General features: G+C 41.7%; 96 protein-coding genes, 1 other RNA gene and 3 pseudogenes (1 of these 100 only partly in view). 74 read left to right on the forward strand and 26 right to left on the reverse strand.

Annotated elements, in window-relative coordinates; translation table 11 throughout:
• Window positions 1-61: 61 nt before the first annotated feature.
• Complete coding sequence (locus ACZ47Z_RS02900) at window positions 62-955, reverse strand: DegV family protein (RefSeq protein ID WP_117915883.1); 894 nt, start codon at window positions 953-955, stop codon at window positions 62-64.
• A gap of 490 nt (window positions 956-1,445) precedes the next feature.
• On the opposite strand from ACZ47Z_RS02900, the gene ACZ47Z_RS02905 reads away from it, so the two are divergent.
• On the forward strand, window positions 1,446-3,380 hold the full coding sequence (locus ACZ47Z_RS02905; RefSeq protein WP_054753194.1) for a bifunctional metallophosphatase/5'-nucleotidase: 1,935 nt from the start codon (window positions 1,446-1,448) through the stop codon (window positions 3,378-3,380).
• A gap of 84 nt (window positions 3,381-3,464) precedes the next feature.
• Here ACZ47Z_RS02905 and ACZ47Z_RS02910 read toward each other — a convergent pair whose 3' ends face one another.
• The gene (locus ACZ47Z_RS02910; RefSeq protein WP_464525854.1) at window positions 3,465-4,343 is read right to left on the reverse strand and encodes an AraC family transcriptional regulator; all 879 of its coding nucleotides are present in this window, start codon (window positions 4,341-4,343) and stop codon (window positions 3,465-3,467) included.
• 166 nt (window positions 4,344-4,509) lie between these two features.
• Between ACZ47Z_RS02910 and ACZ47Z_RS02915 the strand changes: the two genes are divergently transcribed.
• The 6 genes and pseudogenes from ACZ47Z_RS02915 to ACZ47Z_RS02940 form a co-directional block, all read left to right on the forward strand.
• Window positions 4,510-6,192 (forward strand): alpha-glucosidase, encoded by a 1,683-nt coding sequence (locus ACZ47Z_RS02915; protein ID WP_464525855.1) that lies wholly within the window; start codon window positions 4,510-4,512, stop codon window positions 6,190-6,192.
• A gap of 58 nt (window positions 6,193-6,250) precedes the next feature.
• A complete protein-coding gene (locus ACZ47Z_RS02920) occupies window positions 6,251-8,053 on the forward strand; it encodes a S8 family peptidase (RefSeq protein ID WP_464525856.1) in 1,803 nt (600 codons plus the stop codon).
• Window positions 8,054-8,130: 77 nt separating this feature from the next.
• Entirely contained in the window at window positions 8,131-8,337 is a 207-nt protein-coding gene (locus ACZ47Z_RS02925; protein ID WP_054753198.1) for a helix-turn-helix domain-containing protein, read from the forward strand.
• Window positions 8,327-9,184 (forward strand): KilA-N domain-containing protein, encoded by an 858-nt coding sequence (locus tag ACZ47Z_RS02930; protein WP_117827324.1) that lies wholly within the window; start codon window positions 8,327-8,329, stop codon window positions 9,182-9,184. Before ACZ47Z_RS02925 ends, ACZ47Z_RS02930 begins: the two co-directional genes overlap by 11 nt.
• Before the next feature lie 558 nt (window positions 9,185-9,742).
• Window positions 9,743-9,880, forward strand: a complete 138-nt coding sequence (locus ACZ47Z_RS02935; RefSeq protein ID WP_181986626.1) for a hypothetical protein — start codon at window positions 9,743-9,745, stop codon at window positions 9,878-9,880.
• A pseudogene (locus tag ACZ47Z_RS02940) lies at window positions 9,880-9,960 on the forward strand (SEC-C metal-binding domain-containing protein); the annotation flags it as partial. The gene ACZ47Z_RS02935 and the pseudogene ACZ47Z_RS02940, both read left to right, overlap by 1 nt.
• A 261-nt stretch (window positions 9,961-10,221) precedes the next feature.
• Here ACZ47Z_RS02940 and ACZ47Z_RS02945 read toward each other — a convergent pair.
• Window positions 10,222-10,569, reverse strand: a complete 348-nt coding sequence (locus ACZ47Z_RS02945; protein WP_464525857.1) for a helix-turn-helix domain-containing protein — start codon at window positions 10,567-10,569, stop codon at window positions 10,222-10,224.
• 171 nt (window positions 10,570-10,740) lie between these two features.
• Here ACZ47Z_RS02945 and ACZ47Z_RS02950 point away from each other — a divergent pair, with 171 nt between their 5' ends.
• From ACZ47Z_RS02950 to ACZ47Z_RS02970, 5 genes are all read left to right on the forward strand, one after another.
• Window positions 10,741-11,736 (forward strand): asparaginase, encoded by a 996-nt coding sequence (locus tag ACZ47Z_RS02950; protein ID WP_117541094.1) that lies wholly within the window; start codon window positions 10,741-10,743, stop codon window positions 11,734-11,736.
• 671 nt (window positions 11,737-12,407) lie between these two features.
• The gene (locus ACZ47Z_RS02955; protein WP_464525858.1) at window positions 12,408-13,862 is read left to right on the forward strand and encodes an FAD-dependent oxidoreductase; all 1,455 of its coding nucleotides are present in this window, start codon (window positions 12,408-12,410) and stop codon (window positions 13,860-13,862) included.
• 18 nt (window positions 13,863-13,880) lie between these two features.
• Window positions 13,881-15,146: an NAD(P)/FAD-dependent oxidoreductase gene (locus ACZ47Z_RS02960; protein WP_464525859.1), complete on the forward strand. Its 1,266-nt coding sequence runs from the start codon at window positions 13,881-13,883 to the stop codon at window positions 15,144-15,146.
• 4 nt (window positions 15,147-15,150) lie between these two features.
• A complete protein-coding gene (locus tag ACZ47Z_RS02965; protein ID WP_054753212.1) occupies window positions 15,151-15,519 on the forward strand; it encodes a DUF1667 domain-containing protein in 369 nt (122 codons plus the stop codon).
• A 117-nt stretch (window positions 15,520-15,636) separates the two neighbouring features.
• On the forward strand, window positions 15,637-16,203 hold the full coding sequence (locus ACZ47Z_RS02970) for a glycerol-3-phosphate responsive antiterminator (protein ID WP_464525860.1): 567 nt from the start codon (window positions 15,637-15,639) through the stop codon (window positions 16,201-16,203).
• Between the two features lie 4 nt (window positions 16,204-16,207).
• Here ACZ47Z_RS02970 and ACZ47Z_RS02975 read toward each other — a convergent pair whose 3' ends face one another.
• From ACZ47Z_RS02975 to ACZ47Z_RS02985, 3 genes are all read right to left on the reverse strand, one after another.
• Window positions 16,208-16,876: a restriction endonuclease gene (locus tag ACZ47Z_RS02975; RefSeq protein ID WP_464525861.1), complete on the reverse strand. Its 669-nt coding sequence runs from the start codon at window positions 16,874-16,876 to the stop codon at window positions 16,208-16,210.
• A gap of 326 nt (window positions 16,877-17,202) precedes the next feature.
• Window positions 17,203-19,200, reverse strand: coding sequence for an oleate hydratase (locus ACZ47Z_RS02980; RefSeq protein WP_464525862.1), 1,998 nt, complete (start codon window positions 19,198-19,200; stop codon window positions 17,203-17,205).
• A gap of 261 nt (window positions 19,201-19,461) precedes the next feature.
• Window positions 19,462-20,037 (reverse strand): TetR/AcrR family transcriptional regulator, encoded by a 576-nt coding sequence (locus ACZ47Z_RS02985; RefSeq protein ID WP_464525863.1) that lies wholly within the window; start codon window positions 20,035-20,037, stop codon window positions 19,462-19,464.
• A 306-nt stretch (window positions 20,038-20,343) separates the two neighbouring features.
• On the opposite strand from ACZ47Z_RS02985, the gene tnpA (ACZ47Z_RS02990) reads away from it, so the two are divergent.
• From tnpA (ACZ47Z_RS02990) to ACZ47Z_RS03010, 5 genes and pseudogenes are all read left to right on the forward strand, one after another.
• Window positions 20,344-20,751: an IS200/IS605 family transposase gene (tnpA, locus tag ACZ47Z_RS02990; RefSeq protein WP_464526041.1), complete on the forward strand. Its 408-nt coding sequence runs from the start codon at window positions 20,344-20,346 to the stop codon at window positions 20,749-20,751.
• Window positions 20,748-21,851: pseudogene (locus tag ACZ47Z_RS02995) on the forward strand (RNA-guided endonuclease TnpB family protein). The gene tnpA (ACZ47Z_RS02990) and the pseudogene ACZ47Z_RS02995 overlap by 4 nt, the downstream one beginning before the upstream one ends.
• Before the next feature lie 194 nt (window positions 21,852-22,045).
• Complete coding sequence (locus ACZ47Z_RS03000; RefSeq protein WP_464525864.1) at window positions 22,046-25,225, forward strand: diguanylate cyclase domain-containing protein; 3,180 nt, start codon at window positions 22,046-22,048, stop codon at window positions 25,223-25,225.
• 16 nt (window positions 25,226-25,241) lie between these two features.
• Window positions 25,242-25,589, forward strand: coding sequence for a hydrogenase maturation nickel metallochaperone HypA (locus ACZ47Z_RS03005; protein ID WP_054753218.1), 348 nt, complete (start codon window positions 25,242-25,244; stop codon window positions 25,587-25,589).
• A gap of 148 nt (window positions 25,590-25,737) precedes the next feature.
• Window positions 25,738-26,346, forward strand: a complete 609-nt coding sequence (locus tag ACZ47Z_RS03010) for a type IV toxin-antitoxin system AbiEi family antitoxin domain-containing protein (protein ID WP_015528021.1) — start codon at window positions 25,738-25,740, stop codon at window positions 26,344-26,346.
• Window positions 26,347-26,407: 61 nt separating this feature from the next.
• On the opposite strand, the gene ACZ47Z_RS03015 is transcribed toward ACZ47Z_RS03010, so the two are convergent.
• The gene (locus ACZ47Z_RS03015; protein ID WP_117890786.1) at window positions 26,408-27,355 is read right to left on the reverse strand and encodes a LysR family transcriptional regulator; all 948 of its coding nucleotides are present in this window, start codon (window positions 27,353-27,355) and stop codon (window positions 26,408-26,410) included.
• A 277-nt stretch (window positions 27,356-27,632) separates the two neighbouring features.
• Here ACZ47Z_RS03015 and ACZ47Z_RS03020 point away from each other — a divergent pair, with 277 nt between their 5' ends.
• Window positions 27,633-29,393: an ABC transporter ATP-binding protein gene (locus ACZ47Z_RS03020; RefSeq protein ID WP_464525865.1), complete on the forward strand. Its 1,761-nt coding sequence runs from the start codon at window positions 27,633-27,635 to the stop codon at window positions 29,391-29,393.
• Window positions 29,386-31,161, forward strand: a complete 1,776-nt coding sequence (locus tag ACZ47Z_RS03025) for an ABC transporter ATP-binding protein (protein ID WP_054753229.1) — start codon at window positions 29,386-29,388, stop codon at window positions 31,159-31,161. Before ACZ47Z_RS03020 ends, ACZ47Z_RS03025 begins: the two co-directional genes overlap by 8 nt.
• Window positions 31,162-31,307: 146 nt before the next feature.
• Here the strand turns inward: ACZ47Z_RS03025 and trhA are convergent, their stop codons facing one another.
• The 3 genes from trhA to ACZ47Z_RS03040 form a co-directional block, all read right to left on the reverse strand.
• Complete coding sequence (trhA, locus tag ACZ47Z_RS03030) at window positions 31,308-31,967, reverse strand: PAQR family membrane homeostasis protein TrhA (RefSeq protein ID WP_015528016.1); 660 nt, start codon at window positions 31,965-31,967, stop codon at window positions 31,308-31,310.
• 252 nt (window positions 31,968-32,219) lie between these two features.
• On the reverse strand, window positions 32,220-33,149 hold the full coding sequence (gene arcC, locus ACZ47Z_RS03035; protein ID WP_054753231.1) for a carbamate kinase: 930 nt from the start codon (window positions 33,147-33,149) through the stop codon (window positions 32,220-32,222).
• Window positions 33,150-33,278: 129 nt separating this feature from the next.
• Entirely contained in the window at window positions 33,279-34,781 is a 1,503-nt protein-coding gene (locus ACZ47Z_RS03040) for a DUF975 family protein (protein ID WP_054753233.1), read from the reverse strand.
• Between the two features lie 366 nt (window positions 34,782-35,147).
• Here ACZ47Z_RS03040 and ACZ47Z_RS03045 point away from each other — a divergent pair, with 366 nt between their 5' ends.
• Window positions 35,148-36,167, forward strand: coding sequence for an NUDIX domain-containing protein (locus ACZ47Z_RS03045; RefSeq protein WP_015528013.1), 1,020 nt, complete (start codon window positions 35,148-35,150; stop codon window positions 36,165-36,167).
• Window positions 36,168-36,301: 134 nt separating this feature from the next.
• Here the strand turns inward: ACZ47Z_RS03045 and ACZ47Z_RS03050 are convergent, their stop codons facing one another.
• A complete protein-coding gene (locus ACZ47Z_RS03050; RefSeq protein WP_117890781.1) occupies window positions 36,302-37,687 on the reverse strand; it encodes a UDP-N-acetylmuramoyl-tripeptide--D-alanyl-D-alanine ligase in 1,386 nt (461 codons plus the stop codon).
• On the reverse strand, window positions 37,687-38,739 hold the full coding sequence (locus ACZ47Z_RS03055) for a D-alanine--D-alanine ligase family protein (RefSeq protein WP_117827511.1): 1,053 nt from the start codon (window positions 38,737-38,739) through the stop codon (window positions 37,687-37,689). Before ACZ47Z_RS03055 ends, ACZ47Z_RS03050 begins: the two co-directional genes overlap by 1 nt.
• Before the next feature lie 352 nt (window positions 38,740-39,091).
• On the opposite strand from ACZ47Z_RS03055, the gene ACZ47Z_RS03060 reads away from it, so the two are divergent.
• A complete protein-coding gene (locus ACZ47Z_RS03060; RefSeq protein ID WP_157050508.1) occupies window positions 39,092-39,430 on the forward strand; it encodes a hypothetical protein in 339 nt (112 codons plus the stop codon).
• A gap of 175 nt (window positions 39,431-39,605) precedes the next feature.
• Here ACZ47Z_RS03060 and ACZ47Z_RS03065 read toward each other — a convergent pair whose 3' ends face one another.
• Entirely contained in the window at window positions 39,606-40,688 is a 1,083-nt protein-coding gene (locus ACZ47Z_RS03065) for a CdaR family transcriptional regulator (protein ID WP_464525866.1), read from the reverse strand.
• A gap of 312 nt (window positions 40,689-41,000) precedes the next feature.
• Between ACZ47Z_RS03065 and ACZ47Z_RS03070 the strand changes: the two genes are divergently transcribed.
• Window positions 41,001-42,137 (forward strand): glycerate kinase family protein, encoded by a 1,137-nt coding sequence (locus ACZ47Z_RS03070; RefSeq protein WP_464525867.1) that lies wholly within the window; start codon window positions 41,001-41,003, stop codon window positions 42,135-42,137.
• Here the strand turns inward: ACZ47Z_RS03070 and ACZ47Z_RS03075 are convergent.
• The 3 genes from ACZ47Z_RS03075 to ACZ47Z_RS03085 all read right to left on the reverse strand — a co-directional run bounded on the left by ACZ47Z_RS03075 (window position 42,124) and on the right by ACZ47Z_RS03085 (window position 45,852).
• On the reverse strand, window positions 42,124-42,759 hold the full coding sequence (locus ACZ47Z_RS03075) for a GNAT family N-acetyltransferase (RefSeq protein ID WP_055173111.1): 636 nt from the start codon (window positions 42,757-42,759) through the stop codon (window positions 42,124-42,126). The genes ACZ47Z_RS03070 and ACZ47Z_RS03075 overlap by 14 nt on opposite strands.
• Window positions 42,756-44,861: a M28 family peptidase gene (locus tag ACZ47Z_RS03080; protein ID WP_226871310.1), complete on the reverse strand. Its 2,106-nt coding sequence runs from the start codon at window positions 44,859-44,861 to the stop codon at window positions 42,756-42,758. The genes ACZ47Z_RS03075 and ACZ47Z_RS03080 overlap by 4 nt, the downstream gene beginning before the upstream one ends.
• Before the next feature lie 76 nt (window positions 44,862-44,937).
• Window positions 44,938-45,852 (reverse strand): LysR family transcriptional regulator, encoded by a 915-nt coding sequence (locus ACZ47Z_RS03085; protein WP_020436134.1) that lies wholly within the window; start codon window positions 45,850-45,852, stop codon window positions 44,938-44,940.
• 219 nt (window positions 45,853-46,071) lie between these two features.
• Here ACZ47Z_RS03085 and garD point away from each other — a divergent pair, with 219 nt between their 5' ends.
• The 24 genes and pseudogenes from garD to ACZ47Z_RS03205 all read left to right on the forward strand — a co-directional run bounded on the left by garD (window position 46,072) and on the right by ACZ47Z_RS03205 (window position 72,234).
• Window positions 46,072-47,589, forward strand: a complete 1,518-nt coding sequence (garD, locus tag ACZ47Z_RS03090) for a galactarate dehydratase (protein ID WP_464525868.1) — start codon at window positions 46,072-46,074, stop codon at window positions 47,587-47,589.
• Between the two features lie 220 nt (window positions 47,590-47,809).
• Window positions 47,810-49,735, forward strand: coding sequence for a sigma 54-interacting transcriptional regulator (locus ACZ47Z_RS03095; RefSeq protein ID WP_464525869.1), 1,926 nt, complete (start codon window positions 47,810-47,812; stop codon window positions 49,733-49,735).
• Between the two features lie 449 nt (window positions 49,736-50,184).
• Window positions 50,185-51,084 (forward strand): annotated as a pseudogene (gene garR, locus ACZ47Z_RS03100) (2-hydroxy-3-oxopropionate reductase); the annotation flags it as partial.
• Window positions 51,085-51,098: 14 nt separating this feature from the next.
• The gene (locus ACZ47Z_RS03105) at window positions 51,099-52,511 is read left to right on the forward strand and encodes a GntP family permease (protein ID WP_118110509.1); all 1,413 of its coding nucleotides are present in this window, start codon (window positions 51,099-51,101) and stop codon (window positions 52,509-52,511) included.
• Between the two features lie 20 nt (window positions 52,512-52,531).
• Window positions 52,532-53,419 (forward strand): dihydrodipicolinate synthase family protein, encoded by an 888-nt coding sequence (locus tag ACZ47Z_RS03110; protein ID WP_015528000.1) that lies wholly within the window; start codon window positions 52,532-52,534, stop codon window positions 53,417-53,419.
• A gap of 158 nt (window positions 53,420-53,577) precedes the next feature.
• Window positions 53,578-54,903, forward strand: coding sequence for an enolase C-terminal domain-like protein (locus ACZ47Z_RS03115; RefSeq protein ID WP_055148596.1), 1,326 nt, complete (start codon window positions 53,578-53,580; stop codon window positions 54,901-54,903).
• Window positions 54,904-54,921: 18 nt separating this feature from the next.
• Window positions 54,922-55,872 (forward strand): hydroxyacid dehydrogenase, encoded by a 951-nt coding sequence (locus ACZ47Z_RS03120; RefSeq protein WP_464525870.1) that lies wholly within the window; start codon window positions 54,922-54,924, stop codon window positions 55,870-55,872.
• A 31-nt stretch (window positions 55,873-55,903) separates the two neighbouring features.
• The gene (locus ACZ47Z_RS03125) at window positions 55,904-56,992 is read left to right on the forward strand and encodes an iron-containing alcohol dehydrogenase family protein (protein WP_464525871.1); all 1,089 of its coding nucleotides are present in this window, start codon (window positions 55,904-55,906) and stop codon (window positions 56,990-56,992) included.
• A gap of 18 nt (window positions 56,993-57,010) precedes the next feature.
• A complete protein-coding gene (garR, locus tag ACZ47Z_RS03130; RefSeq protein ID WP_020436127.1) occupies window positions 57,011-57,901 on the forward strand; it encodes a 2-hydroxy-3-oxopropionate reductase in 891 nt (296 codons plus the stop codon).
• 94 nt (window positions 57,902-57,995) lie between these two features.
• Complete coding sequence (locus ACZ47Z_RS03135) at window positions 57,996-59,222, forward strand: NAD(P)-dependent oxidoreductase (protein ID WP_054753246.1); 1,227 nt, start codon at window positions 57,996-57,998, stop codon at window positions 59,220-59,222.
• Complete coding sequence (locus ACZ47Z_RS03140) at window positions 59,215-60,072, forward strand: aldo/keto reductase (RefSeq protein WP_226871315.1); 858 nt, start codon at window positions 59,215-59,217, stop codon at window positions 60,070-60,072. Before ACZ47Z_RS03135 ends, ACZ47Z_RS03140 begins: the two co-directional genes overlap by 8 nt.
• A gap of 232 nt (window positions 60,073-60,304) precedes the next feature.
• Window positions 60,305-60,706 (forward strand): DUF5300 domain-containing protein, encoded by a 402-nt coding sequence (locus ACZ47Z_RS03145; protein WP_054753247.1) that lies wholly within the window; start codon window positions 60,305-60,307, stop codon window positions 60,704-60,706.
• A gap of 302 nt (window positions 60,707-61,008) precedes the next feature.
• Window positions 61,009-61,599, forward strand: coding sequence for a Maf family protein (locus ACZ47Z_RS03150; RefSeq protein ID WP_464525872.1), 591 nt, complete (start codon window positions 61,009-61,011; stop codon window positions 61,597-61,599).
• 642 nt (window positions 61,600-62,241) lie between these two features.
• The gene (locus tag ACZ47Z_RS03155) at window positions 62,242-62,901 is read left to right on the forward strand and encodes a F0F1 ATP synthase subunit A (RefSeq protein WP_055148644.1); all 660 of its coding nucleotides are present in this window, start codon (window positions 62,242-62,244) and stop codon (window positions 62,899-62,901) included.
• A gap of 42 nt (window positions 62,902-62,943) precedes the next feature.
• Complete coding sequence (gene atpE, locus ACZ47Z_RS03160) at window positions 62,944-63,168, forward strand: ATP synthase F0 subunit C (protein WP_015527990.1); 225 nt, start codon at window positions 62,944-62,946, stop codon at window positions 63,166-63,168.
• Window positions 63,169-63,229: 61 nt separating this feature from the next.
• Window positions 63,230-63,715, forward strand: a complete 486-nt coding sequence (atpF, locus tag ACZ47Z_RS03165) for a F0F1 ATP synthase subunit B (protein WP_054753251.1) — start codon at window positions 63,230-63,232, stop codon at window positions 63,713-63,715.
• The gene (atpH, locus tag ACZ47Z_RS03170) at window positions 63,696-64,232 is read left to right on the forward strand and encodes an ATP synthase F1 subunit delta (RefSeq protein ID WP_054753253.1); all 537 of its coding nucleotides are present in this window, start codon (window positions 63,696-63,698) and stop codon (window positions 64,230-64,232) included. The genes atpF and atpH overlap by 20 nt, the downstream gene beginning before the upstream one ends.
• 5 nt (window positions 64,233-64,237) lie before the next feature.
• The gene (atpA, locus tag ACZ47Z_RS03175; RefSeq protein WP_172675368.1) at window positions 64,238-65,746 is read left to right on the forward strand and encodes a F0F1 ATP synthase subunit alpha; all 1,509 of its coding nucleotides are present in this window, start codon (window positions 64,238-64,240) and stop codon (window positions 65,744-65,746) included.
• A 1-nt stretch (window position 65,747) separates the two neighbouring features.
• Window positions 65,748-66,638: an ATP synthase F1 subunit gamma gene (gene atpG, locus ACZ47Z_RS03180; protein ID WP_015527988.1), complete on the forward strand. Its 891-nt coding sequence runs from the start codon at window positions 65,748-65,750 to the stop codon at window positions 66,636-66,638.
• A 73-nt stretch (window positions 66,639-66,711) separates the two neighbouring features.
• Window positions 66,712-68,106, forward strand: coding sequence for a F0F1 ATP synthase subunit beta (gene atpD / locus ACZ47Z_RS03185; protein WP_015527987.1), 1,395 nt, complete (start codon window positions 66,712-66,714; stop codon window positions 68,104-68,106).
• Between the two features lie 24 nt (window positions 68,107-68,130).
• Window positions 68,131-68,547, forward strand: coding sequence for an ATP synthase F1 subunit epsilon (gene atpC / locus ACZ47Z_RS03190; protein WP_054753257.1), 417 nt, complete (start codon window positions 68,131-68,133; stop codon window positions 68,545-68,547).
• A gap of 218 nt (window positions 68,548-68,765) precedes the next feature.
• Complete coding sequence (locus ACZ47Z_RS03195; protein ID WP_464525873.1) at window positions 68,766-70,385, forward strand: EAL domain-containing protein; 1,620 nt, start codon at window positions 68,766-68,768, stop codon at window positions 70,383-70,385.
• A gap of 68 nt (window positions 70,386-70,453) precedes the next feature.
• A complete protein-coding gene (locus tag ACZ47Z_RS03200; protein WP_020436117.1) occupies window positions 70,454-71,284 on the forward strand; it encodes a M15 family metallopeptidase in 831 nt (276 codons plus the stop codon).
• Between the two features lie 65 nt (window positions 71,285-71,349).
• Entirely contained in the window at window positions 71,350-72,234 is an 885-nt protein-coding gene (locus tag ACZ47Z_RS03205; RefSeq protein WP_464525874.1) for a hypothetical protein, read from the forward strand.
• A gap of 78 nt (window positions 72,235-72,312) precedes the next feature.
• Here ACZ47Z_RS03205 and ACZ47Z_RS03210 read toward each other — a convergent pair whose 3' ends face one another.
• Window positions 72,313-73,194 carry a hypothetical protein gene (locus ACZ47Z_RS03210; protein WP_054753261.1) on the reverse strand — a complete coding sequence of 294 codons (882 nt, stop codon included), beginning with the start codon at window positions 73,192-73,194 and terminating at the stop codon, window positions 72,313-72,315.
• Window positions 73,195-73,293: 99 nt separating this feature from the next.
• On the opposite strand from ACZ47Z_RS03210, the gene tadA reads away from it, so the two are divergent.
• The 15 genes from tadA (at window position 73,294) to ACZ47Z_RS03285 (ending at window position 87,626) form a co-directional block, all read left to right on the forward strand.
• On the forward strand, window positions 73,294-73,785 hold the full coding sequence (tadA, locus tag ACZ47Z_RS03215; RefSeq protein WP_015527980.1) for a tRNA adenosine(34) deaminase TadA: 492 nt from the start codon (window positions 73,294-73,296) through the stop codon (window positions 73,783-73,785).
• Window positions 73,786-73,872: 87 nt separating this feature from the next.
• An RNA gene (ffs, locus tag ACZ47Z_RS03220) (signal recognition particle sRNA large type) lies at window positions 73,873-74,134 on the forward strand.
• Between the two features lie 105 nt (window positions 74,135-74,239).
• Complete coding sequence (locus ACZ47Z_RS03225) at window positions 74,240-74,725, forward strand: DUF2798 domain-containing protein (RefSeq protein WP_055160471.1); 486 nt, start codon at window positions 74,240-74,242, stop codon at window positions 74,723-74,725.
• Window positions 74,726-74,927: 202 nt separating this feature from the next.
• On the forward strand, window positions 74,928-76,670 hold the full coding sequence (locus ACZ47Z_RS03230) for a B12-binding domain-containing radical SAM protein (RefSeq protein ID WP_464525875.1): 1,743 nt from the start codon (window positions 74,928-74,930) through the stop codon (window positions 76,668-76,670).
• 177 nt (window positions 76,671-76,847) lie between these two features.
• The gene (locus tag ACZ47Z_RS03235; RefSeq protein WP_464525876.1) at window positions 76,848-77,843 is read left to right on the forward strand and encodes an AIR synthase-related protein; all 996 of its coding nucleotides are present in this window, start codon (window positions 76,848-76,850) and stop codon (window positions 77,841-77,843) included.
• 22 nt (window positions 77,844-77,865) lie between these two features.
• Window positions 77,866-78,360 carry a tRNA (cytidine(34)-2'-O)-methyltransferase gene (locus ACZ47Z_RS03240; RefSeq protein ID WP_015527976.1) on the forward strand — a complete coding sequence of 165 codons (495 nt, stop codon included), beginning with the start codon at window positions 77,866-77,868 and terminating at the stop codon, window positions 78,358-78,360.
• A 623-nt stretch (window positions 78,361-78,983) separates the two neighbouring features.
• Window positions 78,984-79,292: an ATP synthase subunit B family protein gene (locus tag ACZ47Z_RS03245; protein WP_054753271.1), complete on the forward strand. Its 309-nt coding sequence runs from the start codon at window positions 78,984-78,986 to the stop codon at window positions 79,290-79,292.
• A 36-nt stretch (window positions 79,293-79,328) separates the two neighbouring features.
• Entirely contained in the window at window positions 79,329-81,359 is a 2,031-nt protein-coding gene (locus tag ACZ47Z_RS03250) for a V-type ATP synthase subunit I (protein WP_464525877.1), read from the forward strand.
• Window positions 81,356-81,841 carry a V-type ATP synthase subunit K gene (locus ACZ47Z_RS03255; protein ID WP_015527973.1) on the forward strand — a complete coding sequence of 162 codons (486 nt, stop codon included), beginning with the start codon at window positions 81,356-81,358 and terminating at the stop codon, window positions 81,839-81,841. The genes ACZ47Z_RS03250 and ACZ47Z_RS03255 overlap by 4 nt, the downstream gene beginning before the upstream one ends.
• Window positions 81,842-81,868: 27 nt before the next feature.
• A complete protein-coding gene (locus ACZ47Z_RS03260) occupies window positions 81,869-82,471 on the forward strand; it encodes a V-type ATP synthase subunit E (RefSeq protein WP_117825340.1) in 603 nt (200 codons plus the stop codon).
• Window positions 82,472-82,489: 18 nt separating this feature from the next.
• The gene (locus ACZ47Z_RS03265) at window positions 82,490-83,464 is read left to right on the forward strand and encodes a V0D/AC39 family V-type ATPase subunit (protein ID WP_117835279.1); all 975 of its coding nucleotides are present in this window, start codon (window positions 82,490-82,492) and stop codon (window positions 83,462-83,464) included.
• Entirely contained in the window at window positions 83,457-83,783 is a 327-nt protein-coding gene (locus ACZ47Z_RS03270) for a V-type ATP synthase subunit F (protein WP_054753277.1), read from the forward strand. The genes ACZ47Z_RS03265 and ACZ47Z_RS03270 overlap by 8 nt, the downstream gene beginning before the upstream one ends.
• Window positions 83,780-85,546, forward strand: a complete 1,767-nt coding sequence (locus ACZ47Z_RS03275; protein WP_117915951.1) for a V-type ATP synthase subunit A — start codon at window positions 83,780-83,782, stop codon at window positions 85,544-85,546. Before ACZ47Z_RS03270 ends, ACZ47Z_RS03275 begins: the two co-directional genes overlap by 4 nt.
• Window positions 85,547-86,920 carry a V-type ATP synthase subunit B gene (locus ACZ47Z_RS03280; protein ID WP_015527969.1) on the forward strand — a complete coding sequence of 458 codons (1,374 nt, stop codon included), beginning with the start codon at window positions 85,547-85,549 and terminating at the stop codon, window positions 86,918-86,920.
• 43 nt (window positions 86,921-86,963) lie between these two features.
• Window positions 86,964-87,626: a V-type ATP synthase subunit D gene (locus ACZ47Z_RS03285; RefSeq protein WP_020436093.1), complete on the forward strand. Its 663-nt coding sequence runs from the start codon at window positions 86,964-86,966 to the stop codon at window positions 87,624-87,626.
• A gap of 163 nt (window positions 87,627-87,789) precedes the next feature.
• Here ACZ47Z_RS03285 and ACZ47Z_RS03290 read toward each other — a convergent pair whose 3' ends face one another.
• Complete coding sequence (locus ACZ47Z_RS03290; RefSeq protein WP_054753281.1) at window positions 87,790-88,368, reverse strand: TetR/AcrR family transcriptional regulator; 579 nt, start codon at window positions 88,366-88,368, stop codon at window positions 87,790-87,792.
• A 348-nt stretch (window positions 88,369-88,716) separates the two neighbouring features.
• Here ACZ47Z_RS03290 and ACZ47Z_RS03295 point away from each other — a divergent pair, with 348 nt between their 5' ends.
• The 8 genes from ACZ47Z_RS03295 to tnpA (ACZ47Z_RS03330) all read left to right on the forward strand — a co-directional run bounded on the left by ACZ47Z_RS03295 (window position 88,717) and on the right by tnpA (ACZ47Z_RS03330) (window position 98,057).
• Window positions 88,717-89,679, forward strand: coding sequence for a polysaccharide deacetylase family protein (locus ACZ47Z_RS03295; protein WP_243132275.1), 963 nt, complete (start codon window positions 88,717-88,719; stop codon window positions 89,677-89,679).
• 333 nt (window positions 89,680-90,012) lie between these two features.
• On the forward strand, window positions 90,013-92,766 hold the full coding sequence (locus ACZ47Z_RS03300) for an NYN domain-containing protein (protein WP_464525878.1): 2,754 nt from the start codon (window positions 90,013-90,015) through the stop codon (window positions 92,764-92,766).
• Window positions 92,767-92,877: 111 nt separating this feature from the next.
• Entirely contained in the window at window positions 92,878-93,642 is a 765-nt protein-coding gene (locus ACZ47Z_RS03305) for a CD225/dispanin family protein (RefSeq protein ID WP_464525879.1), read from the forward strand.
• 32 nt (window positions 93,643-93,674) lie between these two features.
• On the forward strand, window positions 93,675-94,106 hold the full coding sequence (locus ACZ47Z_RS03310; protein WP_288597270.1) for a DUF2752 domain-containing protein: 432 nt from the start codon (window positions 93,675-93,677) through the stop codon (window positions 94,104-94,106).
• Window positions 94,107-94,568: 462 nt separating this feature from the next.
• On the forward strand, window positions 94,569-95,498 hold the full coding sequence (pyrF, locus tag ACZ47Z_RS03315) for an orotidine-5'-phosphate decarboxylase (RefSeq protein ID WP_015527964.1): 930 nt from the start codon (window positions 94,569-94,571) through the stop codon (window positions 95,496-95,498).
• Between the two features lie 70 nt (window positions 95,499-95,568).
• Entirely contained in the window at window positions 95,569-96,351 is a 783-nt protein-coding gene (locus ACZ47Z_RS03320) for a dihydroorotate dehydrogenase electron transfer subunit (RefSeq protein ID WP_054754418.1), read from the forward strand.
• Complete coding sequence (locus ACZ47Z_RS03325; RefSeq protein WP_015527962.1) at window positions 96,351-97,253, forward strand: dihydroorotate dehydrogenase; 903 nt, start codon at window positions 96,351-96,353, stop codon at window positions 97,251-97,253. The genes ACZ47Z_RS03320 and ACZ47Z_RS03325 overlap by 1 nt, the downstream gene beginning before the upstream one ends.
• Before the next feature lie 348 nt (window positions 97,254-97,601).
• A complete protein-coding gene (gene tnpA, locus ACZ47Z_RS03330) occupies window positions 97,602-98,057 on the forward strand; it encodes an IS200/IS605 family transposase (protein ID WP_020436085.1) in 456 nt (151 codons plus the stop codon).
• A gap of 209 nt (window positions 98,058-98,266) precedes the next feature.
• On the opposite strand, the gene ACZ47Z_RS03335 is transcribed toward tnpA (ACZ47Z_RS03330), so the two are convergent.
• The 7 genes from ACZ47Z_RS03335 to ACZ47Z_RS03365 form a co-directional block, all read right to left on the reverse strand.
• Complete coding sequence (locus ACZ47Z_RS03335; RefSeq protein WP_020436084.1) at window positions 98,267-98,446, reverse strand: hypothetical protein; 180 nt, start codon at window positions 98,444-98,446, stop codon at window positions 98,267-98,269.
• Between the two features lie 495 nt (window positions 98,447-98,941).
• A complete protein-coding gene (locus ACZ47Z_RS03340; RefSeq protein WP_081016911.1) occupies window positions 98,942-99,388 on the reverse strand; it encodes a transposase in 447 nt (148 codons plus the stop codon).
• Complete coding sequence (locus ACZ47Z_RS03345) at window positions 99,379-99,771, reverse strand: transposase (RefSeq protein ID WP_020436083.1); 393 nt, start codon at window positions 99,769-99,771, stop codon at window positions 99,379-99,381. The genes ACZ47Z_RS03340 and ACZ47Z_RS03345 overlap by 10 nt, the downstream gene beginning before the upstream one ends.
• A gap of 85 nt (window positions 99,772-99,856) precedes the next feature.
• Window positions 99,857-99,994, reverse strand: a complete 138-nt coding sequence (locus ACZ47Z_RS03350) for a hypothetical protein (protein ID WP_157050626.1) — start codon at window positions 99,992-99,994, stop codon at window positions 99,857-99,859.
• Window positions 99,991-100,809: a HipA domain-containing protein gene (locus ACZ47Z_RS03355; protein ID WP_464525880.1), complete on the reverse strand. Its 819-nt coding sequence runs from the start codon at window positions 100,807-100,809 to the stop codon at window positions 99,991-99,993. The genes ACZ47Z_RS03350 and ACZ47Z_RS03355 overlap by 4 nt, the downstream gene beginning before the upstream one ends.
• A 38-nt stretch (window positions 100,810-100,847) precedes the next feature.
• Window positions 100,848-101,045, reverse strand: a complete 198-nt coding sequence (locus ACZ47Z_RS03360; protein ID WP_144366189.1) for a hypothetical protein — start codon at window positions 101,043-101,045, stop codon at window positions 100,848-100,850.
• Window positions 101,046-101,366: 321 nt separating this feature from the next.
• Window positions 101,367-102,647 carry an IS4 family transposase gene (locus ACZ47Z_RS03365; protein WP_464525579.1) on the reverse strand — a complete coding sequence of 427 codons (1,281 nt, stop codon included), beginning with the start codon at window positions 102,645-102,647 and terminating at the stop codon, window positions 101,367-101,369.
• Between the two features lie 414 nt (window positions 102,648-103,061).
• Between ACZ47Z_RS03365 and ACZ47Z_RS03370 the strand changes: the two genes are divergently transcribed.
• Window positions 103,062-105,359: a glycoside hydrolase family 3 C-terminal domain-containing protein gene (locus ACZ47Z_RS03370; protein ID WP_055148871.1), complete on the forward strand. Its 2,298-nt coding sequence runs from the start codon at window positions 103,062-103,064 to the stop codon at window positions 105,357-105,359.
• Between the two features lie 175 nt (window positions 105,360-105,534).
• Window positions 105,535-108,012 carry a glycoside hydrolase family 2 protein gene (locus tag ACZ47Z_RS03375; protein ID WP_464525881.1) on the forward strand — a complete coding sequence of 826 codons (2,478 nt, stop codon included), beginning with the start codon at window positions 105,535-105,537 and terminating at the stop codon, window positions 108,010-108,012.
• Window positions 108,013-108,033: 21 nt separating this feature from the next.
• Here ACZ47Z_RS03375 and ACZ47Z_RS03380 read toward each other — a convergent pair whose 3' ends face one another.
• Window positions 108,034-109,233, reverse strand: a complete 1,200-nt coding sequence (locus ACZ47Z_RS03380) for a helix-turn-helix domain-containing protein (RefSeq protein WP_226871006.1) — start codon at window positions 109,231-109,233, stop codon at window positions 108,034-108,036.
• Between the two features lie 192 nt (window positions 109,234-109,425).
• Between ACZ47Z_RS03380 and ACZ47Z_RS03385 the strand changes: the two genes are divergently transcribed.
• The 3 genes from ACZ47Z_RS03385 to ACZ47Z_RS03395 form a co-directional block, all read left to right on the forward strand.
• On the forward strand, window positions 109,426-112,065 hold the full coding sequence (locus ACZ47Z_RS03385) for a glycoside hydrolase family 3 protein (RefSeq protein WP_226871005.1): 2,640 nt from the start codon (window positions 109,426-109,428) through the stop codon (window positions 112,063-112,065).
• A 44-nt stretch (window positions 112,066-112,109) separates the two neighbouring features.
• Window positions 112,110-114,857: an alpha-L-rhamnosidase gene (locus ACZ47Z_RS03390; protein ID WP_464525882.1), complete on the forward strand. Its 2,748-nt coding sequence runs from the start codon at window positions 112,110-112,112 to the stop codon at window positions 114,855-114,857.
• A 99-nt stretch (window positions 114,858-114,956) separates the two neighbouring features.
• Window positions 114,957-115,343: the 5' end (the start) of an MFS transporter gene (locus tag ACZ47Z_RS03395; RefSeq protein WP_055148881.1), read on the forward strand. The gene runs 1,014 nt beyond the window's last position; only the first 387 of its 1,401 coding nucleotides appear in the window; the start codon lies at window positions 114,957-114,959; the stop codon falls past the right edge of the window.

The following is a 115,343-nucleotide window of genomic DNA, read 5'->3' on the forward strand; positions in this document are numbered from 1 at the left end:
GGAACAGCAGGTGGCATGTGTATTGCCAATGGGCTTGTTCCTCTTTTATTATCTACATACTTTATGAAAGTTCCCTGTCCTTCCCAATAAAGAAAAGTGCAATCGTATCCGGTCCGACATGGCTTCCGGTACAGAAATCATAAGAAGTATTTATAAAATCACGCACTTTGATTTTCTGTTGGATCTTGTCCATGATGTAAAGCGAATCTTCATATGCATCTGCATGTGCGATTCCGAGAATCTGCTTTTCTGGCTCTACAATGTTGTCACAGACCAGATTGACCAGTTCGTTCAGTGCGGATTTACGTCCGCGACAGTTCTTGTAAGAAACGATATAACCATCTTTGTTTCCACGTAAGATTGGTTTGATCTTAAGAACATTTCCGATGGTGGCAACGCTTCCTTTGATTCTTCCGGTGCGGGAAAGATATTTTAAATCCCCGACAGTGAAGACTCCGTTCATTTTTCCAACATAATATTCCAGAGTATCAGCGACCTCATCCACAGACATTCCTTTGGTACGCATCTCGCTTGCATAGACGGCAAGGATTCCCTGGGCAAGTGAGGCATTGAGAGAGTCGACCAGACGAATCTTGTGTTTCTCTCCGAATTCATCTAACAGCTCTTCCGAAGCTAATCTTGCGGAATTGTAAGTACCACTGATATTTTTACTCAGTGAGAAATATAATACATCCTGGTCTGCTTCGAGTGCGCTTCGAAATGCTTCCTCAAAGGCAGCAGTGCTGATCAGTCCGGTTTTGATTTCGCAGCCCCTGCTCATGGCCTGATAGTATTCGGTTCCTTTCTGACGTTCTTCCTCTGGTGAAAGATCCGGGTCAAAACAGGTAATCTCTTTGCCGTCAACAAGATTGACGAAAGAAATCACGTTAATATCGTATTGTTTTGCAGTTACAGCCGGCAGATTGGCTGCCGAGTCAACAAAAATCTGAAACATAGTATCTTTATCCTTTTATCCCTGTTTATTTTTGCAGTAAAAAATCTTAGAGCAATAATATAAATTCTAACACTGAATGCAAAGGAATGCAATTAAGAGAAAATAAAATCGATTTGCCTTAGTCTAGTAATAAAATTATAAAATTTTAGAAAAATAATAGAATCTATAAAAGTTAATAGAATGCAAAAAACAATAAAACTCATATAGTTTTTACATTGCGATGCAAAAACTATTGAATATTATTGCTTTTTACATTATCATAGGTGAGACGATGTGGAAAATCAATACTATTGGAGATTTATCAAGATTATCTAAAACAGCATGGCGTGGACGAAGAGCAGAATATTGCAATTAATTTTGAAGATCTTGATTATGAGGAACTGACAGAATATAAGTAACTACAGCGACTATATGTAGTCGCTGAAATAAATACCGTAGTTTCGGGGCTTTCAGCCCAGTGACCACGAGTTTTGAGAGGAGAAAAGAACTTATGAAAAGAGGAAAAAAGATTCTGGCGCTCTTTCTGATCATTACAATGCTCCTTCCATTTGTAATGAATATTCCAGCAGAAGCGGCAGAAAAAAGCAAACAGTTAGATGTATTGTTTACGCATGACACACACTCTCATTTAAACAGCTTTTCAACAATTGTAGATGGAGAACAGAAAGAAGTCGGCGGATTTGCGAAGCTAAAGACTCTGATTGACGAGAAGAAGAAAGAGAATCCAGATACACTGATACTGGACGGCGGTGATTTTTCAATGGGGACGCTGATCCAGACAGTTTATGATACCGAAGCAGCGGAACTTAGGATGCTGGGATATCTCGGATGTGATGTGTCAACTTTTGGAAATCATGAGTATGATTATCGTTCCAAGGGACTGGCAGACATGCTGACAGCGGCGAAGAATTCCGGCGAGACGGTACCGAGTCTTGTCGTGTGTAATGTTGATTGGGACAGCATGGAAATGAACGGATTGAGTGAAGGTCAGAAACAGATTCAGTCAGCATTTGAAAACTATGGTGTGAAGAATTATGTTGTTGTGCAAAAAGGTGATGTAAAAATTGCTGTAGTAGGTGTATTTGGAGTAGATGCCTTAAAATGTGCACCGACTTGCGAATTATTATTTAAAGATCCGGTTGAGTCAGTCAAGAAAACGGTAGAAGAGATTAAGAAGAATGAAAAGGTAGATATGATTGCCTGTGTGTCTCACAGCGGAACCTGGGAGGACGAGAAAAAATCAGAAGATGAGATCCTTGCAAAAGAAGTACCGGATCTTGATCTGATCATCAGCGGACATACACATTCCGAGTTAAAAGAGCCTATTCAGCACGGAAATACTTACATTGTATCCTGTGGAGAATACGCAAGAAATCTTGGATCACTTTCCATGACACAGAAACAGGATGGTCGTTGGGAGATGACTTCCTATGAGTTGATTCCGGTATCTGAAGATATTGAGCCGGATCAGGCGACACAAGAGCGGATCGATGCGCTGATGGATACAGTAGATACTAATTATCTGACGAATTTCGGATATACAAGAGATGAAGTTCTTGCCGAGAATGATGTCGAATTCAACAGTCTCGAAGAAATGGAGGCGAAGCATGAAGAACTGAATCTTGGAGATATTATGTCTGATTCGTATATCTATTCTGTAGAGCATTCAGAAGACTATAATGGAACGCCGGTGGATGTAGCTGTTGTTCCAAGCGGCTGTGTGCGCGACACATATACGAAAGGAAATATCACTGTAGAAGATGTATATAATTCATTTTCACTTGGAATAGGAAAAGACGGACTGGCAGGATATCCGTTGATTGATGTTTATCTGACTGGTAAAGAATTGAAACTGGCAGCAGAAGTAGACGCTTCGGTTTCCGATTTTATGACAACTGCAAGATTATATTGCAGCGGGCTGAATTTCACATTCAATCCGCATCGAATGATCTTGAATAAAGTAACAGACTGTTATCTGACAAGAGAAGATGGAGAGCAAATCGAGATCCAGGATGACCAGTTATACCGAGTTGTGACAGATCTTTATACCGGACAGATGCTTGGCTCTGTAATGGAAATGTCTTATGGTCTGTTGAAGATCGAGCCGAAGGATAAGGATGGTAATCCGATCGAGAATCTGGAAGATCAGGCAATCATGGAAGGCGATAAGGAACTGAAAGCATGGGATGCGATCGCAAGATATATGAAGTCTTTTGATGATACAGATGGCAACGGCATTTCAAATGTGCCGGAGTATTATGAGACGACACATGGACGTAAAGTTGTAGATGAAAGCAGAAAGGTGATCGATCTCGTGAAGAATCCGAATAAGTTTTCAGTGATGATCGTTGGTATCGTTCTGGTTCTTATTCTGATCATTATTCTGTTGGTAGTATTGATTCGAAAGTTAATCAAGAAGAGATGAAGAAAGAAAAAATAGAAGATTGAATTTATAGGAGCAGCGGCTGAAAATGGAAGTTTCGGCCGCTGCTTTTCTTAAAGCAAAACATTAATTCAGTCTTTTGATAAAAGATAATGGTGTCATGTGATATTTGGCTTTAAAGGCTCTGTGAAAATAAGAAAGATTATGAAAGCCAACGGAGAGTGAGACTTCCAGGATGGAAGTTTCTCCATGTTCAAATAATTCTACTGCTTTTTCGAGCCGGACATTATTAATATATTGGATGCAGGTCATGTTCATATGCTTTTTGAAAAAACGCATAAAATGATATTCACTGAAATAGCAAAGCTCTGCAAGTTCAGAAATTGTGAGAGGCTCAGCATAGTGGAGATCGATATAATCGAGTACATTTTTCAGCTTATCTGAAGAAGCAGAAATAGTTGCAGACTCCGTGGTGCTATATTGAAGTAGGAGAAACAGTGCCTGCAATAGGACTGATTTCAGGGCAATTTCATATCCAAATGTTTGTTCCGTATAGAGTGAAGCCATTTTTATAAAGCATTCATGAAGAGAATGATGTGCAGGGTGTGTGGATGAAATATGATAAGGCAAGGTCAATTCATGATTTATCATAGGTGTAAGATAACGGGTGGAGCATATATCTGTTGCATTTCCCCCTAAAAAGTTAACATGAAACACATAGGTTTCTGAGCAGAAATTATCAGTTCCATTCAGGCGGATCGAATGTAAAAGCAGTGGTGGAATGAATAACAGATCACCTTCATTTACTTCATACTCGACTAAATCAATTTGATAAATACAGGAACCTTTTGTTATCAAAGTGAGTTCTGCTTCTTCGTGCCAGTGAGTCATAATGACCGGGGAATTTAAGTTAAGTTTTGTAATATATTTTTGGATCGGAAAGAATACTTCTCCATGTTTTGCATTTTCTTTTTGCTCTAATATGAGTGAATGTGGAACGTTCATTCGGATCTCCTTCTAAAATAGCAGTATTGTGTTATATAATGAAAAAATAATGCAAGAATTCATACGAATACAATCATATAATAGCAGTATAATACAGAAGATGGGAACTGGCAATACGGTTACATCAGTGAGTGGCAAATAAAATGATATGAAAGAGGATGATAATATGGAAAAAAAGTGGTGGCATGACAAGGTAGCATATCAGATATATCCGAAGAGTTTTCTTGATACAAATGGAGATGGAATCGGAGATTTGAGAGGTATCATATCGAAACTGGATTATTTAAAAAAGCTTGGAATTGATATTATATGGTTATCACCGATCTATAAATCACCATTTGTAGATCAGGGCTATGACATTGCAGATTATTATGCAATTGCCGAAGAATTTGGAACGATGGAAGAATTTGATGAATTGCTGGCGGAAGCGAAAAAGCGAAACATGCATATTATCATGGATCTGGTAATTAATCATTGTTCTGACAAACATGAATGGTTTCAGAAAGCATTAGCGGATCCGGAAGGAGAATATGCAGATTACTTCTATTTCCGAGAAGGAAAGAATGGAAATCCACCGAGTAATTATCGTTCATATTTTGGCGGAAGCTGCTGGGAACCGGTGCCGGGAACGGATAAATATTATTTTCATATGTTCGCAAAGGAACAGCCTGATCTGAACTGGGAGAATCCGAAATTAAGACAGAAACTCTATGATATGATCAACTGGTGGCTGGAAAAGGGACTTTCCGGTTTTCGAATCGATGCGATCATTAATATCAAGAAAGATCTGAAATTTCCTGATTTTGAACCGGACGGGGCAGATGGCATGGCCGGCTGCTGGAAAATGGTTGAAAGTGTAGATGGTGTTGGAGAACTTCTGGAAGACTTAAAGAAAAATACATTCCAAAAATACGATGCATTTACAGTAGGAGAGGTCTTCAATATGAAAGCGGATGAATTACCGGAATTTATTGGAGAAAACGGACATTTCTCAACAATATTTGACTTTAGTGCACATTGCCTCAGCGATGGAGAACATGGATGGTATGATGCTCCGAAGATGGAATTTTCTAAATGGAGAAAAGCAATCTTTCAGTCTCAGATAGAAACACAGAAGTATGGATTTAAAGCAAATATTATAGAGAATCATGACGAACCGAGAGGTGTGTCAAGATTTCTTCCGGCTTATGCCCAGACTCCGGAGGGAACGAAGATGCTTGCTACGGTCAATCTTCTTCTCAGAGGAATTCCTTTCATTTATCAGGGACAGGAAATAGGCATGAAAAATGCGAAGTGGAACAGCATTGACGAATTCGATGATATCAGTACAAAAGACCAGTATCATATTGCCCGTGAAGCCGGATTATCTGACCGGGAAGCAATGGAAGTTTGTAATCGGATGAGCCGTGACAATGCGAGAACACCGATGCAATGGACAAGTGAGGAAAATGCCGGGTTTACAAAAGGAACTGCATGGTTAAAGATAAATCCTGATTACAAAGAGATCAATGTCGAAGATCAGGAAAACAATCCGGATTCTGTTCTGAATTACTATCGGAAGTTAATTGCATTGCGCAAATCAGATGAATTTAAAAATGTATTTACTTATGGAGAATTCATTCCGGAATATGAAGAAATGGATCATATCCAGGCATTTTATCGAAAAGACGCAGCGAAATGGATTCTTGTTGCAGCTAATTTCGGAACAGATGCAGCAGGCATTGAGTTAAAAGGTGATGTGAAAAAGGTATTGTTGTCGAACCAGAAGGACGAGACAGTAGATTATACAAAGAACAGGCTGAATCTGAAAAGCTGTGAGGTGGTTGTCTTAGAGATGGAAATGGAATAATCAGCTGAATTACTTCATAAAACATAGAAATAAGAGATGAAGTAAGGTTGCAGTTTTCATGAGCCAGAAAATAGAAAATCAATTGAATCTTGCATTAGATATCACAGAAGAAGAACGTCAGAAAAGCGAGAGTCTGGATATCGGGTATGATCTGGAAGAAAAAGAATGGGAATTGATCGTGAAGTATTCCGAGACGTTAGAGCGAGTAAGAACACGAGCTGTTTATGTGACGGAACTGACAGGTGGATATGCCATTATCCAAATAAAAGAAAGTCAGATAAAAGAACTGGCAGCATTTCCAGAAGTAGAATTTATAGAAAAACCGAAAAGTTTATATTTTCAAGTAGAGAATGGAAGGCGTGTGTCCTGTATTGATGAAGTACAGGCTGCGCCTTCTTTTTCTTCGATTGGGCAAGAGGGGTTAGAGGATAATCAGCAGAAAAAACAGTCGTTTCCACTGCTGGGAAAGGGCGTATTGATCGGAATTGTAGACAGTGGGATTGATTATGAAAATCCTGATTTTAGAAATGCAGATGGAACGACAAGAATTCTTGCTTTATGGGATCAGACGATACAAAACGGTAAACCGCCGGAAGGATATCATATCGGAACAGAGTTCACTTCAGAACAGATAAATGAAGCACTACGCATGGAAGTCAGGGAAGAAAGGTATCGTATTGTACCAAGCCGTGATACCAGTGGACATGGAACAGCAGTAGCCGGGATTGCGGCTGGAAATGGAAGAGGTAGTAAGAATGGAAAATATCGAGGAGCTGCACCCGAAGCAGATCTGCTGATTGTAAAGATGGGGGGAGCAGGGGAAACAGGATTCCCAAGAACTACCCAGCTGATGCGAGGTGTGGATTATATCGTAAGAAAAGCGGAAGAGTTAAAAAAGCCGGTGGCGATCAATATCAGTTTTGGGAATACATATGGTTCCCATGATGGAACAAGTCTTTTGGAAAGATATTTGAATACAGTATCTGAACGTTGGAAGAATGTGATTTGTGTAGGAAGCGGAAATGAAGGAACGACAGCGGGACATGCGGCAGGTGAATATAGAAAAGGAGTGATGACAGAAGTTCAACTTGCAGTACAGCAGAGGGAGAAGTCATTCAGTCTGCAAATTTGGAAATCCTATGTCGATGAAGTCACAATTACAATTGTCGATCCATCCGGAAATCATTCCGGCAGACTGGAAGAAAAAGAAGGAACACAAAGAATACAGATTGGTGAAACAGAACTCCTGGTTTACTATGGAGAGCCAAAACCATATAGTGTTCGTCAGGAAATTTATATTAGTTTTCTACCACAAAATGAATTTGTCACAGCCGGAGTGTGGAAAATACAGATGATGCCAGGACAGGTTGTGGATAAGTTGTGGCAAATGTGGCTTCCGGTACAGAATGCACTTAATATCGGCACTGCATTTTTAAAGCCAGACAGTTCCACAACACTTACGATACCTTCTACTGCATCGCTTGTTATTACTGTGGCAGCGTATAATGCATTGACCTTTTCCTATGCAGACTTCTCCGGACGAGGACCGACACAGATATATGAGGGGGAAAATGCGAACAAACCTGATCTGGCAGCTCCGGGTGTGAGGGTAATGGCTCCGGTAGCAGGCGGAGGATATGCAGAGTTCACAGGAACTTCATTTGCAACGCCCTTTGCTACAGGAAGCGCGGCACTTTTGATGGAGTGGGGGATTGTGAAAGGGAATGATCCGTATCTGTATGGAGAGAAAGTGAAAGCATATTTGCGGAGAGGGGCGAGACAGATTCCGGGGTATGAGAGGTGGCCGAATGGGGAGTTGGGGTATGGAAGATTATGCCTTTCAGAGAGCATACCAAAATGAAGATGATAGATGTTGTAATAAATGAAAAAATATGTTACGATACATACACAATGTGTAAATGAAAAAGGGGAGAGAAAATGGAAATAAAAGATAAAATAAAAGAATTACGAGAAAGTACCGGAATGAACAGAAAGGAATTTTGTAAATATTTTGAAATCCCATACAGAACAGTAACAGAGTGGGAACGAGGAACCAGAAAGATGCCGGATTATGTATTACGTTTACTGGCGTATAAAGTAAAGATGGATGATCTTATTGTAAAGGAAGATGTGAATGAAGAATAAAGTAATTGAAGTACAAAATGTGCATATTTCAATTTCGAAACAGAAGTTAGATGATTACATTTGCATTACAGATATTGCTAAGGCTAAATCAGATTCTGTCAGGGCAGCAGATGTGGTAAGAAATTGGTTAAGAAATCGTGGTACTTTGGAATATTTGTCTGTATGGGAACAGATATATAATCCCAATTTTAAAGTGTTCGAATCCGAACACTTTAAAAAGCAAGCAGGGTTATTGACTTTTACACCTAGTGTTTCGGAATGGGTAAATGAAACAAATGCCATTGGATTATATGTGAAACGTGGAAAATATGGTGGCACATATGCACACAAAGATATTGCATTTGAATTTGCATCTGCAATCAGTCCGGTATTTAAACTATATCTGATAAAAGAATTTCAACGGTTAAAGGAAGAAGAAAACAATTCTGAACAAAAGGAATGGGATGCAAAACGTTTTTTAAGTAAAAATAATTATCTGATCCAGACGGATGCTGTAAAAAGATACTTGCTTCCTCAAATGAATTACAGAGAAAACCTTCAATGGCTGGCATATGCGGAAGAAGCAGACATATTAAATGTAGCATTATTTGGATTTACGGCGAAAGCATGGAGAGAGGCAAATCCTGAACTTGCAAAGAAAAACAATGTCAGAGATTTTGCAACAATTAATGAATTAACAGTTCTATCCAATCTGGAATCACATAATGCACAGATGCTGCGTGAAGGAAAAGAAAAAGGAGAAAGATTCAAAATATTACAAGAGATTGCTGAATATCAGCTGAATGTCTTGAATGCAGCTGAAGAGATCAAAATGATAGAGAGTGATGGAGCACTGTCAGAGGTATGAACCACCGGGTGAGTATTTTGTAAAATGTTTTGCTTATGTAGCTTATTTTATAAAGGTTGAATTGTCATTGCCATTACCATTGCCAATGGCGATGATAACGGCAATGAAAGTGGCGATAATATGACAATGACGTTACATCCTCCCCACTGATTTTGTGACAACAATATAACGTCCTCTGTTCCAAAACAACGATTTTATGGGAAAATCGAAGGAAAAAAGGTCAAAAAGTTTGTAGCAATGACTTGACATCCTCGGGGGTATTATGCCTTTCAGAGAGCATACCAAAGTAACTGCCTTTTTGTGAAAAAATAGTTGAATTAAAGTGCCTTTTATGTATATGCTGATATGGGTAGGGAAAAGTTATATTGCAGATACAGGACTTTTGGTGGCACATTATTTTATGGATGATAAATTTACAGATAACGAGTTATACAGATAAGAGAAAATAATCCGCCTGTAACAAAGGAATCTTATGACAAACTAATCGATGCAGGATATTCTGCGAGAGAGGCGAAAGAAAAAATAGGTGCGATTGTAATAGAAGAAATTTATGATGTAATGAAAGAAAATCAGCCCTATGATGAAAAAAGATATACGCAGGCGTTACGGAACATGGTACAGCAGTGTATAGACTATGAAGATACACATGAAATTCTGACAGAATGGGACGAATGGGGATTCAGCAGCCGATTGTAAAAGAGAAGAAAGTGTATCCAAATGATCCCTGTCCATGTGGCAGTGGAAAAAAATATAAGAAATGCTGTGGAAGAAAAAGTAAGTGGAGAATATTTCAGCTGGGAAAGTTTTTTTGCAGCAGTTTTAATAGAAGAGACAAAAGACAGTTATATGGCATATACAAAACGAAAAATAAATCCGGCCTATTTAGACAAAACAATGAGTGGAGCTATTTTAAAACAGATGGGTAAAATTAAGCGAGAAGAAATGATAAATGATAGGAAAATCATATTAAAATTAGTGGGAATTAAAGAACAGTTTGTTTTAATGGAAATATTTTATATAAAAAACAAACTGTTTTTTTATCCCCTTTTTTCTTTGCGGTTCAGTTCTCTTGCATAAGCCAGGATCCGGTCTTTTATGTCGTGATTTTGCTGAAGAGTTTCTACCAGAGAATATAACTCCGGAGATTCGGAACGTGAAATAACGATATAATCACAATTCACGACATCTGAAGTTCCATATAAAAAGTCAATATTGCAATGAAAAATCTGAGCAATATAAGATACTGACGGATAAGAGGGTTCGCGTTCTCCTTTTTCATAGCGGCCGTAGGTCATGGCGGAAATATTAAGTTGGCGGGCGGCCTCGGCTTTGCTGATATTCATAGATGTTCTTAATTGAATTAAACGGTCAGGACGAAATTTCACTGTGATCACCTCTTGATCATAACCATTGGTTATGATATTGTAAAGTATAAGTGTAACCTATGGTTATTATAAGAATTATGTGCAAATAAAGCAAGAAAAATAAAGAGTATAACAGTTAATCAGGGGAATTGTTTATAGTGATGATTATACAGAAATAAGGAGTGGAAAACAATGAAGAAAATCTTATTTGTTGCAACCGGTGGTACGATTGCATCGAAAAAAACAGAAAATGGTCTGACTCCGCAGATCACGCCGGAAGAATTGATATCTTATATCCCGGAGGTGGAGAAGATTTGTGAGATTACAGCCGTGCAGCCCTTTAATCTGGACAGCTCCAATGTAGTGCCGGAAAACTGGAGCATGCTGGTAAAGGTTATACGGGAACATTATGATGCATTTGATGGATTTATCATAGCGCATGGCACCGATACGATGGCCTATACGGCGGCTGCACTTTCCTATATGATTCAGAATTCGCCGAAGCCCATTGTCATCACCGGTGCACAGCGTCCGATCAATCTGGATATTACCGATGCCAAAACAAATCTTTCGGACAGCTTTTACTATGCCTGTGACGATGCTTCCCAGGGGGTACAGATCGTGTTTGACGGAAAGGTGATCGCGGGAACACGAGCAAAAAAAGTGCGGACCAAGAGCTATAACGCGTTTTCCAGTATTGATTTTCCGTATCTGGCTGTGATACAGGATCGCCGGATTCTGCGGTATCTGCCGATGCTGCCATATGAAAAACCGGTGCGGTTTTATGAGAAGTTAAGTGATAGTGTTTTCTTATTAAAATTAATCCCTGGTATTCAGCCGGTGCTTCTTCCGGTAATTTTCGAACATTACGATGCGATTATCGTGGAGAGTTTTGGCGTCGGTGGGATTCCGTCCAGTATCAAGGATATGTTTTATGAACTTTGTCAGAAATATCCGGAAAAAATGATCGTCCTGTGCACGCAGGTTGCCCATGAGGGAAGTGATATGACGGTTTATGAAGTTGGACATGAAATGAAAAAACTGTGCAATGTACTGGAGTCTTACGATATGACACCGGAGGCGGTTGCAGCGAAGACCATGTGGCTGCTGGGAAATCGGCCGATGGACCATGAAAGCAGAGAAAAAGCATTTTATAAGCCGGTGAATTATGATACGGTGTGGTCATGATCTGTGAACCGGTAGATACCGCAGATACATCAGCAGAAGATGCAAACTTACCAACAATAAGCAAATCTACTGCACTGTACATAGCCTGTAGAAAGAGTGCCAGCAATACAGGAACTGCAAACAGAAGTAACGGCTGCATGATTTTTCCTTCGGTAAATGATGTGTTTTTTTCCATGTACTGAAATTCCTCCTTGTATAATTGATTTTGTTGAAAATTCAGTCGAATCAGGCAGATAACAAAAAAGCTGAATAAGAAAGCGGACATTTCAGTCTGCCATCTTATCCAGCTATTGTTTCTGATCGAACAAATCACCCTCCGATGAACAAAACGATTATATACTACATATTTTTGAATGTCAATTATGATTTTTATATGATCATCTGAAATAACATAACCAGTGTTACTGTTCACTCCCGTGTCAATCACTCCGCTGATTGACACGGAGGATGCATGTTTTGGCTTGAATGCATCTCGCCCCATCGTGTGAACAGTAACTATACTGATGTTCATAGGTAACTCTGAGTATATTTGGGATTGATTCTTCTGAAAAATGTGCTAGAATAAAGAAAAGACGAATATTAGATACCAGAGATTTGAGCAAGGTAGATGAAACGACAGGTAGTCGTTTTATTTGCCTTGCTCTTTTGTGTGATAAAGGAGAGGAATGGATATGTTTGATGTTGTTATTATTGGTGCAGGAGTGACAGGCAGCGCGATTGCCAGAGAGGTTTCCAGATATAAGTTGAATACGTGTGTGATTGAAAAGGAAGAGGATGTCTGTAATGAGACATCCAAGGCAAACAGTGCGATCATCCATGCAGGATTTGATGCAGTTCCGGGAACGATGAAGGCAAAGTTAAATGTGATGGGAAATGCGATGATGGACACAATAGCAGAAGAGCTTGACATTCCATTTAAGAGAAACGGCTCTTTGGTCGTATGTACGAAAGAGCAGGATCCGGAAGGACTTCAGGTTTTAATGGAGAGAGGTAAGAAAAATGGAGTTCCTGGACTTCAGATTTTAGACAGAGAGGCGCTGATCGAGAAAGAGTCGAACCTGGCAGATGATGTGACCTGTGCGTTGTGGGCGCCTACCGGAGGAATTGTCTGTCCGTTCCATATGACAATGGGATATGCGGAAAATGCATACGAAAACGGTGTTCAGTTTTTCCTGAATACGAAAGTTGAAAAACTGGAAAAGACAGGAGAAGGATTTAGAGTTCAGGTTCATCACGCAGATACCTGTGTTGATGAGACAATCGAGACAAAACTTATTATTAATGCAGCAGGAGTTTATGCTGATGAGATCAATAATCAGCTTTCAGACAGAAAGCTTCATATCACAGCCCGTAAAGGGGAATACATGCTTTTGGATAAGACAGTTGGAGATTATGTGAAGAGTACAATCTTCCAGCTTCCGTCGAAAATGGGAAAGGGAGTACTGGTCACACCGACAGTTCACGGCAATCTGCTTGTAGGTCCTACAGCAGTAAATGTAGAAGACAAGGGTGCAGTAAATACGACAATGAATGGCTTGGACCAGATTGCAAGAGTTTCCGCTCATAGTGTTAAGAATGTTCCGCTTCGTCAGGTGATTACTTCATTTGCCGGTCTTCGTGCACATGAGGACGGGGATGACTTTGTGATCGGAGAATCAGAGGATGTAAAAGGACTGATCAATGCAGCAGGTATTGAATCTCCGGGGCTTTCTTCAGCACCGGCAATCGGTGTTACGGTTGCAGAACTTGTGAGAGATCTTCTGAATGCAGAAGAAAAGTCTGATTTTAATCCTGTGAGACATGGGATTTTAGATCCGGATACGCTTTCTCTGGAAGAGAGAAATCAGCTGATCAAAGAAAATCCGGCTTATGGAAATATTATCTGCCGTTGTGAGATGATTACAGAAGGAGAAATCCTGGATGCAATTCACCGTCCGCTTGGTGCACGCTCTCTGGATGGAGTGAAGCGCCGGACAAGAGCCGGCATGGGGCGTTGCCAATCAGGCTTCTGTTCCCCGAAGGTTATGGAGATTTTGGAAAGAGAAGTCCCAATGCGGGTAGATCAGATTGGAAAAAACGGCGTTGGATCAGAATTTATCGTAGGTGAAAATAAGGAATTATCGTAAAACTGGAGGGTGAATAGAATGAAAACATATGATTTGATCATAATCGGCGGAGGTCCGGCAGGACTTGCGGCAGCAGTCGCAGCGAAGGATAACGGGATAGATAATATATTGATTTTAGAAAGAGATAAAAGTCTCGGCGGCATTTTACAGCAGTGTATTCATAATGGATTCGGTCTGCATACATTTAAAGAAGAACTGACAGGACCTGAGTATGCAGCACGTTTTATTGAGCAGGTAGAAGAATGCGGTATTGAATATAAATTAAATACAATGGTCATGGATATTTCTCCGGAAAAGGTAGTGACAGCTACAAATCGCGAGGACGGAATTCTACTCCTTCAGGCGAAGGCAGTAATTCTGGCAATGGGATGCAGAGAGCGTTCCAGAGGAGCTTTAAATATTCCTGGATATCGTCCGGCCGGAATTTATTCTGCCGGAACGGCACAGCATTTGGTAAATATGGAAGGGCTTATGCCGGGAAAAGAAGTTGTGATCCTTGGATCCGGTGACATCGGTCTGATCATGGCGAGACGTATGACACTTGAAGGGGCGAAGGTTAAAGTGGTTGCAGAGCTGATGCCTTATTCCGGTGGATTGAAGAGAAATATTGTACAGTGTCTGGATGACTTTGAGATTCCGCTGAAGCTGAGTCATACAGTGATCGATATAGAAGGAAAGCATCGTGTAGAAGCTGTTACGATCGCAGAAGTCGGACCGGACCGCAAGCCGATTCCGGGAACAGAGGAAAGATATACTTGTGATACATTACTCTTATCCTGTGGACTTCTTCCGGAAAATGAACTTTCAAAAAGCGCAGGAGTAGAACTTTCACAGGTTACTTCAGGTCCGGTCGTAAATGATTCGCTGGAAACAAGTGTGGACGGCATCTTCGCATGTGGAAATGTATTGCATGTGCATGATCTTGTGGATTTTGTATCTCAGGAGGCAGCGGCAGCCGGAAAGAACGCAGCCACTTATATAAAGGCAGGAGAAAAGGATGTGCAGGCAGAAATGCTTCCGATTTCTCCGGAAGGCGGAGTGCGCTACACAGTACCATCCTTTGTAAGACCTTCCGAAATGGAAGAGAATCTGACTGTTCGTTTCCGTGTCGGAGATGTATTTAAGAATAAGGCGATTGCACTGTATTTTGATGATCGGCTGATTGGTAAGAAGAAACGTCAGGTGATGGCACCGGGTGAGATGGAGCAGGTAATCCTGAAGAAAAAGAAACTGGAAGAATACCCGGAGACAAAGAAGATTACGATTCGGATCGAGGAGGCATAAGAAAATGAGTGAGAGAGAATTAATCTGTATCGGATGCCCGATGGGATGTCCGATCGTTGTAAAAATGGAATATGGAAAAGTTACATCGGTTACGGGAAATACGTGTCCACGTGGAGAGGCGTATGCAAGAAAGGAAGTAACTGATCCAACACGTATTGTAACGACTACAGTTCGTGTCGCAGACGGAAAAGTACCAATGATCAATGTGAAGACAGAGCATGACATTCCAAAAGATAAGATTTTTGACTGTGTCGCAGCGCTTCGCGGCGTAACGATCAAAGCTCCGGTTCACATTGGAGATATTGTGTTGGAAAATGTGGCAGGTACAGGTGTAAATATCGTAGCTGCCGGAAATGTGGATGCAGTACACTAGACGATTGTGAAGGAGATATAGTATAATTTATGAAACAGATGCCAGATACAAGTACTGTTGTTCACAGTTTCTGTGTCTGGCATTCATTTGATCTTGGCGAAACAAAGGAGAATTGAAATGAATTATAAATTTCTGGATGCGTTGGAGGTATCCCCTGTGATTGCAGCGGTAAAAGATGATGAAGGAGTAGATGCCTGTTTGAAAAGTGAAAGCCAGGTTGTATTTATTTTATATGGAGACATCTGTACAATTCCGGAGATTGTTTCTAAAGTAAAAGCAGCAGGAAAACTGGCGGTAGTACATCTAGACCTGATCCATGGACTGGCATCGAAGAATATCGCTGCAGATTTTATCGAAAAATATACAGAAGCAGATGGTGTGATCTCTACAAAACCGACAATTATCCATCGAGCGAAAGAACTTGGAATGCTCACGGTATTGCGTGTATTTTTGATTGATTCTATGGCTTATGAAAATGTGAAAACACAGGTAACGGCAGCAAAGCCGGATGTGGTAGAGGTTCTTCCGGGAATGATGCCGAAGGTGATCGGAAATATCTGTAAAGATCTTCCGGTACCTGTGATCGCCGGAGGAATGATCCGGGAGAAGGAAGATGTAATGGCGCTTCTTAAGGCAGGAGTAACCAGTGTATCGTCTACGAATCCGGAAATCTGGTTTGAATAAGCTTTTATTTTTTCATCTTCTTTAATTTCAGCCACCCGGCATGAAGCATGTATACAACTGCAGGAATTAAGGAGAGCAGTTGTGTGTATGTATAATCTGTTGCCAGAGATACAGGTGAAAGCGCAACATGGAACGCAAGGAAGATGAAAGCTCCGGCGGTAATCAGATTACAAAGGAGATACTTCCAGCCGAAGATTCCTAAAGCAGAGGCTGTCAGGAGTGCCACCAGCGATATCGTATCAAGTGAAACCGGCAAATGAATAAAATCATACTTTGCAGAAAAAAGTGTCAGGATCGCGTAAAGGAAAAGAAGCAGGTTCAATAATCCCATGATCTTGAACAATAAACTGTAAAAAGGTGTGACCGGGCAATCCGGCCACAATTCTACATCCAGTTTTTCAGCAAGTTCAATCGCGGAGCGGGTGAATGTTGTGTTTGTCATTACGATGACCTTGTCACAGTCATAAAAATTTGCACCGGCATAAGCTTCCTGGACTGCTTTGTTACCAACGGGATACGTGTAGTATTTACACTGTATCCCGTATTTTTTTCTGTGTTTAAAGGCAATGATGTCAACGCCTTGATCTCCGGAACTTTTAGTAACTTCTATTTTGGAAAAATGTTTTCGTTTTAGTATGATCGCACACTGTTCTTCGAACTGATATCCATCCATGTGTTGCTGTTTCTCCTATATGCTGTCTGAAATCATGATGTTGGGGTCAAAAGGTATTTTGACCCCTATGATACACGGATTGCTTCGCATTTCATGCTCTCGCAATCCTAAAACACCTCAAATCCGCTCATTTTTCTACGAAAAATGGCTACTTTTCGGTGTTTTGCGGGTCAATAAGTCATGCTTTTTCATGCAAGCAAGAAACGCATGACCTTTTGACCCTTGTATCAAATCATTTAAGTAAGAAGAATGCCGGGAGGCATTCTTCTTACGTGATCAGGTAGAAATAGAATAGCATATTTCAGAGAAAAGAACAAGTGTTCTTTTCACATTCCGTCCTTCAGTACATTGTGATCACGCAGTACCTTTTCAATTACATTTCCTTTTACGAGCTTCAGAAGCGGTTTCTTCAGTGCGTTCAGCGGTCCAGGCAGCTGGATCTCAAGTGGAGATTTTCCGTCCATAAGTTTTACAGAGCTGTCGAGAAGCTCGCGGATATCATAAACACTTCCCCATACTTCAGGCACACCACGGTCTACTTTGAGAAGTCCATAAACAGCTTCCATAGCAGTACGTACAGAATACTCTGTTGTGAAAACAGTATCTCTTGGAGTTTCAGCAAACTGTCCGAGGAAAGCGAAGTTGACACATCCATCCGGAATAACATCCGGGCGGTCACCTTTTGTACGTGGCATGAAGAATGCTGTGATGTAAGGCATCATTGTCGGTACACAGATTGCACTGTTTTCTGCCAGATCCATGATCTGATCTTCCGGAACACCAAGGTGATAGAGCCATTCTGCTGTGATTTCTTTTCCGGTACAGTCTTTCATAGGCTTCTTGATATAGTCACCAGGCACATCAGTAAATAATCCATAAACCCAGACACATACCTTATCTTTATCCTGGTCTTTGAACTGTCCCTGACGATTGATCGTCCAGCTTAACAGCCAGCTAGAATCCTGGCAGCTGACGATACCGCCGGTTACAACATTTCCGGTGCGAGGGTCACGTTTGCAAATGTCTGTGATATAAGGAATGATCTTGTCATCCAGAGTTGTAACTGTTGCAGATTCCCAGTTTGTCTTGGAAATGTCGGAACAGAATTTTTCCGGATGTCCGAAGGATGGATCCTGACGGGCAATGTTTTTCCAAAGGTTCCATACACCGCTTGTACGGACTTCGGCATCCCCGTTTGGTGCATGGTTCTGATCTCCGTAAATGGTTCCCTCTGTACAGCTTCCGTTTGTGACAAATACGAGGTCGTTTTCTGTCAGGACGATACCTCTTTCCTGTCCGTTTACTTTACATTCAATTGCAGATGCAATCTTTTTGTCTCCTTCGAATTTGAATACAACATTTGTGACTTCTGTATTGAACTGGAAGTCCACACCGGCATCTTCGAGGTATCTCTGCATCGGAAGAATGAGGGATTCATACTGATTATATTTGGTAAATTTCAATGCACTGAAATCAGGCAGTCCGGCAATATGGTGGATAAATCTCTGGAAATATAATTTCATTTCCAAAGCACTGTGCCAGTTTTCAAATGCAAACATTGTTCTCCAATAGAGCCAGAAAGTAGAATCAAATACTTCTTCGTCAAAGACATCTTCGATGGTTTTATCGTAGAGATCTTCGTCTTTTGTCATGAAGAGTTTCATGATTTCCATACAGCCCTTCTGACTGAGGTTGAATTTTCCGTCTGTATGTGCGTCTTTGCCACGATTTACAGTTGCACGGCAAAGGGAATAGTTCGGGTCATGTTTATTGAGCCAGTAATATTCATCAAGTACAGAAACACCAGGTGTCTCGATGGATGGAATGCTGCGGAAGAGATCCCACAGACATTCGAAATGATTTTCCATCTCACGTCCACCGCGCATTACATAACCTCGGGAAGTATCATAGATTCCGTCACATGCACCACCGGCAATATCCATTGCTTCTAAAATGTGGATCTGGCATCCAGGCATCTGTGCATCACGGACAAGGAAACATGCCGCTGCCAAAGAGGCAAGTCCGCTTCCTACGATGTAAGCATTTTTCTGATCTACACCTTCCGGTTTCTCCGGATGTGCAAATGCTTCGTAGTTTCCGTTGGAATAATAGATGCCTTTGCTGTTGCGGTCATATTTTCCGCGTTCAGTGTTACGATAGTTATCTGGAACGGAAGAATCGGCAACAGTACTCTTCTTAAAAATAGAATTACCGGATTCTGAATTACCAGATTCTTTTTTTGCCTTCTGTGCGAGATAAATTGCAGTTCCTGTTCCTGCTGCTACTGCAGAGATTACAGCAAGTTTAGATTTCTTATTTGACATAATAAAACCACCTTTCTGAAAAAACGGATTCATGTCTCGTTTTGAGATCATCTCATCATAATTACTCTAAATAACGAGATATGAAGTATAGTTGTTATAGTTATAGTATGGACATTTTTGAAGATTTTCAATTTACAAAAAGAGGCAAGTGATAAAAAACTTATCATTTGCCCAGTTTTGTAAAGCGTCATAGTTGGAGCTTTAGCCCTCAACATCTATATTTACTTATGAGATACTTATCGGAATTATCATATATGGAGATTATGAATTCTCTTTTTCTGAAAGTGATGAGAAATTTTCAATTGAATGCGTAAGGCTTCCGTGGATGGTAATACTGATCTTATGTGCCAGATCGACATAATCGTCTTTCATTCCCTGTTTGATCCAGTCGAGCATAAGACCGACAAAGCTGTATTTATAAAAATCGGCAATAAAGCGCCGGTCTTCTTCAGAAATACTGGTGTCTTCTGCTTTTTCCTCTACAACATTCATCAGTAAATCGGAAGTCAGATGAAAAAGGAAACTTTCAATCTGATCCCGGTTGATGCAGCGGTAAGCATTTAATATAAATGGCTTATTTTCATACACAGCATCAAAAATCTGTACCAGTCCTTCAGACCAGGTGTCGTAAGTTTTTTTGCCGGCAAGAGCGCGGGTTGCATCTTCCAGGCAGGACCATTCGACCAGATCATAAATATCTTTAAAGTGATAGTAGAAAGCCATACGGCTGATGCCGCAGTCTTCGGTTAAATCGCGGATGGTTATTTTATCGAGAGGTTTCTCGAGCATTAGTTTTTTCAGAGATTCTTCTAGAATATGTTTTGTCTTGTTTATCATAGAGGGATTCTCCGTTTGTTACAAAATTAAGTGTGACTATAATTTATAGTATTGCATTTTCCCCGGCAGATAGCAAGTAGTACTATTAAAAAAATCTTTTTCCAAAATTCTTTGGTGATGTATTTTTTTATGGGAAAACAACGGAGATTCTGTTATAATCTTTAACATAATATAGCAAGAATTCTCCTTCCTCAGCAGGTGGGAGATGAATTGCACAAAATAAAAAGAACATTTGTTCGGTAATGGGTTCCGTGGTATAATAGAGTCAGTCGAAAACATAGATTATTAGAGAGAGGACTGATTTGCATAGAAAAAATAGATCATAATGCATATTCAGTGTATCTGATGTATTATCATCTGATCATGGTAGTAAAATATCGAAGGAAAGTCATTGATAATCCAATTTCAGAAAGAGCAAAAGAGATATGGGAACATATTGCTCAACGGTATGGGGGTGTGCTGGAAGAATGGAATCATGACATTGATCATGTGCATGTAATGTTCCGTGCGCAGCTGAGAACGGAAGTTAGTAAATTTATCAATGCTTATAAAAGTGCCAGTAGCAGACTATTGAAAAAGGAGTATCCGGAAATCAGGGAAAAACTTTGGAAAGAAGCCTTTTGGAGTCAGAGCTTCTGTCTGTTAACAGCTGGAGGCGCCCCAGTAGAAGTAATCCGTCAATACATTGAAACCCAGGGAGAGAAAAAGTATTGAACATAGCATATCGTTTCCGAATTTATCCGACAGAAGAACAGAAGATACTTCTTGGCAAAACATTTGGCTGTTGTCGCTTTTTGTATAATCAGATGCTTAATGATAAGATCCAGGAGTATGAAAAGACAAAGAAAATGTTAAAAAACACACCAGCCATGTATAAAAGGGAATATCCGTTTTTGAAAGAAGTAGATTCGCTAGCATTGGCAAATGTCCAGCTTCATCTGGAAAAGGCATATAAGAATTTTTTCCGAGATCCCAAGATTGGATTTCCGAAGTTCAAGTCAAAACATCATTCCAGAAACAGTTATACAACGAATGTGGTCAATGGAAATATCCTGGTGGAAAGTAAGCGAATCCGGCTTCCTAAATTAAAATGGATTGCCATGAAAAAACACAGGGAGCCAGCAAAAGGCCTTCGCCTGAAATCAGTGACAGTCAGTATGGAACCATCCGGCAAATACTTTGCAAGCTTGTTGTATGAAGGGGACAGTTGTGAAAACCAAGCAGCTGAACCAGATTACAGTACTGCAAAGATACTTGGAATTGATTACGCAATGCAGGGGATGGCGGTGTTTTCAGAAGAGATTGAGATGGAAGAAGCAGGATTTTTTAGAAAAAACGAAAAAAGACTGGTGAGGGAGCAACGAAAGTTGTCAAGATGCGTACGAGGAAGTCATAATTATGAACTGCAGAAAAAGAAAGTTGCCAGATGTCATGAAAAGATACGAAATCAGCGAAGAGATTATCTGCACAAGCTAAGCTGAAAAATTGTAGACAGTTATGATGCAGTTGCAGTGGAAGATATCGATATGAAAGCAATGGGTCAGTGCCTGCATTTCGGAAAAAGTGTACATGATAATGGATATGGAATGTTCAGGGAAATGTTAGACTATAAACTGGCGTGGAAAGGAAAGAAAATAGTAAAGGTAGACCGTTTCTTTCCTTCCAGTAAAAAATGCTGTCAATGTGGAAGGATAAAGAAAGAACTGAAATTATCCGAAAGAGTCTATCACTGTGTATGTGGAAATGAGATGGACAGAGATCGTAATGCAGCAATCAACATCCGTGAAGAGGCAAGAAGGATGTTGATTGCATAAACTGTTCGTATCTGGACAATTGGATCATAAGAAAACATGCCCGTGTCCGGGCAAAAGAATCGCGGGGCACGCGAGGATAGCTTGTAGATACTTGGCTCAGTAGAGCAGCCATTGAGCAAGAAGCCCCCACTTCAAAATCAGTGATTTAAGTGGTAGGAGCATGTCACATAAAGTAAAAGTAAGGTTATAAAGATATGAAAGAAAAAGAAAAGAAAATCACACGGATTCTGCGTATTTTCATGATGCTTCTTACCTGTATTCTGATTGCATTATTCTTTGGAATTATGATATTGGTCAGCGATATGCAAGGGACGGCTCGTGTAGTGAATTATGCCGGACTTGTGCGTGGAAAGACGCAGCAGATCATCAAACTGGAAAATGCACAGAAACCACAGGATGAAATGATCAGGGAAGTGGATGCGTATATTGATGGGTTACGTTATGGCAGCGATGAACTGAACCTTGTCCGTCTGGATGATAAAGCATTTCAGGATAAGATGGAAGTGCTGGAACAATTTTTTGGACAACTAAAGGAAGAGATCTATAAGGCTCGTGAAGAAGGATATGAGAATACACAGATTATAAATAAAAGTGAAACATTTTTTACAATCTGTGATGAGACAACAGGGCTTGCGGAAAGTTATTCGCAGAAGCTGGCATCTTCCTTAAACCGTCTGGAGAAAATCGTTGTCGTGGATATTATTGGAATTGTGTGTCTGTTGGGATATGAGCTTTTCAAGGCATTGCGGTACGCAGCACAAAACCGTGTGCTTCGTCAGAAGGTTTATCTGGATGAGGCAACAGGACTTCCGAATAAGAATAAGTGCGAGGAGATTCTGGCATCTGAAGAGCCGCTTACGGACAGGGAATCAACAGCGGTAATGGTGTTTGATTTAAATAATCTGAGAATCATTAATGACCGGCAGGGACATGAAAGAGGCGATCAATATATCAGATCATTTGCAGAACAACTGCGGGCAGCACTTCCGGAGAAATATTTTGTCGGAAGAGACGGTGGAGACGAGTTTATTGCAGTGTTAAAGCAGGTGGATCATGAGCAGGTGAAAGACTGTCTGCAGATGATACGGGAACAGACGGAGCGTTATTCAAAGAATCATCCGGATATGCCACTTAGCTATGCAGTGGGATATGCATTGTCTACAGATTTTCCGGGAAGTAATATGAAAGCCCTGTTCCGATATGCGGATAAGAACATGTATGTAGACAAGAATCGGGCGAAGATGAAAGAAGCAGCTGACAAGCGGAGACTTAGGAGTCGGTTGTTACAATCTGTAAAAGAAAAAGGATTTCATTTTACAGATTGTCTGTACTGTGATGCGATTGTGGATCAGTATGTTGTTCTTCGTGCAAGCTCAGAATTTTTCCTTGCAGATGATGGTAGTTATTCTGGTGCAGTAGAGCAGATTATACAGGAGCTGGCGGAGGAAGAGAAACGCAGGGAACTTTGGGAGAAACTTCAGCTGTCGGAAATCCGGGAAACACTGACAGAGGAACATCAGGTAGAGGAATATTTTTATTGTCACAAAGATGGTGACAGAGTTTTGCGTGGCCGGATCACACTTTTACTGCCTGACTTTGCTGAAAATGGAAATTTGCATCATTTTCTTGTTGGGTTTGATGTTTATCAGGACAGGGACAGATTGATCGTAAATGAGAAAAAGCAACTGACACAGTTCTATGAACAGCTGACGCAGTCCATTTTGGAAAACGGAAACTATATAGAAGCATTGATGGATACAGCAGAAATAATCCAAAGTGTTAATCTGACACAGAATTTATTAGAAAAGATATTTTGGCAAAACAGGGAAAACAGGCAGATTCCAGACATAAAACTTCCATGTCCTTATGATACGTATTGTAAGACCTATCAACGGTTCGTGACAAAAGAGACGAGAGAAAATTATCGTATCACAGAAAATCCGGCACAGCTGATCGAACGTTTTAAAGCAGGCGAAAAGCAGGTGACTGTGGAATATCAGGTAGAGCAAAGTAATGGAAGCAGATGCTGGTGGCAGGAGACAGTCCTGATGTCACAGGAGATGGTTTATGAAAGTAAGACAAAGCAGACAAGTACGGTGATCGGTGCAATTATTTTGTTCAAGGATATTTCAGAGTTCCATGAGCAGGAAGACAGAGAAAGAGAACGTCTGCAGGTTGCATACGAAAAAGCGGATCTCGAGAGCCGTGCGAAGACAGAATTCATGAATCGGATGAGTCATGATATCCGTACACCGATCAATGGCATTCTCGGAATGATCCAGATGATCCGTAAGAACTATAAGGATCGGGAAAAGATAGAAGAGTGTGTTGATAAAATTGATCTGTCTGTCCAACATCTGAGTGAACTGGTCAATGATGTACTTGATATGAGTAAAATAGAGTCAGGATATTTAGAGTTGCAGAATGATACGTTTGATCTGAATACGTTGATAGATCAGGTAGAAGTTGTGGTCAGTGCACAGGTAGAGGCAATGGAAATCAGTTATGAGAGCCATCGGGAAAAGGTGAATCATACGATGCTGAGCGGAGATACACTGCAGATCAGAAGAATTATGCTGAATCTGTTCAGTAATGCAATCAAATATAATAAGCGTGGAGGAAGGATAGACACTTATGTAAAAGAACTTTCTTTTGATGGAATGTGTGCGGCATTCGAATTCCGTATTACGGATACAGGTGTCGGGATAAGCAGAGAATATATAAAAGAAGAATTGTTTAAGCCTTTTACACAGGAAATAAATGATGCAAGAACGCAGTACAGAGGAACGGGGCTTGGAATGTCAATTGTAAAAGGACTGGTTGAAAAGATGGGCGGAACAATCCAGGTGAGCAGTACGCCCGGCGTTGGAACGGAGTTTCGTTTTTATTTGAGTTTTCCAGTAGTTCAGCCGGAAAAGGAAAGTCAGAATGGAGAATGTGTACAGGGAACAAAAAAGGATCTGAAAGAAGATAAACCACTCAGAGGATATCATATTCTTCTTGCTGAAGATAATGAGATCAATATGGAGATTGCAGAGTTTTATCTGGAAGAAGCTGGTGCACAGGTGATAAAGGCATGGAATGGACAGGAAGCTGTGGAACTATTTAAACAGTCGGGTCTGAGAGAATATGATGCTGTTCTTATGGATATCATGATGCCGGAGATGGATGGAAAAGAGGCGTCACGAAAGATCCGATCCATGGCAGACAAAAGGGCAGATGCAGCTGAGATTCCGATTTTGGCAATGACAGCACAAGCGTCTACCGAAAGTATACATCAGTGTGAGTTGGCAGGTATGAATGAGTGTATCTTTAAACCTGTGAACGCAAAAGAGTTGATTGAATTGCTTCAGGATATAGTTGAAAAAATATAAATTGAGAGGAAGGAAAATGCACGAATTAGGTGTTGTCTTTTATGTTGTAAAAGATGTAAAGAAGGTTGCGGAAAAAAATCATGTGGAGAAGGTTTCTTCCGTGACACTGGAGATTGGGGAAGTGTCAGGAATCTTACATGATTATCTGACGGATTGCTGGAATTGGGCGAAGAAGAAAGAACCGCTTATGGAAGAAGCCGAACTGAAAATCGAGCAGATAGAAGCAATAACATTTTGTGAGGAATGCCAGAAAGAATATCCAACGGTAGAACACGGGAAAATCTGTCCGTACTGTGGAAGTGAAAATACCTATCTGCTTCGTGGGAATGAATTTTTAATAAAAGAGATAGAGGTATCGGACTGAAAAATCAGCGTCTTACCTATTGTCAACCGCTTTGATAGATGATACAATACGAGAGACTTAAAAGAATCACAGGTGTTGCTGATCACAGCAGACCGTAAACATTTCTTACAGTTTCTAGTAATACACGAGTTAAGCGAGGAAAAGAATTATGCGTCAGATTATCTATGATAAAGTGAAATACATTGCAGACAAATACAAAGGATACATTGACACGGAAGATTTGATGAAGGAAGGACTTACAAATCGTCAGATCGGTCTGTTGACAGCAGAAGGAAAGCTTGAAAAGGTAGCACATGGACATTATTGGATCATCAGTCCGGAGTTTTCCAAACCGGAAGATTATAAGGCAGTGGAAGTGGCACGAGTAAATAGAAAAGCGGTAATCTGCGCAGACAGTGCATGCTATTACATGGGCCTGATCGATAAAGAGCCGGAGATTCTTTCAATTGCAACAAGAAGAAGTGACCGTCACAAGATGAAGATGAATTTTGAAGTCAGCAGACATTACTTCTCAGAGCAGGCTTTTGAGGATGAGAAGCATGTGTTTGATACAAAGTACGGTTCTTACAATGTATATGGAATTGACAGAAGCGTGTGCGACTGCATCCGTTTTCGTGAAGACATTGATAAAGATATCTTTGAACTTGTTATTGAGAACTACAGAAAGTACGATAAGAAGAATGAAGAACGTCTCATGGCATATGCAAAAGCAATGCGTATCGGAAGACAGGTAGAAAGAATCGGATTGGATAGATAGTCTATAATAAGAATGATTTAAGAGAGTCTGGTATTTGCCAGACTCTTTTTGTGCGTAGCAATCAGTGAGAAATTCCAAAATAATTCATCATATGAATAAGAAAAGATGTTCCGATTTTTGAAAGATAACCGTCAGGATGATGGAGAATACAGATATCAGAGGTGATGACCGGATCGGTGATCACTTTTTTAATGATATTTTTGGATGTGAGTGATTCAGCAGCTGACGCAGGGAGAATTGCAATTCCCATTCCGGCTTTCGCCCATGCAGTTCCTGTACGGGAATCATGGTTGATACATAAATAGTTTGGCTGCAGTTTAAGTGTTTCAAAATGTTGGTCTAAAACAGGAAGCCAGCGATGGTAGACAATCAGGGGATGTTCTGCTAACTCTTTAAGAGAGATTGTTACATTTGGGTCGGGTTCAGCGGTAGCTATTTTTCTATCCGTGGAAAGCGTATGTTTTGTATTATAAGAAGTATCGGAAGAAAAATATTTTTTATTTCCGACAGCAAGCAAGTGCTCTTTAACCAAAGTGTAACAGGTTAAATTATCTGATTGGAAAGGGGTACGTACAATTGCAAGATCCAGAACTTTGGATTGTAGTTGTTCGATGACACGATAAGTGTCATTTTCATATAATTCAAAACGAATTTCAGGAAATTGCTCATGAAATGGACGAAAAGCGCGCTGTGCCATCAGATCATGAGCAGAGGAAACAATACCAATTCGAAGTACGCCGGATTTTCCTTCACGATAGTCAGAAAGTTCCTGTAAAGTACGCGAAGAAAGATCTAAAATATCCTTGGAACGCTCATAAAGAATACGCCCGGCTTCTGTTAATTCAATCTGACGAGGTCCGCGGAAAAAGAGTTGAGAACCGATTTCCTGTTCAAGAGATTTCATTTGTGCACTTAATGGCGGCTGGGAGAGATTTAATTTTCGCGCGGCTGAGGAAATAGTTCCTTCATTTATTACTGTGACAAAATATTCCAATTGTTTTAAATCCATGTGAAACCTCCAATTATATATTTGATATCATGTAGGAATATAGGGTGCAATGCACGAAATAATATATATTGATTCGTGAGAATAAAAAAAGTATATGAAAAATATATGCTTTCTATATAAAAATAAGATTTTTCGTATGCTTTATTCTATGATAATATAAGAGATAGATTATTATCAAGAGTTAAAAAAATAACAATTGGAAAAACAGTTAAAAAATAATAATCGAGTAAGATTAAAACAAATCAATTAGAACAACAGGAAGGAAAGAGAGGGTATTATGAAGACATTGCTTGCATATCTGAAAGGATATAAGAAAGAATCAATACTTGCTCCGCTGTTCAAAATGCTGGAAGCATCTTTTGAGCTGTTTGTTCCGTTGGTAATGGCTGCGATCATTGATGTGGGAATTGCTAATAAGGACAAGCCATATATTGTGAAAATGTGTTTTGTACTGATCGCGCTGGGAATCATCGGACTTGTCTGTTCCATTACAGCACAGTATTTTGCAGCGAAGGCAGCAACAGGAGTCGGAACGGGAATAAGACATGGATTATTTGAACATATCCAGAAATTTACATTTACGGAAATGGACCAATTAGGAACATCTACATTGATCACACGAATGACAAGTGATATCAATCAGATCCAGTCAGGTGTGAATCTTGTTTTACGATTGTTCCTGCGTTCGCCGTTCATTGTATTTGGTGCAATGATCATGGCATTTACAGTAGATGTGAAAGCAGCACTTGTATTTGTTGTGACGATTCCGCTTCTTTCACTTATTGTGTTTGGAATCATGCTTGTGACGATGCCGATGTATAAGAAAGTGCAGGCAGATCTTGATCAGGTACTTCTTGCAACGAGGGAAAATCTGACAGGAGCAAGAGTTATCCGTGCATTCAATAAAGAAGAGGATGAGACGAAGCGGTTTGAAAATGCGAATCAAATTCTTACAGATGCGCAGAAATATGTGGGACGCATTTCCGGAATGATGAATCCGCTGACATATATTATTGTAAACGGAGCAATCATAGCATTGATCTATGTCGGTGCAGTCCGTGTTGATATCGGAGATCTGACCCAGGGACAGGTTGTGGCACTTATTAATTATATGTCACAGATTCTTGTTGAACTTGTGAAGTTAGCGAACTTGATCATTTCCGTGACGAAGGCAGCAGCATGTCTGAACCGTGTGGAGAGTGTGCTTGCTGTGAAACCAGATATGAATGAGGGAGATGTAAGATGGCAGAGCAATTCTTCCGAAACAGATTGGGATTTGAAAAATAAAATTCCGGTCGTAGAATTCTCTCACGTATCTCTGACCTATAAAGGAACTTCAGATACATCCTTATCTGATATAAATTTCTGTGCCAAGAAAGGACAGACGATAGGAATCATCGGGGGAACAGGTTCAGGAAAATCGTCTCTTGTGAATCTGATTCCGAGATTTTATGATGCAACAGACGGTACAGTGAAGATCAATGGACGTGATATCAAAGAATATCAGACAGAGAACCTAAGAGAACATATCGGTGTCGTTCTTCAGAAAGCAGTGCTTTTCAAAGGGAGTATTGCGGACAATCTCCGCTGGGGAAAGGAAGATGCAACAGAGCAGGAAATGTATGAAGCATTGGACATTTCTCAGGCAAGAGAATTTGTTGATACGAAACAAGGTGGATTAGAATTTCAGATTGAACAGGGGGGAAGAAACCTTTCCGGAGGTCAGAGACAGAGAATGACGATTGCGCGCGCACTGGTTCGGAAACCGGAGATCCTGATTCTTGATGACAGTGCATCAGCGTTGGATTTTGCTACAGATGCGGCACTTCGCAAGTCGATCAAAGAGATGAAAAACCAGCCGACCGTATTTATCGTATCTCAGAGAGCAGCATCTATTCAGCATGCAGACCAGATCATTGTGTTGGATGATGGAGCAATGGCAGGAATCGGAACACATGAAGAACTGTTGAAGGATTGTCCAATCTATCAGGAAATCTATTATTCACAATTTCCAAAGGAGGCGGTAATCAATGGCTGATAAAAGAAAGACAAATAGTGAGAAAAAACAGAAAAGTCAGGCGGCAACATTGAAAGAAGTAATCTGCCGACTTGGAAGATACAGAATTTTTCTCGTATTTTCAATTCTGCTTGCGACTGTGTCCGTTGCGCTTACATTATATATTCCAAAGCTGACAGGACATGCAGTTGATTATGTGATCGGAAAAGGCAAAGTGAATTTTCCTGGAGTAATTCAGGTGATGATTCAGATTGGTGTGTGCACACTGATCACGGCATTGGCACAGTGGCTGATGAATGTGTGTAATAACAAGATGACCTATCAGATGGTTCAGGATATCAGAAATGAAGCATTTGATAAAATAGAGCAGCTACCGTTGAAATATATTGATGGACATCCGTATGGTGAAGTCGTAAGCCGTGTAATTGCGGATGTTGACCAGTTTTCAGATGGACTACTGATGGGATTTACACAGCTTTTTACCGGTATTGCAACGATTGTCGGAACATTTTGTTTTATGTTATCCGTAAATGTATCGATTACATTTGTTGTGGTTCTTATCACACCGGTATCATTCTTTGTAGCAAATTTTATTGCAAAGAGAACATTTCGTATGTTCCGCCTGCAATCTGAAATACGTGGAGAGCAGACAGGCTTGATTGATGAAATGATCGGAAACCAGAAAGTGGTTCAGGCATTTGGGCGCGGAGAAGATGCAACAGAGCGTTTCGACGAAGTGAATAAAAGATTGCAGGAGGCATCCTTGCGGGCAACATTTTTCTCATCCATCACGAACCCGGCGACAAGATTTGTCAACAGTCTGGTTTACACAGGAGTTGGAATTACCGGAGCATTTGCAGTTGTACGCGGTGCAATGAGCGTAGGACAATTGTCCAGTTTCTTGAGCTATGCAAATCAGTACACAAAGCCATTTAATGAGATTTCCGGAGTCGTGACAGAATTTCAGAATGCGATTGCATGTGCGCAGAGAGTATTTACATTGATTGATGAAGATCCGCAGATACCGGAACCGGAACATGCAGTTCATCTGATGGATATTGATGGAAATGTGAAAGTAGAGAATGTTTCATTCTCTTATCTGCCAGGTCAGCATCTGATTGAAGATTTTAATCTGGAAGTAAAGCCAGGACAGCGTATTGCGATTGTCGGACCGACCGGATGTGGAAAGACAACCTTGATCAATCTGCTGATGCGTTTCTATGATGTGAATGCAGGAAGTATTAAAGTAGAAGATATAGATATTCGCGAAATGACAAGAAAAAGTCTGCGTGCAGGGTACGGAATGGTGCTTCAGGAGACCTGGTTAAAAACGGGTACAATCCGTGAAAATATTGCTATGGGAAGACCGGATGCAACGGAAGAAGAGATTGTCGAGGCAGCGAAAGCTTCTCATATCCATAATTATATCCGTCGTCTGCCAAAAGGATATGATACATGGATCACAGAAGATGGTGGCGGGCTTTCACAGGGACAGAAGCAGCTGCTTTGTATTGCAAGAGTTATGTTATGCAGACCACCGATGTTGATTCTGGATGAAGCAACATCATCCATCGATACAAGAACGGAGATCAAGATTCAGCAGGCATTTGCAAAACTGATGGAAGGAAGAACAACTTTCATTGTTGCACACCGTCTGTCAACCATCCGTGAGGCTGATGTGATTCTCGTAATGAAAGATGGAAAAATCATTGAACAGGGAAATCATGAAGTACTGATGAAGAAGGAAGGTTTCTATCATCATCTGTATGAGAGCCAGTTTTCAATGTAGGATAAGGTATGATGCGAGATAGTGAGATACGTTGCAGGTCGCATGAAATGTAAATAGTAACGAAATGAAAAAGGAAGGCTATTAACTACGATAACAGTATAAAGCGTAGTTGATAGCCTTCTTCTTTTCGTTTCAATAAATTATATTTACGGTAGAAGGAATGTATACATTACTATAAAGTGACAGATGCTTCCACCCATTACGAACAGATGAAAGATTTCATGGCTTCCGAAATTCTTATGCTTGCTGTTGAAAATCGGGAGCTTCAGTGCGTAGATGACACCGCCAACTGTATAGATGATACCACCGGCTAAAAGCCATCCGAAAGCAGCAGCTGACAGATTATCAAGGATTGTAGAAAATGCAAGCACGCAAGTCCATCCCATACCAATGTATAAAACGGAAGATACCCATTTCGGACAGAATACCCAGAAGGCTTTGATAAGGATGCCGACAATCGCGAATGCCCATACAATACATAGCAGTGTGATACCTTTGCGTCCGCCGATTACCAGCAGGCAGACAGGTGTGTAGCTTCCGGCGATCAGAACGGAGATCATCATGTGATCGATCTTCTTTAAAACCGTATTCACTTTCTCGGAAATATCAAATGTGTGATAAGTGGTACTTGCCGCATAAAGCAAGATAAGGCTGGCTGCGTAAATTGTAAGCGATACAATATAAAGTTTGCTCGGTTCACGAGCTGCTCTGTATAGAAGTGGTATTGCAGCAATAATTGCCATGATCATTCCAATAAAATGTGTAATTGCGCTTCCGGGTTCTTTGATATAAAGTCTTTTTTCCATAATATATACCTCCAATTCATCTATATAATAACACGTAGTTTTTAATACTACATCTCGAATATGTATATACTATAGCACACATTTCTAAAAAATCAAGAGATATTTTGAAATTAAAAGTATCTTATTCCACAAAAAAACAGGGTGAAAGAAATCTGTGATGGAAAGTAAAAAATAGGCCGTGATTTCACATTTTAATTTTGTGAAATCACGGCCTGTTCCAGGTTATGTTTCTAATAAGTTCAATCTGTCAATCTATTCGATTACTGTTCCGGTCTTACCATTCAGAGCATCAGAGACTTTATCAAAGGAAGTAATGTAAGCTTTGCGTCCTTCGTGTTCTTCTACGAATTCAACTGCTGCACGGAATTTTGGAAGCATGTTGTAAATTCCAAAATGTCCCTCTTCCATGTAAGTTTTTGCCTGATCAACGGTAATTGTATCCAGAGGTTCCTCATTCGGTTTACCAAGGTTGATACATACTTTCTCAACATTTGTAAGAATAATAAGAAGATCAGCATTAATTCCTTCTGCAAGCTTTCCGGCTGCGAGGTCTTTCTCGATAACAGCACTTGCGCCACGTAAATGATTATCCTGCTCAAGTACCGGAATACCGCCGCCACCTGCTGCGATAACAATCTGATCTGCATCAAGAAGAGCTTTCACTGCATCAAGTTCAACAATCTTGACCGGATTCGGAGCAGAGACAGCACGGCGGAAACCTTTACCAGGTTCTTCCACTACGAAGTTGCCTTTCTTACGTTCTTCATTCGCTTCCTCAGCGTTCATATAACGGCCGAGAACCTTTGTTGGTGTGTAGAAAGCATCATCGTAAGGATCTACGATCACCTGAGTGAGGACTGTGCTGACTGTACGGTAGATACCGCGGTTGAGAAGTTCTTCACGGATTCCGTTCTGAAGGTCATATCCGATATATCCCTGGCTCATGGCAGTACATACAGACATTGGGGATGCTGTATATTCCGGATGGTTCTTTGCAAATTCATTCAATGCAGTGTGGATCATACCAACCTGCGGAGCATTACTGTGTGTGATAGCAACCTGATAGCCTGCTTCAATCAGATCAGCGATACATTTGGCAGTGCTTTTAACGGCTACTTTCTGTTCTGGAAGTGTAGTTCCAAGTGCACGGTGTCCCAGTGCAACAACGACTCTTTTTTTCATAATATTTCCCTTTCTTCTAAGCTGTAATAGTTTGTCAGGGGGAACAGGTTCATACTGTATTAGAAAAAATCACAACAGTAAAACCAACCTTACTGATAATTAAGATTTTACTATTATTTAGCAGTAAAATCAATATTGGATTATGCCTGATAGAAGGTCAAATACAAAAATTGCTGTCAAAAGAATACAAATTGAAATTCTCATCCATTTCTTTAATTTCATGAAGAGACTGTTCCAGCGCGGAGCAAAGTAATAGAAAAATGCACAGCCAAGAAGTGCAAATACTGCCCCATCACCAAGATACGCTTCTCCATTCATGAAAGCAAGATAAGAATGATATTTCGGAAGCTCAATTCCAAAGCCAAAATCAAGAAACAGCTGGATGAGATAATCAAGAACTGTATACACAATAAAGTTGATAATAAACATAGTAGCCGGCTTTTTGATATATTTCTTTAACAGCAACAGTATAAGCAGACCACAGATTCCGTACAACGGGAGCCATGGAAGCGTACGAAGGGTTACATTTTCCAGTATGCCGCAACTGAGCAGTTCGGAAATGATTTCCAAAAGCCATCCGAAAATAGAAAAGGCATGGAATAGAAATACACAGGACAGAAAGTCATAATTCTGCGCCGGATTGACCGGTGATTTTACTGCGGCAATAGGTGGTTGCACAGAAAAAAGAAATACTGGATACTGATGCGGTGCAAAATAAGAGATCTTTGTGTAAGGACCTTCAGAATCGTCATAAAGTGCTTTACTAATCAGAAGTTCATCTTCAGAAGGAACATGCTCAAGATAAGAATCATTGAGCTGCTCATATTTAGGAGCTCTTGAAAGCACATAGTTTCTTCGTAAAAACAAATATAAGGATGCTTTACAGTTCATTTTGTACGGGCGGACATAAATAATGTCCAAAATTCCAAGGGTAAAGAGAGAGAAAAGCTCCCAGCCGAGGAAAGAAAGATCTAACAAAAAGAGCTTCCATTTATTTCCCTTTGTAAGCTGTTTAGAGAGAAAGAATGCATTCTTCTGACTGATCTTCGGATTCTCTGCGAGGATATATGGAATCATGCTATATTCATAATGCTTAATAATTCCACCGATTATTGTTAAATCCCAAAGTTTCTGAAAAAGCGTGTAGCAGAACATCACCCAGGAAGGATTTGCCAGGTAACGTAACTTATATAAAAAGAATATTTTAGAAATATTCGTATCTTCATAGTTATAAGATTCAACAAAAAAACGTTTCTCACCGACAATTAAAAGATTGCTGATAAAAAACTTATATAAAAGTGAAAAAATGACTCCAAGTGTGAGAAACGAAGTGACAATTAAGTCAGGACGTTTCAGGGAATTCTGAATCGTATGTAAGAAGGATGCAACTACGAAATTATCAGGAATAATATCCAAAAATGCACTGCTGAGGCTTTCAGCAGAAATAAAAGCAGGTAAAATAAGCGCTGCGTTCGTCTGAATCTTATCAGGAAAATAGTTCAAAAATAAAGAGCGGGAAATCGGATACGAAGCCGTGAGCATTGCAATCAGAAAGCAGACAGATACACTTCGCCAATAGTTTGATTTTATTAAAATACGCGCCTTTTTCTTGAGCTCTTTTCTTGACCACATAAATAGTATCCCCCATTGAATTGTTGCTGCAGTTCACATGCGTGAATCAGCAATGCATCGTTTCCATAGATAACATCATTATAATTTAGTTGCGTACAGTTTACAAGTTAAGGTTCAGCTCATAAAGAAATATGTTATACTGTAGTTACTGGTCGCACACCGTGTGAACAGTAACATACTATAATTTACGCGAGCAACGAGCCAAAGTCCGTGCTTGCACGAGACCTTGGCGACTGCCGCGATAACTTGAGAAACTCGCAGAGCGTGTTTCTCATAGTTGTTGGGTTCAAGCGGATAAAATCTGCAGGTGAAGCAATTGTGTACCTGCATCAGACATAAAGAAAGTGGAAAGAAAAGAGAAGTACGATGAACAGACAAAGCACATTATGTTATATTGAAAAAGACGGAAAATATCTGATGCTTCACAGAGTAGTGAAGAAAAATGATGTGAATAAAGATAAATGGATCGGCGTCGGCGGACATTTTGAATATGCAGAGAGTCCGGAGGAATGCCTTTTGCGTGAAGTGAAAGAGGAGACTGGTTATACGTTGACTTCCTGGAAATACAGAGGAATCGTGACGTTTGTATACGGTGAAGATGTGGTGGAGTATATGTCACTGTATACGGCAGATGGATTTACCGGTGATCCAATCGAATGCGATGAGGGCGTTCTTGAATGGGTGGAGAAAGAAAAGATAAAGGATCTGAATTTATGGGAAGGGGACAAGATTTTCTTCCGTCTGATGGACGAAGAAGAGGAATTTTTCTCTTTAAAACTTGTGTACAATAAGTCAGATGTGTTAGAGTATGTGGCACTCAACGGAAAGCCGATGGAACTTTTTGATGTGATTGATGAAGATGGAAATAAAACAGGTCAGGTGAAAGAACGCGGTGTTGCACATAGAGATGGCACATTGCATGCAACGGTACACATCTGGATTGTACGTCCGAATCAGGAGAGTGGTTATGATGTACTCCTTCAGAAACGAAGTGAATGTAAAGATTCGAACCCGGGAGCGTATGATATTTCTTCTGCAGGGCATGTCAGTGCCGGGGATGAACTGATGGAAAGTGCATTGCGTGAGATGGAAGAGGAACTTGGAATTCATGCGAGAGAAGATCAGCTTCAGTTTATCGGAACACACAGAGGTCAGTTTGAAGCAGAATTTCATGGAAAACCATTTCGTGACAATGAGCGCAGTACCGTATATCTTTATAGAGAACCGGTGGACATTAAAAATTTGAAATTACAGGAATCTGAAGTGGAAGAAGTAATCTGGATGGATTTCGAAGAATGCAGGAAGGGTATTGTGGATGGTACCCTGCCGAACTGCATTTATGAAGGAGAATTCCAGATGGTAGGAAAAGCACTCGGGATAGAGTAAGAAAACGGAATAGAAGATAGAACAAGCGTGAGAAAAAAAGAGTTGAACCTTGCTTGTCCGGGGCAGTAGAATGGTCCGGACAGAAGTTTCAACTCTTTTTTAAGACTGACTTATATTTTCAGTGTGGTTTCAGCTTATGCTTCTTCTGACAGTTTCTTCACAATCTCAGGGAATTCCATAAAGTGGGAAGCTTTGACCAGAATCGTATCATTTTCATTGAGAATCTGTCCCATGTTCTGGTAAAAGTCTTCTTTTGTGTCAAAATGGAAAACTTTCATGTTCTTCTCTGTTGCAAGAACAGTTTCCTTTGCAGCTTCTGCCATATCTTTAGAAAGTGCTCCGATGCAGACCAAAACATCAGTGTTTTTAAATGCTGCATATGCTCCGACTTCGCGGTGCATCGCAAGCTCATCGGCACCAAGTTCGCCCATATCGCCAAGGATAGCGACCTTTCTTGTGTCTGCATATGCAAGTACGTCAAGAGAGGACTTCATAGATGCCGGATTGGCATTGTAGCAGTCATCAATGATCGTGTAATGCTTTGCTTCAATCAGGTTGTTACGTCCGGCAATCGGAATGAGCTTTTCAATTCCGCGTGCAATCTCATCATTATTCATGCCAAGCGCATATCCGACAGCAACTCCGGCTAAAGCGTTATAGATCATATGATCTCCCGGGATTGAGATATGTGCATGGAAACGGGATGTTGGAGTAACAAACTCAGCGTATGTTCCTTTTAATCCTTTACGTTCAATATTTTCTACATGGAACGGGCAGGAAGAGGTAAGACCGAAGTAAACAGGAGTTCTTCCATCACGGGAAGTGTAGCTTTTCAGCTTATCATCATCCCCGTTGAAGATAACAGAACCTTTCGGATTCATGTAGTCTGTCATGGAACTCTTTTCCTTTAGGATTCCGTCTCTTGTTCCAAGATTCTCAAGATGTGCATATCCGATATTAGTGATCACGCACACATCCGGGCGGGCAATCTTAGCCAGTGGTTTCATATCTCCAAAATGGCTGATTCCCATCTCAAGAACTGCAACCTCATGTTCCTCACGGATATTGAATACGGTCAGAGGAAGTCCAATCTCATTGTTGAAGTTTCCTTCTGTTTTCAGTACATTATATTTCTCGGAAAGTACAGATGCAATCATTTCTTTTGTGCTTGTTTTTCCAACACTTCCGGTGATACCTACAACTTTGATATCGAGGGAACGGCGATAGTGTTCAGCTAAGTCTTTCAATGCTTCTGTGCAGGATGAAACGCGGATATAAGGATAATCAACGTCACCAAGATCCTGCTCAGAGAGGGAACAGAGTGCACCTGCTTCCATGACCTGCGGGATAAAACTGTGTCCGTCAACACGGGCACCTTTGATCGCAACGAAAAGAGTATCTTTTACTACTTTACGGCTGTCGATCGCAACACTTGAGACCTCACAGTCTAAGAATGCAGGATCACCGCAATAAATTCCGCAGCAGGCATCTGCGATTTCAGATAATGTCATATGTTTCATTAATATCTTGCCTCCATGGACTTCTTAATGATCAGTTCGCAAAGATCGCCGTATTCGATTCCATAAACCTTAGCTTCCTTCGGGAGAAGACTTGCGGAAGTCATTCCAGGAAGGGTATTCATCTCCAGGCAGAACAGATTACCATCTGCATCAAGCAGGAAGTCTGCACGGCTGTAAACATTAAGTTTCAGTGCATTGAACGCTTTTACAGTGAGTTCCTTCATGCGTTCTGCAACTTCTTCCGGAATATCAGCCGGGCATACTTCAGAAGTAGCTCCGTCCTGATATTTATTCGCATAATCAAAGAATCCTGTCTTCGGGATGATCTCGATCGGAGGAAGTGCTGTTCCGTCAATGATACCGCATGCAAACTCACGCCCCTTAATGTATGGCTCAACAACAAGTTCATCTTCGTAGCGGAAGGACTTCTTCAGAGCCTCTGCATATTCTTCATCTGTATTTACAATATAAACTCCGATACTGGAACCACCTGAGCAAGGTTTAACAACAACAGGAAGTGTCAGACCAAGTGACTGGTAAGACTGATCTTCAGAGTTCTTATAAATCGTTCCACCTCCCGGAGTGTCTACGCCAGACTCAAGGAAGATCTGCTTTGCAACACCTTTGTGCATTGCAACCGCACATCCAAGAGAGTCAGGTCCTGTATATTTAATACCAAGCAGATCGAAAGATGCCTGCAGCTTTCCATTCTCACCTTCACCACCGTGAAGACCGAGGAAAGTAATGTCAGCCAGACGGCAAAGTTCGATTACATTCGGGCCGAAGAAGCAATCTGACTGATCCGGACGGGAAGCCTTAACAGCTTCAAGATCCGGTTCCTCCGTGCTGATATTCTTCACAATCTCAAGTCCGTGATCCGGAAGAGTAAAGACATCCTCCAGATTCTCCGGCGCATTCTCTAATCCCATGAATACATCCAGAAGAAATGCATCATGTCCTTTTTCAACTAATGTACGACAGATTCCGGCAGCAGAAGAAAGTGATACGTCGCGTTCTGTGCTTAAGCCTCCTGCTAATACAATGATTTTCATAATTTTATACTCCTTAAATGATTTATTCTGTTCTAGTTCTTTTTCTTATTTGCCTGCTGCTTATAGATAATGATAAGCAATATTCATGCTTTTACGATTATAGCACATGTTGGCAGAAAGTAAAACAGGGGGAATAAAGATTTAGCGGAGGGATTCTTTCTCCCCTTGCTACATTATTTTTGCTATATTCAATGTATTAAATCCCATTGACAATTCACAGAAAATACTATTATTATTATATATATAAACAGTTTTTAATTGTGCAAATCAACATTTTATTGTTAAAAAAGAGGTAATTCCACTGGGAGTCATAAAAAATCAAATCAAATTTTTTATTGAAAGGGGAAATTATATGAAAAAGGTTATATGTTTATTTTCCGCATTTTTATTACTTTTATCATCTGCCATGACAACATATGTACACGAAACAGACTCTCAAGATTACCTATCAATTCCAAGTTATAACGAAACATACTCTGCACACCCAACGGATAATAATTTTTTGTCACTAAAAGAATATAATACAGAGTACTCCGATGGAGAAAATCCTTTAAAAACAAACTCTCAAGATTACCTATCAATTCCAAATTATAACAAAACATACTCTGCACAACCAACAGATAATAATTTTTTGTCACTAAAGGAATATAATACAGAATACTCCAAAGGAGAAAATCCTCTAAATAAATAGATTCTCCTTTACCCACTCAAAATGTCCTTGATATATATGCTATTTCCCATATCCGAAAACAAAAACCATTATTTTAGGACAATAAGCGGGAATCCTCGGCAATTCAATTACCGAGATGAAAGCGCAAGATTGTGCATGGGTATATTTTTACCCCAGCTAAAATCAAGTTGTACAGTTATTTAATCTTCCCAGCCAGATAAAGCAGCACCGCATCCTGAAATTTTCTCGGATTCAGTGAACATTTCTTCTGAATCGCATTCAACTTATATTGTAATGTATTTTTATGGAGAAAGAGTCGTTCGCTTGTGGCGGCGAGAGACATTTCTTCGGAAAAATAAACTTCCAGCAAGTGCAGTTCTTGTTCATTGAGCGAGGCGATTGTCTTGGTTAAATATTCTTTCTGATTTTCCGGTGTGATCGTAGAAAGAATCAGTTCAAGTGTCAAACCATCAAAAATAACATAGTGTTCAGATGAAATTATAAGGCTGCGCAAAGCAGTTTCAGCAGATTGATAGGAGGTATGGAGCTGGAAGAGTGATGTCGGTTTTCCAACTGCAATATCTAAAATATCGAAATGTTCTTTTGCAAAGAGTTTAAAAATATAATTCTGTTTTTCAAAATCAGTTTCTTCGATCAAAGCAATAAAATCCCCCGGATAATTAAATGTGTGAAGACAGACATGTGCCTGTGCAAACATTTGTTGAATTTTCTGTTCTAAAATAGAGCGGTTTGTAATTGGATTAGGTTTATTTGTGCGAATAAGAACAATTCTTTTCTTTGTGTTGAGATCAATCTTAAATTCATGTAGACAGGAGGTGAGGTATTCCTGATTGTCGGTTTCATTTCTGATCAAAGACTGAATGACAAAATGTTTTTTATCGGCCTGTCTGCGGCTGTACTGATTTAGTTCCTGCTCCCGGATCAGAAGATTGGTGATGCGTTCTGCGAGATAAGCATAACTGCGGACTTTATCAGGTATACCGGTGATTCCGATGACGGCCAGCAGATGTTCATTATGATAAAGTGGAAGATTGATTCCCTGTTTTGTGCCGGAAAAATTGTTGTCTTCTGTTACTTCCAGTACAGAACCGGAAGCAGCGACCTGTTGTCCAATCTCGTGAAAGGTTCCGACACGGGATGAGTCTGTGCTGGCGAGAATGATACCAGATGGAGCAATAAAGTTGATGTCATGATCACAGACATCTTTGATTGTATTTACGATTTGTTCTGCGAGTTCGCGGTCAATTTTAGTTATCATAGAATTTTTATTATATCCTTTCTTTTGACATAACTGTTCAGAGCCAACCTCCAAAATGCTACGCATTTCGTCGGTGTGGCGTATCCGCCAAATAAAATTTCAAAAACAGTCTTAAAAATGCAAGCATTTTACATCTGTTTTATGAAATTTTGCTTGGCTCTGAACAGTTACCATTTTACTATAAAATGTTATATATAACAAATAATAATAGAATAAATTTAAAATAATGTCACATGTAACATATTTGAGAAACAAGAAATTTGGTATCCTAATATTAATAAAACACAGAACAGACATGGAAAGGAGTTTATTATGAAAATAGTAACAGCAATTGATTCTTTTAAAGGAAGTATGACTTCTATGGAAGCAGGACAGGCAGCGGCAGAGGGAATCCAAAGAGTGGATGTGGATGCAGAAGTGATTGTAAGACCGTTAGCTGACGGAGGGGAAGGTACAGTAGAGGCTCTTGTATCCGGAATGAACGGAACATTACAGAAAGTACAGGTGACAGGACCACTCGGCGAACCAGTGATCTGTGAGTATGGTATCATTGAAAGCACAAAAACAGCTGTGATCGAGATGGCGGGGGCAGCAGGAATTACATTGGTTTCTGATGAAGAGAGAAATCCGCTGAATACAACAACATATGGCGTGGGAGAAGTAATTCGTGATGCGATTGACAAGGGATGCAGACGTTTTCTCGTCGGAATCGGCGGAAGTGCGACAAATGACGGGGGAGTCGGGATGCTTCAGGCATTAGGTTACGGTTTCCTTGACAAAGACGGAAATCAGGTTCCATTTGGTGCAAAGGGTTTGAAGGTTTTGGAGGAAATCACAGATACTTATGTGCTTCCGGAATTAAAAGAGTGTAAGTTTAAGATTGCATGTGATGTAACAAATGCTCTTTGCGGAGGACAGGGATGCAGTGCAGTATTTGGTCCTCAGAAAGGAGCAACACCGGAGATGATCTGTCAGATGGATCAGTGGCTAGGATATTATGCAGCATTGGCGAAAGAAAAATTCCCAAAGGCAGATGCAAAGCAGGAAGGAACAGGAGCAGCAGGAGGCCTTGGATTCGCATTTCTTACATTTACAGATGCTGTGTTGGAATCAGGAATTAAAATCGTGCTGGAAGAGACACAGTTAGAAGAGTATGTAAAGGATGCAGACCTTGTCATCACGGGGGAAGGCCGGATGGATGGTCAGACAGCGATGGGAAAAGCTCCGGTTGGAGTGGCTGCACTTGCAAAGAAATACGGCAAGCCGGTACTTGCATTTGCAGGCGCAGTCGAAAGAGATGCCAGAAAATGTAATGAACATGGTATCGATGCATTTTTCCCTATCCTGCGAGGTGTAGTTACGCTGGAAGAGGCAATGAAGAATGAAAATGCTAAGAGAAACCTGGCAGATACTGCGGAACAGGTGTACAGAACATTTACAATTCTTTGATCATACAATATTGTTTTAACTGAAAATGAGGTTTCTCCACGATTCCGAATGTCTTGAATCCAAGATGCTCATAAAATGGCACATTTTTCGGATTATGTGTCTCAAGAGAAATCATCATATCATTGCGATCGGCGCAGGCAATGACTTCATTCATCATCATTTCTGCGAGACCGTGATGTTGAAATTTCGGATCAACGGCGAGGTAGATGACATGAAGTCTTCGGGTTTCATGAAGCTGGGCGGTCCAAGCGGAGTTGAGGTAATCTTTTCCGAGGACAAAGTTGAAAAATGTCTTCATAGTCGGATCCTCGTGGAGCAGCCAGCCGTCTGTGATGAGGCTTTCTTTCAGGCTGACAAAATAATTATAAAATGCATGACGGTGATCGGATTCGTCAGAAAGGATCAGGACTCCCTTCAACTCAGGGCTGTCAGCAAAGACTTCACAGGTTTCAAATAATTCAGTTACGTCGCACTCAAGAAGATGTGGCAGCAGACGTTCTTTTGTTGCTTCATCTTCGATCAGGGTGCTGTAGAGCGGGTCGTTCTGAAAGCAGACGGTCAGTATTTCTTTAAGGCGGTCAAGATCCTGTTCCTGTACTTTGTAGAGCTTATCGCTATTCATTGGTTTTCTCCATTCTTTTCTTTATTATAATGTGATGATGTTTCAAGGCAATCGTTTATCAAAGCCTGGATTTTATCAACAGATTGTTTCATATAATGTAAATCATCTTTTAAGTAGGCCTGCTGGCGGCGGATAGCGGCTTCAAGTCTTCTGATCTCAACATCAAGAGAACCTGGGATTGCCATCTGATCCAGTTCTTTCAGACGCTGGACAAGGCCGTAGAGATTCTCATGGTGAAGAATGCGTCCGGCGCCCCACATCAGACGGTCTTTTGGCTGATGTAAAATATATTCCGTAAAGTGATAATAGACTTCTTCATCGAATAAAAATGCGTAGCAGTTATTATCAACTTCATAGAGTGCCTCCAGTGCGGCAGTGATGTTCTGGCTTTCCAGTGCATGGACTGCCTGCTCCAGGTGACAGAGGTTCTGACTGGCAGCAGCATGAGGGAAGCAGACTGCGTCCTGCCAGTCGAGGCGGACGAAGTAGTCCTGCATCTTCCGGAAAATGTGCAGCAGTTTAGAAGAAAGTCCGGACACCATTGGGAAGTCAGCGGAAACAGTATGGTTGTTGATCTCCTGAATCTTTTCATATAATAAATCGGCAGATTCACATACCTTTGAAATACTTTCCAGAAGCGCTGGAATTTCTTCCAATACTTCTGCCGGGGCATTGGACTGTGCTGCAAGACAGTCGGCGACGGAACTTTTCATTGCCAGAAAATGTCTGGAAAAGTCAAGTGGCGGAAGTGTCAGCTGATCCAGTGTAACTAAAAGCCTTGTATAGAGCTCATGGTGGAAACGGTAAACTGCTTCCTGATAGAACTCTTCATTGTCATATTGGGAGTGGTAATGCGTTTCCATAAATGGTCCTGCGCTGAAATCATTTACGGTAGATGGAATACCGGAGATGGCGATGGAAAAATCATCCGACCATGTCTCGATTGGTGCAAGTACTGTCAGTCCATCAGGGTAAGCCTCCTTCGGAACAGTTATATTTTCACAAAAATGTTTCAGAAAATCAGCAGACTCATAAGTAGAACGGATTGCATCCTGTGTGTTATGGGCGTGAGCCGGAAGTTCAAAGTTGAGATCAGCGATCACGCGGCCCTGCCATTCCGGGTGAACACGGAATACCTGGTTCCAGGCTCCGGTTGACCAGTCGAATTTAGAATCACAGACACCCCACTCTTCGGCAGCAAGGGCACATACTGCGATTGTATAGCGCGGTTGATAGCCACTGTCAATCAGAGCCTTTATGATTCCAAATGTCATAGAGACCGCACAATTGTCATCCTGAAATCCGTCAAAATAGGAATCGTAGTGTGCGGAAAGCAGAATCATCCGGTCGTCCCCTTCAGAAGCGGCAGTTCCCGGAAGATATCCGGTAATGTTATAAGCCGGGCGGTTACGTTCAACCCAGGAGGAGGCGTTGAGTTCAACTGCGACAGAGGACGGATGAGATACTGCAGGATCTTCGGGACAGAGAAGTTCTTTTAAATAAGAAGCATCCTGTCTCGAAAGAGAGAATGCAGGGGCATATTCCGGTCCGGCGATATCCTGAGCGTTGAGTGCCCGCGGATCAATCTCAGCATAACCCTGTGTCTGGACAGCAATCAGTCCGACAGCACCTTTCAAATATGCCTGATAGACAGGGTAGTTGATCCACCATTCATCACGCTGGTTGATATCAGCAAGAACAAGCTTACCACGGACATTGAGCCCTTCATAGTCCGATGCGGTTCCACGGCCGACATAGACAAGATCATAAGTCTCGAATCCATCTGTCTCAAAATTCGTCTGATAAGCACCCATCTGACAAGTATGCAGTTCTCCATGTTGATCCTGGAAACGGAGCACAGCACGTTCAAAGGTCCAGGAATCCAGCCAAAATTCATCCTTCGTCACATTCTGAAGTCCGATGCGTTTCATTTCTTCATATAAAAAATCCCCTGTCTTATGTTCCGCATCAGAACCGGCAGTTCGGAAACCGAGTACCGGATTGGTTTTGTGAGTCTCCATCTGCTTTGCCAGCTGATAAGAGTAAGTAATGTCTAGATGTGAAATGCATTCGTTGATTCTGTTTTCTGTCTTTGATTCCATTTATATCACCTCTGAAAGTCTGAGCCTGTTGTATGTGTTTGAGATATCGCCATGACGGCATCTATCTATTCTGCGCTTATTTTAGCACTGCAAGCGAAGTGTTACAAGAGTAGAAATAATTTCCCGCAAGCTCGATCAGTGTCCGCGCCGGCTTGCTGATATAATGTCCCTTGCGATATGCAGCAACAATCTCCCAGGAAGGATGGTCAGGTAATTGAAAATAGGTAATTGCCTCATCTTCCGGATCCATATAATACATCGGTAAAATTCCACAGCAGATATTTTCATGGATCATAGAGATGATCGCATGGTTATTTGAAGTTTCGAACAGAACATTAGGGGTAAATCCGGCATTTTTAAAAACGGAATCAACGATCTCCCGGATGGTAGAGGTTTTCTGCGTGAGGACAAAAGGCTCTTCTCTGAGCAGTGCAAGATCGCCGTTCCTCATATCTAAAGCAGTCACAAGCTTTGTTGGAACGGCAAGAACCATTTCTTCCGAAGCTAGTGTTTCATAGATGATTCCTGATTTTTGCTGCGACCTGGTCAAAGTCATAAAACCAAGGTCAAGTTCACCGGATAAGAGAAGTGGATGCTGATCACGAACGCTGCGTTCAATCGGTTCCACTTCTATACGTGGACAAATATTGTGGAACTTAGGGTAAACACTGGTGAACATGGCAATTCCGCGGCCGGGAGTGAATCCGAGAGTGATATGACCTTTCTGTGCTTCGCAGAGATCGTGAATCTGATTGTAGGCATTCTTCTTTATAAGAAGAATGTCTTTTGCTGCGTTGAGATAGATTTCGCCGGCAGGGGTTGGGTGCCAGTCAGTCCGGGAACGATAGAATAGCGGAGTGCCGAGCTCTTTTTCCAGCTTGAGAAGCTGCTGGTTGAGGGCAGACTGGGTGATGAATAGCTTTTCGGCTGCATGGGTAATATTTTGTTCTTCTGCAATTTTTAAAATATATTCAATCTGTTTTAAATCCATAGGAATAACCTTTCTGCTGATTCTGTGAATGAGCCTTTACATTTCTATTTCCAGTATAATTCGACCGATATGGAATGACAAGAAAAACTATTAAAAAAATTAAGAGAAGTAGAAAAACAATGAATTTTACTTATTAATAGTAAGAGCGTATGATAAAACCATAAAGAACAGCAAAGAAAAATGAAACATTTCTTGCTAAGCGAAAAGGAGGAATCATTCATGGCTAAGCGACTTCTTGTAAAAGTGAATGAAGCAGACAATGTTGCAATTGCAGTGAAAGAAATCAAAGCCGGAACACAGGTTTCAGAAGATCTGGTTACCCGTCAGGATATTCCACAGGCTCATAAAGTAGCGCTTGAGAGAATCCCAAAGGGACAGCCGGTGATTCGTTACGGTGTTATTCTGGGGTATGCTCTGGAAGATATTGAAAAGGGAGACTGGATCAATGAATTTATGCTGGAGCTTCCGACACCACCATCTGTTGATGATATGAAGTATGGAAAAAAGATTGTAACAGATCTTCCGACACCGCCGGTAACAACATTCGAAGGATATAGGAATCCTAATGGTGGATATGCAGGAACGAGAAATATTCTTGGAATCAGCACAACGGTTCAGTGTGTAACCGGTGTACTTAATGTGGCGGTGAAGAGAATCAAAGAAGAACTGCTTCCAAAATATCCGCATGTGGATGACGTAGTTCCAATCAATCATGCGTATGGATGTGGTGTCGCAATCAATGCACCGGAGGCGAAAGTGCCGATCCGTGCTTTACGCAATCTTGTACATCATCCGAATTTTGGCGGACAGGTGATGGTTGTTGCGCTTGGATGTGAGAAATTAACAGTGGAAAAATTGCTGGACGAGGCAGATATTTCCCCGGAAAATGTAATTGTTCTTCAGGAACAGAAAGGTTTCGATGCCATGGTAAATGCCATTATGGAGATGGCAGATAAAAAACTTGCAATTCTTAATCAGAGAAGAAGAGAAACATTACCGCTTTCCGATCTTTGCATCGGTATGCAGTGTGGCGGAAGTGATGCATTTTCAGGCGTCAGCGCAAACCCATCTGCTGGATACGCAGCAGATATGCTTGTAAATGCAGGTGCAACCGTAATGTTTTCAGAAGTTACAGAAGTAAGGGACGGCGTACATTATATCGCAGAACGCTGTGTGAGCAAAGAAGTTTGCGACAAGCTTGCGGCAGAGATGAAATGGTACGACCACTATCTGGAAGAGGGAAATGTTGACAGAAGCGCTAATCCAACTCCGGGAAATAAGAAAGGCGGACTTTGTAATATTGTAGAAAAAGCAATGGGATCAATTGCTAAATCAGGAAGCTCACCGATCGTAGAAGTATTATCTCCGGCAGAGCGCCCGTCAAAGAAAGGTCTTATCTATGCAGCAACACCGGCCAGCGATATTGTATGCGGACCTTGTCAGCTTGCCTCCGGTATCACACTACAAGTATTTATGACCGGAAGAGGAACACCTTATGGACTTGCGGCAGCCCCGGTTATCAAAGTCTGTTCCAGAAATGAGATGAAAGAGATGTGGCAGGATCTGATCGATATCAATGCAGGTCCGGTTGCTACGGGTGAAGCACAGATCTCAGATATCGGTACAGAATTATTTAATAAAATTATTGCGGTTGCAAGCGGAAAAGATCAGAGCTTTGCAGAAAAATATAAACTTCACAATGATCTGTGCATCTTTAATCCGGCACCGATCACCTAAGATATGTTTTTGAAAAATTCTTAGTCTCCTAAAAAGAATATAGAGCTGGCCGCAGAGCGTGCTGCGGCCGGCAAATACACGAACAGAAAAAGAATCTTGTCTCAAATGCTGCGGAGAAGATTCTTTTTCTTTTTATAATAGTTGGGAATAAATTTGTTGATAAAATAGTGAAGTGCGTGATAAGGTAAAAGAAAGTGAATTATAGTCGGAGGCATTTATTATGGTTAAAATAGGAATGCTTCTCCCGGAAGAGCGGATGGTCGAACCGGCGAGAAAAATTATAGAAGAAAATCATCTGGATGTGGTCTATCTTGAGGCTGTGCATACAGTAGATGCAGTGAATAAAGCAAGAGTTGCAGTGGAAGCCGGAGCTCACATTCTGGTAGCCAGAGGATATCAGGCGAAGCTGATCAAAGAATATACGAATATTCCGGTTGTTGAGATTCGTTTTCATGCACAGGAGATCGGTCTGCTCATTCAGAAAGCAAAGACGATTCTTAAGAAAGCGCACCCACATATCGCATTGATCGCATTTGAAAATATGCTCTGTGATATGTCGTATATGGAGCAGCTGTTTGATATACGACTGGATGTGATTTATCTAAAACGTATTGAAGAGGCTGAAAGCATTATTGCAGATTTTGAGGAAAGACCGGATCTGATCATTGGTGGAGAAGGAACCTGTAGAGCAGCAGAAACGATGGGATATTCGACGCTGTTTTATCAATCCACGGAAGAATCGTTAAAAGAAGCCCTTCTTGCAGCAAAGAATGCGTCCTATGCGGCCGAAAGCGAGAAACGTAATACTGCACAGTTTGAAACAGTACTGGATACGTCCTTTAATGGAATTATCAAGGTGAACGCAGAAGGAAGAGTGATTGTAGTCAATAAACTGGTTGAAAATTTGTTAGGAAAGAATAGTGAAGATCTGGTTGGAAAGAGCCTGACGGAGATTCTCCCCGGAATCGATTCGCTCTTGATCGAGAATATTTTAAGCGGAAAGAGCGAAAGCTATTCCACTTCTATTTCTGTCAGGAAAAAGACCTGGATGGCAATGATTGCACCAATCCAGTATGACAATCAGATTACAGGAGCAATTTTGTCTCTTCAGAAGCTGGCAGACAATTCAAAAAAGACCAAGGATATCCAGGGAGATATGCTGCTGCATGGATTTGCGGCGCAGACCAAATTTGAAGATATTCAGACAGAGAATGCACAGATGCGAAAAATGCTTGAAACTGCGAAAATGTATGCCTTGTCTGAACACGCAGTTATGATTTATGGGCAGGCAGGTACAGAGGATTATCTTTTGGCAGAAGCAATTCACAATAATAGTATCCGCAAAGTGGGTCCATATGTCAGCATTAATATGCGGGGAATGGATAAAGAACATCAGATGGAAGAGCTTTTCCGAAGAGAAGCCGGAGATACAGTTTCAACTTTTGGTGCAAAGGGTGCAATGATAAAGGCAAATCACGGAACCTTATTTATTAAAGGAATCGAGCATCTGACTTTGCGTGTACAGCATCAGATTTTGCGTACAATGTTAAGCAGGGCGCAGATGAGAACAGATGCACAGCCACTTGACACGTTGGATGTAAGAATCATAGGATCATCAAAGATAAATCTGAAACATCTGGTGGAAAAGGGAGAGTTTAGCGAGGAATTATATTATATGCTGCAGAGCCTGGTACTTGAGATTCCTTCATTGAATGAACGCCCGGAGGATCTGAGAAATTGTTTTGATAAAGAATTGAAGATATATAAGGAAAAATACAACCGTCCGCTTAGCGTAACAGAAGGAGCATATAAGAAGCTGCAGGAACTGAGGTGGACAGGGAATGGGATCCAGCTACGGTCATTTTGTGAACGACTTGTTCTTACAGCCAAAAAACGCATGATTGATGAAGTCGTTCTTCAAAATTTATATGACGAACTGTTTCCACATGTGGAAGAATCTCATGGAGAGAAGAGGATTCTTGTGTATCGTTCTCAGGAGACAGATGAACTTGAGGAGCTGCTTGAACGTTTCCACGGAAACCGGAAACTGGTGGCAGAAGAGCTCGGTATCAGCACGACAACTCTCTGGAGAAGAATGAAAAAGTATGGAATAGAAGCCAATTATGGGGGAAATGAATTACTATAGGAACAGGTAAATGCATACAGGGAGATGGTTTAAAACTGTCTCCTTTTTTGATGTGAAAAACTGTATTTTGTTATGTATAAAAATGAAGTGAGAATTTGTGTAGAATTCATAATGTTTCAAAAAATGAAAAAATAATTACATATGATGAAATAAATGGAAAGAAATTGAAATTTAAACAAATAGGAAAAAACAGAAACAAAACATAATGAAATAAAAATGAAATACACAATTCAAAAAATGAAAACTTATGAAATCTACATAAATCAGAGCACACTCCATTGAACAATCTGTCAATGGAATCTTTGTACTCAGTTTTGTACAATAAGCATGTCAGATAGATAAGTTACCTGACCAAAGGCAAGGCAGGCAACAAGAAGCGCGCGAATTATCAAAGACGATTAGGAACAAGTTGAAATAGCAGTAATACAAAATATCAGAGATCTGAGAGGAGAAGAACAATGAAAGTTGGATTTATCGGACTTGGAATTATGGGAAAACCAATGTGCAGAAACCTTATGAAAGCAGGATATGAAGCTGTTGTATATAACAGAAGCAAGGCAAGCGTAGAAGAATTGGCAGCGGAGGGAGCACAGGCAGCAGGAAGCCCGGCAGAGGTGGCAGAGAACTGTCAGGTGATCATCACAATGCTTCCGAATTCTCCTCAGGTCAGAGAAGTCTGTTTAGGAGAAAACGGAATCGCTTCCGCAGCAAAAGAAGGAACGATCGTGATCGATATGAGTTCGATCGATCCGGTACAGTCGAAAGAAATCGGAGCAGAGCTGAACAAAAAGGGAATTGACTTAATGGATGCACCGGTCAGCGGTGGAGAGCCAAAGGCGATCGACGGAACAATTTCTGTTATGGTCGGAGGAAGCAAAGAGAACTTTGATAAGTACTATGATTTATTAATGGCAATGGCAGGATCTGTAGTGTATGTCGGAGAACTTGGATCCGGAAATGTAGCAAAGCTCGCAAATCAGGTGATTGTAGCATTGAATATTGCGGCAGTGTCTGAGGCACTGACACTTGCAGTGAAAAATGATGCAGATCCGGAGCTTGTATATAAAGCTATCCGCGGAGGTCTTGCAGGATCTACAGTGCTTGATGCAAAAGCACCAATGATGATGGCTCACAATTTCAAACCGGGATTCCGTATTGAACTCCATATCAAAGACCTGAATAACGCATTGAATGCAGGTCATGCAGTAAATGCAGCACTTCCACTTACTTCACAGGTAATGGAGATCATGCAGTCACTTAAGGCAGACGGAAATGAAAAAGATGATCACAGTGCAATCGTAAAATATTACGAGAAGATTTCTGATACATCTGTTGAGAAAAAGAATTAAGAGAGGTAAGAACTATGAGTGAATCAACCAGAATGATGCTGGGGCTGGTGATCGGAATAGCGATAATGATCGTCCTGGTTATGAAGACGAAGGTACATACATTTATTGCATTATTGCTCGCAGCATTGATTACAGGATTGATCGGGGGCATGCCGGTCGCAGATATTACAAATGCAGCCGGAGAAACGACAGTCGGCGTTATGACCGCTATCAAAGACGGATTTGGAAACACATTGAAAAGTACCGGTATCATAATCGGACTTGGAGTTATGATGGGAGGAATCCTTGAAGTTTCAGGAGCAGCGGAACAGCTTGCATTTACTTTCATCCGTGTAATCGGTAAGAGAAAAGAAGAATGGGCACTGGCAATCACAGGATGGGTTGTATCTATCCCGGTATTCGCAGATTCTGCAATCGTTATTTTTGCACCACTTGTAAAAGCAATGTCTTCCGTAACAGGAATCTCTGTTGTAGGACTTGCACTGTCACTGGCCTGCGGCCTTCAGCTGACACACTGTCTGGTGCCGCCGACACCGGGACCGCTGACAGCAGCCGGAATGCTTGGAGTTGATGTTGGACAGATGATTATGATCGGAGCAGGAATTTCTATTCCGATGCTGATCGTTGTAGTATTCTACTGTAAATATATTGGAAAGAAAATTTATCAGATTCCGAATGAAGATGGACATGGATATGAAAGAAAAGAATTCAAAAAAGAATATATCAAATCCATGGAAGAAGTTGAAAAGCTGGTAGGAGAGAAGAATCTCCCATCATTCACAGCATCTATTCTTCCGATTATCATTCCGATTGTTTTGATTTTTGTTAAAACATTCTGGGGACTGTTTGGAACAGGTGAAGGAGTGGCAAACACAATCATCAGTCTTGTAGGTGAACCAATCTTCGCACTTGGCGTTGGAACAATCATTGCAATCTATGGACTGGTAAGAAAAGAAGATAATAAAAAAGTTATCGGTATCATGGATACAGCAATCAAAGATACAGGTATTATCATGCTGATCACAGGAGCCGGCGGTTCTCTTGGAAATGTAATCAAAGTCAGCGGTATCGGAAATGTTCTTGGAGAGACAGTTGTAGGACTTCCGCTTCCGGCAATCCTGATTCCATTTATCATTGCAGCACTGATGAGAATCGCGCTTGGTTCTGCAACAGTAGCAATCACAACGGCAGCATCCCTGACAGCACCACTGATGGCATCAATCAGTGTATCCCCAATCCTGCTTGCAGCTTCCTGTTGTGTAGGAGCAATTTCATTCTCCTACTTCAATGACAGTGGATTCTGGGTATTCAATGGAATGTTCGGTCTGACAGAATTAAAAGATCAGGTAAGATGTAAAACAGCAGTGTCATTGATCATGGCAGGCGTTGGAATTATAGAATTACTGTTATTACAGTTTGTGCTATAAATTGAAAGGAGTTTTTTATTATGACATTCGTACCAAAGGGAATTATCCCTCCAATTATTACACCATTAACAGATGAGGGTGAAGTAAACTATCCGGTATTAAGACAGATGGTAAATCACCTGATCGACAACGGAGTTCACGGTTTGTTTCCACTTGGAACAACCGGAGAATTCTACGCATTCGATGATGATACATACAGAAAGATCCTTGAGACAGTCGTTGATGAGACAGCAGGACGTGTTCCGGTCTACGGCGGAGCAAGCCACATTACAACAAGAGGAGTTATCAGACTGGTAAAGATCTGTGAGGAGGTCGGAGTTGATGCAGTTTCCGTACTGACACCGATGTTTGTATCCCAGACACAGGATGAGTTGTACAACTACTATAAGACAATCGCAGAAAATACAACACTTCCAATCATCATGTATAACAATAAACCAAAGACAAATGTGACAATCACACCGGCAACAGTTGCAAAACTTGCTGATATTGAAAATATTGTTGCTGTAAAAGACAGTACAGGTGATATGACAAATGCTGCAGAGTATATCCGTCTGACAAGAGGAAAAGATTTCTCTGTACTGATGGGAAGAGATACTTTGATCTACGCAGCTCTTTGCTACGGAGCAACGGGAGCAATCGCATCCTGTGCAAATGTAGCACCGAGAATTGCAGCGGATATCTATGATAAATACGTTGCAGGAGATCTTGAAGGAGCTCTGGAAGCACAGTTTACATTGGCTCCGTTCCGTATTGCATGCGGTATGGGAACATTCCCGGCAGCAATCAAGGAAGGTCTCGTTCAGGAAGGAATTCCGGTAGGAAAATGCTTAGACCCGATCGGCGAACTGACACCGGAAGAGAAAGAGAAGCTGCATAAAGTACTTGCAGATATGAACCTTGTTTAAAACAAGAAGTTATTAAAAAATGTTAATAAACTAAAATTTGCTGCCATGATTTCGGTGGTCGGACTGCAAGTCAATCTCCGGTCCGATCACTGAAGTAAAAATAAAAGTAGAATAGAAACAGATAGAGAAAAAGTTCGTGTATAAAAGGAGAAATTGTTATGTCTAGAATCGTAAAGATGGAAGTATATCCAGTAGCCGGAAAAGACTGTATGGAACTGAATTTAAGTGGAGCACACGCACCATACTTCACAAGAAATATTGTTGTTCTTTATGATGAGAACGGAGAGACAGGAGTTGGAGAAGTTCCGGGAGGAGAGAAGATCACAAAAGCACTTGAGGAATGTATCCCGCTTGTTGAAGGAACAAGAGTTGCTGAGTATAAGAGCACACTGCTTAAAGTAAAAGCACATCTTGATTCTAAGGGGGAGGAAGATGTCAGAGGAAACCAGACATTTGACCTTCGTACAGGAGTTCATGTAATTACAGCGATCGAGGCTCCATGTCTTGATCTCCTTGGAAAGCAGCTTGGTGTTCCGGTTTGTGAACTTCTCGGAGACGGACAGCAGAGAGATAAAGTAAGAATGCTTGGATATCTCTTCTTTGTAGGAGACCGTAACAAGACAGATCTTCCGTATGATTCAGAGCCGGATTCAGATTGTGCATGGTACCGTCTGCGTCACGAAGAAGCACTTACAGCAGATAAGATTGTAGAGATGGCACTTGCTACAAAAGAGAAATACGGTTTTAAAGATTTTAAACTGAAAGGAGGAGTTCTTGCAGGAAACGAAGAGATGGATGTGATCCGTGCAATGAAGAAAGCACTTCCGGACGCAAGAATCGACCTTGATCCAAATGGTGGATGGCTTCTTGAAGAAGCAGTTGAATATGTAAAGGGAATGGAAGGAATCCTTACATACTGTGAAGATCCATGTGGAGCAGAAGGTGTTTACTCAGGAAGAGAGATTATGAGTGAATTCCGCAGACGTACAGGTTTCCCGACAGCAACAAACATGATCGCTACAGACTGGAGACAGGTTGGACACTCTCTGGAATCTCAGGCAGTTGACATCATCCTTGCAGACCCACATTTCTGGACAATGAGTGGTTCTGTACGTGTAGCTCAGATGTGCCATGATTTTGGATATACATGGGGATCTCATTCAAATAACCATTTTGATATCTCCCTTGCAATGTTTACACAGGTTGGAGCAGCAGTTCCGGGAGAGTACAATGCACTGGATACACACTGGATCTGGCAGGAAGGTCTTGAAAGACTGACAAAAGAGCCACTTCAGATTGTAGACGGATGTGTAGAAGTTCCAAAGAAACCAGGACTTGGTATTGAAGTGGATCTTGAGCAGGTGAAGAAAGCACATCAGCTGTACCTTGATAACTGTCTTGGAGGAAGAGATGATGCAGTAGGAATGCAGTATCTGATCCCGGGATGGAAATTCGATCCAAAGAAACCTTGCCTTGTAAGATAAGGAGAACGACAGTAGAAAATGAAACAGAAGATTTACATTCCTCAGCCAATCGCTGCAGCGGGAGAGGACTATCTCATAGAAAAAGGCTATGAGATAGTCCGCGGCAGCGGAAAGACAGATAAAGAATCAATAAAAAATGATATTGCAGTATGTGATGCAATGATTCAGCGAACTGCAAAAGTAGACAAGGAGATACTTGAAGCAGGAAAGAACCTGAAAATCATAGCCAGACATGGGGCAGGATATGACAATCTTGACTGGAAGGCTGCGAATGAGTTAGGGATTTATACGACTTATTCACCGGACACGACGACCTTATCTGTTGCAGAATTCACTATAACGGTGATTTTAAATCTTGCAAAACGTCTGAAAGAATCCGAAGAACTGGTAAGGAATGGGGATTTTCAGAAGAAATTTTCACTGAAAGGGACCGATGTAGCAGGAAAGACACTCGGGATCATCGGTTTTGGAAAGATTGGAAAAGAGGTAGCAAGAAAGGCAGCGCTGGGGCTGGATATGAGAGTCATTTCTTATGTGCCGCGTCCAGAAGGAAAAGAAATTCCAGAGTATGTAGAGATCGTATCCTGGGAAGAACTTTTGCAAACATCGGATTATATCAGTCTGCATGTGCCGGGAGGAGAAAAGAACCAGGGAATTATTTCAAAAAAAGAGTTTGCCATGATGAAGAAATCCGCTTCCCTGATTCAAGTTTCCAGAGGCGGCGTTGTTGATGAAGAGGCGTTAGCAGAAGCAATCAGGAATGGTCAGATCAGAGGTGCGGCAGTGGATGTGTTCTCAGAAGAACCACCCCAAAAAGATAATCCATTATTGAAACTGGAACAAGTGATCCTGACACCGCATATTGGTTCCAACACGGTGGAATGTATGGATCGGATCGCACTGGATGTAGCGGAGGATGTGCATCTTGTCCTTTCCGGAAAGAATCCAAAACATCCAATTAAAAGATAGATTATGACAGAAGAGGAAAGGCAGCGGGAAAATGGAAAAAGTGACTTTAGATCCGGCAATTAAATTCGGAGCCGGGAGGTACAGACAGGAAAAGAATTTACTTGAAGAGTGTGGAAAAGAAATTTCACGTTTTGGAAAGAGAGCATTTATCATTGCCGGAAAGAGAGCATGGGATGCAGTGAAAGAACGGATGATTCCGGGATTTGAGACGGCAGGAATTGAGTGTGAATTGCACCTGTATAGTGGAAAGTGTTCTTATGAAGCTGCCAGGGAATATGCTGAAAAATGCAAAGTAGAAAACTGTGATGAGGTAGTTGGAATCGGTGGCGGACTTGTTATGGATTTTGCAAAAGCAGTCGGTGAATATGCAGACACCGGAGTTGTCAACATTCCAACATCAATTGCAACATGTGCCGCATTTACAACAATGAGTGTTATGTATACACCGGAAGGCGCGAAGAAGGACTGTTGGAGATTCGAACATGAAGTCGATGCAGTTCTTGTAGATCTGCAGGTGATCGCAGAATGCCCAATCCGCTATGCGGCGGCCGGAATTCTTGATGCAATGGCAAAAAAAATTGAGATACAGAACGGCAAGCCGAAGATGTATCTCAGTGAAAATAAAATTGATCTGTTCAGTGCCTACAAGATGGCAGAGTATACTTACGAGGTGCTTGTAGAGTATGGTGCACAGGCAATTGAAGATATTCGTCATAAGAGACTGACAAAAGCAGTAGAAGATATTACATTTATCAACATCGCAGTAACCGGTGTGATCGCGAACATCACGAAAAGCTTCTCACAGTCAGCACTTGGTCATATGATGTATGACGGTGTGCGGACTTATTTTACAAAGGAAGCAGAGCATGCGCTGCATGGAGAAATCGTGGCAGTGGCACTGTTTACACAGCTTTATTACAATAAATTAAGTGAAGATAAAGAGGCACTTCGTCTGTTCATGAAAGGGATGGACATGCCATTAACTTTGCAGGAGCTTGGAATCGAGCCGACGCAGAAGAATCTTGATATTCTGGAAGCGTATCTGATTGATTCTCCTTATGTAGAGCAGTCAGAAGAGAGCTTTAAGCTGCTGCATGAAGCAATGAAACAGATGTGTTAAAAGAAAGGAAATAATAGAATGAAAGTAGGATTTATTGGACTTGGAATTATGGGAAAACCGATGAGCATGAACCTGTTAAAAGCAGGAAATGAGCTCGTTGTATTTGATTTTAATGAGACAGCAGTTGCAGAGGTTGTTGCAGCAGGTGCAAAGGGAGTAAAAAGCGGAGCTGAAGTAGCAGCAGAGTGTGACACAATCATCACAATGGTTCCAAACTCACCACATGTACGTGCAGCATGTCTTGGTGAAGGTGGAATTGCAGAGGCAGCAAAACCGGGAACAGTTGTAATTGATATGAGCTCTATTGATCCGGTAGAATCTAAAAAGATTGGCGCTGAGCTTGCAGAAAAAGGAATTGAACTGATGGACGCACCGGTAAGTGGTGGAGAGCCAAAGGCAATCGACGGAACACTTTCTGTTATGGTTGGTGGAAAGAAAGAGACATTTGACAAATATTATGAACTGTTGATGCAGATGGCAGGTTCTGTTGTATATGTTGGAGAACTTGGATCAGGAAATGTTGCAAAACTTGCAAATCAGGTAATCGTTGCACTGAATATCGCAGCAGTATCCGAAGCACTGACACTGGCAAAGAAAGCTGGGACAGATCCGGAGCTTGTATATCAGGCAATCCGTGGAGGTCTTGCAGGTTCTACAGTTCTTGATGCAAAGGCACCGATGATGATGGATCACAACTTCAAGCCGGGATTCCGTATTGAACTTCACATCAAAGACCTGAACAATGCGCTAAACGCTGCACATGCAGTAAATGCATCTCTTCCGCTTACAGCAGAGATCATGGAGATCATGCAGTCCTTAAAGGCTGACGGAAATGAAAAAGATGACCACAGTGCAATTGTAAAATACTACGAAAAAGTATCTAATGTGTCTGTAGAGAGAGAAAACTAAGATTAATCATTTGTAAGAATATAAGTTATTGCCGGTCATGGGAAACTGTGGTCGGCATTTTCTATCTGAATAAAAGGTCAGGAGGAAGAACAGAATGAAATTACATATTATCGACGAGGCAGAACGTTGCCTGAAATGTAAAAAACCACTTTGTCAGCAAGGGTGTCCGATTCATACACCTATCCCACAAATCACTCAATTATTACTTGAAAACCGTTTGATGGAAGCCGGTGAAATCCTTTTTGCAAATAATCCAATGTCCGCTGTCTGCTCCACCGTATGTAATCATGAAAATCAATGTGAAGGCCATTGTGTTTTAGGAAGAAAGAGCAGTCCAATCCATTTTAGCAGTATTGAGAATTTCATTTCAGATTCTTATCTTGACAGGATGGAAGTGCCGAAAATAGAGAAAAACGGAAAGAAAGTAGCGGTGATCGGTTCAGGACCGGCAGGAATTACAGTTGCTATCAAGCTTGCATTAGCAGGTTATAAAGTAACGATTTTCGAAGAACGAAGCAAAATCGGCGGTATGCTGCAGTATGGAATTCCAGAATTCCGTCTTTCAAAATCTGTGATCGACCGATACAAAAAGAAAATGGAAGAATTGGGAATCCGGATTCGCCCGAATACCGTGATCGGAAGTGCAATCGTGATCGATAATCTGTTCCGCGACGGATACAGCAGTGTCTTTGTAGGAACAGGAGTATGGAGACCGAAGGCAATCGGAATTAAAGGAGAGAGTCTTGGAAATGTATACTTTGGGATTGATTACCTCAGAAGACCGGAGGCACATCAATTGGGAGAGAAAGTAGCTGTTATCGGTATGGGAAATGTTGCGATGGATGTAGCCAGAACTGCATTGCGTCATGGTGCAAAAGAGGTTATACTGTATGCAAGAGGAAAACGCATTTCCGCAAGCTCTCATGAGGTGTCTTATACAAAACTGGAGGGCGCAGACTTTGTGTTTGGAAAGGCAATAGAGTCGATCAATGAAGACGGTCCGATGTTTAAAACAAGTATATTTGATGAAAACAATAAAGTGATCGGATATGAAGAAAAATTAGATCAGGTAGAAGCAGACTCTGTAATCATTTGTGTGAGCCAGGCACCGAAGAATAAGCTGGTACTTACAACGGATCAGTTAAAAACGACAGAGAAGGGACTTCTTCTGACCGATGAGAACTGCATGACAACACATGAAGGTGTTTTTGCAGCAGGAGATGTTGTACAGGGAGCGAATACGGTGGTTCATGCTGTAGAGGAAGCAAAACGGGCTGCTGAAGGGATGATTCGATATATGGAAAGGGAAGAAAATGAGTGATTTATATCTTACATTAAAAAATGGAATGAAAATGCCGCGTCTTGGTATGGGAACCTGGATGCTTGGTGAACATCTGTCAATCTACCAGCAGGAAAAGAAGGCGCTTCAGGCAGGGATTGATGCAGGATTTACTTTAATAGATACAGCTGAAATGTATGGAAATGGACTTTCAGAGAAATTAATCGGGGATACGATCCAGGGATATTCTCGAGAAAAACTCTTTCTTGTTTCAAAGGTATATCCGCACAATGCAGGACGTCCGCAGATTTATGACAGTATTGACCAGACATTGCATAATCTTAAAACAGATTATCTGGATATGTATCTGTTGCATTGGCGCGGAAGTATTCCGTTGGAAGAAACAGTGGATGCAATGGAAGAACTGGTGAAAAAAGGCAAGATCAGAAGCTGGGGCGTATCCAATCTGGATACATCAGATATGAAAGAACTGTTTTCAGTTCCCAATGGAGATCACTGTCAGGTGGATCAGGTATTGTATCATCTGGGATCCCGTGGGATAGAGTATGATCTGATGCCCTGGCTGGAAGAACATCAGACACCGATTATGGCGTATTGCCCACTTGCACAGGCTGGAAGCCTGCAAAGAAGCTTGTTAAAGAACAAAGAAGTGCAAAAAATAGCAAAAGCTCGTGGCATTACACCGATGCAGGTACTTCTTGCATTTGTTCTTCGGAAAGACCAGGTGATTGCAATTCCAAGAAGTGGAAGAACAGAGCATGTACTTCAGAACTGGGCAGTAAAAGATGTTATCCTTACAGACGAAGAATACGCTGCTCTTGACCGTGCATTTCCTGCACCGGAGCATAAGACCTATTTGGATATTGTATAGAATAAGCTGTGAGAAGAAGTATTGTAAAAATATAACAAAAACGCGTGGAAACGATTACATTGTCTTGAAATAAACAATGTTTGTCAACGAAATCAATGACAAAACGATGAAAAACAGAAAAAAATTAAGTGAATCTGTCTCTGGAAAAAGAAATCTCTGAATGCTATTCTGTTAGTGTAATAAAGGAAAATAAGAATAGAAATTTTAAAGAGAGTTTATAGGAGGCAGGGGAATGAGAAGAGTTTTGCAGAATCTGATCATCGCATTTACAGTTATCTTTTTGTTTGCAGGCATGTTTTTATATAGAAAATCAGAATATGTGGAAGCAAGTGGACAGTATACAAGTAACATAACAATCCGTAACACTTCACCGCTTGAACTGGAAAATGTTCAGGTTAAGTTCAACGGAGCAGAAACAGTAACAATCGGGGCAATGCAGTCTGGAGAAAAAAGAGTGATTGAGATTCCGGAAGAAGCAAAACCGGCAGTTACAGTCCAGGTGAGCGGAACATCTGATCTGGCCGGAAAATTCGCCGGACATTTCAGCGGAAGAATCACAGACGGAACAGAAGCTATGATTTATCTTGAAGAAGATATGACACTTGAAGTTTCATCGAATATGATAGATGATTGAAGAGAACAAGACTTATAAATTTCAAAGTCTTTCATAATATGAAGAGAGTGGACAGCAGAAATTAGTTTTGCTGTCCACTCTTTTTATGATATTATGTAATTGTTCAGAGCCAAGCAAAATTTAAAAAACAGGTATAAAATGCTTGCATTTTTAAGACTGTTTTTTAAATTTTATTTGGCGGATACGACACACCGACGAAATGCGTAGCATTTTGGAGGTTGGCTCTGAACAGTTATGCTATTATGAAGAAAGAAATGACATCGGTGAAAATTATATTATAATAATAGGAAAGGATAATGATAATGAATCAGAAAATCATTCTTGCATCAGCATCTCCGCGCAGACGAGAGCTGCTTGCGCAAATCGGTTTAGAATTTGAGGTAAAGGTAAGTAATAAAGAGGAAGTCTATACAAGTACAAAACCACAGAAGATTGTAGAAGAACTTGCATTGATGAAAGCAGAAAATGTTGCATCTGATCTTCAGGCAGAGGGAGTAGAATTGAAAAATACAATTGTGATCGGAGCAGATACAATCGTTGTACGTGACGAAGAAATCCTTGGAAAGCCAAAGAATGAAGATCATGCATATGAGATTCTTCTAAGCCTTCAGGGAAGAGCACATGAAGTCTATACAGGTGTTGCAATTCTTTCCTATAATAATGTAGACGAGAAAGAAATCATTAACCATGCGGTAGAGACAAAGGTTCATGTGCATGAGATGAGCGAAGAAGAAATCCGTGCGTATATCGCAACCGGAGATCCGATGGATAAGGCGGGAGCTTATGGAATCCAGGGAAGCTTTGCGGCGTATATAGATGGAATCGAAGGGGACTACTATAATGTGGTTGGACTGCCGGTATCATATGTTTACCAGCAATTGAAAAAACGCTAAACATATATTGTTACATTTGTAATTAGTTTGCAAATGGCTAGACGGAGATGACAGCGACAATTAGCCTGAATGGATGCTCAACCATTGAAAAATAAAATTTTATTTATCACACCTATGCTATGGTTCAAAAACGGGTGCTTTTCTTTTGAGAAAACAAAATCGTAACAAAAATGTAACATCTGTTTTTGCTATTATTCTGAAAAGGATACGAAAAACAGGAGAAAAATTATCATTAATATACAAATTAAGACAAAGTGTCTATGAAATTTTTTTTGAATCGTACAAATGTACAGAAATAAAAACAATTTTATTGTGTAAAATGCGCATAAAAAAAGAGCGGATTCTAAAATGAGAGCGAAAAACGGTTAAAAAAGTAATAAAAAATAGACAAAACGTAGAATAAAAAAAGAGCAAATTGAAATAAAAAAAGAGTTTTTTTTATGAATTTAACTTGTTGAAGTGGAACGTTGACAAAGAGAAAACATGGGAGTAATATTTAGTCAACTTTTCGGAGAACATGACGTTTTAATGCGATTATAAGCAGTAACATTTGCCATGCTGTATACGAAAAGTGACAAAATACAGCAATATACATTAGGTAGAAAGGGAGGGAGCAATACGGGAAATCTGGCAGACAATCTTATGGAAGAACTGAATTGTGAGAAAGTGTTCACACTTCCGGTTCTTGGCGGGATCAATGAATCTGTAGTAGTTACCTGGATCATCATGGCAGTGCTTGTGATAGCATCCATTATTCTGGTAAGAAACTTAAAGGTTGAGAATCCCGGAAAAGTGCAGTTGGCTCTCGAAGCCGGTATCGGCGCTGCTGAGGACTTCTTTGTCGGAGTACTTGGGAAAGAGAACAAGGGCTATGTACCGTATCTGATTACGGTTCTGTTATATCTCGCCTGTTCAAACACAATTGCACCATTGTTTGGCTTTAAGCCTCCGACGAAAGATCTGAACGTGACGGCAGCCCTGGCAATCATGAGTATGTGTCTCATTGAATTCTCAGGTATCCGCAAGAATGGATTCGGACACTGGGCAAAGCATTTTGCACAGCCGATTCCAATTGTAGCACCGATCATGATTTTGGAAATCGTCATCCGGCCGTTGTCGCTTTGTATGCGACTCTTTGGTAACATGCTGGCAGGATTCGTAGTCATGGAACTTTTGAAAGCAATCGTTCCACTGATCATTCCGATTCCAATCAGTTTTTACTTTGATATTTTCGACGGCCTACTTCAGGCATACGTATTTGTATTCCTGACATCTCTGTTTATGAATGAAGAGATGGAGTAAGAACTTAACACATTCTATTGAAAAGAAAAGGAGATTAAAATTATGTCAACACTTATTGCTATTGGAGCAGCTATCGCAGTATTCACAGGTATCGGAGCAGGTATCGGTATCGGACATGCAACAGGTAAAGCAGTAGAAGCTATCGCAAGACAGCCAGAGGCTGAAAGCAAGATCAGTAAGAACCTTATCCTTGGATGTGCTCTTGCAGAGGCAACAGCTATCTACGGTTTCATCATTGGTATCCTGATCATCTTCTTCCTGAAATAAGAAACGAAAAGAATCTTATGAAAATGATGGAAGCAGATAACAGGAAAGGCAGGTGTAAAAGGTGCTTCAGTTAAATATGAACCTTGTCTATACCATTATCAACCTTATTGTTCTCTTCCTCCTGTTGAGACATTTTCTGATTAAACCGGTGAGTGATATCATGGAGAAGCGCAGACAGATGATCGCAGATGGTCTTCAGGGTGCACAGGATGCACAGAGTGATGCGCAGAAGATGAAACAGGAATATGAAGATGCTTTAAAGGGAGCAAAGCTTGAATCAGCAGCGATTGTTGAGAAGGCACGCTCAGAGGCTAAGACAGAGTATGACCGCATCGTAAGTGAAGCAGGAAGCAAGGCCGGAGATCTTCTGGAAGCTGCAAAAGAGAATGTACGTATTGAACGTGAGAAGACAATGAAAGATCTTCAGACTCAGATTGCAGGACTGGCTATGGCATCCGCGGAGAAGATCGTGGGCGACAAAGAGCAGAACATTTATGACCAGTTTTTGGGAGAAGTAGGTGGGACAGATGAAGACACAGACAAGTAAAAGTCAGATTTACTGCGAGGCGGCAGCAATCAGATATGCGCGTGTTCTGTATGAAGTAGGTGTCCCAAAAGAAGCTGTACAGAAAACACGTGAGATTTTTGAGGAAGTACCGCAGCTTCACGAGATTTTCGCGAATCCTACCATTGAACTTCAGAAAAAAATGAATGTGGTAGACAGAGTATTTCCGAAGGAGATAAGAAATTTCCTTAAAGTAGCGTGCAGATATCAGAGAATGAATCTGATCGAAGATATCTTCACAGCGTATGACAGATACTGTGATGAACAGAATCAGGTTCTGAACGCAGTTCTGACATGTATTCAGCCTCCAACGGAGGAACAGAAAAAAGGAATGGAGGCGTTCCTTTGCAAGAAATATGGCGCAAAGCGTGCTAAAATCGAAGTTTGCCAGGATAAAGCACTGCTTGGAGGATTTATTCTCCGGGTTGGCAGTGATGAGTATGACTGGAGTATGAAAGGACGCCTGAACAGATTAGAACAAAGATTGACCTGGAGGTGAACAAGGTGAGTTCAATCAATTCAGATGAAATTATTTCTATCCTGAAAGAAGAAATAGAGAATTTTGATACAATGAGTAAGGACAGTGAAGTAGGTACTGTTGTTACTGTCGGCGATGGTATCGCCACAATCTACGGGATTGATCACGCCATGTACGGGGAGATCGTTACTTTTGAGAACGGCCTTAAGGGAATGGTACAGGATATTCGTAAGAATGAGATCGGATGTATCCTTCTTGGAAGCGACACAGGAATCCGTGAAGGCACAAAGGTAGCCCGTACAGGAAAGAAAGCAGGCGTTCCGGTTGGAGACGCTTATGTAGGAAGAGTTGTCAACGCCCTCGGTGAGGCGATTGACGGAAAAGGTGAGATCAAATCCGACGACTATCGCCCAATCGAGAATGAGGCACCTGGAATTGTTGATCGTAAGTCAGTAAGCGTTCCGCTTGAGACTGGTATCCTTTCCATTGATGCAATGTTCCCAATCGGCCGTGGACAGCGTGAGTTGATCATTGGAGACCGTCAGACAGGAAAGACATCCATCGCACTGGATACGATCCTGAATCAGAAAGGTAAAGATGTGATCTGTGTCTATGTTGCAATCGGACAGAAAGCATCTACAGTAGCCAAAGTTGTTAATACATTACAGACACACGGAGCAATGGATTATACGATCATCGTATCTTCTACAGCAAGTGACTGTGCTCCGCTTCAGTATATTGCACCATATGCAGGAACTGCTATGGCAGAGTACTTTATGCACAAGGGAAAAGATGCGTTGATCATTTATGATGATCTTTCCAAGCATGCGGTTGCATACCGTGCACTTTCTCTTCTGCTTGGACGTTCCCCAGGACGTGAAGCATACCCGGGAGATGTATTCTATCTGCATTCAAGACTTCTGGAGAGATCCAGTCGTTTAAGTGATGAGATGGGTGGAGGTTCTATCACAGCACTTCCAATCATTGAGACACAGGCAGGAGATGTATCAGCATATATCCCAACAAATGTTATTTCCATCACAGATGGACAGATCTTCCTGGAGAGCGGACTTTTCGCATCAGGAATGAGACCGGCGGTCAACGTTGGACTTTCCGTATCCCGTGTTGGTGGTGCAGCTCAGACAAAAGCAATGAAGAAAGCATCGGGAAGTATTCGTATCGATCTGGCGCAGTATCGTGAGATGGAAGTCTTCACACAGTTCAGTTCAGATCTGGATGCAGCTACAAAGGAAGAACTGGAATATGGAAGTGGTCTGATGGAACTTCTGAAACAGCCACTGTATCATCCACTTTCCCTGCATGAGAAAGTAATTACACTGTGTGCAGCAACACATAAAGTACTCTTAGGTGTTGAGAAGACAAAAATCAAACAGTTCCAGTATGATATGCTTCAGATGTTCGAGATAGAGCATCCGGAAATCGGTCAGGAAATCGAAGAGAAGAAAGTCCTGACAGAGGAACTGATCGACAAGATCGTAGAGACAGCGAAGGAATTCAAGAAGAGCAGGTGTTAATATGGCAAATATCAGAGAGATACAGAGCAGAATCAACAGTGTCAAAGACACAATGAAGATTACCAATGCAATGTATATGATCTCTTCTTCCAAACTGACACAGGCGAGAAAGAAGCTGGCAGATACAGAACCATATTTCTATGCGCTGCAGGGTGAGATCAGTCGTATTTTACGTCATCTACCAGAATTACATCATAGTTATTTCAACAAGAGGGAAAACATTCCGGCAGAGGAACGTAAGATTGGATCGATCGTTATCACGGCGGACAAGGGACTGGCCGGTGCATACAATCACAATATTGTGAAGCTTGAGGAAGAGATTCTTTCCAAGCCGGGTCAGCATAAGCTTTTTGTTGTGGGAGAGCTTGGACGTCATTATTTTGCAAAGAAGGATGTAGATATTGATACAAACTTCCGTTACACAGTTCAGAAGCCGACCATGCATCGTGCCCGTGACATCTCAGCGGTTATTCTGGATCAGTTTAACAATCATGAGCTGGATGAAGTTTACGTAGTATATACACGAATGGAAAATGCAGTTCAGTCAGAAGCGGAAGTGTTAAAACTTCTTCCACTCGAGAGAGGGGATTTTGGTGAAATGAAGATGCCTTTGAATATGTATCGAGAGGAAATCGAACTGAATCCATCTCCTATGGATGTCATGAACAGTATTGTACCAAGTTATATCAACGGTATGATCTACGGATGTCTGGTTGAGGCTTATGCCAGTGAGCACAATGCCCGTATGATGGCAATGAAGTCAGCAACAGACAGTGCACAGGATTTGATTAAAGATCTGTCAATCCTCTATAACAGAGCAAGACAGGCTGCGATCACACAGGAGATCACAGAGGTTTGTGCCGGCGCAAGAGCTCAGCAGAAGAAGAGTTAAAATGTCGAGATGCATTACAGACAGTAGATTGCTGTAATCTGTAATGACTGAAATATAGAAAGAGAGAGAGAACATGAATAAAGGACGAATTGTACAGGTTATGGGACCTGTCGTTGACGTAGTGTTTGAAAACGGTGATCTTCCTTTTATCAAAGATGCTCTTGAAGTTGATAATAATGGAAAGAAATGCATCATGGAGGTTGCACAGCACCTTGGAAATAATGAGGTGCGCTGCCTGATGCTTGCTGCAAGTGAAGGACTTTGCAAAGATATGGAAGTTACTGCAACAGGAGCCGGTATTCAGGTTCCTGTCGGCGAGCAGACACTTGGAAGATTATTTAATGTACTCGGCGAGACAATTGATAACGGAGAGCCGATTACAGATTCTAAAAAATGGGTAATCCACAGACAGCCGCCTACATTCGAGGATCAGAGCCCGGTAGTAGAGATCCTTGAGACAGGTATTAAAGTTATCGACCTTCTTGCTCCTTATGCAAAAGGTGGTAAGATTGGTCTGTTCGGTGGTGCCGGTGTAGGTAAGACCGTGCTGATTCAGGAATTGATCCGTAACATTGCAACAGAGCATGGCGGATATTCCATTTTTACAGGAGTTGGAGAGCGTTCCCGTGAGGGTAACGACCTCTGGACAGAGATGAAAGAATCCGGAGTACTGGAGAAAACAGCCCTGGTATTCGGACAGATGAATGAGCCACCTGGAGCTCGTATGCGTGTCGCTGAGACAGGACTTACAATGGCAGAATATTTCCGTGATGAGCAGCATCAGAACGTGCTTCTCTTTATCGATAATATTTTCCGTTTTACACAGGCTGGATCTGAGGTATCAGCTCTTCTTGGACGTATGCCTTCAGCCGTAGGTTATCAGCCGACACTGGCAACAGAAATGGGTGAACTTCAGGAGCGTATCGCATCTACAAAGAACGGTTCTGTAACATCGGTTCAGGCAGTATATGTACCGGCCGACGACCTGACAGACCCGGCTCCGGCAACAACATTTGCCCACCTGGATGCAACAACCGTACTTTCCAGAAAGATCGTTGAGCAGGGTATTTATCCGGCCGTAGATCCGCTGGAGTCAAGCTCCCGTATCCTGGAAGCAGACGTTGTGGGAGAAGAACATTACGAAGTAGCCAACAAGGTGATCGCAATTCTTCAGAAATATAAAGAACTGCAGGATATCATTGCAATCCTTGGTATGGAAGAGCTTTCAGATGAGGATAAAGCAACTGTTATGCGTGCAAGAAAGATTCAGAAATTCCTGTCCCAGCCATTCTTCGTAGCAGAGACATTTACAGGAATTCCTGGAAAATATGTACCATTAAAAGAGACAATCCGTGGATTTAAGATGATCATCGATGGAGAGATGGATGCTTATCCGGAAAACGCTTTCTTCAATGTCGGAACAATTGATGATGTAATTGCCAAGGCAAAAGAGATGGAAGAAGAGTAATTGTTGAAATAGGAGAATGTGCATATGGATACATTTGGTCTGAAAATCATAGCAAGTGATGGTGTATTCTACGAAGGTCGTTGTAAGAAGCTGATCATTCCGGCTCCGGATGGAGAAAAGGGAATTCTTGCAAATCATGAGAATATGGTAATCGCTGTGAATGTTGGAGTTGCACATATGAGTCTGGACGGCGAAGAATGGAAAGACATTGCAGTGGGCGTGGGATTTGTTGAAATCGTAAACAACCGAGTTACACTGATTGTTGATACAGCCGAGAAACCAGAAGACATCGATGTGCGACGAGCACAGGAGCAGAAAGAGCGTGCAGAGGAAAGGTTACGTCAGCAGCAGAGTATCCAGCAGTATTATCATACGCAGGCATCTCTGGCAAGAGCGATGAACCGACTTCGTGTTTCACAGGATAAAAAGTGGAATTTATAGATTTCGAGAGCATGTAGATGTGCAGAAATCAGAAATATCTGCAGGATATATCATTTAATAGAGAAAGAGGGACAGATTTTCCGGAATGGGAAATCCCCCTCTTTTTTTACATTTAAAAGTGAATTGCGAAACTTTTTTGTATTGCATTTTAATTCGTAGTATAATACAATAATCTTATCTGAGTGTCTAAAATTATAGAAAGACAGAGGAAAAACGATATGAGTGATAGAAAAAAGCCACGTTCTCTTTCAGAAATCGTAAATGATGTACTTCGTGCGGTACGTGATTATTATGATTCAGAATACGTGTACTATATTGAGAAAGAGTATGGGGATATTGAGACCATCTTTGAGTGGTGTGCAGAGAATGTTCCATGGCAGAGAGATAAGATAAAGATGCTTCCGGAAGAACATCAGCCAAAGTGGATGAAGCAGGAGATTACAAATTCAACAGAGGCCGATTACAGTGTGAGTTTGCAGTTGGATGAGAATACAGTAGCAATTCTTGCAGCAGTTAGAGTTCACCGGGGCGGATGTGATGTTGGATTGCTTCGTACGGTGATTCCGTATATACCGCAGGCAATCACTCTTCATAAACTCCAAAAACAGCAGGAGTATCTCAGTTATCATGATAATCTGACAGGAGTACTTAACAGAAATAGTTTTGTTGCATATCTGGATCATGTGGAACCGGAAGAATTGAAGACATTGGGAGCTCTTTCTGTAGACATTAATGGACTGAAGAATTTTAATAAAGAATTTGGTAGAGATTATGGAGATGAAGTTGTCACCAGAGTTGGTGAAGTGCTTTCGGAGTATTTCCATAATGGTAATGTATACAGAATGACAGGCGATGAGTATCTGGTTCTTGTAGAGAACGCTTCATATGAAGATTTCACACAACAGGTACATGGTGCATATACAAAGCTTGAGAACATAAGTCTGGGACTGGTTTCAGTAGGGTATGCCTGGGGAAAAGTAGACATAGATGTGAATGGTCTTGTGATCAGTGCAGAGAATATGATGAGGGAAGAGAAAAAGAAGTATTATAAAAATCTGCGTAAAGGTCATCATGAGCCAATCATCAAAAAGGATCTTCTGGAGGATATTGAACAGAAGAATTTTATTGTATGTCTGGTACCGAAGATTGATGTGCAGACCGGAGAAATTGCAGGTGCTGAAGCGATTGTCAGATATCATCATAAGGATCTTGGAATTATGGATCCGGGAAGATATATTAATCTTCTGGAAGAGACAAGGTTGTCACATTATCTCGATCTCTATATATTTGAACAGGTATGTCAGATCCTTCATAAGTGGGAGACAGAAGGAATCCAGATGGTGCCGATTTCAGTAAACTTTGCAGGTGAAACATTGAGGCAGGAGAACATTGCGGATCAGATGAGTGCGCTGATTGAGAAATATCAGGTATTATGCGAATATTTGGAAGTAGAAGTATCCGAATCTTATACAGATACGAATCAGGAGATGCTGGCGGCATCATGCAGTAAGATCAGAAAAGCGAATGTTCGCGTAGTATTGGATCATTTCGGAGCTAAGAATTCCAGCTTTTCGATTCTGTCCATTATGGATTTTGATGGATTGAAGCTGGATGAGAGCCTGATTACAAATCTGGTTGGAAACAGAAGAAGCAGAGTAGTAGCAAAGGCCGTAATTGATATTTGTCATCAATTGGGATGTTCTGTTCTTGCGGAGAGTGTTGAAACACAGGATCAGCTGAATGTTCTTCAGGAATTAGGATGCGATTATGCACAGGGAACATTATTTAATAAACCGATCAAAGTGGAGACATTTGAAGTGCGATATCTGAAGGAATAGAATGATCTGCCGGGGGAATGAAACGGAAAAGATTCTAAATATTACAGAGGATAAGATGAAAAATACAGATGGAGTTGAAATTAAATAAGATGAATAAAGCATTGTTCAGAGACAGAGCAAAGAAACTGATGCTTACGGGTGCTTTGGCGGGAGTAATTGCGGGAGTGGCAATTACTTCAGGAATCTCCTCAATTACATTGAAAAAAGCTGAAAAGAAGTTGGAAATCAGCAATGCAAAATTACAGGAGCAGACAAAGAAGAACGAAGAACTGCAGGCAGAGTTAGACAGAGAAGAAGTAACAGAAAATACTGCAGAGTTGCTGGCAAGTGATGATGACCGGTGGTGTCTTGCACTTGTGAATGAGAAGCATCCATTGGATACTTCTTATGTGCCGGCGAAGCTGACGGAGATAAGTGGTGGAAAACAGGTAGATTCCAGGATGGCAGACAGTCTGAATAAGATGCTGGATGATGCGAAGAAGGCAGGACTCAGCATGTATGTGACATCAGGATATCGTTCTTATGAGAAGCAGAGAGATGTCTTTAATACGACGATGCAGGACTGGATCAATCAGGGATATACACCGTTAAATGCGTATGATGAGACAAAAAAATCAGTTGCAATTCCAGGAACAAGCGAGCATGCAACTGGTCTTGCGGTTGACATTATGTCGACAAAGTACGGGGAGCTTGATGAGAAACAGGGAGATACAGAAGAGCAAAAGTGGTTGATGGAACATTGTTCAGAGTATGGTTTTGTTCTTCGGTTTCCGCAGGATAAATCTGATATTACAGGAATTGTATATGAGCCGTGGCATTATCGTTATGTGGGAGTAGATGCTGCAAAAGAGATGACAGAGAATGGACTTACTTTGGAAGAATATGATTCTGCAAATTAAGTGAAAAACTGTTCTGATCGACAGATAAGAGAGAAGTATAAATAATACATAAGGAGGAGAAGTAAATGGAAGATTTAACATTTGGAGAACAGGTGAAAATCGTCCTGGGAAGAAAAGGAATGACGATCAAAGAACTGGCGGAGACGATTGAGAAAGAGACAGGAAAGAAGATGTCCCGCCAGAATTTAACACAGCGTCTTGGAAGGGACAATTTTCAGGAACAGGATATGAGACTGATCGCATCTATTCTGGGCTGTCCATTTCAGCTGAGTATCATGTCAGGAGAGATTACAGAGAGCGCAGCCGGACGTATCAGGAAGCAGGAAGTAAAATGGAATGAACAGGAACAGCCGGAAGAGAGCTTTTCAGAGGAAACGGTGGAGACAGAGAAGGAAGAACAGCAGCTTACAGGTGAAGAACGTGACATGACGATCGGTGAGATTTATGATATGCATGAAGAACTTGCTGAACTTGAAAAGAATGCAGTAGAAGCAGAGCCAACTGAAGATGTCAGAGAAGATCTTCAGACAGAAGAGGAATATAAGGAAGAGCTTCAGGAAGTGCCGGAATCAGATCAGGAAGAAGAAAACTCTGTGGAACCAGAAGTTTCCTATACGGAAGATTATGATCAGCCGGCAGAGGAAGAAGCAGAACCATATGAAGAAGCAGAAGTTACATCCTATGAGACACAGCCGGTAGAGCCGGTGCAGGAAGAGGCAACATACGAAGAGCCTGTACAGGAAGAAGTTGGAGACATTAATCCATATACGGGAAGAGAATATGAATCCAACAGCGTACGTATGCATCCGAAAAGAATTGGATATGTGCAGGTTTATGACCGTGCAAACCATAAATGGACAGATATGACAGAATGGGCATTCCTCGGATATCAGGAACGCAAGAAAGTACTTCTTGGAGAGGATTACGAACCGCCAATTTATCTGGATTAAAATTAAAATTGATAGAGAAAAGAAGTGCATTCGCTGTGAACGCTTCCTTTCTCTATCTTTTTCCTTTCTTTTTAAGAATCACATTAAGTATCGACACCAGTGACCGAAAGATTCAGAGTTTTCACATTCATCTTCGGTAAGTCCCAGAATAGAGATGTAAGAACTGGTAAATTGAGGAAAGCCGAACAAGTTAGCCATATGTGCTTCTCTGGGATCGTAAAGACCGGGAACGCCAAGCCAAAGATGATCCTTTTCTTTGATTAGGAGAAGGTGATGATAATTATGACAGCCATGCAGAAGAAAACTATTGTTGGCAAGTGGCCAGAATCTGCGCGGAAGTGTGGAAATCTCTGCGTGTGTGATTTTTCTGGCTTGAATTGAAGCGTCCTGAATTGCAGTCTCCTCAGTTGGTGTCACCTCAGTTGGTACCTCTTCAGTTGAAGCAGCATCAATAGAAGCGTCAGATAATGCTGCTTCGGATACAGTCTCAGATACAGTGTCTTCTGTTATGAGGGATTCTTCCGAAAGGGATGGATTCTCAGGTTCAGAGGATAAACTCTCTTCTGTTGATAAAGAGCAATCAGAAAAAGAATAAAAATCCGGCAGAGGTACAGCGGAGGCAATCCAATGCTGTGATCGATTCTGGGTGATGGAGAAAATAATGAACCCATCAATGTGTTTAAGAGTTCTTTTATGTGGAAAACGTTCCCCGGAAATGACCAGTTGTGTGGATAAGTTCTGACCAGAGCACTGAAGAAGTGCAACCGGAGAACCTGTAAGTGTTTGATTTTCGAGAATAAATGCATGGACTTCCAACTGTTCTCCAGGGACAATCGGAAGATTTTTAACATGAAGTGTTAAGAGATAAGAATAATTATGTGATGAAATTTGTAGAAAACCAAGATTTCTGCGGCGGCAGCAGGATTCGTATTCATATAAATAATAACTTCCCGGATTCATAGCAAGCCCCTGAAAAGAATTTTTCTATATAGTTTATTCAGAATGAAAAGGAATATTAATGCTATTTTTATACAATAACCGAAAGGAAACAAAATGAGGATGACAACGGATGAAAAATATATGCGTGCGGCCTTAAAACAGGCAGAGAAAGCGTATAATCTGGGAGAAACCCCGATTGGTTGCGTGATCGTTCATGAAGATAAGATTATTGCACGCGGTTATAACCGACGGAATACAGACAAGAATCCACTGGCACATGCTGAGGTCGCAGCAATCAAGAAAGCAAGCAAAAAGCTTGGTGACTGGCGTCTGGAAGAATGTACATTGTATGTGACATTAGAGCCATGTCAGATGTGTGCAGGTGCAATTGTCCAGTCCCGTATACCAAGAGTGGTTGTCGGGTGTATGAATCCGAAAGCAGGATGTACAGGTTCCATTCTGAATCTACTGGATATCCAGGCATTTAACCATCAGGCAGATCTTACAACAGGTGTATTGGAAGAAGAATGCAGCCAGTTGATGAAGCAGTTTTTCAGAGAACTCAGGGAAGCCAGGAAGATGAAGAAAAAAGCAGAAGCACAGAGTCTGTAACACAGAGGTATAAAATCATGTGAAATCTTGTGTAAAAGAAAGAGTAGCATACTTGACAAGCATTCATTTATCATGTAAAATAGTAATCCGTGCAGCCGGGGTGGTAGCGGTACCTTGAACCTGCAATCCGCTATAGCAGGGGTGATATTGCGCAGAGGGCGACAGTCTGCAGGGCTGCCCCCGGAAAGTGACGTTGACGTCTGGGTCTCACGCGACGGGACTCTGTGAACCGTGTCAGGTCGGGAACGGAGCAGCACTAAGCAGAACCTCTCGGGTGCCGTGAGGGTGCCTGGGCTGAGTTAACTACCGGGGTAACGCTTGTGGGCCAAGTTCGAAGCGCAATGCACGTAAAAAAATGAATAGAATGGTATTTATATTGGAAACGATACATTCCCTCCGGAATGATGAACGAACAACACAATCTGTTACGCTTATCATGATAGGAGGATTTTTTATGCCAAAAAATAAGTTTCAAGAAGTAATTTTCACAATCATGATGGTTTTTGTCATGGTTTATGCAATGATCTGCTACAACATTTCCCTGAATATGGGCGGAATGAGTAATGAGGTCTTTCTGGCAGCATTCCATGAACTTATCATCATGGGACCGATTGCTTTCATTCTGGATTTCTTTCTCGTAGGACCGATTGCAAAGAAGAAAGCATTTATGATCGTGAACCCACAGAAAGATAATCCGTTTATGATCGTGCTGGCGATATCCGTTTTATCCATCATTGGAATGTGCCCGCTGATGAGCCTTGCAGCAACACTGCTCTTTAAGGATGCAGGAAATCAAATTATTGCTGTGTGGTTCCAGACAACAGTATTCAATTTCCCAATGGCATTCTTCTGGCAGCTGTGCTTCGCAGGACCGATTGTCAGAAAAGTATTTGGGGTTATTTTCCGTGAGGAGCAGAAAGAAGAGGTGGCTTTTGACTAAAGCTGCAAAATAAGGGAAAGCTATCATACGATAATCTGACACAATTTGTGTTGTTATCGTAAGTGATAGCTTTCCCTTTTTTGTTATAAACTTCACATATCTTGACATTTCTCACATCTTCATTCAGAATAGAAAGGTAAGACCTAAAAAGGAAAATGTTTACAAATATACATTATTGACAGGAAAAGAGGTTTATAAAAAGATGAAGATTTTGCTTGCAGCGGTGAATGCAAAGTACATCCACTCAAATCTTGCGGTCTATTGCCTGCGCGCATATGCAAAAAAGCAGCATCCGGCTAGCAATATTACAATTTCTGAATATACGATCAATCAGCCATTTGATGAGATTTTGATGGATATTTATAAGCAGGCACCAGATGTTCTCTGCCTTTCCTGTTATTTATGGAATGTGACAGAAGTAGGACAATTGATACAGGAGATTCCAAAGATTCTGCCGGATACGAAGATCTGGCTTGGAGGTCCGGAAGTTTCTTATAATGCAAGAGAAGTTCTGGAAAAATATCCGATGGCAGAAGGTATCATGCGCGGAGAGGGTGAAGAGACTTTTGCAGAACTTGTGGCATATTATGAAGGTCGTGGTGCAGCTGAGTTGATCAATATTCAGGGAATCACATTTCGGGAAAAGGAAAAACAGATTGCTGCGACACCGTTTCGACAGATCATGGATCTGAGCAAAGTACCGTTTGTCTATGGGGATATTGAGAATTTTAAGAACCGTATCATTTATTATGAGACGAGCAGAGGCTGTCCGTTTTCCTGTAGTTATTGTCTTTCTTCAATTGATAAATGTCTTCGATTCCGTAATCTGGAGCTTGTGAAGAAAGAACTGCAGTTCTTTATTGACCATGAAGTGCCACAGGTTAAGTTTGTTGACAGAACATTTAACTGTAAGCATGATCATGCGATGGCAATCTGGAATTATATCAAAGAGCATGATAAAGGAATTACAAATTTTCATTTTGAAGTGGCAGCAGATCTTCTGAATGAGGAAGAGATTGAATTGATCCGGAGTTTGCGTCCAGGACTCATTCAGCTGGAAATTGGGATTCAGTCAACGAATAAACAGACAATCAAAGAGATCAACCGTTCCATGAATCTGGAAAAAGTACGTGATAAGGTAGCAAGGATTCATGAGAAGGGAAATGTGCATCAGCATTTAGATTTGATTGCAGGTCTTCCATATGAGAATTATGATAGTTTTGCTCATTCTTTTAATGAAGTTTATGCTATGGAACCGGATCAGTTTCAGCTTGGATTTCTGAAAGTACTGCATGGATCTGTGATGCATGAGAAGATGAAAGAATACGAGCTGCTTTGCCAGAATCGTCCGCCGTATGAAGTGCTTTCAACAAAATGGCTTCCATACAGTGATGTGATCCGTCTGAAGAAAGTGGAAGAGATGGTGGAAGTTTACTATAACAGTTTTCAGTTTAGTCATACGATGAGACTTCTTGTGGAATTGTTTCCATCCGCATTTTCCATGTATGAGAAAATGGGCAATTATTATGAGAAGAAAGGCTTGTTTGGGTTGAATCATTCAAGACTTACTCGCTATGAGATATTGTGGGACTTTGTAGAATCAGAATTAGCAGAATTCACATGTTCGGAGAAAATGCAGAAGAAAGAAGCGGATTTTAAAGAGAAGGTGCTTGAAAGCATGACTTTAGATCTATACCTGAGAGATAATGTGAAGAATCGTCCGGCATTTCTTGGAGAGAGCAAAGTAGAAAAAGATGTAGCGTCTGAATTTTATAAGAAAGAGGCAGAAGAGCACAAGTATCTGAAGGATTATGAAGGATACGACAGCCGCCAACTGCGAAAGATGACTCATCTGGAGCGATTGAATGGAAAGCTGCATCTTTTTGATTACAGACATAGAAATAAGCTGAATCAGGATGCGGCGATTTATATAATAGAGGACTAGTATAGCGTTGCAGATATTAGAAAGATATTTGCATATGGTTTTGTTAATGGAAATGGAGAAAAAAGATGAATTTTTATGATAAAAAAGTAAGACGTTTGGTGTCAATTATTATTTTGGTGGTTATTGTTGCAATGGTTGCAACGATGGTGATTCCATATCTGGTCTAAGGAGAGTGTGATGCGGACAGGGAGAGTAACGCAGACGATCTGGAATCGTTCTGTAAAGAAACAGATCCAAAAAGTAAACAGGAATTCAACAGGAAAAACTGCGTGGGAAGAAAGTAGTTCCGAACTGATATCTGACGAAAAGGATTTTGTCTGGAGTAGCACTTCAGTAAGCGGAAAAGCACCGGCACAGGTGAAATATGCAGTGATTAAAGCAGCAGGAGATCTTGCGGCAAAGAGAGTCAGACCAACAGCGGTTTCCGTACAGATTTTGTTTCCTGAAAGTTCTGACGAGCAGGAATTAAAAGATATTATGAGAATCCTGACAGAGATTTGTGAGGAGACAGGACTTGCCATTACCTGTGTACAGGCTGAAAGTGCAGAGTATGTTTTGCGGACAGTGATTCAGATTACTGTTGTCGGCGTGAAAGAAAACTCAAAACAGCAGATGAAAAAATGGGTTTCGGGAACGGAAATCATTCTTTGTGGCTATACGGGATTGGAAGGAACACTGCGATTGGTTGAAGAGGCAGAAGCAGATCTTCGCACAAGATTTACACCGTCCTTTATAGAAAAAACAAAGCGTTGCAAGGAAGCACTTATACTTCCAGAGCAGGTTTTACAGCTTCCAGAAGAAGCGAAGAGCAGACAATGTGGGGATGGTGGTGTACTCTGCGGATTATGGGAACTTGCAGAGGCAGAAAAGATAGGGTTTGAGATTGATTTTTCAAAACTCGCACTTAAGCAGGAAACAGTGGAAATCTGTGAATTCTTTCAGCTGAATCCATATCTTCTCACATCAGCCGGAAGTTATCTTGTGCTGACAGAGCATGGAGAAGAGACATTGGAAAGCTTGAAGAATGCAGGTGTTCCGGCAGTAAGGATCGGATTTGTAAAAGAACAGAATGCAAGAACACTTGTAAATGGAGAAGAAACCCGTTATCTGGATCGTCCGGCACCGGATGAACTGAGCCGCTGGTGGAAAGAACGAAAAGAATCAGAAGAATAAGAAGATAGAAGAGGCGATAATTATGTTAAACATTGTACTTTATGAGCCGGAAATTCCGGCAAATACAGGGAATATCGGAAGAACCTGCGTAGCAACAGGGACAAGACTTCATTTAATCGAGCCATTGGGATTTAAGCTGAATGAGAAATCATTAAAGCGTGCCGGTATGGATTACTGGAAAGATCTTGACGTGACAACTTATATCGATTATCAGGATTTTCTTGAAAAGAATCCAGGAGCAAAAATCTATATGGCGACAACAAAAGCGCACAAGGTCTATACAGATGTAGAGTATGAACCGGATTGCTATATTATGTTCGGAAAAGAGAGTGCGGGAATCCCGGAAGAGATTCTTGTAGAGCATGAGGAAGACTGTATGAGAATCCCGATGAACGGAGATATCCGCTCATTGAATCTTGGCAATTCGGTGGCAATTGTGTTGTATGAAGCACTGCGACAGAATGGATTTGCAGGAATGAATTTAAGTGGAGAACTGCATGAACTTCATTGGAAATAAAGTGAAAAAGGAACAGGGTCAAATCATTTGTAAAAAGGTTTGATCTTGTTCCTTTTTTGAATGGTAAATAATGATGTGAGTGTCAAAAGTAAATTTTGCCACTCACTGATGTAACCGGATTGCTCCATTGCTATGCAATTCCCGCAATCCTCGAACACCTCAAACTTTCATAAAATGGCGTGTTCACACCATTTTATTCCGTTTTCGGTGTTCGGCGTGTCAATAAGTATAAATTGCTTATTTGTGCGAGCACAAACGCAATTTATACTTTTGACACTTACATCAAATAATCAGATATTTATACAAATACACAAAAAACGTTTAATAAACTACAAAAAATAGAAGGAATATTTAGTAATCTAAAAAATTTTTATAAAAATCTAATAAAAAGTTTGACTATTACGACAAAACATGCTATGTTTAAAATAACATCGTTGTGCGAAAGTTACAAACAGAAAGAGAATAGGACAGAAAAGTATGGTAATAATATATTGATACGTGCTGCGAACAGCGTAATCCTTAGATATTAATGTGCAGTAACAACATGCAGCGAAGAGATCTTATTGTTCAAAATCACATAAGAACAATAAAAAGGGGGAGACAAGAAAGGTGGTGTAGATACTATGGTGGATGAGACAATCCGGTCAATTAAAGAAGCAGAACAGCAGGCAGAAGAGATTCTTGTAAAAGCGCAGGAACAAAAAGAACAGATTCTGAAAGATGCATCTCTTCAGGCAAAGCAGATTCATGAAGAACTTATAGAAGAGGCAAAAAGAACTGCCGGTGGACTGGATGAGAAAGCCAGAGAAGAGGCGAAAAATCAGGAAGATAAAGAAGCAGAGAAGCTCAAAGAGGTGATCGAAGAGCTGAAGGTTTCTGCAAGAGAGAAAAAGGATGCAGCAGTGCAGCTAGTTCTTTCTGAATTGATCTGATCCATGTGGTCGTAACAAAAAAGGAGGGATAAGATTATGGCGGTACTTAAGATGCAGAAAATCAGCATCTGTGCCCTGAAGAAAGATCGAAAAGCAATCCTGGAACAGTTACAGCATCTTGGAGTTCTTGAAGTTGACAGGGACAAAGAAGAGGATGCATTCTTCCAAAAGATGGACACAACCGGACAGCGGATGAAATTTGAAAAAGCGGCAACGGCAGCAGATCAGGCACTGGGGATTCTGGATGCTTACGCTCCGGAGAAAAAGTCATTACTTTCTTCGCTGGAAGGAAAAGAACTGATCGATCGCGAGTTGGAAGAAAAGGTTCAGATATCTGGACCGGAATTGATCAAGACAGCCCGCGGAATTTATGATCTTGATCGCGAGTATGCTGAGCTTAGAGCAGGCATAGCAAAGATCGAGAATCAGATTGAAAGTCTGATGCCGTGGATGGCATTAGATGTTCCGCTTCAGGAAGGGAAGACAAAAAGGACAGCTTTGATCCTGGGAACAATGCCGGGAGAGCTTACTCTTGAGAACATTTATTCCATTCTACTTGAGAAGACACCGGAAGTGATGGAGAAAACAGGGGTCGATGTACATTTAGTTTCAGCAGAATCTAATATGATCTGCATTGCAGTCATCTGTTTGAAAGAACAACTCCAGACAGTGGAAGAAGCACTTCGGAGTGCAGGATTTGCAAGACCGTCCCAGAACTGGAGCAAGACACCAAAAGAGCAGAAGGAAGTACTGGAAACAGAGATAGCAGCGTCAAGAGAGCGGATGACGCAGTGCGAGGCAGAACTTAAGAGCCTGGCTTCCAAAAGAAAAGAACTTCAGGCCGTAGCAGATTATTACAGAGTCCGAGCAGATAAGTATGCAGTTCTCGGAGATCTTCTTCAGTCAAAGCGTACATTTGTGATCAGTGGATATATACCGGCGTGTGAGTCAGGTCCGGTAGAGAAATCTTTGACAGAGAAATATAACTGTATGGTAGATATTGAAGACATTGAAGAAGGTGAAGAAGCACCGGTTATTTTAAAGAATAACCCATTCTCTACAAACATGGAAGGCATTGTCGAATCTTACGGATTACCGCATGCCGGAGAGATCGATCCGACAACGATCATGTCATTCTTCTATGTATTTTTCTTCGGAATGATGTTGTCAGATGCAGCGTATGGGGCAGTTGTTGCAATTGTGTGTGCGATTCTTGTGAAGAAATATCCAAGAATGTCACAGAGCATGGCAAAATCTTTGAAACTGTTCTTCTACTGTGGAGTATCTACACTTGTATGGGGCATTCTATTTGGAGGATATTTTGGAAATATCGTAGACATTGTTTCAGAAAAATTCTTCGGACATACGGTAACAGTTCCGGCACTTTGGTTTGTTCCATTGAATGATCCAATGAAACTTTTGGTTTATTCTTTGTTATTTGGAACAATTCATTTGTTCGTAGGACTTGGAATTAAAGGTTATCTGTGTTTGAAAGATGGTAAGGTTGTAGATTTTATCTGTGACGTTGTACTTTGGTTTGTGATGCTGATCGGGTTGATCCTGATGCTGCTTCCAAGTGACATTTTCGCATCAATCGCACAGACTACGATCGTGTTCCCGGCAGCTTTGAACACTGCTGCAAAAGTGATGGCTGCGGGTGGAGCAATCGGTATTGTGCTGATGTCAGGAAGAGCAAACAAGAATCCGGCGCTTCGGCTTGCGCTTGGAGCGTATGATTTGTATAACGTGACAGGATGGCTCAGTGACGCATTGTCCTATTCAAGACTTCTTGCACTTGGACTTGCAACAGGAGTTATCGCATCCGTTATCAATCAGATGGGAGCGATGCTTCCAAACAATGTGATCGGTGTGATTCTTTTCATTGTGATCTTCATTGTGGGACACGTATTAAACCTGGCAATCAATCTGCTGGGAGCTTATGTACACACAAACCGTTTACAGTTTGTGGAATTCTTCGGAAAATTTTATGAAGGCGGCGGAAAAGCATTCGAGCCTTTTAAAGAAAATACGAAATATGTTGATGTTAAGGAGGAAACAACATTATGAATATAGCAGGTGAACTTGGAGTTGTATATGGATTATTAGGCGCAGCAATCGCAGTATTATTCGCAGGTGCAGGATCTGCATTAGGTGTAGGTATCGCAGGACAGGCAGCATCAGGTGTTGTAACAGAAGACCCGAGCAAATTCGCTAAAGTACTTATCATGCAGCTGCTCCCAGGTACACAGGGACTGTATGGACTGCTTGTTGGATTTATTACACTTTCTAAAATTGGTATTCTCGGCGGTGGCGGAGTAGAAGTTAGCGTTCAGTCAGGACTTATGATCCTTGCAGCTTGTCTCCCAATCGGTATTGTTGGATTGATTTCAGGTATCGCACAGGGTAAGACAGCAGCGGCTTCTATAGGAATCGTAGCAAAGAAGCCAGAGCAGTTTGGTAAAGCAATGCTGTTCCCGGCAATGGTTGAGACATATGCGATCCTGGCTCTTCTGATTTCCTTCCTCGCAGTAAGTGGTATCCAGCTGTAAGAAATAAATAAAAAGGAGAGCGTGGAGATGAGTGGACTTGACAAAATGAAAGCGCAGATAATCGCAGAGGCGCAGGACAATGCAAAAGAGATACTCGCACAGGCACACGCACAGGCGGATTCTATAATTGGGGAAGCAAAAGCACAGGCAGAGAAAGATGCACGGAAGATTGTCGCACAGGCAGAAGCCAGAGCAGAAGATTCTGTGAAACGCCTGGCCTCTTCATCAGATATGAGAAAGCGCAAGGCAGTACTTGAGGCGAAACAGGAAGTGATCAGTGAAGTTCTTGAAGATGCTTACAAAGCAGTCGGAGAGCTTGATGATGCAGCTTATTTTGCAATGTTTGAAAAGGTTCTTGAGAAGTATGTACTTCCGGAAGAAGGAACCATCTGCTTTACAGAGAAAGACAGAAAACGTATGCCTCAAGGGTATATGGAAAAAGTATATGAAACAGCGAAGAAGAAAGGCGGAAGCCTGGAACTTACAGAGACAGTGCCGGACGGAATGGATGGGGGATTTATCCTGACCTATGGCGGCATCGAAGAAAATTGTACGATCAAAGCGTTGTTTGATGCAAGAAGAGAAGAGTTATCAGATAAAGTGAACCGGCAGCTGTTTACAGCAGTGTAGCCGCAAGGAGGGATAATCTTGAGTAAGACAAAATATACCTATGCGGTTGCCAGAATCCGTGCACTGGAAGTCTCTCTTTTAACGAATGCAGTGATCGAACAGCTTCTTGCGTGCAAGAGTGCAGAACAGGCTCTACAGCTTCTGGTTGAAAAGGGCTGGGGAGATCTGACAGCAGGAACGTTGGATGCAGATGAAGTTCTGAATAAGGAAGAAGAGAAGATGTGGCAGACAATCCGTGAGGTGGCACCGGATATGCATGTATTCGATGTTCTGTCACTTCCAAAACTTTATCATAATCTGAAAGCAGCAATCAAAGAAGTGTGTACGGAAGTAGAGAATAAAAACATTTTTTACGATGACTGTGAGATTACTGGAGAAGAGATGTTTGCACTTGTCCAGAACAAAGAATTTGATAAGCTGCCGGGTAATATGCCAGCAACAGCAAGAGAAGCATTTGACACTCTGCTTCACACAAGAGACGGACAGCTGTGCGATCTTATTATTGATCACGCAACACTGGAAGCTATGCTGGAAGCAGGGAAAAAATCAGGTGAGAAGATCATTGAAGAGTATGCACAGACGGCAGTTGCGATCGCTGATATTAAGATTGCAGTAAGATCTCAGAAGACAGGAAAAAATGCAGAATTTATGAAGAAAGCAATGGTAAATTGTTCCGAGATTAATGTGGATCAGCTGACACAGGCAGCATTGGCCGGTGCGGAAGAGATCGCACAGTATCTGGAAGGAACATCTTATCGCGAAGGTGCCGATGCACTGCGTATATCACCGTCTGCATTTGAACGCTGGTGTGATAATAAAATGACAGATTCCATGAGGTCACAGAAATATGAATCATTTTCTGTTGGACCGCTTCTGGCGTATCTGTTAGCCAGACAAAATGAGATCAAGACAGTACGGATTATACTGACCGGAAAGCAGAATGAATTTCCGGATGAAGCAATCCGGGAAAGGATAAGGGAGATGTATGTATAAGATTGCAGTAATGGGCGATTATGACAGTATCTATGGATTTGCCACCCTCGGTCTTAGCATCTGCCCTGTGAAAGACCGGGATGAGGCGAAGGCAAAGCTTCGCCAGCTTGCAGAAGGAAATTACGGCATTATCTATATTACAGAGGCTGTGGCTGCACAGATTCCGTCAGAAATCAACAAGTATGGTGAGCAGACATTTCCGGCGATTATTCAGATCCCGGGTGTGTCGGGGAATACAGGAGCCGGAGTTGAAGGCGTGAAGAAGACAGTTGAGCAGGCCGTCGGATCAGATATTCTGTTTGGAGGAGTAAGCGAATGAGCACAGGAGTGATTAAAAAAGTCGCAGGACCTCTTGTTATCGCAGAGGGAATGCGTGATGCGAATATGTTTGACGTTGTCCGTGTATCGGAACAGCGTCTGATCGGAGAGATCATTGAGATGCACGGTGACGAGGCATCCATCCAGGTATATGAAGAGACATCAGGTCTCGGACCTGGAGAACCGGTTGAATCTATGGATGTTCCAATGTCTGTAGAATTAGGACCTGGTCTGATCGCAAGTATTTATGACGGAATCCAGAGACCACTGGATGATATTATGAAGATTTCCGGAAACAACCTGAAAAGAGGAGTTGAAGTTCCGTCTCTTAAGAGAAATCTGAAATGGGAGTTCGTCCCTACCGTAAAGGTTGGAGATGAAGTAGAGACAGGAGATGTGATTGGTACAGTTCAGGAAACAGTTCTTGTACAGCAGAAGATCATGGTTCCTTACGGAATTAAAGGAACAATCAAGGAAATCAAAGAAGGCACATTTACAGTAGAAGATATTGTAGCAGTTGTTGAAACAGAAAAAGGCGAAAAAGAATTAACTATGATGCAGAAGTGGCCGGTTCGTCGCGGTCGTCCGTATAAGAAGAAACTTCCACCAGAAATGCCACTTGTAACAGGACAGCGTGTTATCGACACATTCTTCCCAATCGCCAAGGGCGGTGTTGCGGCCGTTCCGGGACCTTTCGGAAGTGGAAAGACAGTAATCCAGCATCAGCTTGCAAAATGGGCTGAGGCAGATATCGTTGTCTACATCGGATGTGGAGAGCGTGGAAATGAGATGACAGACGTTCTGAACGAGTTCCCTGAACTGAAGGACCCGAAAACAGGACAGCCTTTGATGCAGAGAACTGTTCTGATCGCAAATACATCGGATATGCCGGTTGCAGCTCGTGAGGCATCCATTTACACAGGAATTACAATAGCAGAGTATTTCCGTGATATGGGATATTCTGTAGCACTTATGGCAGATTCAACATCTCGTTGGGCAGAGGCACTTCGTGAGATGTCAGGACGTCTGGAAGAGATGCCTGGTGAAGAAGGATATCCGGCTTATCTTGGAAGTCGTCTGGCTCAGTTCTATGAGCGTGCCGGACATGTAGTTTCTCTTGGAAAAGAAGGAAGAGAAGGAGCACTTTCCGTTATCGGAGCAGTATCTCCTCCGGGTGGTGATACATCTGAGCCGGTATCTCAGGCTACACTTCGTATCGTCAAAGTGTTCTGGGGACTGGATGCTTCCCTGGCATACAAGAGACATTTCCCGGCAATCAACTGGTTGAAGAGTTACTCCCTGTATTTGGATGATATGGAAAGATGGTTTAACGGACAGGTTGCCGAAGACTGGATGGAAGGCCGTCAGAAGATGATGACACTGCTTCAGGAAGAAGCAGAACTGGAAGAGATCGTTAAGATGGTAGGTATGGACGCACTTTCACCGTCCGACCGTCTGAAGATGGAAGCTGCAAGATCGATTCGTGAGGACTTCCTGCATCAGAACTCTTTCCATGAAGTAGATACGTATACGTCATTGAAGAAACAGCACATGATGATGGTTCTCGTTAACGAATTCTTTGACAGAGCAACCGATGCATTAAAAGATGGTGCATCACTTCAGAAGCTGATCTCAATGCCGGTCAGAGAGCAGATCGGACGTTTTAAATATGTGACAGAAGATAAGCTTGACGAAGAATTTAAACAGGTTGATGAGACATTAAGCGCTCAAATCGCAGCAGCATTTGTAAAGGAGGAAGGTTAAATGCCAAAAGAATATAGAACCATTCAGGAAGTGGCCGGACCTCTGATGCTGGTGCATGGGGTAGAAGGCGTAACATATGATGAGCTTGGAGAAATCGAGCTGGCGAGCGGAGAGACTAGAAGATGTAAAGTTCTGGAAGTGAACGGAAGCGATGTCCTTGTACAGCTGTTTGAAAGTTCAACAGGTATTAACCTCTCCAACAGCAAAGTGCGATTTCTTGGACGAAGCATGGAACTTGGCGTATCAGAAGATATGCTTGGACGTGTCTTTGATGGACTTGGTAATCCGATTGATGAGGGTCCGCAGATCCTTCCGGATGCCAGAATGGACATCAATGGTCTTCCGATGAATCCGGCGGCCAGATGCTACCCGGAGGAGTTTATCCAGACAGGAGTGTCTGCGATCGACGGACTGAATACACTGGTTCGTGGACAGAAGCTTCCAATCTTTTCAGCATCCGGTCTGCCGCATGCACAGTTGGCAGCACAGATTGCCCGTCAGGCAAAGGTACTTGGAACAAATGAAAACTTTGCGGTTGTATTTGCTGCTATGGGTATTACTTTCGAGGAGTCTAACTTCTTTATCGAAAGCTTCCGTGAGACAGGAGCACTCGACAGAACAGTATTGTTTGTAAACCTTGCGAATGACCCGGCAATCGAGCGTATCGCAACACCACGTATGGCGCTGACAGCAGCGGAATATCTTGCATTTGAAAAGGATATGCATGTCCTTGTTATTCTGACAGATATCACAAACTACGCAGATGCATTGCGTGAGGTATCCGCAGCCAGAAAGGAAGTTCCTGGACGTCGTGGATATCCGGGATATCTATACACAGACCTTGCAACACTGTATGAAAGAGCAGGGCGTCAGAATGGCAAGAAGGGAAGTATCACAATGATCCCGATCCTGACAATGCCTGAGGATGATAAAACTCATCCAATCCCTGACCTGACAGGATATATCACGGAAGGACAGATCATCTTAAGCCGTGAGCTTTACAGAAAAGGAGTAACACCTCCAATTGATGTTCTTCCATCTCTGTCCCGTTTGAAAGATAAAGGAATCGGAGCAGGTAAGACAAGAGCAGATCATGCCAATACGATGAATCAGTTGTTTGCCGCTTATGCGCGTGGTAAAGATGCAAAAGAGCTGATGGTTATCCTGGGAGAGGCCGCACTGACAGAAATTGACCTGAAATATGCACGTTTCGCAGATGCATTTGAGAAAGAATATGTATCTCAGGGATATCAGACAGACCGAAGCATTGAGGAAACATTGAATATCGGATGGAAGCTGCTTCGCATGCTGCCGCGTACCGAACTCAAACGAATTGACGATAAATATCTGGATGAATATTACGACAAAGAGTAAGAATAGACAGAGTGATCGAAGATAGAAAGAGGAGGTGGCGGTATTGGCTGCGAAACAAGTGAATCCAACCCGTATGGAACTAACCCGTTTGAAGAAAAAGCGGATTACAGCCATTCGTGGTCACAAGCTTTTGAAAGATAAGCGTGATGAGCTGATGCGCCAGTATCTGGATCTTGTCCGAGAAAATATGGAAGTGAGACTTCGTGTAGAAGAAGGAATTCTCTCTGCGAACCGTAATTTTGTTATTGCCCGGGCCGGAATGTCAGAGGCAGCACTGAATACTGCATTGATGGCTCCGAAGCAGGAAGTTGGACTTATAGTTGATGAGAAGAATGTTATGAGTGTTGAGATTCCGACCTTCACATCCAAAACAAGAACAGCGGATGAAAATGATATCTATTCTTATGGATTTGCGTTTACTTCCAGCGATCTTGATGGAGCAGTGAAGTCTTTATCAGATATCCTCCCAGATATGATCCGACTTGCAGAATGTGAAAAAGCATGTCAGCTGATGGCGGCAGAGATTGAGAAGACAAGACGTCGTGTAAATGCACTGGAGCATGTTATCATTCCAGAGACAGAGGAAAGTATCAAATACATTACGATGAAACTGGATGAGAATGAGCGTAGTACACAGATCCGACTGATGAAAGTGAAAGATATGATGCTCGAAGAGGCGCATCATTACAAAGAAAAAGAGGCGTAACTATTAAAAATAAAAAAGAACATGACCAGAGAATAAAAGCTTCTGTTTAAGAAGTTTTGAAACTGTGGGGCATGTTCTTTTTCATGTTTAAATCTAAAAATGCAAGCATTTTACATCTTTTTTGAAATTTTGCTTGGCTCTGAACAGTTACAAATGCAAAACATTATACAAGAATTTTGGATTGCAGAAGATCTGTTAAAAGTTGTCTTGCTCCGGCCTGAACCTGTTCTAACGGTACTTTTGATGTATAAGACTCACTGATAAATCCGAACAGACCAAAGCAGATGAATCCGGCAATCTGTCTTGCAGAATATTTTAAAGAATAAGAAGCTTTCAGCTTATCTGTATGAGATTCTACCGTGTCTAAAAGGATCCGATAAAATCGAAAAGCCAGGTAAGGATTTGTTTCCGGTACGACATGCTGGAAAAAATCATAACGTTCATAGTAAAGAGACAAAATACAGTCCAAAACGTTCAGATATCCCTGCGTGAGATTATTTTCAGGATTGTTTTCCTCTTGTCTGCGATGGTATCCTTCTTTTCCAATAATCAGCATATCATTGAAAATGTCGTCAAGGAGGGCAAATTTATCCTTATAATGTGTGTAGAAAGTGATCCGGCTGACATTGGCAATCTTACATAATTCCGTGATTGAAATCGCATCAAAAGCCTGTGTGGTTAAAAGTTCCAAAAGAGCAGACTTTAAAGCACGTTTTGTTTTGGTGATACGCTTATCCTCCATTGCGGATATTCTCCTTTCTGTGTTCTGTGGCAGTTCATACGAATGCGGTGATTGCTTATCTGTAAAGTTATTTTAACACCTGTAAAGAAAATGGTCAAATACGGATGGATGGGGATGCATTGCTGGTCTCATGTAGTGTGAACAGTAGTGCAGGATAGTGAGTAACAGAAATGTAACATTTTTCGAATAATTCTTAATGAATCATTACTACATATTTAAGAAGTATGGTTTATAATATATATAATTATACGGATATTGTATGCGAAAGATGCTGGAAATAGTGATGTCAGTAATATCCGTAAGAAAAAGAGCGTTGTTTACAGTAACGCAGAGGGATTGGGAGAGAGAATGCAGCAAAAGATAAAGGAAATGTTGATAAAGATAAAAGATGTACTGGTGGGTGTCTGGCATAGTTATAAAAGAATGCGTCAGGAGAACAATATTTATTTCAACATACTGGTAGGTCTTGTGTTTTTTGCGATTGTCGGAACAGGTGTATGTATGGTGGCAAATGCGCGGGAAGCAGCAGCTTTACGTCAGGTAGAGATACAGAAAGAGAAAGAAGCACAAGAGAAGAAAAAAGCCGAAGAAGAGGCGAAAAAAGCAGAAGAGGCAGCAAAGGCAGAAAGAGATAAGTCCATGTCTCTTCAGCCGGGAGTTGCAGTTGGAACCATGGATCCGCAGGATGATGAGAAAGTCGTTTATCTGACATTTGATGATGGACCGTCTGCAAATACGCAGCGTGTGCTTGATATTTTGGATCAGTATGATGCGAAAGCTACCTTTTTCATTACTGCCCAGCAGCCGGATTATTTTCCTATGATCAAGAAGGTTTATGATGAGGGACATACAGTTGGACTTCACAGCTATACGCATGAATATGATCAGGTCTATGCATCTGTGGATGCTTATTTTGATGATCTTGAGAAAATAGGAGAGGTGGCAAAGGAACAGCTTGGATTTGTTCCATGCTTTATCCGTTTTCCGGGAGGTGCATCAAATTCCATTTCGAAAAAATATACGGCGGGAATTATGACACAACTGACGCAGCAGGTGCTGGATAAGGGATACCAGTATTATGACTGGAATGTGAGCAGTGGAGACGGAGGAACGGTTACGGCAGATCAGATCATCGCACAGTCAGAAACGGATGAGTATACCAAAGTAATGCTCCTGTTCCATGACACAGAGGCGAAGGAATCTACCATCCAGGCACTTCCGACGGTAATGGAGTACTATAAAAATCTGGGGTATTCTTTTAAGGCAATCGATCGGGAAAGCCTGGTTGTGCATCATTCAGTGAATAATTAGAAGATAACAGAGAAAGAAAAGCAGGAGTTGACTGTAAAGAAGAGCAGTCGACTCCTTTTCTTTCTTATGATATGATGTAAGTGTCAAAAGTATAAATTGCGTTTGTGCTCGCACAAATAAGCAATTTATACTTATTGACACGCCGAACACCGAAAACGGAATAAAATGGTGTGAACACGCCATTTTATGGGAGTTTGAGGTGTTCGAGGATTGCGGGAATTGCATAGCAATGGAGCAATCCGGTTACATCAGTGAGTGGCAAAATTTACTTTTGACACTCACATCATCATGATGTAAGTGAAAAACGAGAAAACAATGAAAGGGGCAGATTTTATGGGGAATAACTCAGAAAATAAGCCGGACAGATATATAAATATAGGTATTGTAGCGCATGTGGATGCCGGAAAGACGACATTGTCAGAAAGCATGCTCTATCATGCCGGAGCAATCAGGAAGCTTGGCAGAGTGGATCATAAAGATGCGTTTCTAGATACAGATCAGATGGAAAGAGAACGTGGAATTACTATTTTTTCCAAGCAGGCAGTATTCCGGTGGAAGGATCGCACGATCACACTTCTTGATACACCGGGACATGTGGATTTTTCTGCGGAGATGGAACGCGTTCTGCAGGTTCTGGATTGCGCGGTGCTTGTTGTCAGTGGAGCAGATGGTGTGCAAGGTCATACACAGACATTATGGAAGTTATTAAAAAGATATCAGATTCCGACCTTTCTTTTTGTGAATAAAATGGATCAGGAAGGAACGGATGGTGAAAAACTTCTGAAAGAACTCCGCAAGCGTTTTGGGGAAAATGTCGTTCCATTTGTAGATATCATGACAGAATCTGACTGCCCGGGTGGAAAAGTATATTTACATACGAAAGAGAGCGCAGTGGAAGAGGTGCTGGAAGAGCTGGCTGTCTGTGAAGATGATATGATGGAAGAATATCTGGAAGAGGGAAGGATCTCTCTGGATAAAGTACAAAAAGCAGTTGCAGACCGTCAGGTGTTTCCATGTTATTTTGGTTCGGCACTACATTCTCAAGGCGTGGAAGAACTTTTGGATGGACTTGATCTGTATATAAAAGATAAGACTTATCCGGCAGAGTTTGGGGCAAAGGTTTATAAGATTGCAAGGGATAATCAGGGAAACCGTCTGACCTATCTGAAAGTGACAGGTGGAAGACTGAAAGTAAAAGATGTAGTGGAAGGACTGAATGAAAAGATCAATCAGATCCGGATCTACTCCGGTGAGAAATTTGAGGCTGTCCAGGAAGTAGAAGCTGGAAGAGTATGTGCAGTGACAGGATTGGAAAATACAAGACCCGGGCAGGGAATCGGAGCAGAAGAAGAGTCAGATTTACCGCTATTAGAGCCGGTGTTGACATACCAGATCCTTCTTCCGGATGACTGTGATGTACATAAGATGCTTTTGAACCTAAAGATTTTAGAGGAAGAAGAACCAGAACTTCATATTGTATGGGAAGAACAGACTTCTGAGATTCATGTACAGCTGATGGGAGATGTGCAGATTGAGATTTTACAGCGGATGATAAAGGAACGTTTTGGTGTGCTGGTAGAATTCGGTGAAGGGAGTATCGTTTACAAAGAGACAATCACAGCACCGGTAGAAGGTGTGGGACACTTTGAACCATTACGTCATTATGCAGAAGTGCATCTGCGCCTAGAACCGGGAGAACGTGGATCCGGAATGCAGTTTGCAGCAGAGTGCAGTGAAGATATTCTGGACAGAAACTGGCAGCGGCTTGTTCTGACACATCTGGAAGAGAAGGAACACAAAGGTGTGCTGACAGGTTCACCAATCACGGATATGAAGATTACGCTGACTTCTGGACGTGCACATCAGAAACATACGGAAGGCGGAGATTTTCGTCAGGCAACTTATCGTGCAGTGCGTCAGGGATTAAAGAAAGCAGACAGTATTCTTCTGGAGCCATATTATGAATTCCGAATGGAACTTCCATCAGAAAATGTAGGACGAGCTATGACAGATATCCAAAATATGTCCGGCAAATTCGGAACACCGATGATAGAAGAAGAGACAACAGTGCTGACAGGAAGTGCACCGGTGTCCCTGATGCGTGGATATCAGAAAGAATTCACTGCCTATACAGGTGGACGTGGAAGAATGGCAGTTTCGTTGAAAGGTTATGATATCTGTCATAATCAGGAAGAAGTTCTGGCAGAGTCAACCTATGATTCGGAGGCAGATCTGGCGAATCCGACAGGTTCTGTGTTCTGTGCACATGGAGCAGGATTTGTTGTAGATTGGGATGAAGTTGAAGAATATATGCATATGGAACATACATTGGAATCAGGAAATGATGATGAAATGGATGTAATGGAGGTGACACTTCCAAAACGCAGGCACTCCAGTATTGAACTGACACAGGAAGAGTTGGATGCGATCTATGTCCGTACACCGGATCCGAAGAAGAATCGTTCTACAGGTCCTGTAACTGTCCGGGCAAAGGAAAAGACAAGAGAGCCGGGAAGCGCTTACCAGGATCCGAAGTGGGAAGCGCGCCGGAGAGCGAAAGCCGGAACAGAAGAATATCTTCTGGTAGATGGTTATAATATAATTTTTTCATGGGAGGAACTGAAAGAACTTTCAGAAAGAGATATTGGTGCAGCAAGAGGAAAGCTTGCAGATATTCTAAGTAACTATCAGGGATTCCGCAAATGTACCCTGATCCTTGTGTATGATGCTTATAAAGTAGAGGGGAATCCGGGTGAAGTGATGAAATATCATAACATTTATATCGTCTATACGAAAGAAGCAGAAACAGCAGATCAATATATTGAGAAGACAGTCCGCAGGATTGCGAAGAATGCAGATGTAACAGTAGCCACATCAGATGGACTTGAGCAGGTGATCATCATGGGGCAGGGGGCTCACAGAATGTCTGCGCCAGGTCTGAAAGAAGAGGTTGAGTTGGCATTAAAAGAACTCAGAGGAGAGCATCTGGGCAGGCAGGTAAATCTGAAAAATTATCTTCTGGATTATCTTGATGAGGAAACCGCAAAACAGATGGAAGAAATCCGTTTGGGAAAAGAAAAGTGTTAATTTTTAATGAAGATACAAGTTTTTTTGTGATATTAATGTTATGATATAAGAAATAAAGTCGCAAAACGAACAAGTGAGCAAATTGGTCAGTGCTCTGGGAAAGTGAGAATTGTGACTTACGAAAGCGAGGTAGAGATGATGAGATGTATGAACTGTTATCAGGAGATACCGGATAGTTGTAAGTTCTGCCCGAATTGCGGGGCGAAGCAGCCGGTACAGAAGATGGAACCTGTATCACAGGTGAAGGAAGAGACAACAGATAACATAACAGAAGATACAGCAGAGGTACAGCAGTCGACAGAAAAAGTGCAGTCAGAAGAAGATGTGCTGCCGGAAGAAAAAGTGCAGCCAGAAGAAGATGTGCAGCCGACAGAACCAACACAGCCAGCGGATGTGGCAGGTTCATATCAGAACGATCCATACAAAAGTGTGAATCAGGAGCAGAATACTTCCTATGGTGAACCAAACAACTATGAGTATGGACAGGGGTACGGTCAGCAAAATCAGAATTATAACCAGCAGAATCAGAATTATACTCAGCAAGCTCCAAACTATGGTCAGCAGAACCAGGGATATTATCAGCAGAATAATTTCAATGGAATGCCACAGGAGCCAGTGAACTGGGTTCCATATCTTATATTATCAATTATTTCAACGTTATGTTGCTGTCTCCCGTTTGGTGTAGTGGGAATCGTATTCTCGGCGAAGATCAATAGTGCTATGCTGGCAGGAAATCTTGAAGAAGCACAGAATAATGCGAAGATGGCAAGAATCTGGATTATCGTATCCTTTGCAATTGGTCTTCTTACATGGTTGATCTACATGGTTCTGATCGTGACAGGGGCAGTTTCCGGTTCGGCTTATTACTATTATTAAAAAGTGAGCGGATGATGATTTGGAAGATAAAGATGCGTGAAGCATTTCAAACAAAAAGGTCAGCCAGGATCATCGCAGTTCTGACGGGGGCAGTGATTGCAGTGGCTGCTGCGGGTTATCTCTTTTTTCATAATCCGCACCAGTATCCGCTGCCCTGCCTCTTTCATATTATTACCGGACTGTATTGTCCGGGGTGCGGTGCCGGGCGGGCAAGCTATTCTATTTTACATGGAAGATTTTATACGGCATTCCGGTATAATCCGATGTATGTGACATTACTCCCGTTTCTTGGGATGTATATTGTAGCACGATTGATTGACTGGATTTTGACCGGTGGTAATCATGTGGATCAGAAAATTAATCAGAAAGTTCTATATGTGGTATTAGTTATAGTGGTGGGGTTCGGAATCGTGAGAAATATTCCGATTTATCCATTTACATTGCTTGTGCCGGCGGGATATTAAAAAACAAAACCAGAGAAACGAAGTTCTTTCAGATTCTGTTTAAATGAGTGACAGAGAAAGAACTTCATTTTTCATTTTTTGATTTATTAAAAAGCATGACTAGGAAAATTCTCAAGAATATGGTATTATGAAAAATGATATATTGTGATGTAAGTGTCAAAAGTAAATTTTGCCACTCACTGATGTAACCGGATTGCTCCATTGCTATGCAATTCCCGCAATCCTCGAACACCTCAAACTCCCATAAAATGGCGTGTTCACACCATTTTATTCCGTTTTCGGTGTTCGGCGTGTCAATAAGTATAAATTGCTTATTTGTGCGAGCACAAACGCAATTTATACTTTTGACACTTACATCATATTGTGCGTAAAGAAAAGTAACGCGTCAACCTGAAGGAAAGACCGAAGGTTATCATTCATCGGTGATCCGATGAAAAGTAACAGGATATGGAGGAATGAAGAATGATTAATAAACTGGTAGAGAAGATCAAAAAGACAGGTGCACCGATCGTAGTTGGACTCGATCCAATGCTGAACTACATCCCACAGCACGTACTTGATAAGGCTTATGCAGAGTATGGTGAGACTCTGGAAGGAGCAGCAGAGGCAGTATGGCAGTTCAATAAGGAGATCGTTGACAAGACTTATGATCTGATTCCGGCAGTAAAACCACAGATCGCAATGTACGAGCAGTTCGGAATTCCGGGACTGATGGCATTTAAGAAGACAGTAGATTACTGTAAGTCGAAAGACCTTGTGATCATCGGAGATGTAAAGCGTGGAGATATCGGTTCTACATCTGCTGCTTATGCAACAGCACATCTTGGAAAAATCAAGGTTGGAAGCAAGGAATATACACCATTTGGTGAGGACTTTGCAACAGTGAATCCGTACCTTGGATCTGACGGAGTGAATCCATTTGTTGACGTATGCAAGGAAGAGAAGAAAGGTCTGTTCATCCTTGTTAAGACATCCAATCCGTCCAGTGGAGAGTTCCAGGACAGAATCATTGACGGAAGACCGCTTTACGAGTGGGTTGGTGAGAAGGTTGCAGAGTGGGGAGCTGACTGCATGGGAGATGAGTACAGCTACATCGGAGCTGTTGTAGGAGCTACTTATCCGGAGATGGGTAAAGTATTAAGAGAGATCATGCCGAAGTCTTACATCCTTGTACCGGGATACGGTGCACAGGGCGGACAGGGTAAAGACCTCGTTCATTTCTTTAACGAAGACGGACTTGGTGCAATCGTAAACTCTTCTCGTGGAATTATTGCAGCTTACAAGCAGGAAGCTTATGCGAAGTTCGGACCGGAGAATTTCGGAGATGCATCCAGAGCAGCAGTTGAAGCAATGGTAGCTGATATCAGCGGAGCACTTGCAGCGGCAAAATAATTTACCATAGAAATTGAGAAATCCGCAGATTGTGTTTCTCATAATTTCAAGAAAGGAATTGCATAAGTTTATGGCAAAGCAGAAAGAAAATGCAGTAGTACATTCCCAGGAGCAGCTGGCGGATGGGATCTACAGCATGTGGATCAATACAGAGGCGGCAAAGGACGCAAAGCCGGGACAGTTTATTTCCATGTATACGACAGACGGAAGCAAGCTGCTTCCACGTCCGATCAGTATCTGTGAGATTGATAAAGAGAACGGAAGACTTCGTGTTGTTTACCGTGTGACAGGACCGAAGACAGGAACAGAAGAATTTTCTAAGCTGAAAGCAGGAGACATCATTCCGGTGATCGGACCTCTTGGAAATGGATTCCCATACGAGAAGGCTGAAGGAAAGAAAGTATTTCTGATGGGTGGAGGAATTGGTGTACCGCCAATCCTTGAACTGGCGAAGCAGATGGACTGCGAGAAGAAACAGATCGTAGTAGGATACCGCGACGCACAGACATTCCTTAAGGAAGAGTTCGAGCAGAACGGAGAACTTTATATTTCCACAGAAGATGGAAGTGCCGGAACAAAGGGAAATGTTATGGACGCAATCCGTGAAAATGCTCTGGAAGCAGATATGATCTATGCCTGTGGACCGACTCCGATGCTTCGTGCGATCAAACAGTACGCAGAAGAGAATGGAATCGAGTGTTATATCTCACTGGAAGAGAGAATGGCATGTGGAATCGGTGCCTGTCTGGCATGTGTATGCAAGTCTAAAGAGAAAGACGCGCACAGCAATGTAAATAACAAGCGTATCTGTAAGGATGGCCCTGTATTCTTGTCTACGGAGGTGGAGATCTGATGAACATGAGCGTAAATATTGCCGGTGTAGAATGGAAAAATCCGGTAACAGTTGCATCAGGAACATTTGGCTCAGGAGAAGAATTTTCAGAATTTGTAGACCTGAACCGTCTTGGAGCAGTGACAACGAAAGGTGTAGCAAATGTACCGTGGGCAGGAAACCCGACCCCGCGTGTAGCTGAAGTTTATGGCGGTATGATGAACGCCATCGGACTTCAGAATCCTGGAATCGATCTGTTCTGCGAGAGAGATATTCCATATCTGAAGAATTTTGATACAAAGATCATCGTAAATGTATGCGGACACGCTCCAGAAGAGTATCTTGCAGTTGTAGAGCGTCTTGCAGACGAACCGATTGATATGATGGAGATTAATATTTCCTGTCCGAATGTTAATGCAGGATTTCTTGCATTTGGACAGGATGCACATAATGTGGAAAAGCTGACAGCGCAGATTAAGAAAATCGCAAAGCAGCCGATCATTATGAAACTGACACCGAATGTAACAGATATCACAGAGATCGCAAGGGCAGCAGAAGCCGGTGGAGCAGATGCGGTGTCTCTGATCAATACACTGACAGGAATGAAGATTGATATCAACAGAAAGACATTTGCGGTAGCGAATAAGACCGGAGGAGTATCAGGACCGATCGTGAAACCAGTCGCAGTGCGTATGGTTTATCAGGTGGCACAGGCTGTTAACATTCCAATCATTGGAATGGGCGGAATTTCCTGTGCAGAAGATGCAATCGAATTCCTTCTTGCAGGTGCGAGCGCAGTGTCTGTAGGAACAGCAAACTTCCACAATCCGGCAGTGACACTGGAAGTGATTGATGGAATCGAAGCTTATATGAAGAAGAATGGCTTTGAGAATGTAAAAGATATGGTTGGTATTGTAAAATAAACCCGGAGAGAATTAATAAGATAAATGAATGAAAATGAGTGGAAGGACTGAAAACATTGACAGACTTCCACTTTTTTATTTACGCGAACAACGAGCCAAAGTCCGTGCTTGCACGAGACCTTGGCGACTGTCGCGATAACTTGAGAAACTCGCGGAGCGTGTTTCTCATAGTTTATGGACTTTAGTCTGTTGAGTCCATTGGAGTTTTTCGTTGATCCGAAAAATGTAGATGGACGAAACAATAAACCACCCGCTATGCGGGTGCGCGTCGATTGTTATACAAAAGAAATTACCTTTCCGTGTACAATAAAGTTGTTCAGGCTATATTGTAGAAAGGAAAGGTAATTTATGGCGAAGAAAGAATATTCACTCGCACATACAAAATGGATGTGCAAATATCATATTGTCTTCACACCAAAGTATAGACGAAAAGTAATTTACAATCAATACAAAGAGGATATTAGAGATATTATAAAGCAATTGTGCAGTTATAAAGGCGTTGAAATTATTGAAGGACATCTAATGCCAGATTATATCCATATGTTAGTAAGTATTCCACCAAAGATAAGCGTATCACCATTTATGGGATATTTAAAAGGAAAAAGTGCACTTATGATATTCGATAAACACGCAAACTTAAAATATAAATTTGGAAATTGTCATTTCTGGGCGGAAGGATATTATGTTAGCACAGTTGGATTAAATGAGGCAACAATAAAAAAATATATCCAGGAACAAGAAAAGCACGATATTGCAATGGATAAGTTAAGTGTAAAAGAATATGAGAACCCTTTTAAGGGTTAATGCCAAGTAGTAACAAAGCCCCTTAAGGGGTAGCGACGAGTTAAGAGCAATATGGCTTGAACGGAGCTGTGGGAAGGCTGTGTAAACAGAATTTCCATAGCCTAAAGAGAAAGCCAGCGCCTTGAGACGCGGGCCTAGTAACAAGGGCTTATAGCCCTAGAGCAAACCACCCGTTGGACGGGTGGTGGTCTTTTTTTAAAATAGCGGTACTACTTTTCTTTTCTTTTTAAGGAAACAATAATAGTAATCCATAATGGGATAGAAAAAGCATAGCACCTTACCAGTATGTCAAGGATATTCGTCTTTCCAATTACCTGAATCAAAATCAGTAAGATAATTCCAATCATGATTCCGATACTTGTTATGATAGCCGATAAATGCTTTTTCATAAATTCTTTTTCCTTCCTTTAATTCTGTTACATTCCACAAGATTTCTGGCAACACATATATCTTTCTTAAAAATAAATATTTTACACTACTTTCCTATATTTTTTCGATGTGAAATTAATATGCCAATGGATTCTCATCCTCTCATAACAAAGAATACTCGTTTTTATTGTAATAGTATTATATTATATATTTAGACAACTTTCAATAGACATTCATACTATTCTGACATTTTAGACAATTCGTTTTTCCATAATATTATCTTTCGCAGCACTGCGGTTCCTGCAGATAAAAATTTATTTGGCTTTCCTTACCGCTTATATAACTAAAATTTTTCTTATGAATAAGTTGTTTTTCTGCCGTTTTATTTTTTATGATGTGGGTGTCAAAAGTTACATTTTCTGTGACTGACAACTGCACATATTTTTTGTCCTTTGACAACTGAATAAATCTATGTTTTTGGTATTTCGATTCCGCGAAAGGGCGATTTATCATCCCTATGCCAGCTCAAAAGTTCTGCACTTCAGCTTCCCTTTGGTGTATCTCATCAGTTTAGTGATATTTAGGGAAGCAACTTTAAAGCCGAAGAACTGTTTGGTTCTCAGCGTTCCTCTGACCGGCATTTGATCTACCAGATATTTATTTCGGATGACTGATGGAACAGTCTCCACTCCATTTCGGATTCTTCCAATCCATGCCCAGGTGGCATCGTTCCATATTTCTGATGATTCTAAGATTCGTCTTCTTGATTTTAACGGAACCATCATGACTGCTGTTCTTTCTTTTATTGCAGGATTGCATTGGTTTTGGTATGGGCATCCTTCACACTGGTATCTGTAGAACGAAGCTCGTATGGAATCTGTTTGTTTAATATAGGAATTGCTCTTTGGCTTATTTCCAGCAGGACATTCGGTAATCTGTGTTCCAGCTCCGTTTACCTGAATTTACGGATATTTTCAGAAAGAGCTACAATACAGTCATGAATCAGATCTTTTCCGGTGGTCAGTTCATAAGCTGCATTTCTTTCGCGGAATCTGCTAAACGTCCGATTACTCAAAGGCTGGTTTTCATAACTGGTTGTATGAAGAGCGTACTGATATCGGAAATCAAACTCACACTCTTCAATAATCTCGTCATCCGTAAGTCCATTGAGTTCCTTAAGGATTAGGGCACCTACAATTACATTTACAGGTGCATTCGGACGTGAATTACGCTTATCACTATAGAGTGGGGCAAATATCATCTCATCAATGTTTGAAAAAATAATATCTGAAAATGGTTTTGCCCAAGATTTTTCCAGAATTTTCTGCTTTCTTTTAGATTTCAACTTTTCGGATTATATATACAAAAAGGCCATCACTTCTTATTATAAAAGCGACAGCCTTTTAGATACTATTTACGGTTTTCATTTATTAATTTCGGATTTCTCGAACTGTTCTATTAGCTTTTGCACGGTATTCCTCTGCCACTCGCATTCCTTCTACCACTCTGCATGCTTGATTGTAATAATACGTAACTGCCGTATCAAAAACCTGTTTTCTTTTTTTCAAATCTTTTTGCCTTGTTGAAATAATTTCAGATACTCCAATTTTTGCTGAACGGTTCCTGATATACTCTTCGCACGTTCATCAGGCATATCTGTATTGCATGTCAGTAAATTGTAAACCTCTTTCGGAAAGCTCTCTAATTTACCAATCCCCACAAGATCTGATTTTGATACATATTCCAGTAAGCTAACCTCTTTCTTCTTAAACGAATTTACTGTTACGTCCAGAAGGTTGCTTCCCTGTGGTATGATTTCCTTATTGTAAAACAATGAATTTCCGGTATCAAAAACAGGTGCCATCTTAACCAATCGGTGTAGTTGCGGATGATACAAAAATCCAAAATTGTTATAATGCCTGTCTGTATTACTCAGAATAAAATCTGTCAAAATCGTATATTCTAGTTGTTGACGGACTACCGCTTCTTCCATTCCATAATTCACAGCCTGACGGATAATCTCCTCGAATTCAGAGGAATCGTTTGGTATCTTAATATCCTTGATCAATTGATATGCAGACACTAATTCCAACTCATTCGAGGTAAATAACTGACATAAGGAACTCGGAACTTTTTCTCCATCTACGATTGCCGTGTCAACTCTATATTGGACATAATTATCCCAACCAAGTTTTTCATGAAGTTTGCTTGCAATCACTTCATTGATGGACTGCTGCCCATAATCATTCGCATTCACCTTCATTAGGTAACGGATTCCGTTCTCAATAACCCATTTCTTCTTCATCTCACCATTTAACGATGATGCCGGAGAGAACTTCGAGTAATTCGCATCCACATCCACATTCTTTGAATCTGTTAACAAACTTCCTAATTCATCGGTAAAATCATTTTCATAAAAGTTCAAGTCCTTCCAACAATGTTCTTCCCCAATCGGTTGCATCCAATTGGTAATTCTTCCGGAAGGTACACGTCTAATATATATTGTATTTTTCCTGAATAAATATCGATATCAACCATAGCAACATCAAAATCTTTATGCTTCAAAACATAAAGACCACAAGGTATGTTTGTTGAAATTGTACTTGTTTTATCTTGCATAACTGTCACCCTTTCGATTTTTTTCAGAAAAATAACTTATAGCTATTATACTTTATCTCTCTTGATTTCACAATCTTTTGTTCACGACAAGAGTATTAGCTAAAATAATTTATATAGAAAAATGCAGATACTTTGAATAATATAGGAAAGACCACAGTGGTGTTAGGCACCAATGTGATCAACCTAGTGTCAACTTAAGACAAGTGCCTGTTCAAGTTAATGGCTGACAGTGTGAAAATGAGAAAAGAGGAAGGCAGATTTGAAAAGAAGACGCACTTTAATAGGGCTTCACGGAAAAGCCATATGAAAAGCTATTGATTATTAGAATGCGACTTTTTTGTTGTTAAAATGTGTCCTGCCTATTGCTTTGTTCTTTTTTCGTCGGAATGTTCTTCCAGGCATAATCTGAGATCTGCATCGGAGAGATTCCTTATATAGTCTATCAATTGCAGATAAATCGAAAAGATTACACAGGATTTTGGGAACTATTGTTTTGATACGTCCGATGATAAATGCCCGGTTTGCTTGGTATCGATATTTATTCGTACTTTTAGCGGTAATCTGAATTTCTTCATCAACTTGATTTTTAATAAGAGATGACAGATTTGAAAGAAGTACGTTGATATAAAATTCTTGAAGTACCGAAGTGGTTGTTGCCCCGGAAAATTCTTCAATAGCAAGACGACTTTTCAATTCCTTATATTTTGTTTCGACCGGCCAGCGATAGAAGTAAAGCTCGCGGAACATCTTCTGAGAAATATGTGAATCAAAAAGATTGGTGGCAAGATACTCTTTTGTTCCATCACCGAGAGTAACTTCGATGACTCTTATCTTGATATTCTCAGTTCCGTCTTTTGTGTTGCCAGGAAGAACAGTGATTATGTCGCCAAAGCATTTCTTGGCAATGTTATAATTCTGCTTCAAGCGCATAAGGCAAAGGTGCTGATGCTCGACACAGTAACGAAACATATCTTCAGAATAATAGCCACGATCAAAGATTATAACGCTGTTTTGATAGATATTTAAATCTTCTAAATTATGCAAATGCTCTAAAGCAGCAGAACGTTCAGATGCAAGATATCGCTGAAAAGAAGCATGGACGATATAATCATCAAGAACATCATAAACAATGGAACCAAGTCCCATAGTAAAACGGCGGCTTGGATCAGGATATCCAAACATTTCACCGAAGAATTCGAAATTCGATTTGGAATTAGGCAATTCTATTTTGGAACCATCAATGGCAAATAAATGATATCCGTTCCAAAGTTTACGAGATGGGAGCTGCTTATAGAATAAATCAACCGATAAATAGTAGAGCTCTTTGAATAAGGCAGGGTTAATAAATTGGCGAGCCTTTGACAGAGCCTGCTTTGAAATGTCAGGGAAATCAAGGCATTCAAGATCTTCCCGAATACGGGAAAGATTTTGAAACATGGAGGCTTTTGAAGTATAAAGCAGATACATAATTACCTGAAAAAGAGAAAGTTTTCGTTTGCGAACAAAATGATTTTTTACACGATGTGGTTCCAGTTTTTCTGGGGTTGTGATATAATCCTTAATGGATTGGATGATATTTTTGCAGATGTCAATTCGATTCATATGATATACCTCCTAAAGTGTAATTAAGGTTCGTGGCGAGACGAACAATTCCTTAATTAATAGGTCGCGAAGCGACCTCACTTTTAGGAGGTTTTGTCAAGTACTTTTTTGTAAAAAAAGAAAAGAATTCCTTCAAATGCCCATGAAATCAGGGCTGAAGGAATTCTAAAATTTTTCTAAAATTCTTAAGTTGACCACAGTGGTGTTAGGCACTATTAAATTTCCATATCGGGGACCGATTGAAGAAATCCTTGCGCTTGCGACCTGTAAAGGGAACGGGGTACTGCATTCCCTAATCATTTAGTAAAGGAAATGCAAACCTATTTTTACAATAAATAACTCAAAACTATAATACGAAAAGAAAAATGTATGCTATCTTTATCCAAAAGAGAAAGATTGGCAGGAGGATGAAACATGGAAACAGCAAAAATAAAAGAATTGGTCTCCAGAATGACTCTGGAGGAGAAAGCATCTTTGTGTTCCGGGCTTGATTTTTGGCACACAAAAGGAGTGGAACGTCTCGGAATCCCTTCGGAAATGGTCTCAGACGGACCTCACGGACTCCGCAAGCAGGACGATAAAGCAGACCATTTGGGAATCAACGACAGCATTCAGGCTGTTTGCTTTCCAGCGGGATGTGCAACCGCATCCAGCTTTAACCGTGAGCTGGTGACAAAACTTGGAGAAACACTGGGGGAAGAGTGTCAGGCAGAAAATGTAAGCACAATCTTAGGCCCGGCTATGAACATTAAGCGTTCCCCGCTGTGCGGACGTAATTTTGAATACTATTCAGAGGACCCGCTTGTGTCAACGGAAATGGCAGGTGCGCTTGTCCACGGCGTCCAGAGCAAACATATCGGAACAAGTCCGAAGCATTTTATGGCAAATAACCAGGAATATCACCGCTTAACAAGCTCTTCAGAAATGGATGAACGCACCATGCGTGAAATTTACCTTGCTTCTTTTGAAGGAATGGTAAAGAAGGAAAAGCCGTGGACCATTATGAACGCATACAACAAGCTGAACGGCACATACCTTTGTGAAAACAAAGAAATGCTCACAGATGTGCTCCGCAGGGAATGGGGATTTGACGGCTATGTAATGACAGACTGGGGTGCGATGAATGACCGTGTGGAAGCTCTGAAAGCAGGCTGCAATCTGGAAATGCCGTCCTGTGAAGGCGCTACGGATGCAGAAATCGTTGCCGCAGTACAGGACGGAACACTGGATGAATCTGTACTGGACAAGTCCTGTGAAGAATATTTGAATGTTATTTTCAAATATGAGGAAAACAGAGACAAAAACGCGGTATTTCAGCGTGAAAAAGACCATGAGACAGCCCGGGAAATCGAAGAGGAGTGTATTGTGCTTCTGAAAAATGAGGATGCGCTTCTCCCGTTGTCCGCAGACAAAAAGGTGGCTTTTATCGGCAAATACGCCGAGGAACCACGCTATCAGGGCGGCGGAAGTTCCCACATCAACAGCTTTAAAACAGAATCTGCAATGGACGCCGTAGAATTTCTCGCAACTGTAAAAAAGGAAAACATCACATTTGCCAAAGGCTTTGATGATGTTGAGGATAAAGCGGATGAAGCATTGGCTGCAAAAGCCGTAGAGGCTGCTGCAAATGCGGACGTGGCGGTAATCTTTGCCGGACTGCCGGACAGCTTTGAATCCGAAGGGTATGACCGGAAGCATCTTGGGATGCCGAACTGCCAGAACGCACTGATTGAAGCGGTGGCGGAAGCACAGCCGAACACCATTGTTGTGCTTCACAACGGTGCTCCGGTAGAAATGCCGTGGCTCGGAAAAGTAAAAGCCGTGCTGGAAGCCTACCTGGGCGGACAGGCTGTGGGCGGCGCAGTGGTCAATGTGCTTTACGGAAATGCAAATCCAAGCGGACGATTGGCGGAAACATTCCCACTTCGGATACAGGACACGCCGTGCTATTTGAATTACGGCGGAGAACATGACAAATCGGTTTATTCAGAGGGCGTATTTGTGGGATACCGCTATTACACATCCAAAGAAATGGAAGTCCTGTTCCCGTTCGGATACGGATTGTCTTATACGACCTTTTCTTACGGCAATCTTACGTTGGACAAAAAGGAGTTTAAGGAAAGCGAAAAACTGCTGGTATCCGTAGACGTAACGAATACAGGCGCATGTACAGGAAAGGAAGTCGTACAGCTTTACGTAGCGCCGAAGGGCGGAACAATCATCCGCCCGGTACGGGAGTTAAAAGCATTTGAAAAAACAGAACTTGCACCGGGTGAGACGAAAACCGTCACCTTTGAACTTGACAGCAGAGCCTATGCATACTGGAATACGGAAATCCATGACTGGCATGTGGAGACCGGAGCCTATGAAATCCAGATTTGCCGGAATGCACAGGAAGTGCTTCTGTCAGAGGAAGTACAGGTAGAATCAGAAACCGTCCTGCCGAAAGTGTATACCCTCAATTCCACAATGGGAGAAATCATGGCAGACCCGAAAGGAAAAGCCATATTGGAACAGGCAATGAGTGAAATGGAAGGAATGGACGGCGAGAGTACAGAGGAACAAATGCAGGATGATTCCGGAGTGATCAACGACGAAATGATGGCGGCAATGATGGAAGCCATGCCGCTCAGACAGATGCTGAGTTTTGTACCGGGAGTGACAAAGGAAGCACTGAACCAACTTGTTGCAGCGTTAAACGCAGCAGAATAAACTTATAGATATAACAAAAACCGCCGGGACAGGGGATTCGAGTTTCCTCTCTCCCGGTATTTTTCTGAAAAATTGTGTTACAAAATTATAATAATAAATTTATATTTATAATACGGAATACTCTTCAACTGTTAGAATAGTTAAAAAATGAACAAGCTGCATTAGGGAGGTCCGTATGAAAAAAATATCTTTAAACCAGGATTGGCAGTTTGCCAAAGGAACCATAACAATGATGGAGTTAATGATGGGAGACGCAGGAAATATAGAAAATATTGATTTGCCCCATGATGCCATGATTTATCAGGAAAGAACTCCGGCAACTGCGAATGCACATCAGACAGGATTTTATCCGGGCGGTGAATATACTTACATGAAAAAGTGGGAGATTCCGGAAGCGTGGAAGGGATGTACAGTTGTTTTGGAATTTGAAGGTGTTGCAGATACCTGCCGTATTTATATGAACGGGGATCTTGTAACAGAGCATGTGAATCCATATACAGGCATTTTTGCAGACGTCAGCGGTTATCTGAAGTATGGACAGGAAAATGAACTGAAAGTAGAAGTATGCAGTATAGAGCAGTCCAGCCGCTGGTATAGTGGCGCGGGGGTATACCGTCCTGTGTATGCATGGGTGGGAAAGACTGTGCATATTCCTGCTCAGGGGGTGCGTGTTACAATAAGAGAAGCTGACTGTGAGGCGGCAGTCGTGGAAGTAGAGGTTCCAATCTGTAATCGGGGAATGGTTTCCGAAACGGTACAGGTGGAAATTACATTGACCGGACCGAATGGGGCGGAAGCAGCCGCAGAACACATACCGGTAACTGTTTTTGGAGAAAGCACGCAGATGTGCTGTCAGCGTTTGCTTGTAGAACATCCTGCATTGTGGAGTGATGAAACACCAAATCTATATTCCTGCCGGATTACAATTTCTGAGGATGAGAATCCAATAGACAGTGTAAATATTTCAACAGGAATCCGTACACTTCGGCTGAATGCAAAACATGGGCTGTTAGTGAACGGTAAACCAACGAAACTGAGGGGAACCTGTATTCACCATGATAATGGGATTATCGGAGCGGCAACATTTCCGGATGCTGAGTATCGGCGCTGCCGCCAGATGAAGGAAGCCGGATTTAACGCTCTTCGAAGTGCACATCATCCGATGAGTAAGGCAATGCTGGATGCCTGTGATAAACTGGGGATGCTGGTGATGGATGAACTGAGTGATATGTGGACTCGGACAAAGAATCCTCATGACTATGCAAATTATTTCCCGACACATTGGAAGCAGGATGCATGGGACATGGTGGAAAAAGACTATAATCATCCATGCGTGATTTTGTATTCGACCGGAAATGAGATTCCGGAGGCGGGCACTTCAAAAGGGGCAGAATGGAATCGGAGGATTCATGCAGAAATGAAACGGCTGGATGCCACACGCTATACGACGAACGGAATCAATGGTCTGATGGCAGGAAATGACCGAATGGGTGAAATTATGTGCCAGGCTACAGGGATGACTCCGGAGCAGCTTGAAGCGATGCAGCAGCCGGATGAGCAGAAGCGTGGAGGCGCAGATGAAATCAATGGGATGGCTGAGGTTATGGTGGGACCGCTGGCAGATGCGATTGCCACCAGTCCGATTCTGGAAGAAATGATAGGAGAATTTGCTGCGGCAAATGACATTGCCGGATATAATTATCTGACGGCATTACATGAAGAAGATCACATACGTCATCCGAATCGGGTTGTGCTTGGCACAGAGACTTTTCCGGCGGACATTGTTCATTTGTGGGATATCGTAAAGCGCAATCCACATGTGTTAGGAGACTTTACATGGACCGGATATGATTATCTGGGAGAAGCCGGATGCGGTATATTCCATTATAATGGAGGAGTGAATTTTTCAGCGCATTGGCCGGACAGACTGGCAGGTATCGGTGACATTGATATTCTTGGTGATCGTAAACCAATTAGTTATCTGCGGCAGGCAGTGTTCGGAATTGGTCATGCACCGTCTATCGGTGTACTTCGGATGGATAAGGCAGGAATTGAAGTCGGAAAGACACCATGGATGTGGAAGGATAATCTTGCAAGCTGGACATGGCCGGGATATGAAGGGGAAACAGCAAGTGTGGATGTTTATGCCAATGCAGATGAAGTAGAACTGTTCTTGAATGGGGAAAGTCTAGGACGAAAGTCGATTGGCGGAGTATATGTTGTGACGTATGAAGTACCTTATCATCCGGGAAAGCTGGAGGCAGTCAGTTATCTGAACGGGGCGGAGGCAGGTCGGACTGTCTTACAGACAGCAGGGAAAGCGGTGAAGCTTAAGGTTGAAGCTGACCGGAATGAACTTCCTGCTGACGGAGAAAGTCTTACTTTCATAAAAATCAGACTGGAAGACGCAGTAGGAAATTTCAATCGTCGGGAAAGCGCAGCAGTTACAATGAAAGTAGAGGGATGTGCTGCATTGCAGGGATTCGGAAGTGCAGATCCGAGCTGCGAAGGAAGTTACCAGTCTCATACATGGAATACCTATGACGGCAGTGTAATGGCAGTAATCCGGGCTGCAAAATGTCCGGGGGAGGCAGTCGTAACCATTTCAACAGTAAATTTTGCAGAAGAAAAACTCGTTCTGAACATCAAATAGAAAGATGCCCAGTCTGGTATATTAGTAGATTTTATGGGTCTGATTCCGATACTGTGTCGGAGTCAGACCATATTTTTTCTTAAATACAGTCTGAAAGTAAGCCTGACTGGAAAAACAAAGATAGTTACTGATTTCGCTTAATGTCTTATCCGAATACGTCAGGAGACTTTTTGCCTCTTCCAGCTTACACCGCATAATGAAGCTGCAGACATCGAAGCCGAGCTCTTTTTTGAACTTGTTTGTCAAATAAGAGCGGCTTCTTCCGATATGCTCAGCTACATCGCCAACCCGAACGGATTCGTTGATGTGGTGAGTAATAAACTGAATACATTCAAATATTTCCAGAGACATTCCCTGAGGAATTTTATTTTGCGAAACCCGTTCCGTAAAATCAATCAGCATAGAATAAGACAAGGTTTCAATGTGGGAAATATTCTGCAGCTTTTCACATTCACGGATATATACATCGGCAAGCTGGTAAGCCTGTTCCATATCCATTCCTCCGGCAATGGCACTTCTTGTAACAATTGCGACAGTTGTAATGAAAACATTCTTTTCCTGCCGGAGGGAGTTGTCAGCCATAAGACCACCTGATAATTTGGAGGGGGTGTTTAACAATGTTTTCATTTTTTCGACGTCTCCATTTTGAATATACTGCAAAAGTTTCTGTTCAAAATGGTAGGTATTATGAAAATGCTGTTCTTCCTTTGCATTCATCACCTGATTGGAATGTACATTGGAAAACTCGCTGATGATGCTTGTGTTTTCCAGGTTAAAATGCTGTCCAACAGAAATATATTCATCGTTGAAACACAGGTGAAGCCAGGCAAGTGTCTGGAGAAACTGGTTAAAGGAAATCTGAGGAATATTGACCAGAAATTGGAGTATATCCGGTTTGTGTTCCTGACTGATTGCCCATTCCTGCATGAAAGTGCGAAGTGTAAGATCTGAAATAGGTGTGCTGAATACAGGGCCAATGATGATTACGCAATCAGCATGCTCCGGCTTTATATAACCATAATAGCCGAAGGACTGCGCGATAAAATAGTCCGGGTTTTTTGTGAAATGTCGGAAACCGGACAGGATGCCTTTAAAAACAGACGGGTCTTCCAAAATCGAAGGAAAGGAACAGTCATCGTCGGGTGAAGCGTGGTAATAGCCAATCGGTATGGAGGTTGATGCATAAAATAATTCACAAAATGCCTTTAAATCAGTAATCATGGAAGACTCCTTTCCAGGTAAAACCGTACTTTTAAACTCTCTTTGAAATGGATGTAATACTAATTATAAGGCGTTCTATTTATAAAAACAAGGACAAAATTGAAATATTGTAATCAATATTGTAATACAAAAATCATATGATTTGATATTTTATAGATAACTCAATGAAAGTATTTAAAAGGAGGACTCAACATGGGAATGGAAGATTTTTGGGAACAGCTTCCGACAGGAAAAGAAGATAAACCATTGCTTTTTGAAATGGGACCGCTGGAGTATGATTTCCATGATATTGATGGATTGTATTTTATGCTGGATCGTCGCTTATCCGGCTGTCTGCTTATGATGTGGGCAAAGCCGATGAATCCGGATATTCAGGGAACCGTCACATTAGATAGCAGGGTGGTATCCGGCTGTATCAACCAGTATATGGAAGTTATGGGGAATATGTGGGTGCTTGGAATTCCGCTTCGGGGACTTGTGACAGAGTACGGTCGGGAATATCAACTTCACGTGGAAGGTTTTGTGGATATGGATGGGAATGAGATGAATCCGCAGGATTTTACGGTCAGAGGTGTGGAAAAAGTGAAACCGAAGCCGGAAGATGCAACACATGAACAGATTGCACTGGAAGCCGCCAGGGAGGGAATCGTTCTTTTGAAAAATGCGGCGGAAGTTCTTCCGCTGAAGAAGGGAACGGTATTGAATCTGTTTGGCAGAGGTATTCACGAATTTCGTATCGGAGCAGTGGGGGCAGGCAAAATCAATCCTCGCTACAGTGTTAATTTTGTGGAGGCTGTCAGGGAAGGAGAAGCTTATTCACTGAATGAAGAACTGGTTGAATTTTACGGCTGCGACAGGGATGAGATACCGGGGGACGAGATGTTGATGCGTGCAAAGAAATTGTCCGATACGGCAATCGTGTTCCTGACACGTGCAGCAGGAGAAAACCAGGATGCTTCCACGGCGAAAGGGGAATACTATCTGAGCGAGGATGAAGAAGCACTTATTGCAAAAATAACGGATACATTTGCAAAGACAATTGTGATTTTAAATGTCGGATATCCGATTGATGTGACATTTGCAGAAAAGTATGCAGTTGCAGGACTTATATATTCGGGATTTGGTGGAATGCTTGCAGGACCGGCACTTGTGGATATCCTGAGCGGGGCTGTAAATCCGTCAGGGAAGCTGCCGGATACATGGGCAAAGGATTATTTTGATATTCCGTCGTCGAAAAATTTCTATGACTGTGTGGATAAAACACGTTTGACAGCAGATGAAAATATATATGTGGATACTTGTTACGAGGAAGACATTTATGTAGGATATCGTTATTTTACAACATTCAGGAAAAAAGCGGCGTATCCGTTTGGCTACGGATTAAGTTATACGGAGTTTTGTATCAGACAGGAGAATATTCGATTTGACGGGGAAGTACTGGAACTGGATGTATATGTGAAGAATGTCGGGGAAAAAGCCGGAAAAGAAGTTGTCCAGGTTTATGTAGGCAAACCGGAATCAGAACTGGAGCAGCCGGAAAAAGAACTGGTATTCTTTGAAAAAACAAAGGAACTGCTTCCGGGAGAGGAACAGAAGATTTCGGTTCATGTTCCGGTGAAAGTATTGACTTCATATTCGGAAGAAAAAGCGGCGTATATTTTATCAAAAGGATATTACCGTATTTATGTGGGAAACAGTATTGAAGCAGCGGAATGCGGCGGATTCGACGAAGAAGAAACAAGAATAATCAAACAGGTAACCAACCTGCTTTGCTGCGATTGCAAATTTACAAGATTATCCAAAACAAATCCGGATGATACATGGCCGACAGGAGCGCATTCCGGAGTGGTCAAAAATAAGTTGACATTTTTGCCTTATGAGAAGAGGAAACATTATCCCGCAAAGTTTGATATGGAGAAACCAAAAGAGAAGGTAACATTTGATGCTGTAAGAAAAAATCCGTCACGTGCGGCTGAGTTTGTGGCACAGATGTCACCGGAGGAACTTGCCCGCATCAGCGTCTGTGCCTCGGCTGGGTGGGGAATGGAAGGTATTGGTGAGGCAGGTCGTGTGTTTCAGACAGAAGGATATGATTTGCCGGACTTTCCGGTGAGCGATGGAAACAGCGGAGTCAATCTGAACATCAAAAATATTGGAATGCCGTCAGGCGTTACAATCTGTGCTTCGTTCAATAAAGAATTATCGGAAGCAATCGGGTGTGTAATCGGGGAAGAAGCGAAGACATTGGGCATGCCGCTGGTTCTTGCCCCGGCATTTAATATTCACAGAAATCCGCTAAATGGACGACAGCCGGAATATTTTTCGGAAGATCCGTATTTGTCCGGTGTCATGGCTGGATTTTATGCAAAAGGATTGGAAGGAGCCGGGGTCGGAGGCTGCTATAAACATTTTATCGGGAACAACTGTGAATCTTCCAGAAAGCGAAATCAGAGTCTGATTTCCGAACGTGCAATCCGGGAAATTTATTTTCGGACTTTTGAATATGCGATGGATGTTCATATGCCAGCCAGCTTTATGACGGCGTATAATGCGGTAAACGGCTGCCCGACAGCAGCGGATGAAGAACTTCTACAGGGGCTTCTCAGAGAAGAAAATGGGTTTGCCGGTTTTGTAATGACGGATTGGACAACCTATGACAGTGTAGATGTGGCAGCAATGGTACAGGCGGGAAACTGCTGGATTACACCGGGCTCTAATGATGATACATATACCGGTCAGATAAAGAAAGGATTGGAGAACGGTACCATAGACACGGCAAGACTTCAGGAGAATGTTACCGCTCTGATTCGTACAATGGCAAAATTTTCATAGAATAGAAAGAATCAGAAAAACAAAAAGAAAGAGAGGAAATGTATATGATTCGTGATTTGACAATAGAATACAGAAAAAATCCGATAGGAATCGATGAGAAACCACGTTTCTCATGGAAGCTGGAGAGTGAAAAGCAGGATGTTGTGCAGACAAGCTACCAGATTCAGGTTGTCAGCGGAGGCCAGCTTATGTGGGACAGTGGCCGGGTGGAAAGCGACCAATCCGTTCTGGTGCCATATAAGGGTGCTGCATTGAAAGAGATGACTGTTTATCAGGTGCAGGTCAGTGTATGGGATAATTGCGGAGAGCTGGGACAGGTGACAGGAAACTTTGAAACCGGTTTGATGAGAGAAGAAAACTGGAATGCAAAATGGATTACCCATACACTTCCGGCTGAAGAGACTGCATGTCCGGTATTTGTCCGCAGCTTTTCTCTGGACAGACCGGTGAAGAGAGCAAGGCTGTATGCGACCGCCTGTGGTGTATATGAGGCACTTATTAACGGAAGGAAAACAGGAGACTTGTTCATGGCTCCGGGCTGGACATCTTATCATCACCGACTGCAGTATCAGACTTATGATATTACGGAACTCCTGGAAAAAGATAATGAGATTACGGTTACTGTAGGAAACGGGTGGTATAAGGGAGAACTCGGGTTTGATGCAAGACCGAATATTTACGGCGACAGAACGGCTTTGCTGGCAATGGTGCGTATCGAGTACGAAGACGGGGAAACTATCTGCATCGGCACTGATACGGACTGGCATGTGGAAACAGGAGAAATTCTGTTTTCCGAGATTTATCACGGTGAGATACAGGATTATACAAAAGAAAGAAGGCAGGTGGGAAAGGCAGTTCTGTTTGAACATACGGATGATATCGGGCAGATTGTGGCGCAGGAATCCGAGCCGGTCCGGGTAACGAAACGGTTTGATGTAAAGGAAAGGATCGTGACTCCAAAAGGAGAATTGGTGTTTGATTTCGGACAGAATATGGCAGGACTGGTAGAAATACGACTTCCAAAACTTATGGAAGACAGATTAGTTATTCGATATGCAGAAACACTGGATAAAGATGGAAACTTTTATACAGAGAATCTGCGGACGGCAAGATGTACAGATACATTTATATACGGAGAAAAGCAGGTGGGAATGCTTGTGATGCCGCACTTCACTTTCCACGGATTCCGTTATATTTGTGTGGAAGGCGCAGGAACGGAAACAGAGGCATCGGATTTTACGGCATGTGCAATGCACACAGACATGCAGCCGACAGGAACATTCACATCCGACAACACGTTGGTTAACCAACTGCAGAGTAATATACAGTGGGGACAGAGAGGCAACTTCCTCGATGTTCCGACAGACTGCCCACAGAGAGATGAACGGTTGGGCTGGACCGGAGATGCACAGGTATTCTGTGGTACAGCCTCCTACAATTTTCACACAGCACTATTTTTCCGAAAATGGCTGCGGGATATGGCGGCAGAGACCAATCCGGAGTGGGGCGTACCTCATGTTGTTCCGAATATTCTCGGAAATCAGGCGGGAGCAGCGGCATGGAGCGATGCTGCGACAATCATTCCGTGGACGATTTATAAGGTTTACGGGGATAAAGAGATGCTTGCGGAGCAATTCCCGATGATGAAGAACTGGGTGGATTATATACATGCGAGAGTCTCGAAAAACGGATTGTGGCAGAGTGGATTCCAGTATGGAGACTGGCTGGCACTGGACATAGAATCCGGAAGCACCGACCGGACAGGCGGAACGGACAAATATCTGGTGGCAAATGCTTATTACGCATATTCGACCAGGATTGTGCGGGATGCTGCGGATGCATTGGGGTATGCAGAGGAAGCAAAAGCATACGGTGACTTATATGAAGAAATAGTAGAAGCCATTCATGTGGAATACGTGACAAGAAGCGGACGAATGGTCAGCGAGACACAGACAGCCTGTGTGCTGATGCTGTACTTTGACTTGATAAAACCGGAATTTCGTGATCGTATTTTGGAGACATTGGAGTTGAATATCGGGGCACACCATAATCATCTGACGACAGGTTTTGTGGGTACACCGTATCTGTGTCATTGTTTGTCAGAAAACGGTCTTCATGGGTTGGCGGATGAAATCTTTATGAAAGAGGATTTTCCAGGCTGGCTCTATGCAGTAAAGAAAGGCGCAACGACAATCTGGGAGCGTTGGAATTCCATTCTGCCAAATGGGGATTTTGACGAATCAGGTATGAACTCCCTGAACCATTATGCGTACGGTTCGATTGGAAGCTGGCTGTACGAAAAAGTTGCAGGAATACGCTGTATGGAACCGGGATATAAGAAAATACGGATTCAGCCGACGCTGACAAAGGGAATGACAGAGGTGTCCGCAGCTTATGAATCCATATATGGAACAATCGTAAGTGCATGGAGCTGTAGAGAAGGAAAAATCTGTGTGGATGTGCAGATTCCGGTGAATACAACGGCTGTTATCCAGCTTCCGGAGAAAGAAGCGGAATTTACGGTTGGTTCCGGCAGATATCATTACGAGTACAAGACGGATACCAATCTGAAATTCGAGAAATATTCGTTGGAGTCAACACTCGGAGAGTTGGTCGCCGAAGAACTTGGCCGCAGTATGTTTGAAGAAATGATGCCGGGAATGCTGGAAGACCCGCTGATTCAGTTTGCATTGTCCATGACCATATCCGATCTGCTTGTGCAGGATGCACAGGCAAAGCCGATGTATCTGGCAGTCATTGATGCGCTGAACGCTGCAAATTCAAAATTATAAAAAATAAGCTAAAATTAAAATACGGACAATTAGGAATGTGATATTTTAAGCTTACAGGATATCAAGAAAAAATGTGATACGAAATGAAGGAGGAACACAATGAGTAAAAAACCATTAGGAAAGGACAAATTCGGCGTTCAGAAAGTAATGCGCGTGAAGGATTACTTCGGAGACGCTACGGGACAGTTCGCATTGAATGCGATGTCCACACTGGTAGGACAGCTTACATACTTCTATACGGATAAGGTTGGTATGGCTGCCGGGGCGATTGCAACAATGTTTATTGTCTGTAAGATTATTGACGCATTTACAGACCTGATTATGGGAAATATCATTGACCATACAAAACCGGGAAAAGAAAAATATCGTCCGTGGCTTTTGAAAGCGGGAATTCCGGCAGGTATTGTAATGGTTCTGATGTTTACGGTGCCGAAAATAGGAGATGTGGGACAGATAATTTACGTGACAATAACGAACATTCTTCTG

The organism is Mediterraneibacter faecis (genome assembly GCF_055383675.1).

Bases quoted from the DNA above. Each gene is read 5' to 3' on its own strand.
- ACZ47Z_RS02900 (WP_117915883.1), bottom strand. From the start codon at position 955: ATGTTTCAGATTTTTGTTGACTCGGCAGCCAATCTGCCGGCTGTAACT.
- ACZ47Z_RS02905 (WP_054753194.1), top strand. From the start codon at position 1,446: ATGAAAAGAGGAAAAAAGATTCTGGCGCTCTTTCTGATCATTACAATG.
- ACZ47Z_RS02910 (WP_464525854.1), bottom strand. From the start codon at position 4,343: ATGAACGTTCCACATTCACTCATATTAGAGCAAAAAGAAAATGCAAAA.
- ACZ47Z_RS02915 (WP_464525855.1), top strand. From the start codon at position 4,510: ATGGAAAAAAAGTGGTGGCATGACAAGGTAGCATATCAGATATATCCG.
- ACZ47Z_RS02920 (WP_464525856.1), top strand. From the start codon at position 6,251: ATGAGCCAGAAAATAGAAAATCAATTGAATCTTGCATTAGATATCACA.
- ACZ47Z_RS02925 (WP_054753198.1), top strand. From the start codon at position 8,131: ATGGAAATAAAAGATAAAATAAAAGAATTACGAGAAAGTACCGGAATG.
- ACZ47Z_RS02930 (WP_117827324.1), top strand. From the start codon at position 8,327: ATGAAGAATAAAGTAATTGAAGTACAAAATGTGCATATTTCAATTTCG.
- ACZ47Z_RS02935 (WP_181986626.1), top strand. From the start codon at position 9,743: ATGAAAGAAAATCAGCCCTATGATGAAAAAAGATATACGCAGGCGTTA.
- ACZ47Z_RS02950 (WP_117541094.1), top strand. From the start codon at position 10,741: ATGAAGAAAATCTTATTTGTTGCAACCGGTGGTACGATTGCATCGAAA.
- ACZ47Z_RS02955 (WP_464525858.1), top strand. From the start codon at position 12,408: ATGTTTGATGTTGTTATTATTGGTGCAGGAGTGACAGGCAGCGCGATT.
- ACZ47Z_RS02960 (WP_464525859.1), top strand. From the start codon at position 13,881: ATGAAAACATATGATTTGATCATAATCGGCGGAGGTCCGGCAGGACTT.
- ACZ47Z_RS02965 (WP_054753212.1), top strand. From the start codon at position 15,151: ATGAGTGAGAGAGAATTAATCTGTATCGGATGCCCGATGGGATGTCCG.
- ACZ47Z_RS02970 (WP_464525860.1), top strand. From the start codon at position 15,637: ATGAATTATAAATTTCTGGATGCGTTGGAGGTATCCCCTGTGATTGCA.
- ACZ47Z_RS02975 (WP_464525861.1), bottom strand. From the start codon at position 16,876: ATGGATGGATATCAGTTCGAAGAACAGTGTGCGATCATACTAAAACGA.
- ACZ47Z_RS02980 (WP_464525862.1), bottom strand. From the start codon at position 19,200: ATGTCAAATAAGAAATCTAAACTTGCTGTAATCTCTGCAGTAGCAGCA.
- ACZ47Z_RS02985 (WP_464525863.1), bottom strand. From the start codon at position 20,037: ATGATAAACAAGACAAAACATATTCTAGAAGAATCTCTGAAAAAACTA.
- ACZ47Z_RS03000 (WP_464525864.1), top strand. From the start codon at position 22,046: ATGAAAGAAAAAGAAAAGAAAATCACACGGATTCTGCGTATTTTCATG.
- ACZ47Z_RS03005 (WP_054753218.1), top strand. From the start codon at position 25,242: ATGCACGAATTAGGTGTTGTCTTTTATGTTGTAAAAGATGTAAAGAAG.
- ACZ47Z_RS03010 (WP_015528021.1), top strand. From the start codon at position 25,738: ATGCGTCAGATTATCTATGATAAAGTGAAATACATTGCAGACAAATAC.
- ACZ47Z_RS03015 (WP_117890786.1), bottom strand. From the start codon at position 27,355: ATGGATTTAAAACAATTGGAATATTTTGTCACAGTAATAAATGAAGGA.
- ACZ47Z_RS03020 (WP_464525865.1), top strand. From the start codon at position 27,633: ATGAAGACATTGCTTGCATATCTGAAAGGATATAAGAAAGAATCAATA.
- ACZ47Z_RS03025 (WP_054753229.1), top strand. From the start codon at position 29,386: ATGGCTGATAAAAGAAAGACAAATAGTGAGAAAAAACAGAAAAGTCAG.
- trhA (WP_015528016.1), bottom strand. From the start codon at position 31,967: ATGGAAAAAAGACTTTATATCAAAGAACCCGGAAGCGCAATTACACAT.
- arcC (WP_054753231.1), bottom strand. From the start codon at position 33,149: ATGAAAAAAAGAGTCGTTGTTGCACTGGGACACCGTGCACTTGGAACT.
- ACZ47Z_RS03040 (WP_054753233.1), bottom strand. From the start codon at position 34,781: ATGTGGTCAAGAAAAGAGCTCAAGAAAAAGGCGCGTATTTTAATAAAA.
- ACZ47Z_RS03045 (WP_015528013.1), top strand. From the start codon at position 35,148: ATGAACAGACAAAGCACATTATGTTATATTGAAAAAGACGGAAAATAT.
- ACZ47Z_RS03050 (WP_117890781.1), bottom strand. From the start codon at position 37,687: ATGAAACATATGACATTATCTGAAATCGCAGATGCCTGCTGCGGAATT.
- ACZ47Z_RS03055 (WP_117827511.1), bottom strand. From the start codon at position 38,739: ATGAAAATCATTGTATTAGCAGGAGGCTTAAGCACAGAACGCGACGTA.
- ACZ47Z_RS03060 (WP_157050508.1), top strand. From the start codon at position 39,092: ATGAAAAAGGTTATATGTTTATTTTCCGCATTTTTATTACTTTTATCA.
- ACZ47Z_RS03065 (WP_464525866.1), bottom strand. From the start codon at position 40,688: ATGATAACTAAAATTGACCGCGAACTCGCAGAACAAATCGTAAATACA.
- ACZ47Z_RS03070 (WP_464525867.1), top strand. From the start codon at position 41,001: ATGAAAATAGTAACAGCAATTGATTCTTTTAAAGGAAGTATGACTTCT.
- ACZ47Z_RS03075 (WP_055173111.1), bottom strand. From the start codon at position 42,759: ATGAATAGCGATAAGCTCTACAAAGTACAGGAACAGGATCTTGACCGC.
- ACZ47Z_RS03080 (WP_226871310.1), bottom strand. From the start codon at position 44,861: ATGGAATCAAAGACAGAAAACAGAATCAACGAATGCATTTCACATCTA.
- ACZ47Z_RS03085 (WP_020436134.1), bottom strand. From the start codon at position 45,852: ATGGATTTAAAACAGATTGAATATATTTTAAAAATTGCAGAAGAACAA.
- garD (WP_464525868.1), top strand. From the start codon at position 46,072: ATGGCTAAGCGACTTCTTGTAAAAGTGAATGAAGCAGACAATGTTGCA.
- ACZ47Z_RS03095 (WP_464525869.1), top strand. From the start codon at position 47,810: ATGGTTAAAATAGGAATGCTTCTCCCGGAAGAGCGGATGGTCGAACCG.
- ACZ47Z_RS03105 (WP_118110509.1), top strand. From the start codon at position 51,099: ATGAGTGAATCAACCAGAATGATGCTGGGGCTGGTGATCGGAATAGCG.
- ACZ47Z_RS03110 (WP_015528000.1), top strand. From the start codon at position 52,532: ATGACATTCGTACCAAAGGGAATTATCCCTCCAATTATTACACCATTA.
- ACZ47Z_RS03115 (WP_055148596.1), top strand. From the start codon at position 53,578: ATGTCTAGAATCGTAAAGATGGAAGTATATCCAGTAGCCGGAAAAGAC.
- ACZ47Z_RS03120 (WP_464525870.1), top strand. From the start codon at position 54,922: ATGAAACAGAAGATTTACATTCCTCAGCCAATCGCTGCAGCGGGAGAG.
- ACZ47Z_RS03125 (WP_464525871.1), top strand. From the start codon at position 55,904: ATGGAAAAAGTGACTTTAGATCCGGCAATTAAATTCGGAGCCGGGAGG.
- garR (WP_020436127.1), top strand. From the start codon at position 57,011: ATGAAAGTAGGATTTATTGGACTTGGAATTATGGGAAAACCGATGAGC.
- ACZ47Z_RS03135 (WP_054753246.1), top strand. From the start codon at position 57,996: ATGAAATTACATATTATCGACGAGGCAGAACGTTGCCTGAAATGTAAA.
- ACZ47Z_RS03140 (WP_226871315.1), top strand. From the start codon at position 59,215: ATGAGTGATTTATATCTTACATTAAAAAATGGAATGAAAATGCCGCGT.
- ACZ47Z_RS03145 (WP_054753247.1), top strand. From the start codon at position 60,305: ATGAGAAGAGTTTTGCAGAATCTGATCATCGCATTTACAGTTATCTTT.
- ACZ47Z_RS03150 (WP_464525872.1), top strand. From the start codon at position 61,009: ATGAATCAGAAAATCATTCTTGCATCAGCATCTCCGCGCAGACGAGAG.
- ACZ47Z_RS03155 (WP_055148644.1), top strand. From the start codon at position 62,242: ATGGAAGAACTGAATTGTGAGAAAGTGTTCACACTTCCGGTTCTTGGC.
- atpE (WP_015527990.1), top strand. From the start codon at position 62,944: ATGTCAACACTTATTGCTATTGGAGCAGCTATCGCAGTATTCACAGGT.
- atpH (WP_054753253.1), top strand. From the start codon at position 63,696: ATGAAGACACAGACAAGTAAAAGTCAGATTTACTGCGAGGCGGCAGCA.
- atpG (WP_015527988.1), top strand. From the start codon at position 65,748: ATGGCAAATATCAGAGAGATACAGAGCAGAATCAACAGTGTCAAAGAC.
- atpD (WP_015527987.1), top strand. From the start codon at position 66,712: ATGAATAAAGGACGAATTGTACAGGTTATGGGACCTGTCGTTGACGTA.
- atpC (WP_054753257.1), top strand. From the start codon at position 68,131: ATGGATACATTTGGTCTGAAAATCATAGCAAGTGATGGTGTATTCTAC.
- ACZ47Z_RS03195 (WP_464525873.1), top strand. From the start codon at position 68,766: ATGAGTGATAGAAAAAAGCCACGTTCTCTTTCAGAAATCGTAAATGAT.
- ACZ47Z_RS03200 (WP_020436117.1), top strand. From the start codon at position 70,454: ATGGAGTTGAAATTAAATAAGATGAATAAAGCATTGTTCAGAGACAGA.
- ACZ47Z_RS03205 (WP_464525874.1), top strand. From the start codon at position 71,350: ATGGAAGATTTAACATTTGGAGAACAGGTGAAAATCGTCCTGGGAAGA.
- ACZ47Z_RS03210 (WP_054753261.1), bottom strand. From the start codon at position 73,194: ATGAATCCGGGAAGTTATTATTTATATGAATACGAATCCTGCTGCCGC.
- tadA (WP_015527980.1), top strand. From the start codon at position 73,294: ATGACAACGGATGAAAAATATATGCGTGCGGCCTTAAAACAGGCAGAG.
- ACZ47Z_RS03225 (WP_055160471.1), top strand. From the start codon at position 74,240: ATGCCAAAAAATAAGTTTCAAGAAGTAATTTTCACAATCATGATGGTT.
- ACZ47Z_RS03230 (WP_464525875.1), top strand. From the start codon at position 74,928: ATGAAGATTTTGCTTGCAGCGGTGAATGCAAAGTACATCCACTCAAAT.
- ACZ47Z_RS03235 (WP_464525876.1), top strand. From the start codon at position 76,848: ATGCGGACAGGGAGAGTAACGCAGACGATCTGGAATCGTTCTGTAAAG.
- ACZ47Z_RS03240 (WP_015527976.1), top strand. From the start codon at position 77,866: ATGTTAAACATTGTACTTTATGAGCCGGAAATTCCGGCAAATACAGGG.
- ACZ47Z_RS03245 (WP_054753271.1), top strand. From the start codon at position 78,984: ATGGTGGATGAGACAATCCGGTCAATTAAAGAAGCAGAACAGCAGGCA.
- ACZ47Z_RS03250 (WP_464525877.1), top strand. From the start codon at position 79,329: ATGGCGGTACTTAAGATGCAGAAAATCAGCATCTGTGCCCTGAAGAAA.
- ACZ47Z_RS03255 (WP_015527973.1), top strand. From the start codon at position 81,356: ATGAATATAGCAGGTGAACTTGGAGTTGTATATGGATTATTAGGCGCA.
- ACZ47Z_RS03260 (WP_117825340.1), top strand. From the start codon at position 81,869: ATGAGTGGACTTGACAAAATGAAAGCGCAGATAATCGCAGAGGCGCAG.
- ACZ47Z_RS03270 (WP_054753277.1), top strand. From the start codon at position 83,457: ATGTATAAGATTGCAGTAATGGGCGATTATGACAGTATCTATGGATTT.
- ACZ47Z_RS03275 (WP_117915951.1), top strand. From the start codon at position 83,780: ATGAGCACAGGAGTGATTAAAAAAGTCGCAGGACCTCTTGTTATCGCA.
- ACZ47Z_RS03280 (WP_015527969.1), top strand. From the start codon at position 85,547: ATGCCAAAAGAATATAGAACCATTCAGGAAGTGGCCGGACCTCTGATG.
- ACZ47Z_RS03290 (WP_054753281.1), bottom strand. From the start codon at position 88,368: ATGGAGGATAAGCGTATCACCAAAACAAAACGTGCTTTAAAGTCTGCT.
- ACZ47Z_RS03295 (WP_243132275.1), top strand. From the start codon at position 88,717: ATGCAGCAAAAGATAAAGGAAATGTTGATAAAGATAAAAGATGTACTG.
- ACZ47Z_RS03300 (WP_464525878.1), top strand. From the start codon at position 90,013: ATGGGGAATAACTCAGAAAATAAGCCGGACAGATATATAAATATAGGT.
- ACZ47Z_RS03310 (WP_288597270.1), top strand. From the start codon at position 93,675: ATGCGTGAAGCATTTCAAACAAAAAGGTCAGCCAGGATCATCGCAGTT.
- pyrF (WP_015527964.1), top strand. From the start codon at position 94,569: ATGATTAATAAACTGGTAGAGAAGATCAAAAAGACAGGTGCACCGATC.
- ACZ47Z_RS03320 (WP_054754418.1), top strand. From the start codon at position 95,569: ATGGCAAAGCAGAAAGAAAATGCAGTAGTACATTCCCAGGAGCAGCTG.
- ACZ47Z_RS03325 (WP_015527962.1), top strand. From the start codon at position 96,351: ATGAACATGAGCGTAAATATTGCCGGTGTAGAATGGAAAAATCCGGTA.
- tnpA (WP_020436085.1), top strand. From the start codon at position 97,602: ATGGCGAAGAAAGAATATTCACTCGCACATACAAAATGGATGTGCAAA.
- ACZ47Z_RS03335 (WP_020436084.1), bottom strand. From the start codon at position 98,446: ATGAAAAAGCATTTATCGGCTATCATAACAAGTATCGGAATCATGATT.
- ACZ47Z_RS03360 (WP_144366189.1), bottom strand. From the start codon at position 101,045: ATGCAAGATAAAACAAGTACAATTTCAACAAACATACCTTGTGGTCTT.
- ACZ47Z_RS03365 (WP_464525579.1), bottom strand. From the start codon at position 102,647: ATGAATCGAATTGACATCTGCAAAAATATCATCCAATCCATTAAGGAT.
- ACZ47Z_RS03370 (WP_055148871.1), top strand. From the start codon at position 103,062: ATGGAAACAGCAAAAATAAAAGAATTGGTCTCCAGAATGACTCTGGAG.
- ACZ47Z_RS03375 (WP_464525881.1), top strand. From the start codon at position 105,535: ATGAAAAAAATATCTTTAAACCAGGATTGGCAGTTTGCCAAAGGAACC.
- ACZ47Z_RS03380 (WP_226871006.1), bottom strand. From the start codon at position 109,233: ATGATTACTGATTTAAAGGCATTTTGTGAATTATTTTATGCATCAACC.
- ACZ47Z_RS03385 (WP_226871005.1), top strand. From the start codon at position 109,426: ATGGGAATGGAAGATTTTTGGGAACAGCTTCCGACAGGAAAAGAAGAT.
- ACZ47Z_RS03390 (WP_464525882.1), top strand. From the start codon at position 112,110: ATGATTCGTGATTTGACAATAGAATACAGAAAAAATCCGATAGGAATC.